The sequence below is a fragment of the Pseudomonas sp. NPDC089734 genome, from assembly GCF_044748865.1.
Classification (GTDB): domain Bacteria; phylum Pseudomonadota; class Gammaproteobacteria; order Pseudomonadales; family Pseudomonadaceae; genus Aquipseudomonas.
The window spans coordinates 1-90,396 of record NZ_JBIVGV010000020.1; the positions used below are offsets into that span (position 1 = coordinate 1).

Consider the following 90,396-nt stretch of genomic DNA (forward strand, 5'->3'; position numbering starts at 1 on the left):
GAACCCCGCCGTCAGGCGGGGCCGAACCCGGAGCAATGGCTTTGCCTACTTTGTCCGAAAACAAAGTAGGGCGCCGTAAAGGCGCAAGGCGGCATCAAGCCGAACGACTCACTCAGTAACAAACAAGCTCCTCGTCAGGGAGCATATCCGGATTGGCCGGAGAATCTTCGCGAATGAATTCGCTCCTACCGATGTCCATCGCGCAAGACGGTCTCAATCATCGAGAAACAGGCACGCTCCTCCATACGCCTCCTTTAAACCTTTTGCTGATTCTTCACACTGAGCTTCTTAGCCTTTTTCTCCAGCACGACATACACCAGCAAGGCGACCAACAGCGGCAACAAAAAGTAGATGGCCCGATAACCAATCAGCCCGGCCAGCAGACTCCCCTTGGAAAACTGATGAGCCAGCAAGGTAATGAATACGGTTTCCAGTACCCCCAACCCCGCCGGAATATGGGTAATGACACCCGCGATACTGCTGATCAACAACACACCCAGAATCGCCGGATAGAACGCACTGTCCGGCAGCAAGGTGTAAATGACCATCGCCATCAGCGACCAGTTCAAGGCCCCGAGGCAGGCTTGCATCAGTGCCTGCCTGAGTGAAGGCAGGACGATCTCCTGACCGCGCAGGTTCCAGGAGCGGCGCTTTGAAAAACGGCACGCCAGCAGATAGGCAAAGCACAATACCAGCAACCCCACACCGATCAGTTGCAGGGACGTCGTGCCCACTTCCCAGGCCTTGGGCAGTCGTGGATACCCCATCGAGAACACGAAACCCGCCAGCAGCATATAACCCAGCCAGTTGGTAATCAGGCTGAAGCTCAGAATCCGCGTTATGGTCGGCACATCCAGCCCCAGGCGGGAGTACAACCGGTAGCGCAAGGCAATTCCGCCCACCCAGGAGCTCAGGTTGAGATTGAAGGCGTAGCAGACGAACGTCACCGGAATGACCTGCTTGATCGATAATTGATGGCCGGTGTAATAGCGCGCCAGGATGTCAAAGCCGCAATAGGTCAGGTAACTGGCCAGGGCGACCAGCACGGCCATCCCCAGGGTAGCGGCCTTGTAGGACTGCAAGGCATGGCTGACTTCCTGCCAGTCGAGGTTCTTGATCAGCATGAACAGCAACACCGGCACCGCGATGAAGAAGAACAGATTCAGGCCACGCTTGACCCACTTCCAGCGGGTCCCGTGGTCGTTGCTCGATGAAGCCTGGGCCACTTGCGTCATGACGATTGCTCCTGATCCCGTAACGTCTGGCTGGCCTGTTGCTCGATGACCCGCGCCTCAGGCATGACGTCCCCTGCCCTCACGGGTTTGAGGCGCATGCCATGGACCGGAAACAACCCGGCGATGGCCGGAAAATGCCGCAGGAAGTGAAAGCACAGGAATATCATCGGCGCACGCCACCACTGGCCACGGGCCGCACCTTTCAGGCTGATCCGCGTACTGTGGGCGGCCGCCAGATCGCGCAGATGTTCATGCAGATGCTGGTTGAGGGCCGGATCGCGAATGAACAGGTTGGCTTCCAGATTCAGCGCCAGGCTCAACGGGTCCAGGTTGCTGGAGCCGACGGTGGACCATTCGTGATCGATCAGCGCGACCTTGCCGTGCAGCGCCCGCTGTTTGTATTCATGAATCACCACACCATCACGCAGCAGGTAGGTATAGGTCAGCCGTGAACAGACCCGAACGAACGGCATGTCCGGCTGCCCCTGCAAGATCAGCGTAACTTTTACCCCGCGACGGGAGGCATTGCGCAGCTCACGCAGAAAGCGGTAGCTGGGAAAAAAATAGGCGTTGGCGAGGGTGATGCGCTGTGCCGCGGTCCGGATGGCCTTGAGGTAGTGCTCCTCGATATCCGTGGTGTGGTTGCTGTTGTCGCGCTCGGCCAGCAGCATGCGTGCAGGCCCGGCGTGGTCCAGCTTGAGCGGAATCGGCTTCAGGCCGGCACGGACTGCCGGGCTGAGCATGTGCAGGGCACTGCGATGGATATCGGCCAGAATCGGGCCTTGCACCCTGACGGCGTAATCCTGTTTGGCGGACAGCCCGGCATCGGTCATGTGATCGATGCTGTAGTTGATGCCGCCGATGAACCCCACTTCGCCATCGATGACCACGACCTTGCGATGCAGGCGCCGGAACAGGTTGGTGCGCATGCCCATGAAACGTGGACGCGGGTCGAACAGCTGGATCTGGATACCGGCATCGATCAGGGTTTTGACAAATGCCGAACTCAGGTCCGAGGTGCCATAGTCATCCACCGTGACCACCACTCGCGCGCCGTTGCCAGCCGCCTCGATCAGCGCCTGACGCAAGCCTTCTCCGATACGGTCTTCAAAGATGATGAAGGTTTCGAGCAGCACTTCCTTGCGTGCCGCCCGTATGCTCTCGAAGACCCGCGAGAAAAAGTCTTCGCCATTGATCAGCAACTCCACCGAGTTGCCGTCCCGCCACTGCCCACGGAAGTGTCTGGCCTCGTCGTTCATAAAATCACCTCCACCGCCAGCGGTGCATGATCGGAAAGATGGGACCATGGCCGGTTGGACAGCACTTGCGGCCTGTGGCTTCCTGCGTTGCGCACGTAAATCCGGTCCAGCCTCAACAGGGGCCAGCGCGCCGGAAAACTTCTGGCAGGCGCGCCGAAACGCTCGACGAAAACCTCATGCAGCCCCGTACCTTCCAGCAGGGCATCGGCCCTCAGGCGCCAGTCGTTGAAATCACCGGCGACAATCACCGGTGCTCCGGTCGGCAAACGCTCCATCAGGGCCGCCAGTAACCTGAGCTGTTGTCGCCTGTGACTCTCGAGCAGCCCCAGATGCACACAGACCGCATGAACCTGGCCGAAATGCGGGACTTCAAGAATGCAATGCAGTAACCCGCGTTCCTCTGTGCCATGAATCGAAATATCGAGGTTTTCATGCTGAACAATGGGGTACTTGGACAGCAGCGCGTTGCCGTGATCCCCTTCCGGGTACACCGCATTGCGACCATAGGCAAAATCGCTCCACATGCTGTCGGCCAGAAATTCGTACTGCGAAATCGTCGGCCAGCCCTTGACCCGGCTGGCATGGCGCTGATGCTCGCCATGGACTTCCTGCAGAAACACCACATCGGCGGACACACTGCGAACCGCTTCGCGCAACTCCGGCAGGATGAAGCGACGATTGAAAATACCGAAGCCCATATGCATGTTCATGGTCAGTACATTCAACGACAGGCTGGCCGAAACTGGCGTTACATCGCCGACAGGCATGTGGGCACGGGTCAAGACTCACTCCTCGATGCGGTTCAAATCATATGAAGCCTCTTGCTCACACAGGTTCCGTCGCCTGCCGAACGGAATGTCACCCGGCCATTCGTCATCGGCGGTGAACTTCAGGGAGGCGCCTCATTCACAGTCTTGAACCCTCAGGAGAGGTCACGGTAATGGCTCCCAGATTCTGTATCGCCCTGACGGGCTGCCTGTTCTGCGAAATCGCCTGGGGTCAGGCCTGCGATGTGATCACCCGCCCCGCCAGCGAGCAGGTCCCGGTCATTCAGACCCACACCTGCCATGAATACAAAGGCATGCCCGAGGGGGCCATCGACTGGTCCTGTAGCAACGAAGATAAAGGCTCATTGCCCAGCGAAAAACGCAAGGTCACCGCCTGCCCGAGCGGCGCGGTAGCGTCCTGCACGGCAACGCCAACCCAGGAATCCCTGGCCAATGAGCGCTCGACCAGCCGGGAGCCCGGCCAGGACACCTTGAGCATTCCCGAGAATGCCCAGGTGATTACCTGGTACTACGAAGTCAAGGAGCAGGCACAGGCCAGGAACGATTGCGAACGCAGCGGCGGCAGGTTTCGCTACCCCCTCGAACCGCAATGAGTCCTGACAAGGCATGAGGCTTGCTTCAAGGCTTGCGGATTCAAAAATGTGACGAAAAGCAGGCAGCAGAAAATATATACGCAGGATTCCTTCCAGGCTCCTAAGCTATGAATCACCAGACATGTATGAGCATGAAGGGAATCGACAGTGGGTGCACCGTCTTCTGAACGCTATACCTCCAGGGCGCGATGGCTGCATTGGCTCATGGCTGTCCTGATTATTGCGGCCTATGCCCTGATTCTCAGCCGCACTCAATTCAGCAAGGCATCGGAATACCGTGTTCTGGTCGTGCAAAGCCATTTCTGGGTCGGCCTTTTGATACTGGCACTGGCCTTCTTTCGCGTGGCAGAGCGCCGTCGCCACTCTCCGCCTGGCATTACGCCGCCCCTTGAAGGCGTGTTGCGCCTCGCCGCGACCACGACGCACTATGCCCTGTACGCGTTCCTGTTCGTTCAGCCGGTGCTCGGGTTCCTCACCGTGATGATTGAAAAAGGCGCATTGCCCATCCCCCTCACGGAACTGCAGATCCCCTGGCCGTTCGCCACGGACGATCGTTTCGCCGAACGCTTCGAGGACCTGCACAAACTGCTGGCCTCGATCTTCTATTACGTCATCGGGCTGCATGCCGTCGCTGCCATCTGGCACCACTTCGTACGCAAGGACAATACGCTCCGGCGGATGCTGTAAACGACTTCGCCCTGTTTCGCTCCACACGACAGGAGAACGAAACAGGGCGAAGAGCCCGTGCATTCATTTGATACCGGCTGTGTGCAACACCGCGTTCACGACCTGAGCCGCGCCTGCAGAAAAGCACGAATTAACCGATCAGAAATCCAGCTTGACCTTGGCAATCAACTGGCGAGGTTCACCGATGACAATGGCCGGCGACCCCAGACCGCTGCTGGACACGTAATAGTGTTCGTCGAACATGTTCTTCAGGTTCAGTTGCAGGGTCAGGTCGCGGTCCTCGAACTTCATCTTGTAGCTGACGAAGGCGTCGGCCACGATCGAAGACGGCAGGTAATACTCGATACCGGAACCATTGTTCACCCCCCAGCGACTGGCATACCGAGCACCGGTCCCGGCACGCAGATCACCGATGCCCACATGGCCGAAGTCACGGGTCAGGTACAGCGCCGCGGTGTGCTTGGAAACGCCATCGAGCGGCTGGCCCTTGAGGATAGGGTCTTCAAGCACCTTGGTGTCGGTGTAGGCATAGCTGCCGGTCACACTCCAGTTGGCATCGAGCTGGCCGGTGATATCCGCTTCAAGCCCGCGTGAACGCACTTCGCCGGACACTCGGGTGCAGGTCTCGGTGCCGCAGGTTTCGCTGGTCTGCACGTTCTTCTTGTTGATGTTGAACAGCGCAACGGTGGCCGTGATCGCATCGTTCTGGAACTTGGTGCCAATTTCATACGCCTTGCCCTCTTCCGGAGGAAGCTCCTCAAGAATCACCGTGGCGATGGAGGTATTAGGACGGAATGACTCGGTGTAACTGGTGTACAGCGACCAGTCCGGCTGGATCATGTACACCAGCCCGAGCCTTGGCACGACCTTGCTGTCCTTGACGTCAGCCCCCACGACGAAAGGACGGCCCTTGCCGGTCATTTCCTTGAAGGCGTCGTAACGCAGGCCACCTTGCAGAATCCACTTCTCGCCCAAGTGAATCGAATCCTGCACAAAGAGTGCGTGAGTCTGCAAATGATCAGTCTGGTCGCTGTTTGGAGCACTGACCCTGCTGGGCAGCGGCGCATTGCCATATACCGGTGAGTTGTAGTTGAAGACACTCAGCGGGACATCGCGGATCAGATCGCCCAGATCACGCTCGTTCTTCATGTAGTCGGCACCGATCAGCACCTCATGCAGGGTATCGCCCCAATACAGCTTGCCCAGGGTGTTGACGGTAGCCGTGTGGGCGAACTGGACCGCATCGCGGGTTGCATCGCCACGACGGGTCACCACACCGGTGGTGTAGTTGGCCGACATGAAGCGCGACTGGTAATCGTTGTAATAGTTACGGCTGTAGCCATAGCCGGTCCGCAGCGTCCAGGTGTCGTTGAGGCGGTGTTCCATGCGCAGGTCCAGCGCGTCGGAACGGCCGGTGGTGACGTTGAACGGTTCGTCGAGACGACGAGAACGCGGAATATCCAGCACCTTGCCGGTCTGCGGGTTGATCTGGGTGCCCCGGTCGAACGGCACCGAGTATTCCATGTGCTCGTAGGCAATCGAAACCGTGGTGTCATCGCCATACCAGGCCAGGGACGGAGCCACGACGGTCTGGTCGATGCTGCCGAAATTGCGCCAGTAGTCGTAGTTCTGATCATCGACGATCAGGCGATAGGCCAGACCGTTGTCACCCAGGGGGCCGGTCAGGTCGATCTGCTCGCCGCCACCGCCGAAGCTGGTGCCAAAGGCCGAGATGGAGTGGGCCGCGGTCAGTTGTGGCTTCTTGGTGACCACGTTGATGACGCCGCCAGGGTCCTGCACGCCGTACAGCATCGACGCCGGGCCTTTGAGCACTTCGATGCGCTCGGTGGTCGGGGTGAAGTTACGCGCCTGCACCGATTGCATGCCGTCGCGCATGATCGAGTTATCGCGGTTGGTGCCGAAACCACGCTTCTGAATTGCATCCTGGGTGCCGCCCAGCGTGTTGCCCTGCTTGACACCGCTCACCGCATTGATCGCCTCATCCAGGCTGGTCGGTGCCCGGTCCTCGATGACCCGGTTGGTGACCACGTTCACCGATTGCGGTGTTTCCAGAATGGTCGCATCACTGCGAGTTGCCACCGAAGCCCGGCGCGCCTGATAGCTGGTGGCGCTGTGCTCGACGTTCTCGGCTTCTGTGGGCTCGGAGTTGGCATCGATATTCACGGCATTGAGCTGCACCTCTTCAGCCGCGTAGGCAGACGGCAGGCCGCTCAAGGCACAGAGCATTGCCGCCGCCGAGCATAGGCCGAGCATTGAAACAGGGCGCTGAAAGAATGAATAAGACGCCCGTTCCATAGGCAAGACAGCATTTGAGGTGGGTATGCAAAAACCGGCTTGATGCTTTGTCATGGGTAAAACGGGCTCCCGAGTCGTGATGGCGTTCGTCTTGAAACGAATCTGATTCTCACTAACACGTGTGCCGGATGGATTTACCTCACATGACCCTCAGATTTTTTTATCTTGCACTTCAGCGCCTGCAAGAAAGCCGCGGGTATGATCGTCAGCGTTTGCAACCATGAATCAAGGATTTCTCATGCGCACCCGGCTGTTGACTGCTCTGGCCCTGGCCGCTGGCTCCGTTTTCTGCACCCAGGCTCAGGCCAGCGGCGACGATTCCTGCTACCCGAACTGGTCGATACTCAAGGAAAACCTGGACGCCTGCAGCAGCCTGGCCTTCCTCAGCCCAGGCAACGACAGCCGGGTCAATCTGCGCCTGTTACTGGCCGATCAGGGTGCCTTGGCCCTGATGCCCCATCCCCTGAACGACTACGATCGGTCACAGGGCTACGGCCAGGTGCCCTTTGCCCTTTACCGTCTTGGCGCACCGGCCCCTCAAGAAGAGCCATCAGAACAACCGGCCATCGCGGGCAACAGCGCCTTGCAGCCGTTACTGGAAAAACTGGGCATCAAACAATCGGGCACCGAAGCCGCTGGCGAGGCGTTTCTGCAAGGCGAAGGCAGCCGCTGCCGCAGCAACACCCCTGCCAGTGCCAGCGCCTTCATCGGTCAGTTGATCGCCAGCCCGGAGCTGAACGACAACGAACGCCGTTCACTGGCCAATGCCCGTCTGCAACTGCTGACCCTCTGCGGCTGGGATGCCAGCCAACAGGCCAGCATGATCCCCGGCAACATGACGTCCACGACCGGCAAGGCATTCGCCACTTACCTGCGGGCCGCCAGCGACTTCTACAGCGGGCGTTTTGTCGACGCCGCCCAAGGCTTCGCGGCCCTGAGCGAAAACCCGCAGCCCTGGCTCAGGCAGACCGCACTGTACATGAGCGCCCGCACAGCCTTGAACGATGCCCAGCAGAACGCCTTCAACGAATACAGCGAACGCACGCCGGAACAACTGGATAAAACACTGCTGCAAAAGGCTGAAAGCGGTTTCGAGCAGTATCTGAGCCTTTACCCTCAAGGCGATTACGCCGCGTCGGCCCGTGGCCTGCTGCGGCGCGTTCACTGGCTGGCCAATGACGCCGACAAGCTCGCCAGGGACTTCGCCTTTCAACTGACACAGGCCTCAGACGCACAACGCAACGTGTCTCTGGATGAACTGGTCAGCGAAGTGGACAGCAAATTGCTGGCGACCAACCGGCAAACCGTACAAGCGCCCCTGCTGATGGCCATCAATGACCTGATGTGGATGCGTGAAGACTCGACGTCCAGACTGACCGAAGCCCATCTTCAGGCCCAGCAGGCCATCTTCGCCGGGCAACCGGCGCTGTATGAATATTTGCAGGCCGCCTTTGCCCTCTACGTCGAAGACAATCCGGACAAAGCCCTGAAACAGCTGCCAGACGAAGTGCCTGCTGCACTCGATTACCTGGCTTTCAGTCAACAGATGCTGCGTGGTCTGGCACTGCAAGCCCGCCAGGACTGGAAAGCGGCTCAGGCGCTGTGGTTGCAGATGCTGCCGCTGGCCAAGCAGCCGCTACAACGCGAACAACTGGAAATGGCCCTGGCCATGAGTTACGAGCGTGACGAACAGCTGTCCAGAGTCTTTGCGCCCGACTCACCGATCCTGTCCGAACAGGTGCGCTACACCCTGCTCAGGCATGTGGCCGATGCAGACCTGTTGCGCCAGCAGGTCACTCAAGGCTTGAACGTCACTGAACGCAATACGGCGTTGTTCGTACTGCTCTACAAGGATCTGCTGCGCAGCCGCTACGCCGATTTTGCCGAGGACTTCAAACAATTGCCGGCCACACCTGCCGACGAAAAACTGGGTTACAGCCTGGGTTACGTCTACGACAAGGGCCCTGAGCTGGCCCTCTTCCACTGGCAGGGCGACAAGGCCGAATCCGGTTACACCTGCCCGAGCATTGCCCGGACAGCGGCCACTTTGCAGGCTGACAGCAGGAATCCTCAGGGCCTGAACTGCCTGGGCGAGTTCATCCTGCGCAACCATCTGGACGACATGCCACTGGACCGGCGACGTCATGCCGACAGCCTGGGGGGGACTGCACCGGGGTTTGCCGGGGAAGTCTTTTCCAGACTCGAGGGCTATAAACTGATCATCGCCAACCCCAAGGCCGCACGCGACGACAAGGCCTATGCGCTGTTTCGGGCCATCAACTGCTACGCGCCTTCGGGCTATAACAGTTGCGGCGGCAAGGATGTCGAGCCCGCCGTACGCAAGGTCTGGTTCAGACAACTGAAAAATGACCTCTCCGACACCCGTTGGAGCAAGTCGCTGCAGTATTACTGGTAAGGGATGATGGGTGTCTGGCGTTGCCTGCTCCTGCTCTGGCTGCTGGTCCCGGTTCATGCCTGGGCAACGGTGGACGCCGCCAATTACGATGCCTTCTGGCTCTGGGGCGGCGTGACCTCACAGCCGGTGCTGGCTCAGGCCAGCACGCTCTATGTGTTGCAAGGCCAGATCAGCAGCTCACGCCGTGACCCGCAACAGCGCGTCGATTTCATCGCTCAGGGCATGGCCGTGACCCGACTGCCCCATGAACAGCTCTGGGTGGTCTATCGCGCCCATACCCTGCGCTGGCCGGAGCCGGTCTATCGGCAGTTGCTGGGGCAGGTCGAGCGCTGGCGACAGGCAGGCAATACGCTGGTCGGTATCCAGATCGATTTCGATGCCCGCACCCGCTATCTGAATGAATACGTCGACTTCCTGCGCGACCTGCGTCGCCGTCTGCCCGCTCAGTACCGCCTGAGCATCACCGGGCTGATGGACTGGAGCAGCAACGCCGACGCCAGTGCCATCGGCGACCTGAAAGGCGTGGTGGACGAAATCGTGATACAGACCTATCAAGGTCGTCACAGCATCCCCGATTACGCCGCCTATCTGCCGCGCATGAGTCGCCTGGGCCTGCCCTTCAAGGTCGGTCTGATTCAGGGCGGCGAATGGCAAGCACCGGGCTATCTGCAGGACAGCCCTTGGTTTCGAGGGTATGTGGTGTTTCTGCAAAATCGATAGTGCGGCGGGCCGTCGGCCATCCGCAAAAAATGATATCGATCCCGGTCAAAGCCCGCTTCAGGGACTACGCTGAAACATCCATGTCGCCCACCCAAGGCGTCAATCCGTGTCACCTGTCTCCCACGCGGCAGCCCCACAGGAGAACATCATGACCCAGCACCCCAATCTCACCGGCAAAGTGGCACTCGTTCAAGGCGGTTCACGCGGTATCGGTGCCGCCATCGTCAGGCGTCTGGCCAAGGAAGGCGCGGCGGTTGCCTTCACGTACGTCAGCTCCGAAGTCAACGCACTCGACTTGCAGGACAGCCTACGAGCCAATGGCGGCAAGGCACTGGCCATTCGTGCCGACAGCGCCGATGCCGACGCCATCCGGCACGCGGTACAGACCACCGCAGAAACCTTCGGCGGCCTGGACATCCTGGTCAACAATGCCGGCGTACTGGCCGTGGCCCCGCTGAACGAGTTCAAGCTGGAAGACTTCGACCGGATCCTGGCCATCAACGTACGGGGCGTCTTCATCGCCAGCCAGGAAGCCGCACGCCATATGGAGGAAGGCGGCCGTATCATCAACATCGGCAGCACCAATGCCGACCGCATGCCCTTCTCCGGCGGCGCACCTTATGCCATGAGCAAATCGGCACTGGTCGGCCTGACCAAAGGCCTGGCCCGGGACCTCGGCCCGCAGGGCATCACCGTCAACAACGTCCAGCCCGGCCCGGTGGATACCGACATGAACCCGGCCCATGGCGATTTCGCCCAAAGCCTCATCGGCCTCATGGCCATTCCCCGCTACGGCAAGAGCGAAGAAATCGCCAGCTTCGTGGCTTACCTGGCAGGCCCGGAAGCGGGCTATATCACCGGTGCCAGCCTGACCATCGACGGCGGCTTCGGTGCCTGACGCCCTGCCCTTCATCGCTCCCCGGCTTCCCGACAGGGCCGGGACGAGCCCGAAAGCGGCACTTTTTGCTTAAGCACATGAAAATTCTGAAAAAAAGTTTGCGTTCGGAAAACGTTTCGACTACATTAGCGCGCCTCGACAGACACAACAGTCTGAAGAGATACGGTGAGGTGTCCGAGTGGCTTAAGGAGCACGCCTGGAAAGTGTGTATACAAGAAATTGTATCGAGGGTTCGAATCCCTCCTTCACCGCCAAATTGAAATAACACGAAGCCCCTGAGACTCGATGAATCTCAGGGGCTTCGTGGTTTTCGGCATTTGGAAATACCCATGGGACGCGCATGAAAAGAACCGTGCTATTGATACTGGCCCTGCTGACCCATACAGCCGCCCAGGGCGCTGGCGATGCCGAAGCGGGCAAAGCCGTCTTCACCAAACTCTGCTCCGGCTGCCACAAGATCGGCCCCTCGGCCCGCAGTGCGTTCGGCCCGCCCCTCAACGGCATCATCGGCCGCCAGGCCGCACAGCATGAAGACTACAAGTACACACCGGAAATGCAGGCATCCGGCATCGTCTGGACCCGGGAAAAACTCAGCGCCTTTATCCAGGACCCCAGCGAAGTCGTGCCCGGTACCCGCATGAAACTCTGGTGGATGGGCAGCGACCAGCGCATGGAAGACCTGCTGGAGTACCTTGAGGCGAACAAGTAAGCGTTACTTTTCTGTGTCGTAGGGCGGGTAATCGTCACTTGCCCCCTTCTCTCTCGCTGGCGTCTTCGCCGGCTTTACAGGGTCCACTTGCGGGTCTTCGAGATCCGGAGATTCGGGATTGAAATCCAGGTCGTCATCATTCCCTGCCTTTGATTGATCGCCGGTCATGGGCACCTCCTGCCAATTCAGTGGTCGTGACAGTCAGAAACCCGAACGCCCAGAGAGTGCAGTACGACCGACCAGCGGCATCTGCCAGCTAGCCGCTCCTCGCAGCAAATGCTAGCCTTGCGCCACCAACGGAGAAACATCATGAAATGGCCTTCACTGGCGCTGGTGCTGGCAATCGCCGCCCTGAACCTCACAGGTACAGCCTACGGCGAAATATTCAAGTGCACCTCACCCGAAGGCCACGTGAGCTTTGCATCCATCCCTTGCACCGACAGTGCCGCCGACACCTCCGTGCAAAGACAGGGACCGCCCAAGATGCTGCGCCAGGGCGAACCCGTGGACCACGCCCACAAGATCAACCTGAAAGCCACCGAATACCTGAAGGTCAGCGGCCGCGCAAAAGTGACCGTCTACGAGACCGAAAGCTACAAGCAATACCAGAAGGACCGACCACCGCCCCCGACTGCCGTGTCGCAATGCAAGAGCCCGCATTATGACAGCCAGTGTTTTGACCCGTCGGGCGGGATGTCGTCGAAGAAGAGCGGGAAGTAAGGCAAGACAGGCCCGATAAAAAGGGACGCAGGGGTGCGCCCCTTTCCTGAACCGGATCGTTACCGTTTGACCTGCGGAATAATGATCGGAACGTACATAGGCCCTGCTGGCGCAGGCGGTTTTACAACACCGTCACTCTCGACCACTCTAATGCCCTTGCCCTTGAGCGTCTCGAACAGACGCACCGTGGCATCGCCATCGACATCCCCTTCATCAATCATGGCGCTCAAGGCCAACTGACGCAGCTACTCGGTCAACTGAACCTGCTTGTTTTTGACGAACGAATAGAGCGAGCCCGGCTGCCGTCAGGGCGTAAGTAAAGAAGTAATACGGGCCAGTGGTCGATCCAAATGTGGAGGCGATGACCGAACAACGTCCATGCTGGGTGACGGGTGCGCTCAGATCAGGAAAGTCCTTGGCCACCTGAGACGGAAACTGGCTGCGGTCGTAGTAGAGCGTGGCCTTGTCGTAGGAAGTGATGTTGCAGGGTCGCCAGGGCCAGGGGGAACAGGGGTTTCAGTAAGTGCATAGCATGCATTATTCCGGGATAAGAAAATAGTGTGTTTTGATAATAAAGAATCAGGCCAGACCCAAGATCTATAATAAATATTTCTCGCCCCATGGCTCCGATAAAACAGGGGAACTGCCAGAGGCCAAACTGAATTTGACCAAGCAGCCATGACCGCAAACCTGGCCATCAGATGAACCCGCTGCATTCATTGCGCCCCTACCTCAAAAATAGATTAGGCACTGCTACTCCGCTTTCTAAGTCGATATCATAGATCCCACCATCCCATCTATACCCTTGAAGCCGGCCATCAGAATAAAAAATATTAGTATACGGCCCTCCATCCGAGTCAAAATCAGAACTTACCTGCCAAATAACGCTTCCATTTCCATCGATGAGAAATATATTTTTTGCGTCCTCAGTGCGTCCGCGAATACTTTCCTGAGCCAATCGTTCAATCAGCACAACACTTAAAACCTTTGATATTTCAAGAACCTTGGAAGCTTTACTTTTATCAAAATGGTGAATCATTATAAGGGCCTCGGCATGCCAAAACTATTCCCTGGAATTTGATCAAGCAATTGATACTGTACGCCACCTTTACTATTTGCGCCAAACGCTGGTTGAGCAGCCACACGTCCAACCTGCATATTAGTACCTTTAGGCACAACAACGTCTGCAATTTGAGTAGGTACTTTTGGCAGCGCCAAATGTTGTTGAATTTGAAGAGGAGTCATCCCTGCGACCTCCTCAGCTCTAACCAAAAATGCTCCCTGAGGATTCTCTATAGTCGAAACTCGTACAAATTTAGTATCAATACTTACAGTAAAAGTTCTGACTTGGGAGCCTGTATCATAAGGTGGATTCCAGCCTCGCGCGACAAATGGCGCATTCGCCTCATCAGCACTGATCGCTCGCACATTAGTAATCGTATTACTGGGTAAATCGCCCTTGCCCCCTATTGAAGGAAGCGGTGACCTGAACCCATAAAGCCCAGCCAAAGCCGCCGTCACAGCCTGGAGTGACATCACGAGATCATAACGGCTCTCGACCTTATCCCTTGACAACCCACTCTCTTTAACAATTGCTGTTATAGCCGTATCTCTACTGATACTGTCCGTGTCCAATCCTTGTAAAATATCCTTTACACCAGCAAAATCTTCAGGATATATATCCTTATAAAGCAACGAATAACTTACATGATTTCCGTACTGCTCAAGCACCTCTCTAGCCATTGCAACCAAGCGCCCACACTCTGCCCCCCCTTTATTTCCAGCGGTGCATGCTGCTTGAATAGCTGTATCCCTATCTTTATCCAGTTTTTTTGTATCTGCTAGTATTTGTGCCTCTTCAGGTGTAATCGTGCCCTCGCGCTCCTTAATTTCTAAAACTTTCTGAAGCTGGGCCTCCTCAACACTAAGATAATTATTCTCTACCGCATTCTTCGCCGCCAAAGCCCCTGCAATCGCATTGACATCACCACCACCGGTCAGCGCTCCCGCTAGCCCTCCAGCCAATGAAGCCAGAGCCGATACTGTCTGCCGTTCAGCTTCCGTCATCTGTTCTGTGGATGTGCCGGGGTAAAGTTGACGCGCAATCAGCTCCCCCAAACCAACCCCGGCTGCGCCTGACAAGGCAGAGTTACCCTGTGCCTGAGCCACCACGGCAGCCAACAGCACATGCGCCATCAAGTTGGCATTATCATCACCCGCCGTCATTTCCTTGATGTTGTGAGCTAGATAAGGCGCTGCTCCACCAGCCAGCGCACCAACGAAGTTGCCGCTTAACACACCTTGTACCACCGCTACAGCGGCCTGAGTTGCGCGCTGGAAACTACTGCCGGTCCCATAGGTGCGGGAAACCTGCTCATTAATTTCGACTTGCGTTGGCTGATTGTTACCCTTTTCAGCAAGCTCCTGGCGTGCCTGCTTATACTCTTCGCTATTAGGGTCTTTCGCCGCTCGGGCACGCGCATCAGCAATGGTTCTGGAGGCATCCTGAATCAACGTCACGGAACTGCGTACCAAGTCAATACGCTCTGCCATGGACTTGCTGTCAGGCTTGTCGAGTGCTTCGTTAGCATTTGCAGTGTCGCGGTTCAATCCGATCAGGTCACCACTACCTTCAGGATTTCTAACGACAATGACACCCTCACTAACTGCACTGCGAGTAAAACTTTTGTCGGAGTCATTGAGCGCTAATCCGAACAGCATGCCAGGCGCTGCCGCGAACGCACCGCTATAACTGGACGACACACTGCCGCTCACTGCATAGCTATCGATGTCACTGATGTTCTTTATGTCGCGGGTGATAAGCCTGTCAGTACTCAATAAGTTCTTGTCGGCAGATGCCTCACTGGCAATAACAGCACCTTGCAGAATGGTATTTTTACCGACATCAATGGTGTAACCACCCATGCCTGCATAGAGCCCTGCTTGCTGGGAAACAGCCTTGTAATCACTGTTCATTCCACCCAGAGCAATACTTGCAGATGCCGCCGCCGGGACGCCATAGCAAAACGGAGGAATACAGATGCTGGCCCCAACACCACCACTGCTTTGCTTGCTTCTTTGCTCCTCCATGTCCTGAAGCGAGGCGATATCCAGGTTGCCACCGATAGAGGCACGAATACTATCGGCATGGACTTGCGCGCCGGCAAGACGTGTATCCTGACCACTCTGTAATAACAGGGCACCTGTATCCAGTGTGCTATTGACTTGAGTGATTGAACTGCCTGTTCCACGAGCTTTTGCTATTTGTGCCCCCAGGTCGAGGGTAAAACCATTTTGCGCACCGATATTGAAACTGGCGCCGATACTGGTTTTGTTATTTTTGCTGGAGTTCGACCAGTCAGCAGCATTCTGAGCAGCCAGCAAAAGAATATTATTACGCGCGTTCAAATCAGTATTGGCAGCTTTGATAGTGCTACCTATAACCTTAATTGCCCCTTCTGACTCAGGCACTGCACCCGTCGCCGTTACGGCAAGACTTTCCCCCACATTAATCGTGCTTTGCCTGACCGCCTGACTTTCATATGTGCTGGTACTTTTGCTTCGTGTATTAGCCAGTTCTGTACCGATTTTGATCAATGAACCATTACTTGCTGTCTTTTCAGATTTTTCAGGCATTCCCGGCTCAGAACCGGAGGCAGCATCATTGGCAGCAGTATTTAACTGATAAAGAGCCAAGGTAGCCTGCGCCAACTTGACAGCCTTGAGGCGTGGATCGTCGGCCTCTTTTACAGTTTTAGCTGTCTCACGTATGGTATTAATGGTATCAACCACCATACCTCCAATTACACGCCCGACAGCAAGACTACGTGATTTATCAGTACTACTTTGGCTGGCCGTCTCGACTCCTGCTGTGACCGTGACATCAGATGCCTTTAGCAGCATGTTTTTAGTACTGACTAGATCACTGGCAGTAACGGTAAGCACACGTCCAGCAGTCAAATCAACGCTGCCCTCGCTCGACCCGATCATACTTCCTGTTAATGTCCTCTGAGCTGCATTACCGGTATGGCTTTGGCTACTGATGTATAACCGCTGATTGCCAGTAATATCGTTGATACCCAGATTATTGGCCGTTAGTATGCCCGTCAGGTCTCGACCTTTTTGCTTATATAGCTCAGTACGGGTGTAAACATTTTCAGCAGCATTGACCGTCAAATCTCGACCAGCATTAACATCGAGGTCTTTCGTACTCACCAGGGAGGAGCCCGTGACAGTGACATCACGAGTTGAGGCAACCTCAACAGTATTACCGGAAACCACACTTCCTGAAGTGTTGGTCATGGTTTCTGCCAGTTTACTCGTCACACTGCTTGACTTAAGCCCTCCCCAACCCGACTTGCTCTTGCTCCGCTCATGCCTTGAGCTTTCAGAGTCCTCTGCAGCAATGATTTGCACATCATCGACGGCTGTCAGGCTGGCAACACCTTGCTTCGCCGAAATACTACTCCCATGTACAAGCAGGTCCTTACCGGCACCCAATACTGCATCGGTTCCTGCCGTAATTGAGCTAGCTACATGAATGACACTGTTGGTTTCGTCAAGACTGCTTTTCTTGCCTGATGAAGACTTTTTAACCTTGCTGTAGAAGCTGTAGTCTTCGTTGGCGGCAGCTGTTACCTCAAGGTTTTCACCTGCGACCAGATAAGCCTTATCCTCTGCATGGACCTTACTGGAAATAAGCGAAAGATCCTTGGTAGCGCTCAATGCAATACTACCGCCTGCATTCAGCTCAGTCGAAACTTGGCTGATATGGTCTTCCTGCGCCGTAACCTTCTTACTTTTGCTATACGAATGCTGTTCGTTCGTTGCCGACGACAAGGTCAGGTTTTCAGTTGCTGCCATTGCGATGTCACGCTTGGCGTCGACGTTGCTCGCAATAACGCTGATGTCACGCCCCGATTGCGCCGTTAAATCTCGTCCAGCGCTGACGCTGGCTGCTAATTGAGCGATGTTGGACTGGGTATAGCTTGTTCCACGATTTTGTTCCTTTTTCGTTTCTATTGAAGAAATGCCAACATCACGACCGGCAACCAAACTGATGTCACGACCAGCCTGAAGAATACCACCAAGATTATTCACATCACGCCCAGCCTTCACGGCAAGATCGTTTGCAGACTCGATACGAGCAGCGCTATCAGCAAAGTCTTCACGCCAAGTAGCATCACTGAATACGCTTTGGTAACGAGTAACCGTTCGTTCGTTGATCACATCTCCACGTGTTGCTGACAGAGTTACATCACGCCCATACAAGATCCCTCCGGCCTTATTGACCAGATCCTGCCCCGCCAGCAGGTCAAGACGATTTCCGGCCTCGACCAGACCCGCGTTGACCAGATTGTTGCCGGCGGTAGCGGACAGGTTGTTGGTCGCACGCAATGTCCCGACGTTATCGAGGTCTTCACCCGCAATCAGCGTGACATCGTTACCCGCAATCAAAGCACCGGTCGGAGCGAGACGGTTGTTCGCCTGGGCCAGGTACACCACCGGCACCAATACTTTTTCACCATTCACTTCGTGCTCTTCGAGCCACACGATGTCATGGGTCAGCGCTGCAACTTGTTGGGAACTCAGTGAAACGCCGACAGCCAGATTCAATTGTTCCTTGCTGGCGATGGCGTTGTTCATCAGGTATTTGAACTGGTCTTCGTTGGAAGTCTGCCCCGCGAGTAAGGCCTGGCCCGTGCGCGCCACGATGGCTTGCTGAACAAGACGTTGTTCATAGAAGCCATCCCCCAGACGCCTCATGCTCTCGTCCGGGTCATATCCCAGATTAGCCAGCAGGTAGTCCGAACTCATGAACTGGCGCAGGTCGGTCAGAACCGGGTTGGTTTCGATCAGGTATTTATGAGCGCCTGGAGGCGGTGTGCGGCCGGACAGCGTCTGAGGATCAGAGCCGGGAGCGGTCAGTTGCAGATTGCCTGCAAAACCGACAGGCGCAGTGGAATCAAAAGCTGAAGCGTTAGCGCTCAACCCCGAGTTCTGACGGACCACATCAGTCAGTTGGTGAGTTGATATAGAAGCCTGACCTCCCCCCTCAGACGGAGTTTCATCTTGGGTGATAGCAACATTGCTACCGGTCTGAGCACTCAAACGAAACAGGCCATTCTGGCCAGTGGGCAAGCTGAATCCGGGTAGAGTTAGTGGGTTGACCTGTTGCTGAACCAAGTCTGGGGACAGTTGAGGGTGAAGGTTAATGACAGTTGCAATGGACGCATCAGGTATTGTTGTTTCAAATGACACACCATTTGGTTCAGAAACAAGCTGCCCACCACGAACAACACTATTTGTCAGATTTTGTGCAGCATTTATATTGACGCTACCACCTGCCTGAACAATAGAGCTTCCACTTGCTGCAACTCCTGGCTCCGTGACCACTCTAGTTTCAAAAAACGAAGCACCTGCCACTTCCCCTGGCAACGCCGAAAGTGCAGAAGGACTGTAGGATGGAGGAGGCGAGATTGATGCAACCGTACTAGGACTAAAAAAAGTCGAATACCGCTTCCACCCAACAATAAACTTTGTATCTCTTTGCGCGGTGCCACCTGCGACCGTCCTTAAAAATATACGGGATTCATTCCATGCCCCATCCCAATAGCGAATACTACCAAAAGCCCCCCCGCGAGTTACAGAATATGCATACTCCGGATCGTTTGTAGCATTATACTTCATTACCGAGCGCCAAAAACTCGATATATACTTATCTTCATTAAGATGTGGAAGCTCAAAAGACTTGAGTACAGAGTAATTACCTAAGTCCGCACCGGAATTAGTAAAGCTTACCAAATCAGCATTCAAGTTTCCTCTTACAGACACAATAGACGCAGAGTTTAAAAAGCCAGCACCAACAATATCCAGATTACCACCTGACGATATACTAGATGAAGGAGAGTCCGTCTCCAGCGTAGACTTATAGTTCTCAAACAAAACCATATGCCCAGATTCACTACCTGTCTCCCTCATCCCTATAGAGCTTGACACAAGCTCGGAGGAAACTTTAAAAAACTCTTTTCTATTTTCTGTAGAAGCGACATTCAGCCGCATATCCCCAACACTTTCCAAGGTTCCCGATATATTCCCCAAAGAGTCCATCCACCCTCCGGACTCATCCTTGGCTACATATAGATCTCCAACGCTATAAACATCTCCATTTTTATTAACAAGCTCCCCCCCAAGAAGAGCCATATCCGCACCGCTAAATATCACTCCTCGCTCATTGAGCATTATGCCAAACTTTAAAACCAATCCACCATTACTAGCCAAGGTCCCGTAATTATTCAGCTTATCAGCTATAACTGTCAGTTTCTCAGACGATCTTACTTGCCCTAGATTAGCCAACACGCCGCTAATATTGACCGTACTGACACCTCCTCCAATTAGTTCTCCCTCACTGGTCAAATTCAGTTGCATAGCGCCAAGATCAAAGGAACTTCGGCTGCTCGCCCGCCCACTCCCCGAATAAGCGCCCCCCAAGGTCAGACTCAGCGCACCATCACTGCCAATCACCCCATCATTCGCCCACGTTCCTCCCGTCCCCACAAACCCCGTCGAGGCCAGCAGCTGCCCGCTGGCGGTCTGGTTGAAGGTCCCGACATTCACGGTCAACCGCCCGGCCTGAATCACGCCGGTGTTGGTCCAGTTATCCGCTGTCAGGGTCAGGTCGCCGCCAGTCGCGACTGTGCCACTGGCTTGCATCAGGTTGGCGGTCGAGATGTCGAAGGTGCCTTTGCCGGCGTGCAGCAGGCTGCCTTTGGCGTTGAGGAAGCTGGCTGCGTTGAGGATCAGGTTGCTGTTGGCGACTTCCACCGTGCCGTTGCGGTTGTCGAAGAGCGTGCCGATCTGGAAGTCCGCTGCATCGCTGGTACCGAGCGAGCGGATCTGGCCGGTCTGGTTGTCGAGGCTGGCGGCCTTGATGGACAGGGTGCTGTCACTTTCGATGATGCCCAGGCGGTTGTTCAGCGCACCGCTGAGCTGGAGATCCACCTGATTGCCAGCAATCTGGCCGTCGTTGTCGCCGCTGTTGTCGAAGTCGTCACCGATGACCCGCACCAGGCCCTTGGCATACAGACCGCCATTGCGGTTGTCGAAGTTGGCGGTGGTGACCAGTGCATTGCCGGTGCTGGCCGAGACGCGGCCGCCGTAGTTGTCGAAACCGCCCAGGGCGGTCAGGTTGAGACGCTGCGCCTGAATGACGCCACCCTGGCGATTGTTGTCGAGGTCGTAGCCGTTTTTCAGGACGCCGGTGATCTTCGCGGTAAACAGGCCCTTGAGGCTGGACAGTACCCCGCCGCGGCTGTCGAGGCTGTTGCCCTCCACATACAGGTCACCGTTCTGGGTAATCAGGCTGCCACTCTGGTTGTCGATGTCGCCGGTGACATCAACGCTCAGAGCCGTCTGGCCTTGCAGAGTGCCACGGGCGTTGGAGAGGCTTGCGGCTTCAAGTTGCACATCGGCGTTCTGGCTGTAGATCAGGCCATCGGCATCATTCAGGGCCTTGTCTGTGGCGGTGATCAGCAGTGTGCCGTTGGAGGCGACGGTGCCACGATTGCTGTTGTCCAGGGTGCCGGTGTTCAGGGTCATCAGGCTCTGGCTGATGAGTTGCCCGCCCTGGTTATGAAGGGCGCTGCTGCGCTTGAGCAGCAAGGCATCGCCACTGGCGAGCTTGCCGCCGGTGTTGGTCAGGGTGCCGAGCAGGTCGAGGGTCGTCTTGCCCTTGCTGGTGATCGTGCCTGCGCTGTTGTCGAGGCTGTCGGTGTCGATCACCAGGTCTGCGCCACTGTCGATCAGGCCGTTCTGGCCGTTGTTCAGCAGCCCGGTGACAGTCAGGTTCAGGGACTGATCGAGCGCACTGGAGAGGATGCCGCCGCTGTTATCGAGGTTGTCGGCCGTCACGGTCAGGGCCTTCTGGCTGACCAGCGCACCAGCATCGCTGTTGAGCAGGTCACCGCTCAATGTCACCTCGACGGAGCCGTAACGACTGGACAAGGTGCCGCTGTTGCGGTTGTCCAGAGACACGCCCGTCACCCCCAGCCCCTGCCAGCCGGACACCAGGCCGTTCTGGTTGATCAGGCTGTCGACCGCCAGGGTCAGCTGGTTGCTGCTGATCAGCTTGCCGCCGCTGTTGTCGAGGGTGCGGGCGGCCAGCGTGAAGCTTTGCTCACTCGAGATTTCACCGCCCTGATTGTTCACGTCCCGCACGCGGGCAAAGGTCAGATTCTTGGCGGTGAGCAGGCCGGCACGGCTGTTCAGGTCGCCGCCGTTCAGGTCGACACTCAATCCGGCCTCACCGATCAGGCGTCCGGCATTGAGCGACAGGGCATCGAGCACCAGGGTCATGTTGCCCAGTGCGGACACTTCGCCGCCGGTGCTGGCGTCCAGGCTATCGGCGGTGATGGTCAGGGTGCCGTTGCTGTTGATCAGGCCTTTGGTCGTGTTGTCGAGGGCCGCCGCATTGAGGGTCAAGGCGGTGCTGCCCAGCAACTGTCCAGCGCGGTTATTCAGGTCCGCCGAGGTGACCTTCAGCGCCTGGGCGGCGTTGATCAGGCCTTTGTCACGGTTGGTGAGCAGCCCGGTGGTGGTCAGTTCCAGGTCGTTGCGGCTGGTCAGCGTACCGCCGGTGTTGTCCAGCGTAGCGGCCGTGGCGTCGATACCCGCCGCCGCGATCATGCCCTTGACGTTGTTCAGGGCCTGAGCGATGCGCAAGGTCAGGGACTGGTTGCCGAGCAGCTTGCCTTCGCTGTTGTCGAGGCTCGTCGCGGCCAGGGTAAAGGCCTGGGCGCTGGAGATTTCACCGCCCTGGTTGAGCACGGCACCGAGGTTTTTCAGCAGCAGTGCGCCCGGGCTATTGATCAGCCCGTTCTGGTTGTTCAGTTCCCCGTGATTCAGGTCCAGAGTCAGGCTGGTGTTGCTGAACAGCTCGCCGCCCTGCTGATCCAGACCTGTGACGCTGGCATTGAGCGCCAGCGCACTGGCAATACGACCTGCGCTCTGGTTGATCACCTTGCCGGCCACCAATTCCAGCGTGCTGCCGGAGGTCAACTGTCCGCCCTGGCTGTTATTGAAATCACCGGTCGTGACTTGCGTAGCGCCCTTGCCGGACAACTTGCCTGCCTGCCGGTTGTCCAGACTGGCGCTGATGACGGTCAGGCCCTCGTCGGTGGCAATGGAGCCTGCCTGATTGACCAGTGCCCCGTCGGTCGTGACTTTCAAGGCCTTGGCGCTGGAAAGGCTGCCAGCGGCGTTGCCCAGTGTGTCCGCCTTGACCGTCAGTTTTCCTTCACTGCTGATCTGGCCTGCGCTGTTGTTCAGGGCACCGGTCAGGGTGAGCGTCTGGTCTTGCTGGCTCGACAGGGTGCCGCCGGTGTTATCCAGTTGCTGGCCGGTCAGGCTCAGGGTCTGACCGAACAACAGCCCCTTGTTTTCGTTGATCACCCGCTCGACGACCAACTGCAAGGCCGTCCCGGCCAGCACCTTGCCGCCGTCACGGTTGTCGAGGGCCTCACCGATGATTTCCACACCCGCCTGGCTGGAGATTTCACCGGCGCGGTTGTCGATGTCGGCCACTTCGAGTTTCAGCGCTTTTGTGGCCCCCACCAGACCACCGGCCTGATTGTCCAGCGTCTTGCCGATGAGGGTCAGAGCGCCCTCGACCACCAGCTCGCCGCCTTGCTGGCTCAGGTTGTCGAGGGTCGCGCTCAGTTCGGTCTGGCTGGCAATACGGCCCTTGGCGTTGAGCACCTTATCGGCCTGCAGTTGCATCAGGCCCGCCGCATTGAACTCACCGCTCCGGTTGTCCAGTTGCTGGCCAGTGAATTTCACCCCGGCCTTGCCGATGATGGCGCCTTTCTGAGCCTCCGTCAGACCGATCTGGCTGTTATCGAGCGAGCCGATGAACAGGTTCATCTGCTTGTCGGCACGCAAGACGCCGCCCCGGTTATCCGCACTGTCGCTGTTCACGGTCAACGTGCCTTGCGTAACCACCCGACCGCCACGGTTATCCAGCGTGGCTGCCGTCAGCTGTGTACTGGACTGCCCGCTCAGGGTCGCCCCCCGGTTGTCCAGCGTCTCGGTGACGGTGGCCTGCAACGCACGACTGGCGACGATGGTGCTGGTATTGGTCAGGTTGGCGGCCGAGAGCACGACATCGCCGTCCGCATTGCGGCTGTTATCGGCATTGATCCCCGCTTCGATGACCGCCTTGTTGGTGAGCTGCCCACCGCTGGACAGGTTGACGCTATCCCGTGCAGCCACGCTCTGCTGAACCGTGAGGTCACCTTGCGTTGCGATCGTCAGGGATGACCCGGCATACAGCGGGCCGCTCATCTCGACACTGGCCGCCTTGACGTCAACGGCACCGCTGGCCACGGCCTGCACCATGCTCAGATGGCCATTGGCATCGATCTGGATATCACCGGCACTGGCGGCCACATTGCTCGCCAGCCTCACCCCGACCCCGGCCTCGGTACCCACCAGTTTCACTGCACCGGCGTACATCCCGCCCAGGGCCGAGCTGTCGATGGCCAGGGTTGGTTTGACACTGCCATCATCAGCCAGCGCCGTGGCGTCCAGGGTCTGGGCATCGACGTTATTGCGGCCCGCGATGATGTTGAGCTTTTTCGCGTGCAGTTCGGCGTTGACTTTGGCGCTGCGGGTGATGATGTCGAACTGGTCGAGGTTGGTGGCATTGAGGCCCGCACCTTCGAGGCTGACGTCCCCGCCCTGGACCTCGTAGCGCGTGATCTGCCCCTGATCCAGAACCGGCTTGCCGGTGGTCAGGGTCGCCTGTGGCGTGTTAATGAAACCGCAACCGTCGCAGGTGATGCCGTACGGGTTGGCAATGATGACCTTGGCCGAGGAACCCGCCACTTCGGTGTAGCCCTTGAGCTGGGTGCGGTTGTTGCTGACCACCTCGTTGAGAATGGTGCTTGCCGCCTGACCTTGCAGGTTGCTGTTGCCGATGATGATCCCGCCCAGCTGGGTGCTCTGGGTCTGGGCCGTAGCGTTGTTGAGGATCACCCCCTGGCTGCCGACGTTGTACTGCTGGTACTGGTTGTGCGACAGCCCGTTGGCATTGGGCGCGGCAATGTTGACGATCGGCACCCCGTTGCCCGCCGCCCCGAGGCTGGTGCTGCCCCCGCTCACCACGATCCCGTCGGCCTGCGCCCACATCGGCTGCCAGAACATCGCATTGGCCAGGATCAGCGCAATACCGCGCTTGGGCATCCCCCAGAAACGCTCACGCGGTTGCAGGCTGGCCGAGGGTTGACGGGCCAGAAAAGCGAAGTGCTTGACGTCCATGCGGGGGGTTCCTGCGGGGGATCAGAAAAAGGGCAAAAGGTCTGGGTAACTCAGAAGAACCGTTTGAGGCAGCAATACATCAGCGCCTCGCACCCGCTCAGGGCAGCGGGCAGTTCCAGCGACGGAACGAAGAAAAGAGGAAGGATCGCGAACAGGCCGGGTACAGCTTTTTCGAGGGAGAGCAATACACGACGCATCCTTGCAATATCACATAGCCATCATGAAGGCCGCGATTTTAGACCGCCATTTTCACGTCGTCAATTTTCTGTATCTACCGCGTATCGGATTTGTTACAGCAAGGGATTCCACCTGCTGACCCCCATTCATTGACGTGACAGACCACTCTCAATCACCGACATACCCAGCAGCCGTCATCACAAAAACTTGTACCCCCGGCACTGGCAGCAACCCGCCCGATCCCTCACAATCCCGCCGCTCTGCCCCATGAATTCAAGGAAACCGGCATGAATACACTTGAGTGGAACAAAGCCGCCCTGGCGAAATACCTGTCGACCCATCCGACCTTGCAGGATGAAATCAAGGACCTCAGCCCCGAAGAGCAGAAGCAGCAGGCTCAGTGGGCCTTTGAGGATGAAGCCGAGCATCTGGGCATTGAGCCTTGGGAACTGGCGCTGGAATTGATTGCCGAATCCCCGGAACAACTCAAGAGCATGCGGCTCGAAGCCCACGCACAGGTGGCCGAAGCCCTGGGCATGGACTGGGACGAGTATTGCGAGCTGAACGAGATCGAACAGTAATCCCGGGCCTGAAGAAGGAATAACCCTGTCATGAACCACTCCTCAGAAGCGGGCGCAGCCGTTTACTCTCCCCTGACGCTGAAACTGTATGACTGGTGGGTATTGGGCGTTTCCAATCGTTTCGCCTGGCAATGCTCGACCACGGATGTGTTGCAGCCGTTCTTCAATCGCCATGTGGGCAAGCGTCATCTGGATGTCGGTGTCGGAACGGGCTATTACCTGGCCAATGCCCATCTGCCGACGGACACTGAAGTGACCCTGCTGGACCTGAACAGCAGCAGCCTTGAGGCAGCCCGTCAACGCTTCGGGCGCCCGGGCACCCAGGTGATCCAGCACGATGTCTTCAAACCCTTCGGGCCTGAACAGGCCACCGGATTTGACTCCATCTCGCTGTTCTATCTGCTGCATTGCCTGCCCGGCACCATGAGCGACAAGGCCCAGGCTTTCGCGAACCTCAAGACCCGTCTCAACGCCGACGGCGTGCTGTTCGGCGCAACCATTCTGGGTGACGAAGCCGGGCATAACGGATTTGGCAGCAAGCTGATGGCCGTCTACAACAAGAAAGGCATCTTCGGTAATCGCAGCGACAGTGTCGCCGGTCTGCGCGATGCCCTAAGCCTGCACTTCAAAGACGTCACGGTCGAGGTTTCGGGAAAAGTGGCACTGTTTACGGCCAGATCGCCTCTTGCCTGAAAGAACAGTCGAACTGCCCGATCATGACCGATCAGTCAGCGCTTTACCTGATGGTTGCAGCTGAGTAACGTCTGCCCATCCCAACAAGAAGGAATTGCGCCATGAGTGATCTGATCTCGTACCATCTGGAAGACGGTATTGCCACGCTGACCCTCAACAACGGTAAGGTCAATGCCATTTCTCCGGATGTGATCGTCGCGTTCAATGCCGCACTGGATCAGGCCGAGGCAGATCGCGCAGTGGTGATCGTGACCGGTCAACCGGGAATTCTTTCGGGGGGCTACGACCTCAAGGTCATGACGTCCAGTGCCGAAGCGGCTATCGGCCTTGTGGCCCAGGGCTCGACACTGGCCCGTCGCATGCTGGCTCACCCCTTCCCCATCATTATCGCCTGCCCCGGCCATGCCGTGGCCAAGGGTGCCTTTCTGTTGCTGTCCGCCGACTACCGGATTGGTGTCGAAGGGCCTTTCAACATCGGCCTGAACGAAGTACAGATCGGCATGACCATGCACCACGTCGGCATCGAGCTGGCCCGTGACCGCCTGCGCAAGTCGGCCTTTCACCGTTCAGTGATCAATGCCGAGATGTTCGATCCCGCCGGTGCCATGGATGCAGGTTTTCTGGACAAGGTGGTTAGTGTCGAGGCCTTGCAGGAAACGGCACTCGACGCCGCCCGGCAGTTGAAGAAGATCAATATGAATGCGCATCGCAAGACCAAGCTGAAAGTGAGAAAGGCGTTGCTCGATACACTGGATGCCGCGATAGAACTCGATAAACAGCATTCGCTCTAAGCCTTGCATTCGATTGATTTGCATCACTGCCACTCCAGAATGAAGAAGCGATACAGACATGGGCCGAGTCGTTGCAGCAGCGGTTTATAGCAAAGGCAAGAAAATCACCAACATCACCCTCGATGAAGGCGCGGAATGGGCAGCCAGGCCAGGGCATTTTGTCTGGATAGGTCTGGAACAACCCACCCCTCAGGAGCTGGCAAGCCTCAAGCAACAGTTCAACCTGCATGAACTGGCCATCGAAGATGCACTGGAAGTCCATAGCCGCCCCAAGCTGGAAACCTTCGGCGATGCGCTGTTTATCGTCACTTATGCCCCGGTGCGGGAAAACGGCAAGCTGCAGTTCATCGAAACCCATATCTTCGCCGGCAAGGGCTACATCATCACGTCGCGCAACGGCCACTCCAAATCCTACGGAGTGGTCCGTCAGCGCTGCGAGGCCCGCCCCTTGCTGCTGGAGCATGGCGAGGACTTCGTGCTCTATGCCCTGCTGGACTTCGTGACCGAGAACTATCAGCCGGTAACAGAAGCCATTCATGCCGAACTTGAAGTACTGGAACACAGCGTGCTCGGCGGAGCGCTGAACGAGGCCGATATCCAGCGCATCCACAGCCTGCGACGCGACCTGCTGCGCCTGCGCCGCTATGTCTCGCCCATGGTAGAGGTGGGGGAAGAATTGCAACGGCTGAGCTTTCCCTTTATCGACAAGAACATGCGCCCGTACTTTCGCGACGTGGAGATCCACGTCAAGCGGCAGATGGAAGACCTGGGCAATCTTCGCGACATCGCCAGCCAGACGATTGAAATCGGCCTGTTGCTGGAGTCGTCGCGGCAAAGCATCGTGCAACGCAAGTTTGCGGCCTGGGCGGCCATTCTTGCACTGCCGACCGCCATCGCCGGGGTCTACGGCATGAACTTCGAGAACATGCCGGAGCTGAGCTGGCACTACGGTTATTTCGTGGTGCTGGGGGTAATCGTCAGCGGTTGCAGCGGCTTGTTCGTCAGCTTCAAGCGCTCGGGCTGGCTGTAAACAGACATCAAGGAGTAGAAACTGTCGTTGCCTCGACCGTCATCTCGGCCCTCTGTTCAATGGAAAAAAGGGGCCTTCAGAGCGTTGAACATGGGCCAGGATGCAAACAACGCACTCGCTCAACGCTTGTTACCCAGCAACGGCAACTGCGCCAGCATGTTTTTCATTGAAAGGGCATCCCACGGAAGGTGCTCAGCGATGCCCAGACCAACCACATCAACAGCATCAGCTACATCCGTAAGCAGCCGGAGCACTTCGGCTATCCGCATCTTGCCTTGTGCTATGCCATCGAATGTCCCGGCAGGAGCATTGGGATTGGCGAACAGCAATGCGCGAAACTCATTCGGGTCCAGCACGTCCAGATCGAAATGAATCGCCAGATGTCTGGCATTAATACTGGCCAGCCAGTCCAAAACCGGTTTGCTGCTCTGGGCCAGCTCTTGTGCCCCGAAGCCTTTCAGCCCGTGACGTTTAATGAATTCGCTCTCAACCGGCAGGGTTTCCTGAAGACCCGCATATAAAAGACGTTCGGGTTTGATCGGGGTACTGACAAACCGCGTGAAGTCCTCGTCGCCATGTCCTAATAGATTCCCCAGAACCATCGCATGGGCATGTTTGAAATCCTGAGGCGTCATAACGTCTGGGTGAGCATCAACCCAGAGAACCGCCAGATCTCCGTGATAGCGCTGATTGAGATAAGCAAACGGTACAAGGTCCACCAGGCAGTCCCCACCCAGAACAACGATTCGATCAGGGCTGTGTCTGTCGATCAGTGCCTGGGCGTTCAATTGCTGATTGAGTAGCGCCTGACGCCCGACGATGCCGTTTTCTACCACCAGAGACTGGCCGTCGGGCTCCGCCACATCAACGCTTTCAACAGGCCCGTCCGCCTCTGGAGCAAGCCAGGCCAACAGCTGGGCACCCAGAAAGTAAGGTGGATTGTTACCTCCCTGCCATTGTGGAAACAGCAGGCGCAGCGTCTTGTTCGAGGTCGTACTCATCAAGACTCCTTCAGTCAAAATTTCTTGATTCATGGTGAACAGCCACGCTTTCAGCTGTACCAGATTTTAGGAAGATGGCTTTAAAAGCAGAAGATCGGAATAATCAAGCTTACTGTTAGTAAAAATCATAACAATGACTTACCCCTGAACCATGTCTCTTGGCACTCGGTATGGTGACCAAAGATCAGGAGTTATTATGGATTTCGCGGAAAAACTACAGGTCTTCACGACAGTAGCTGAGCTTCAGAGCTTCGCTCGTGCCGCGCAGGCACTCGGCCTGGCGCGTCCGAGCGTCACCGTGGCAATCAATGAGCTTGAAAAGGAAGTAGGTGCCCGGCTTTTACATCGCACAACCCGGCGAACCACTCTTACGTCTGAAGGCAAGGCCTACTATGAGCAGGCGGCTCTTACCTTGAATGCAGTGGGAGAAGCCCGGAATTTTTTTGGCGGGGGATTATCCGAACCGAAAGGAAGGTTGCGGGTGGACATGAGTAACTCACTCGCCAAGTCGATGATCATCCCCAATATCAGCGCCTTCAAGGAGGCATACCCACAGGTTGAAGTGATACTGGGCGTGAGTGATCAGCAAGTCGACCTGATTGCCGAAGGTGTCGACTGCGTGCTGCGAATCGGAGAGCCATCCCCTACAAGCCTGGTGAGTCGCACCATTTACCGCGATCCCTTTATCATTTGTGCCTCTCCTGACTACATCAAGACTCATGGAGCCCCCATGTGCCTGGACGACCTGAAAAATCATTTGGGCATCGTCTACTTCTACGGCCGCGAGCGGAAGACCAAAGAGTGGGTATTCAATGTCAATGGAAAGCCACAATCCATCCGCATGAGGCCTGCGCTGCAGGTCAACAACCATGATGCTTATGTTGCGTGTGCCGTGAATGGATTGGGCCTCGCCCACGTGCCTTTGATAGGCGTACAAAAAGAGTTGGCCGCTGGCAGCCTGGTGCAGGTATTGGCAGCCGAGGACGCAGGGCATACGCCAATCTCGGTTATGTATCCAGCCCGGAAATATTTGCCCATTAAAGTCAGGGTCTTCATTGACTGGGTTATCGCAGTATTCCAGCAACTGCCGGACTCACCTGTTGGCATGAGCTCTAATCACCACATAACGTAGAGCAACAGAAAGACTGGCGCAAAGCAGTACAGAGGAATGAACCGACTCAAGCGGGACGATCCACCAGAACCGTCACGCAGCAATGCCGCCAGGCAAGCACTTGGCGACCGTCTTTAATACTCAACCTGCAGACAGATAGACATTCCTGGCACAAGCTGCGCCAGGAACATCGTCTTTCAGACCACGCCAGTATCCGGCTTGTGCGCGACAAAACGCATCATCCACTCGGCCACCGTTGCACCATGGTGCTCATGGTCCAGGCTCGCCAACCCGTTGCGATACACCTGCTCGCCCAGTGATTGCTGCCGTATATCCAGCAAGGTGCGTGAATACTCATGGATGAACTCGGGATGCCCCTGGAAACACAGCACCTGATGATTGATGTGATACGCCGCGTACTGGCAGAAATCGCTGGAAGCGATCACGGTGGCATTCTCCGGCAAGGCCGTGACCTGATCCTGATGGCTGATCAAGAGCGTCAGGTTGTCCATGGCCGGTGTCATCCAGGACGCTGCATTGGCCAGACGGTAATGATGGATACCCACTCCCCAGCCCTGGGTGGCGCGCTCGGTCCTGCCTCCCAGCAGCAACGCCAGCAACTGGTGCCCGAAGCAGATCCCCAACAGTTTGTCGCCACGCTCGTACAACTTCAGCAGATAGACCTTGAGGGTCTGAATCCAGGGATCGCTGCCAAAGGAGTCCGCCTTGCTGCCCGTCACCAGGTAGGCATCGAAACGTTCGTCTTCTGGCGGATAGACGCCCTGCATCACGTTGTAGACAGAAAACTCTGCGGCAATCGGCTGGCGTGAGAACAATAACTCGAACATCCGCCCATACCCCTGATACTGCTCGACTAGTTCCGGGCGCAGGATGTCGGTTTCCAGAATGCAGATGCGTAACGGCATAAAAAAGACCTGAAACAGTGAAAAGGCAATGGGCACGGGCAAAGCCTGCCTTGAACATGGCCCCCAAGGCAAGGAGCCCTTTGCCAGTATTGGCAAGAAAACCTGAATCATCCCGGCAAAAGAACAAAAAAGAAGATTCCATCGCCCCGGCAGTATCTGCACCCCTTAAAAACCGTGCCCTCCAGTCGTAAGAGATTTCTTACCCTGACGAACGGTTGCCGATGAGCGCCCACGCTCAACGTGTCTAGAAGAGGCTTGTCCAGTCGGCAGATAAATCGTTCATAACCATTCAAAAAGAAAAATAAAAAAATAAATTCCAAACAGTTCTAAGCCTGATACATCGTGGCCTCTAAGGTTAAATCTGTAACGGGAGACGCGATAAAAACACCGTACAGCGTCATGTCTCCGGCCTAGTGGTCGGGACCACCTGTTCGTCAGCACCACCTTTGCCAGCTGCCCGATTTCCAAAGGAATGAATTCGGTGAGCTTTTGTCGCTCAGGAATAACAACAAAAGGCCGTCAGCCATGTTCAAGCATTCGAAAATACGTCAGGCGGGACTTATTGTATTCGCCACCACTCTTCTGTTGATCCTGCCGAACCTGAACCGCTTGTTCGGCTGATTCGACATGCCCTACCCGGCCGCCGATAACTGTGCCAATCTTCCCACTCGAACGATGGGAGACGGTTTTATGCGTCAATGGATAGCAGTGATTGCCCTAGGCTTGAGTTTCACGGCCCAGGCGGGCGAAGTTGAACAGGCCGCAGCAGTGACAGCCTTGAAGGAAGGGAAACTGGCCGTCGATGTGCGCAGTCAGACCGAATACGATGCCGGCACCGTCCTCAATGCCGTACGTGTCGAAGATGCACGTCTGGTCAATCAGTTGAAACAAGTGCTCAACGACCGAAACGCCACCTTCGTCATCTTCAGCAGCTCGAACGAGAAAGCCAGCAAGGCGCAGGACAAGCTCAGGCAGGCGGGTTATTTCAGCGTCATCAACGGCGGCAATTACGAAGAACTGCATAATGCGCTCTACGACATTACCGATGACCCGGCGGAGTAACGTGCTTGCGTTACTCACTCCTGCTGGCCGCCCTGTCGCTGGCCCTGCCTCTGCAGGCCGCTCAACTGAGCATTGAGCTGGCCGACGGCACACAGACGCTGGAAACCGCACAACTGCTGAATCATCCTGACGTGCAGGAGGTGCGAATAGCCAATGATGTGTCCTACAAACACCCCATGACCTATCGCGCTGTCCCGATCGCCCGGTTGCTCACAGGTGTTCAGCCCGACGCGCACCTTCAGATCATCGCAACCGACGGCTTTGCCGCGGAAATGCCTGCCGCACCGCTCCTGCAGAAAGACGGCGCACAGGCCTGGCTGGCCATCGAGGATCCTACTCACCCCTGGCCGGGACTGGGTAATGGTTCCCACACTGCCGGTCCGTTCTATCTGGTCTGGACTCACCCCGAGGCCAGCAGGATCAGCCCGGAACAATGGCCTTATGCGATAGGCAGGATTCGTTTGCAGACGTCTGTGGCCGAGCGCTTTCCAAAACTGATGCCAGACCCGCAGTTGGCCGCGAACGACCCGGTCAATCTGGGGTTTGCGCTGTTCCAGAAGAATTGCCTGGCCTGCCACCGGCTCAACGACGCTGGCGACTCGCAGCTAGGCCCGGACCTGAACCTGCCTCACAGTCCGACGGAATACTTTGCTCCCGGCTATCTGAAGCGTTACCTGCGCGACCCGCAGAGCCTGCGTCACTGGCCCCAGGCAAAGATGCCCGCCATCTCGCCAGAGGTTCTGTCGGATGAAGAGCTGGAGCAGATCATCAGTTATTTGCAGCATATGGCGCAGCGTAGAGGTCGTTGAGATAGAGGCCATTGAGACTTTCGCGGTTGAAACCGCTCCCACGGAGCGATTTCATTGGCGAAAGGCTTACTGGTGCTGTACCTGAACCTGAGGCTGGACGGACACCTTGGCATGCATCTGCTCGTAACCGCCGCCACGGCGCATGCCGCGCACCGGGCAGGCATCCAGATAATCCAGCCCCACGGCCAGTTTCAGGTGGCGCGCAGGAATGGAAAGCTGGTTGGTGACATCGAAGCTGTACCAGCCATCGTCGATCCAGGCTTCGGCCCAGGCATGACTGGACAGATGATCACTGCCATCGCTGTAGAGGTAGCCAGAAACATACCGCGCCGGCACACCCAGGCTGCGGGCGCAGGCCAGGAAGGCATGGGTGTGGTCCTGGCAGACACCTGAACGACCGGCGAACGCCTCGGTCGCACGGGTATCGACTTCCGTTGCGCCCGGCGTGTAAACGATGTGCTGATTCAGCGCCTGCATCAAGTCGATCAAGCCGGTGCGATCCGTGCGCTTGTGGCTCTCTTTGACAGCAAACGCACGCATGGCATCGTCGGCTTCGGTCAGCCGGGTGAAACGCAGGAACGGCAACGCCGACTGGCTTTCGTGCTCGGCCTCACGGGTTTCGTCGATTTCGACCTGACCCCGGGCACCGATGATGATCGCCTCATGGGGTTCGTCCAGCGTCAGGACGTGCAGGATATTGCCGAACGGATCGATCTGCGCGCGCACCGGGCGCGGCAGGTTCAATTGCCAGCTCAGCACCTGCTGACGCTCGCTGTCATGGGGCGTCAGACGCAAATACTGGATACTGGCGCGCACCTGATCTTCGTAGTGATAGGTGGTTTCGTGACTGATCGAGAGTCTCATGCAGCCTCCAGGTATGAAGTGTGGATAGCGTCACCCAGTTGGGCCAGCAAAGGAATGAATTCGTTCAACCATTCGTGCAGCCCCTCCTCCAGGATCTCGTCGATACCGGTGTAGCGCAGACGTGCATCCATTTCTGCGGCCATGCGCTGCGCCGGGCGTCCGTTGGCACCGGGCAGGATGGAAAGGATCTGGTCCAGCTCTTCCAGGCAGGCCCGCAGCGAACGCGGAATGTCGGCACGCAGCAACAGGAGTTCGGCCACATGGCGCGCACCCGGCGCATCGCGGTACAGCTCGGTATACGCCTCGAAGGACGACAAGGCACGCAGCAACGCACTCCACTGGTAGTAACCGGCCGCTGAATTGTCCGCCGCCGCGTTGGCCTGCGGCCCGCGCAGTTCAAGCATTTCATAGCGCGCATCGAGCATGCGCAGGGTGTTGTCGGCCCGTTCGATGAAGGTGCCCAGGCGAATGAAGCGGAACGCATCGTTACGCATGATGGTGCCGTAGGTCGCCCCCCGGAACAGGTGGGAACGCTCCTTGACCCACTCACAGAAATGGCTCATGCCATAGCGCGCCAGACCCTGTTCGGCGATCCCGCGAATTTCCAGCCAGGTGGAGTTGATGTTCTCCCACATGTCAGCAGTGATCCGGCCCCGTACCGCATGGGCACTGGCCCGTGCGGCGCCCAGACAACTGTAGATACTGGCCGGGTTGCCCGCATCCAGAGCAAAGAAATGCAGCATGCGTTCGGCATGCAAGGCACCGTGACGCTCCACATAGGCGTCCAGGGTTCCGGTAATCAGCAGCGGCATGGCAATTTCATCCAGCCCGCCGCGCCCGTCCTGGGGCATCAATGACAGCGAATAACTCACGTCCATCATCCGGGCGAGGTTCTCCGCTCGCTCCAGGTAACGTGACATCCAGAAAAGATCCGAGGCAGTTCGACTTAACATTGGCAGGTATCCTTAATCCTCGACCACCCAGGTGTCCTTGGTTCCACCGCCTTGAGACGAGTTCACCACCAGCGAGCCTTCGCGCAACGCGACTCGGGTGAGCCCGCCAGGCACGACGCGGGTTTCGCGGCCGGAAAGGACAAAGGGGCGCAAGTCGATATGTCGCGGTGCGATGCCGTTCTCGACGAAGGTCGGACAGGTCGACAGGGACAAGGTCGGTTGGGCGATATAAGCGTGTGGCTTGGCTTTGAGGCGAGCACGGAAAGCTTCGATTTCGGCAGCGGTTGCAGCCGGCCCGACGAGCATTCCGTAGCCGCCGGAACCCTGGGTTTCCTTGACGACCAGATCCCCCAGATTCGCCAGCACATGGGACAGCTCTTCGGGTTTACGGCACTGCCAGGTTGGCACGTTCCTCAGGATCGGCTCTTCGTCCAGGTAGAAACGGATCATGTCCGTGACGTAGGGATAAATCGACTTGTCGTCCGCCACCCCTGTACCAATGGCGTTGGCCAGCACCACATTACCGGAGCGATAGGCCGACAGCAGCCCTGGAACACCAAGCATCGATTCGGGATTGAACGCCAGCGGATCGAGGAAGGCATCGTCCAGACGACGGTAGATCACATCGACCGCTTTCGGGCCGTCAGTGGTGCGCATGAAGACGCGGTCATCGCGAACGAACAGGTCAGCCCCTTCCACCAGTTCGACACCCATCTCGCGCGCCAGAAAGGCATGCTCGAAGAAGGCACTGTTGAAGCGCCCCGGCGTCAGGACCACAACGCTTGGGTTGTCCAGAGGGCTTGAGCTCTTGAGCGTGTCGAGCAGCAGGTTCGGATAATGATCGATCGGAGCAATGCGTTGCGCAGCGAACAGTTCCGGGAACAGGCGCATCATCATCTTGCGGTCTTCGAGCATGTAGCTCACGCCGCTGGGAGTACGCAGGTTGTCTTCAAGCACGTAATACGTGCCATCGCCATCGCGCACCAGATCGACCCCGGAGATATGCGAATACAGGTCGCGATGCAGGTTCAGGCCCTGCATTGCCAGCTGGTATTGCTCGTTGGCCAGCACTTGCTCGGCAGGAATGATGCCCGCCTTGATGATCCGTTGATCGTGGTACAGATCGGCCAGGAACATGTTCAGCGCCTTGACCCGCTGAATGCAGCCCCGCTCCACGATTCGCCATTCACTGGCCGGAATGCTGCGCGGGATCGTATCGAAAGGGATCAGCCTTTCGGTCCCCTGTTCGTCACCATAGAGCGTGAACGTGATCCCGGCGCGATGAAACAATAAATCGGCTTCACGCCTGCGCTGAGCCAGCAGCTCAGGGGGCGTATCACCCAACCATCGGGCAAACTCCCGATAATGCGGGCGGACCTGGCCGCCAGCGTCGTACATCTCGTCATAAAAGGTGCGGATCATGCCGTACTCCTTGTCACCATGGACCCCAAGGCCTTCGCAAGGCCCGTGCCATCGGCATAAACGCTTTGATATCAACAAGTTATGTAAATCAAAGACATCCAGCGCACCATTCCTGTGCAATAAACGACTTAGCAAATTCTCCTACGCTTCATTCAGAAGCGTCGCTCAATCGCAAAACCTATCACCAGCATAGTCAGAGTTGATTTCATGGTTGGATATTAGTTCGCCATAATCGGCCCCAAGCGAAGCAACACTGGCCTGAACCTCTGGTTCGACTTTTTCAGGATGTACCGCGACCTCACGCTTTTCCTCACAGAAATTCCCTTTGAGCCACTCCAACGAGTGGCTTTTTTTTGGGTCACGGAATTTCGGAACGACAAAAATTGACCATATTGTTGCCGGACAAGGAGTTGAAAACGTTACGAACCGGAAGGAAAAGAATGCGCAGAAACACGACCGGCCAATCCGGAAAATATCCGCAATTGGCCGGCAATGGTTTTATCGAAGTGGTTCAAGCGTGTAGTCGTCTGATCTCTGCCGTGACGCCCCAGCCTTCGACCTCCCCATCCAGCGGTGAGATCATGCTCTGGAAATCCTGCTCGAAATCTCCGATACCGTCATAGGTGGCATACATCACCTTGCTCAACTGCAGGTGCCACGCACCGTCGTCACGCACGTTGATCTGTGTATTGATGGATTCACCACGAAATTGCCCTGCTGCCTGCCGTGCCCGTTCCTCATCCGGGAATACGGCATAAAACTCGATGGGATAGCTCCGTGCAAAATCAAAACCGCCTTCTTTCATGCGGCGCAGTACATGACTGCTGATGTCCTCTTGATAGGCTGTGCTCATGAAACGTCCTCCTATGCAACGATAGATAGAGTTTCAACTCTTCCAGAACAACCACCGGGCGGCGGCCGTCACACAACAGTTAATCCGAAGTGGGGAATCAAGCATGAAGCTGACCAAACCGGGTCTATAAACCCCGGTGTTAGACATGTGGAGGCCGACGTGTCGGCCTCGCTTGCAGAGTAGACCCATCCCTGGCCATATGCCAAGTCTCTGGACCACAAGTCTTTTCAGACTCGTGAATCACGTGACTTCTGTGATGGAGATGATCTGCACACTGTTATGGTCCTTGAGTGTCTTGACGGTGGGCTCCTCCGTTCGCCCTTCCAGATCGTTGAGATTCAGTTCACCCGTGACCGGGAACAGAATCGGACGCAGGAGACGTGCCGCAACCTCCTCGCTCGGGCGCTCAAGAGAATCAACATCATGACGCTGTTGAACACCATCCTTGTCGAGATACGAAATGGCCCACTGTTTCATCGATGCCTCCAGAAACAGGCCAGAACGCTGGCCTACAGTGATCTGGACCTGTTGATACCGGCATTCGTTCCAGAAAAGAAAAAGGCCCTCGCAATCGATGCCGAGGGCCTTTGCCAACCGTACGAAACGATCAGTTAGGGTTCTTGCTGGCCTCTACCCCGGCCGTGTTATCCAGAAGGCTCTTGGTGGCGGTCTGCAGGAAGCTTTCCAGCTTCTGCTTGAGCTCGGCCGTGTCTGGTGCATCGGGAACCAGTTCCGCATGCGGGTTGGCACCCAGGGTATAGGTCATCACCTTGGCAGGCATTTCCGTCGGTTCGATCAGGATGCGGTTGCCGTGAATGATGGCCACCACCTGCTCGCTGCCCGATGGCTTGATCACGCCGAAGCCCTTGTCGCCCTTGGGCAGGTTGAGCAGGTCACGGCCCCAGCACTGGTTACGGGTTTCACCGCCCAGACGCCCCATGATGGTCGGCACCACATCGACCTGTGTGCCCACGATACTGCTGCGCTGGCCGAACTTTTCCTGCACACCCGGCCCGATCAACAGCAGAGGCACGTTGAAACGACCCAGGTCCATTTCCGTCAATTGCTGCTTGTTGCCGAAACCATGGTCACCCAGCACGACGAACAGGGTGTTCTTGTAGTAAGGCTCTTTCTTGGCCTTCTCGAAGAATTGACCCAGCGCCCAGTCGGAATAACGCATGGCGGTCAAATGCTCGTCCAGCGTACCGTGCCCCGTGACGCGCTCGACCGGCAGGTTTTCCGGCAAGGCATAAGGCGTGTGGTTGGACAGGGTTTGCAGCAAGGCATAGAACGGCTTGCCATTCTGGCGGGCCTTCAGCTCTTCTGCGCCACGGTCGAACATGTCCTGGTCGGACACGCCCCAGGTCGGATCGGAGAACACCGGATTGACGAAGTCCTCACGGCCAACGAAGTTGGTCATGCCCTGGTTGCTGAAGAAACCCGACTGGTTGTCCCAGGCAAAGTTGCCGTTGTAGACATAGACATCATCGTAGTTACGACCGGCACTCAGCAGTTGCGGCAAGCCCGACAACTTGTGGCTGCCTTCGGGGGTCTGCATCAGGTACTCGAAGCCCGGCAGGTTCGGGAAACAGGCCATGGTGGCGAACATGCCCTGATGGGTATGGGTGCCGTTGGAGAAGAAGCGATCGAACAGCAGGCCTTCCTTGGACAGTTTGTCGAAGTATGGCGTGATGTTGGATTCGTCACCCAGAGCGCCCACCGAGTGACCGGCGAAGCTTTCCATCAGAATCACGACCACATTGCGAATCGGCAGCGTGTTCTCCACCGGAGGCGTGAAGTCCCGGCGCACGGCGGCAGTATTCGGATCGATCAACCGGTCATTACGGGTCAGCAGCATGTCGCGCACGACCTGCTGCGCCTGATCCTGAGGCAGGGTCGCTTTCCAGATATTGTCACGGTCTTCGGACATGCGGCTTTTCGCAGCGGTCACCAGCGTCAATGTGCCGTTCAGGCCCAGCTGGTTGGCGAAATTCGAGTCGGTGGTGTAAGCATCGCCCCAACGCAGCGGCGGGCCCTGACGCAAGGTGCCGCGAGCGGAAATGACCGCGATGACCAGCACGATGAAGAAGATGCCAACGCGCATGTACCAGGGGGCGATCGAACGATTGCTGCTGCCACCGGCACTGGATTGACGCGGACGGGTGACACGGTCAATGCCCTTGAACACCAGACTCAGCAGCCAGGTGACCAATGCCCACGCCAACAGGTAGCGCACCACCGGGAAACCGTACCAGAGCATGCTCAGGACCGTCTTGGGATCTTCCTTGATGTACTGGAACACCAGGCCATTGAGGCGCTGGTGGAATTCCCGGTAGAAGTCCATCTCGATCAGGCCAAGGAACAGCGTGATGCTGCCGACCAGCGTCAGCCAGAACCGGAAGAAGCCTCGTGCCGACATGGCCCTGGCGCTGAACAGCGACAGCATCAGGGGAATGAGCAGATAGATCGTCAGGCGCAGGTCGAAGCGCATGCCGTTGAACAGCGCTTCGATAAAGGTCGATGCCGGCGTACTGCCAATCATTTCACGGTTGTAGACCAGCAAACCGATACGCAACAGGGTGTACATCACCATCAGGGCCAGGCCGCTGAGCAGTATGTAAGCCAGATGTGATTTGACGTTGGGGGGTTGCAGGCGGGACAAGGCTTGCCGATGAATCTGGGCGTCCGTATTGGCCATGTTTATCAGGATCCGGTGGATTCAAGGATTGAGTTCAAAGATGCGAAACCTGCCGACCTGAGACCGGAGGCAGCGCGCGAAGCGGCTGATAGTACGTGATTACCATCTTTTTAGCGCTGGCAGGGGTTGACCCTGAGCGAGCGCGCGACATTCTGGGCAAGGGGGTGTGAAAAATTTGTCGTACGACGGGGAGGCAACGCCTGCAATCATTGCGATGCAGGCGTAACCCGGGCTGGCACAGACAACGCCTGCGCCCTGCTCAAACCTCAGTCATTGCTGGGTTTGTTCACCGCTTGCAGCACGTACTGCGGCAAGGCAAAGGCACCGATGTGGATTTCCGGGTTGTAATAACGAGTAACAATGCCGCTGCCGGCAAAGCGCTGACGCAGGGTTTCCAGCGGCAACTTGCGATAGGCCGTGTTGGTGGAACCCCAGGCAAAGGTCATTGCACCGCCGATGTAGGTCGGAACGGCCGCCTGATAGAAGTGCCAGTCCGCGAACAGGCCGTTCATGCGCCCGGCAGTGGTCTGTACGCCGCTCAACTGCATGAAAGGCGTGCCATTCTGAGTGACCAGAATGCCGTCGTCGTTCAGGCAACGGTGGCAGGCCTGGTAGAAGTTCTCCGAGAACAGGACTTCACCCGGACCGATCGGGTCGGTGGAGTCGGAAATGATCACGTCGAACTTCTCCTCGGTGGTCGCGACGAAACGCATGCCGTCATCGATCACCAGGTTCAGGCGCGGGTCCTCGAAAGCACCGCTGGAGTGATTCGGCAGGAATTCCTTGCACATCTCGACCACGGTGGCATCGATCTCGACCATGGTGATGTGCTCGACACTTCTGTGCTTGGCGACTTCACGCAGCATGCCGCCGTCACCGCCGCCGATGATCAGTACGCGCCGGGCAGCGCCGTGCGCCAGAATCGGTACGTGAGTCAGCATTTCGTGGTAGATGAACTCATCGGCCTCGGTGGTCTGGATCACACCATCCAGCGCCATCACGCGGCCCATGCGCGGGTTCTGGAAAATCACCAGATGCTGATGCTCGGTACGGACTTCATGCAGCATCTTTTCCATACGAAAGCGCTGGCCATAGCCTTCGTATAACGTTTCCTGATAATCGCTCATGGGTAAGCTCCCGATAAATACTGATGACAGGACGGCCGACCGCCCACAAGAAAGGCGCGCATTCTACGTTGCGAACGATGACAGGTCGAACCTCTACCGCGGATAAATCGATTCCCGTGGGCTTTTTCAGATCCGCACATTGCCTCGCGGCCCGACAATCGCCCAGATAATCAGCCCCAGTACGGGGAGCAGCAGGATCAGCAGTATCCACAGGACTTTCGCCCCGACCCCGGCACCGCTTTTCAGTACGTTGAGGATGGCCCAGATATCCAGAGCCAGAATGACCAAGCCGACAAGGCTATTGAACGTGGAACCCATGACATTTTTCCCGATGGATTAATGACGTTATAGAGAATAGTCGGCCCCATTGAACCAACGGCAGGTTTTCAGGCTCGGAAATTGAGTTCACTATTCCTCGAACCCTTGTTTTCAGGCAGGTCATCCTTCATGCAGACACCTTTGCAACCCCGGACGCTATGGGCAACATGGTCGGCTCAGGTCCAGACCAGCCCACTGGTGAGTCTGGGATTCTTTCTGGCACTGATCATCATTCTTGGCCTGGGGGCCGCCAGTCTTTATAACGCCTTCTTCGGAACCAACCAGAGCAATCTGAACCATGCCTTGATCGGCGGCACCGCCGGTTTCGGGGCGACTGCGCTGGGGGCCGTCATGGCCGTCGCGTTTCGCAATATCAGCCAGCGCACCCAGGACATCATGCTCGGTTTCGCGGCCGGGATGATGCTGGCCGCCAGTTCCTTTTCCCTGATCCTGCCGGGGCTGGCGGCGGCCCGTGACATCACCGGCAGCGGCCCGTTCGCGGCAGCCACGGTCGTGACCGGGCTGGGTCTTGGCGTTCTGTTGATGCTTGGCCTGGACCGATTCACGCCACATGAACACGAAAGCGTCGGCCGCCAGGGACCGCATGCCGACCGCATCAACCGGGTCTGGCTGTTCGTGCTTGCCATCACCCTGCACAACCTGCCCGAAGGCATGGCCATTGGCGTCAGTTTTGCCGGTGGCGACCTGAACGTCGGCCTGCCGCTGACCACCGCCATTGCGATTCAGGACATTCCGGAAGGCCTGGCCATTGCCCTCGCCTTGCGGGCCACCGGCCTGTCGCCGTTCAAGGCCATGCTCGTGGCGATTGGCTCGGGTCTGATGGAACCCCTGGGTTCGATGGTGGGCCTGGGGATTTCCAGCGGCTTCGCGATTGCCTACCCACTCAGTCTGGGGCTGGCTGCCGGAGCCATGATTTTCGTGGTGTCCCACGAAGTCATCCCCGAAACCCATCGCAACGGTCACCAGACGCCCGCAACGCTGGGCCTGATGCTGGGCTTCGGGGTGATGATGTTTCTGGATACGGCGCTGGGTTAGCCCTTCAACGCCTTCAATGCCGGTGCGGCATGGATGCCCACCTTTTCGGCCAGTTCCAGCACTCGCGCTTCATCACAGCCGTAGACCAGCACGGCCTGCAATTCGTCATCCAGCGGCTGGCTCAGGTTCATGAGCACATAACCGCCCATTTCCTTGTTCATGCTGCTCAACTGAATCTGGATACGGTTGAGCGCTGTCAGCGCCTCGACCTTGGCCAACTGTTTAGGCTTGATATTGAAAGCCACGTCCTTGCCGAACGACTGGACGATCTGCTCGAAGAGGTCCATGTAGGTGTCCGCCTGGAACAGCACGGTTTCCGGCAGGCTGCCGATCACGACCCACTCCCCCAGAGGGATTGGAAAGGTGTCGTCGTAATTGATATCGGGATTGGCCGCCAGAAACGCTTCGGGGTCGGCATAGGCCTGGGCGGCTTCGTCGGCGATGCGTGCAATCTCGTCATCCCCCATGCAACCCGAACTGATTTTGCCGATGAACTCAATGAGGGTGTCTTTCATGGGGGGATTCCTGAATGGAGAGCAAAAAACGAGGCGCGAAGGATAGCGGGAAACGCTGCGCACCTCTATCGATTCAGGATTTGATCGCTCAAACGCCAAGCCTGCTCAGTTGTGCGGCGGTCTCGGCAGCGCCCATGGCCTGCGCCGCCCCCAGCGCACTGACGCCCTTGGCATCGCGAGCATGCGGGTTGGCCCCCTGTTCGATCAGGTAATCCACGATTTCCGTGCGGTTGAACATGGCCGCCATCATCAAGGCCGTGCGCCCGTCCACGGAAGCCCCTTCCACATCCGCTCCCGACTCCACAAGCAGCCTGACCACTGCCAGATCGCCCTTGAATGCCGCCCCGGCAATCGGGCTCTGACCATTGTCGTTGCGGATTTCCGGATCGGCCTTGTGGTCAAGCAGCACCTGGACGGCGTCCTGATGGCCGTAATAGCTGGCCAGCATCAATAAGGTATCGCCCTTGTGATTGCGCAGATTGGCAGGCAGACCTTTTTCCAGCAGCCGGTTCAACATGACGGCATCTCCCTGACGCGCCACCTCGAACACCTGTTCGGCGAACTCGGCGGCTTCGTCGGCAGTCATGGATTTCGGCTCATTGATCGTTGAATCGGTCATACGTCACTCCTTGGCGCAAAGGCATGATTTTCACTTGTGGCAGTAAGCACTCTGAACGCAAGTCTTGCCATAGGTGCCTTCAGGGTCAAGCTATGCGCCCGATAGGAAAATATTCCACCTCCTTTTCACGCCTTGCCGCCCCCCCATAACCAGCAAAATGCAGGATGCACGATGACCTGTCATGCAAAATGCACGAAAGATGAAAATCATCATATTCACAACATATTGATTTATAAGGATTTTATTTGAAAACCATGATGGCATGGACACTGCAATAGTCCTTCCAAGCTTGTTATCCCATGAGCCATGGAGCCGCTAGACATGTCTTTCATCCAAGAAAAATTTGCGTCCGTCTTTTCCAACTACTCCGTTACCACCCAGCCTCGTCCGGATGGTGGCGTCCTGCTCTCATTGCGAGATTCCGAAGGCAAACAGATTCGTCGTTCCATTTCCTATGCACAGCTGCACACACCCGTGCAGCTTGAATGGGTGATCAGTGCCATTCGTCGCGACCTGGCCGCCCAGGCCAGTGAGCTGCCTGCCATTTCCATGCTGCAAAGCCAGCATCGCTTTGACTTGCCGACCTATCACACCCGTTGATCGATCGTGCCGCCGATCACGGTCGGCGGCAAACGACCCTGTTTTACCTGATCAGACCACGACACAACGCTTCCCCTACCGCTTGCGCCCGATTGGCAACGCCGAGTTTCCCGTAGATCATCTTGAAGTGGTATTTGACCGTGGCTTCGGAGACCTCGCGAATCGAGGCAATTTCCCAGGCAGTCTTGCCATCTCGTGCCCACTGCAATATTTCCAGCTCCTTGCCCGTCAGACCATGGGACCGGAACGTCGTGCCCCTGCCGACCATGTGCAGCACGGGTACCAGGCTGCTCAACAGGTAACGGTCATCGGTGGTGGCATTGCGCTGCATTGCGCTCAAGGTACAGACCGAAGTCACGCCACGAATGCCCCGGCACTGACTGGAATATCCGTAAGACAAGGCAGGCATGAGTCGGCATGCCTCAACGGCCGAGTCATAGCCATCGGGCGCCTGGTATTGCTTGAACGCTTCTCGCCAGTCCAGAAAACCCAGGGTATTGCGATAGCTGCGAATGACCGGGTCCTCCGTTATCAGTCGGCGACTCCGATAGATATCCCCCCAGACGTCCTCCACATTGGAGGTAATGAACGTCAACAGTGACGGCCCCTTGAACTGATAGAACATCGCACGTTCACACCGGCACTCGCGCCTGAGCCACTGGAGTGCATTTTCGATAGCGACCTGCCCATCGACCTCGGTAACACTGTTCACCATCTGCTGTATCAATAAACCCATCGTTGTATTTACTGTCCTTGCACTGCACATCTTCGGCCGCTCCTGTTTCATTCCCCCTGTAGGCACAGCTGATTCTTTTTGATTATCAGAGGGTGCTGACGGCCTGAACTTACACGAATAAAAACGTTTAAAAACGCGCGTTCAAACAAACAGGATTTATGTACAAGCAGACAGGCACGGGCCTACTTGAAAGCCGGATAGCGCTGACAGAAATACAAAAAGACAGGAGCGAATTCATTCATGAAGAGAGCATCCGCAAGGTATTCAGCGGCAGGAGTGCAGTCTTCGCGAATGAATTCGCTCCTACGGGGAAGGTTAAAATTTTTCGGGGGCTATGACGGCAAAGCTGGCCACGCACTCATGCCCTGGCAATTCACCACCGGCACGTACCAGACCGCATGTGGCCATGCCTGCCGCCTGGGCGGCATCGAGCTCTTCAACGATATCCGACAGGAACAGAATCTCTTCGGCCGGACGGCCAATCGCAGCGGTAATCGTGCGATAGGATTGCGCTTCGCGCTTGGGCCCGGAGGTGGTGTCGAAATAACCACGGAACAGCCCGGACAGATCGCCCGCCTCCGAGCAACCGAAAATCAGTTGCTGAGCCTGGATCGAACCGGAGGAATAAACGTAAAGTTCATAGCCTTCCTGATGCCAGCGTTTGAGCGCCTCGACCGCATCGGGGTAGACATGCCCCTTGAGTTGTCCCGCGTTGTAGCCCTGCTCCCAGACCATGCCTTGCAAGGCCTTGAGTGGTGTCGCCTTGCGGTCCTGGGCAATCCACTCCAGCAGAATGGCAATGACCCGCTCGACATCGGCGTCAGGTTCGTGGCTCTCAAGACGCACGGCCTGCAATTGAGCGGCGACGGCTGGCTGTTCGGCATGCTGACGAACAAAGTCAGGCAAGTGCTTTGCCGCGAACGGAAACAGCACATCGAATACAAAGCTCACTGCACTCGTGGTGCCTTCGATATCCGTAAGGATGGCTTTGATGGACATCAGGGGTGGGCTCCTGGATAAAAATGACAGACGAACTCCTACACCGTAGGAGCGAATTCATTCGCGAAAAGAATCAATCATCCAGCCGTGGAAAACGACCGGCGATATCTTCTCCCGTGAAATTCGCCACCCAGCCTTCCGGGTTGTTGAACAGGCGAATGGCAACGAAATGCGGATTTTCGCCCATGTCGAACCAGTGCCGTGTGCCGGCCGGCACCGAGATCAGGTCGTTCTTTTCACACAGCACGGCATAGACGTAATCGTCGATATGCAGGGTGAACAGGCCACGACCGGCGACGAAGAAACGCACTTCGTCTTCACCATGGCGATGCTCTTCGAGGAACTTGGCCCGCAGCTCGGCCTTTTGCGGATGATCGCTGCTGAGGCTGACCACATCGACGGTGATATAGCCATGCTCGGTCATCAGCTTGTCGATCTGAGTGCGGTAGGCACTGATCACTTCTTCCTGACTGGCGCCCGGTGTAATCGGCGCAGACGCCTGCCAGCGATCAAAGGCGACACCGTGCTCGGCCAGGGTCGAAGCGATATCTTCCGGGTGAGTCAGTACCTTGTTGGGCACATCGGGGCTGGAAACGTGATAGACGGACAGGCAGCTCATGGCAAATTCCTCGGCTGGAAACACACCCCCCGGCTTTTACAGGCCGTTCAGGCAGGGTTCCCTGATTAACGGTTAAAGGTCAACGATTCAAGACCGTGCGCATTTTCAGCTCACACTCGAACAGAAACTCGAACGCCTCGATCTGACGCAGCGCATCTTTCATCTTCGCGCCCCAGGTATACAGGCCATGCCCGCGAATCAGATAGCCGGCGCAGTCAGGATGAGCATCCAGCCAAGGCTGCACTTTCGACGCCAGACGGGCAATATCCTGATCGTTATCGAAAATCGGCACCACGACCCGGGACTCATGGGTGACCACGCCATTGAAAGCCTTTTGCAACTCGTAATCTTCAAACACCAGATGATCGGCGTCGGTCAGACGAGACAGCACGGTCGCATTGACCGAGTGCGTGTGCAGTACAGCCCCCACTTCCGGCTTGCAGCTGTAAAGCTGGGTATGCAGAAGGGTTTCGGCGGAAGGTTTCTTGCCCGGTTCCAGGCTGTTGCCGGCAAGGTCGGTGGCCAGCACATCGTCGATGCCCAGTTGCCCCTTGTGCTTGCCTGAAACCGTCAGCAGCGCTTCGGTCGCGGACAGGCGTACGGAATAGTTGCTGCTGGTGGCAGGCGACCAGCCCCGCCCATACAGGAATCGCCCGGCTTCGATGATTTCCAGGCTGAGTTGTTCGCGGGTCATATCCCCTCCTCTTTCTTGGGTGTAGCAATCATGACGGCTGCGACGAATGCCGCAAGGCTGGCGATGGCGAAGGTCCAGAACGGCCCGAGCACATTCCAGCTGTAGCCGGAGTACAACGCCCCCAGGGCACCGCCCACACCGGACAAGGCGGAATATAACGCCTGCCCCTGCCCTTGCTGGCGCGAACCGAAGCTACGTTGCACGAAATGGATGGCAGCCGCGTGAAAGCTGCCGAAGGTCGCCGCGTGCATGAGCTGGATCGCCAGCAGCGCCAGAAGGTGTTCGGCAAAACTGCCCAGCAGCAACCAGCGCAGCGATGCCAGCAGGAAACTGGCCATCAATACCTGGCGCACGGAGAAGCGTTGCAGGATCCGGCTCATGCCCATGAACATCAGGATTTCAGCCACGACGCCGAGTGCCCACAGCACGCCGATCACTCCGCGGCTGTAGCCCAACTGCTCCAGATGCAGGGTCAGAAAGGTGTAATACGGCCCGTGGCTGAGTTGCATCAGGGCCACACAGGCATAGAAGACCAACACAGCGGGACGGGTCAGTTGCCTGAGAAAACCGCCGGAATCGTGTGCCAGGGTCGAAACCACCGGCTGTGCATTGGGCACCCACCAGCTGCTGATCAGGATGCCGACCAGAATGACCAGCAACACCTGAGGAAACCAGTCCATGCTGAACCACTCGAACACCGCCCCCAGCATCACCACCGCCAGAATGAAACCGATGGAGCCCCACAGCCGGACCTGACTGTAGCGCGCGGGCTGTTCGCGCAGGTGCGCCAGGGTGATGACCTCGAACTGCGGCAGGATGGCGTGCCAGAAGAACGAATACAGCGCCATGACCATCGCCAGCCAGACATAGCTCTTGTCCAGCAGGATCAGGGAGAAGGTCAACAGGGCGCAGACGGCACCAAAACGCACGATCGACAAACGCCGGCCCGTGTGGTCCCCCAGCCAGCCCCACAGATTGGGCGCGATGCAGCGCATCAGCATCGGGATGGCCACCAGCTCGCCAATCCGCGCACTGGAGAACCCCAGGTGATGGAAATACAGGGCCAGAAAGGGCGCGATCGAACCCAGCATGGCGAAGTAGAAGATGTAGAAGCTGGACAGTCGCCAGTAAGGCAACTGCCCGGCAGGCAGTGGCGCCACGTCAGTCATCCATAACCGGAGCGCCGCCGCTCATTACAGCTGACCCAATACAGGCGTATTGACGCTTACGTCGGCGTTCTGCCCACGGTGACGCAACAGATGATCCAGCAGCACGATCGCCATCATGGCCTCGGCAATCGGTGTGGCGCGAATGCCGACACACGGGTCATGACGGCCCTTGGTGATGACCTCAACCGGATTGCCATCGACATCGATCGAGCGGCCCGGTGTGGTGATGCTGGACGTCGGCTTGAGTGCCAGATGCGCCACGATCGGCTGCCCGGACGAAATGCCGCCCAGAATGCCGCCCGACTGATTGGACAGGAAACCTTCCGGCGTCAGTTCATCGCGATGTTCGGTACCGCGCTGGGCAACGCACTCGAAACCGGCGCCGATCTCGACGCCCTTGACCGCGTTGATGCTCATCAGCGCATGGGCCAGGTCGGCATCCAGACGGTCGAAGATCGGCTCGCCCAGACCCGGCTTCACGCCCTCGGCCACGACGGTGATCCTTGCGCCCACCGAGTCCTGGTCGCGGCGAAGCTGGTCCATGTAGGCTTCCAGCTCTGGCACCTTGTCCGGGTCCGGGCAGAAGAAGGCGTTTTCTTCGACCGAATCCCAGGTCTTGAACGGAATCTGGATCGGGCCCAGCTGACTCATGTAGCCACGAATGACAATGCCCTGGGTCGCCAGGTACTTCTTGGCGATAGCGCCTGCCGCCACCCGCATGGCCGTTTCGCGTGCCGAACTGCGGCCACCACCGCGGTAGTCGCGGATACCGTACTTGTGGTGGTAGGTGTAATCGGCGTGAGCCGGGCGGAACAGGTCCTTGATCGCAGAGTAGTCCTTGGACTTCTGGTCGGTATTGCGGATCAGCAGGCCGATGGACGCGCCCGTGGTCTTGCCCTCGAACACACCCGACAGGATCTCGACCTCGTCGGCCTCCTGACGCTGGGTGGTGTGGCGGCTGGTGCCGGGCTTGCGGCGATCCAGGTCACGTTGCAGGTCTTCCAGAGACAGCTCGAACCCCGGTGGACAGCCATCGACGATAGCGACCAGCGCCGGGCCGTGGCTTTCGCCGGCGGTGGTGACAGTGAACAGCTTGCCGAAAGTGTTGCCGGACATGCGGGCGCTCCGAAAAATCAGATCAAATGAATCAAGCGCGCCAGTATACGCAGGCTGGCCGCACAGTTCATCCTCGAACCTTATGCAACCGCACGCGTCAAAGCGAAACCTGAACCAATGATGGCATTACGATGCGACCTGGCATTTCCCCGATTCGAGCCGTGAACGCCCTGCGTTTAATGCTTCTGGCCCTGTGCATGCTGACGGGTATGGCCCATGCCGCGCCTTCTGGCATTGTGCAGCGGCCGATCAGCGTAGACACCGGCAGTGGCACGTTGTCTGGCACCCTTCTGCTTCCCAGATCCGAGAAACCTGTGCCCGTGGTGCTGATCATTGCAGGCTCGGGCCCGACCGACCGTGATGGCAACAACCCCGAAGGTGGCCGAAACGACAGCATGAAACGCCTGGCCATCCTCCTGGCCAAACACAATATCGCCAGTGTCCGCTACGACAAGCGCGGCGTCGCTGCCAGCAAGGCCGCGACGCCGGATGAGCGCAACCTGAGCATTGAGGCCTATGTGGCCGATGTCCAGGCCTGGGCCTTGAAACTCAAGGCCAATCCTCGCCTTGGACCGCTGATTCTGCTGGGGCATAGCGAAGGCGCACTGGTTGCCTCGCTGGCCGCCGAGAAAGCCGGTGCCCGCGCCGTGATTTCCGTGGCGGGAACCGGTCGCCCGGTGGACCAGGTCTTGCGGGAGCAGTTTCGGGAACGCCTGCCAGCGGAACTGCTGCAACGCAGCAATCAGTTGCTCGATGAGCTGAAGGCCGGCAAGACCGACGACAAGGTACCGGCAGAACTTGAGGTCGTGTTCCGGCCCAGCGTCCAGCCCTACCTGATTTCGTTGTTTCGCCAGGACCCGGCCGCCGCGTTCGGTCGATTGAAGATGCCCGCCCTGATCATTCAGGGCCGCAACGACATTCAGGTCGGCGTGGATGATGCGCTGAGCCTGCAAAAAGCCAGGCCCGATGCCGAACTGGCGCTGATCGATGGCATGAATCACGTCCTTCGTATCGTGCCCGGTGATCTGGAAGCCCAGTTGAACTCGTACAAGAATCCGACATTACCGCTGGCAAGCGAACTTTCGGAGCGCATCCTGCACTTCATCGGTGCGTTACCGCCTGCATGAACGAAAGATTTGACGCCAGTAAAACCGACAGCCCTTTAGAGTTGGGAATTCCGGCCGATAGGGGGTTTGCTGGCATTGTGTTTGCTGCACAAGGCCATGGACAGGATCACCGTTAATGACTGACACACATACCATGACCGAAAAAGTCGAAGCCCCCGCCAAGACCGAAGTCGAGGCTGCGCCACCCCAGCCCTGGGAAGACGTGGTGCCCGAAAGCTTCCAGATGCTTCGCCTTTCTCCATTGCCAACCGACCGCGCCACTGGCGGTCGGCCGCTGCGTTTCGTGCAGTTTGGCCGGGCCGAGCGCCACAGCAAGGAATTGAGCCTGCTGCGTATCAATATCCAGCTGCCGGGTCAGCGGGTGCGCAAGGAGCAGAACAATCTGGATGTCTGGGTCGATCATCAGAAGCACATGGTGCGATTCGGCCCGGAGTCAGGCTTGCAGATCGAACCCTGGAACCGTGGCCTGGGCCGCTTCCTGATCGCCCACGCGGTGCATTGGGCTCAGAAGAAATGGTCGTCCTACAAGATTGAAGGCGTGCCACTGGCCAGCAAGGACGGTCTGAACGAAGACACTCGCCTGCGTCGCGATCACTTCCTGCGAACCCTGGGCTTTGAAGTCGTCTACGCCGATGCACAGCACATGAAAGGCAGCATCAAGGACGTTCACGTCGGCAATCTGCACAGCACCTGGAACAACGACAAGGTGCAGATCATCGAGATTCTCGAAGCTTCGCACATGCTGGAGAAGGCCGAGCAGAATCTGGCCGAGCAGGAAGTCGTGATTCGCGCCCATGAAGACCGGGTCAACAAGTACAAGCGCGAAGACAGCGGCTTGCGCTTCACCATCGCCTGTCTGGTGACCTTTGCCGTGTTCCAGGCCGGACTGCTGATCTGGATTGCCACCCACCGCTGAGCCTTACAAGAACATCTGTAGGAGCGAATTCATTCGCGAGAGGCCGTGAAGCTGAAAAAAATTTATCAACTTCAATGACGTCTCGCGAATGAATTCGCTCCTACCGTTTGCTAGATCCTGGAATCGAACAGCGCCTGATGCTCACGGCACTGCTCGGCAGTGAGCATGAACACGCCATGGCCGCCACGCTGGAAGTCCAGCCAGGCGAAGTCGACTTCCGGATACAGCGCCTGAACATGCACCTGGCTGTTGCCCACTTCGACGATCAACAAGCCTTTTTCGGTCAGGTGATCGGCCGCCTGGCTCAGCATGCGGCGCACCAGATTCAGGCCATCGCTGCCGCAGGCCAGCGCCAGTTCAGGCTCGTGCTGGAACTCGACGGGCATATCGGCGAAATCTTCGGCATCGACATAAGGCGGATTGGAAACGATCAGATCGAAACGCTGGCCCGGCAAGGCATCGAAGCCGTCGCCCTGCACGGTGTAGACACGCTCTTCCAGACCATGACGCTCGATATTCTGATTGGCAACCTCAAGGGCATCGAACGACAGATCGGCCAATACCACTTCGGCCTCGGGGAATTCGTCGGCACAGGCAATGCCGATGCAGCCCGAACCGGTGCACAGGTCCAGAATCCGCGCAGGCTCGGTGGCCAGCCAGGGTGCAAAACGGTCTTCGATCAGCTCGGCAATGGGTGAGCGCGGGATCAGGACACGGTCGTCGACAATGAACGACATGCCACAAAACCAGGCCTCCCCCAGCAGATAAGGGGTAGGCACGCGCTCATCGATACGGCGCTTGATCAGACGCTGCAATTCAGCGATTTCATCGACTTCCAGGCGGCAGTCCAGATAGCTGTCCGCGATTTCCCAGGGCAAGTGCAAGGCACCGAGTACCAGTTGTCGTGCCTCGTCCCAGGCATTGTCAGTGCCGTGCCCGAAAAAGACATCTTCCTCGTGAAACCGACTGACAGCCCAGCGGATATGGTCTCGCACGGAGAGCAAACGGGAAGTGATCATGAACAGGCTCCTGGGAAAACAATCTGGCAGGCCCGAAGTGTCCACCATTAACCGCCCTTCATCAAGGCAAACAGCCACCAGCCACTGCGACAAACTGCCCTGCAGCCCAGCAAAACCGGGGCCTGCAATTGTTCCGATTCACAGAAGCGCTCAGCCAGAGGAGAATGTCACAAAAGCCCCACCCGAAGGAGCCCTCTGAATGCCCTCTTTAAAGACCATGTTTCAACTCAGTGGCCGTGTCCATGCACAGGCCAGTCTGAGCAATGCCACGCTGATCATCATCGACGCTCAGAAGGAGTACCTCAGCGGTCCTCTGGCCCTGACAGGCATTCATGAAGCACTGGACAACATCGGTCAACTGGTGGCGAAGGCCCGTGCGGTCAAATGCCCTATCGTGCACGTGCGTCACCTCGGCACCGTGGGCGGTCTGTTCGATCCGCAAGGCGAACGGGGTCAACTGGTTCCCGAGCTGGTGCCTCAGGGAGACGAACACCTGGTCGAAAAACGCCTGCCCAATGCCTTCAACGGCACCGGCCTGCATGAGCTGCTGCAAAGCCTCGGGCATCTGGACCTGATCATCTGCGGTTTCATGAGCCATTCGAGCATCAGCACCACAGTCCGCGCGACCAAGGACTACGGCTATCGCTGCACCCTGGTCGACGATGCCTGCGCCACCCGCAACCTGCCCGGACCCAACGGTGTCGTCAGCGCACATGATGTGCACCGCACGGAAATGGCAATCATGGCGGATAACTTCGCGACACTGGCACTGACCAAGGACCTGATCTAGGTTCTGTACGAAAAGTTTTGAGACGAAGGTCAGGCAAGGCGAAAACGGTCGAGGAAGCGGAGTTTACGGGTTGTAAATGAGCATTCCGAGACCGTTTTCAACGCAGCATCACCGAGTATCAAGACATTTCGTACAAAACCTAGAGAGGCACCTGCGTAGTTGTGTACCCTCTCGCGCAACCGCCCATCCCTTTAATTTCTCTTTCCCCATCGAAACCGGGAACAACGCCCGGCTGTTCAGGTCAGAGCGCCGATAGCCCTCGAGGAAATCGGAATGAAAATATCTGACGGTTTCGATGCCCGCCGCCTGCGCCCCAAGGGGCCTGGCCATTGGGGCACACGTTTCGCGACAGCGATAGCCACTGTGCTGGTGACGACCGGTGTCTTGTTGATCATGGCCGGTGCCTCCGGCCTGATCGGGCATCCTGATGCCCTGGGCGATCTGGATGCCACGCCGACAGGTGCTGCCGTGATCGCCGCCCTAGGAATGTCCGTGCTGTACATCGGTATCAGGCTATGGCGGCGCTGCCGTCGGCACCGACGTCAGGCGAACGGATTGAGCCTGTCTGCACACCTGATGAAAAAACACGACTGACCATCCCGTCCGGCAGGGTTAAACTGGCCCTCTTCGCGGAGGCCCCATGCAAGACGACGATTTTTCCCTGTTCAGAAACGAGACGCGCGGCGTCAAACCCCTCAAGCACGAACACGCTGATGTCGGTAAACCGAAGACCGACCGCAAACTGCTGGCCAGATTGCGTCAGTCGGCAACGGTGCGCACCGACACGGTCACGGTGGACGGTCTATCGGATCAATTCGTGATCGACGTCGGCCCTGAAGACGTATTGAACTGGGCACGCGACGGTGTCCAGGAAGGCCAGATGCGCAAGCTCAAACTGGGCCAGATCAGCTTCGAGGGCAGCCTGGACCTGCACGGCATGAGTGTCGAAGTCGCCCGGGAAACCCTCTGGGAGTTCCTCGCCGAAGCCACGAAGCTGGAAATTCGCTGTGTGCGGGTCACGCACGGCAAGGCAGTGCGCCTGGACGGCAAGCGTCCGATGATCAAGAGCCACGTCAACACCTGGCTTCGCCAGCATGCTCAGGTATTGGGGTTCTGCTCGTGTCAGGCAAAACACGGGGGGGCGGGAGCGGTTTACGTGATGCTCAAGCGCACCATGATGGAAGGTCGCGACGAATGACGGAATCGGGCAGCCGCAAGGCTGCCCGACCAATGTCCTCAGCGCGGGCCGCCACCGGGGCCGAAGCCTTCAGGGCCGCCTGGACCACCGGGACCGCCACCGCCTTGATGATGCCCGCCACCGCCACCACCATGCCCGCCGCCAGGCCCCGGCCAGAACGGCCAGCAGCCGGAAACCGAAGACAGAACGACGACGAACATCGCTATTTTTGCTACTCGACTCAACATCCGGATTTACTCTCTCATGACGCCGTGATTGACGACTGATACCTGAGACAGCAGATAACGGCATAAGTGGGTAGCATTCGGGTAGCCAACAGGTAACAAACAGGATACAAGCAGATTTCCATATGCCGATTTGTGCAGCTGCCATACACCTGCATGCGCACGTAAGTTACTATGTGCGACTTGGCGACGGCCCTGCCCTCGCGTTTATCTAAACCCACACGGAAACACAGCCCTGTGACACTGGAACAGAATTACACCGCCATATTGGGTCAACTGGGCGAAGACGTTTCGCGCGAAGGTCTGCTGGACACGCCAAAGCGTGCAGCCAAAGCCATGAAGTACCTGTGCCGCGGTTATGAGCAGACCCTTGAAGAAGTGACCAACGGCGCGCTGTTCAGCTCCGATGCGAGTGAAATGGTGATGGTCAAGGACATCGAGTTGTACTCGCTGTGCGAACACCACCTGCTGCCGTTCATCGGCAAGGCTCACGTGGCCTACATCCCCAATGGCAAGGTGCTGGGCCTGTCGAAAGTCGCACGTATCGTCGACATGTTCGCCCGTCGCCTGCAGATCCAGGAAAACCTGAGCCGCCAGATCGCCGAAGCGATCCAGCAGGTTACCGGCGCCCTGGGCGTTGCGGTGGTCATCGAAGCCCAGCACATGTGCATGATGATGCGCGGTGTGGAAAAGCAGAACTCCTCGATGATCACTTCGGTGATGCTGGGCGAGTTCCGCGAGAACTCAGCGACCCGCAGCGAGTTTCTCAGCCTTATCAAATAAGGCACCTGGCCTGCGTCACAGGGTTTGCCCGTGACGCCGGTCCTGTACGACAAGAGGTATGACCGTGTTCATGAAAGCCCTGCGGGTTGGCCTCGGCCAGCTTGTGATACTCGTTGATTTCATCACCCGCCCGAGCAGGAAAAAGCGTGATCCACAGGCTCAGGCTGCCGTCGATCAATCGGCTCGCGACCTGACGCTGTATCAGTTCCACGCCTGCCCGTTCTGCGTGAAGACTCGCCGCACCCTGCGCCGCCTCAATGTTCCAGTCGCCCTGCGCGACGCGAAGAACAACGAGAACGACCGTCAGACGCTGCTCAATGAAGGCGGCAAGATCAAGGTTCCCTGCCTGCGTATCCAGGAAGGCGACAAGGTCACCTGGATGTATGAATCCGGGACCATCATCGATTACCTGAACCAGCGTTTCAGCGCTGTCTGATCCCAAGGGTCGCCCGCCTCAACGCGGGCAACCCTCCTCGCGACATTCCGCATACGCTTTCAACTGTTCGACCCGCACGCGGGTATGAGCAGCCAGGCACTGCGCCTGCGACAAGGGCCAGATGGAGCCTGAATCCTCGGCCTTGCCCACCTGATACAGACAATCGGCATCACGAAAGGCAATCCATGCGCGCTGCGCATCCTTGAGCGCCTGCTTTCGGGCAGGGGTTTTCAGCCAGTTCATCTGCGCCTTGTACTGCCGGTTCAGCTCGGCATCGAGAGCGGCCAGATCCTTGCCCGCACATTGATTCATACTGGCCTGATTGGCGTTGCAATCCTCTGCCTGCGCCGAACACCCCACGCCCAGGGCCATGACAGCCGCCAGGATCGCTATCGCCTCTCTCATGGGTTTTCTCCTCTTTGCAACTCAGCCGTGCCTGTCAGCCGGTCAGTCCAGCATGCCCACATAGCCAGGCTGCTCCTTGACCCGATCCAGCCACGCCAGAATGGCCGGGTATGGGGTCAGATCAAAACCGCCCTGATGCGCGACATGGGTATAGGCGTACAGGGCAATATCCGCGATGGAGAAGCTGTCGCCCACCAGAAACGGCGTGCGCTTGAGCTGCTGCTCCATGACCGCCAGCGCCCGATACCCTGATTTCTGCAAACCACGGTATTCCTGCAAACGCTCTTCGGGCAAGCCCAGGTAGAACTGGATAAAACGCGCTACCGCCAGTGCTGGCTCATGGCTGTATTGCTCGAAGAATTGCCACTGCAACACTTGTGTACGCAGACGTGGCTCGGTCGGCAGGTAGGTACTGCCGTCGGCCAGGAAATTGAGAATCGCATTGGATTCCCACAGGCAGGTACCGTCGCTGAGTTCAAGCACCGGAACCTTGCCATTGGGGTTCTTTTCCAGGAACGCCGGGGTCTGGGTTTCACCCTTGAGAATATCCACGGGAATCCACTGGTACTCGCACCCCAGGAGGTTGAGCATCAGCTTGACCTTGTAACAGTTGCCCGAGTTGTAATCGCCATAAACCTTGTACATTGCCCTGCTCCCCCGTGAAATCCCTTGTACTGAATCGAATCAGGCTGCCTTGGCCATCTGTGCCTTGCGTATCACGGCAGCCAGACGTTTTACGCCCTCATTGAGCCGTGCCGGATCGATATGACTGAAATTCAGCCGTAAATATCCGTGATTGGCGTCGGGGTCCGCAAAGAAAGGCTCACCCGGCATGAAAGTAACGTCCTGCGCCAGAGCGGCATCGAGCAAGGTCCTGGTGTCCATTTTCTGCTTGAGCGTCAGCCAGAAGAACAATCCACCCTGCGGGCTGTTCCATTCCGCCAGATCACTGAAATGCGCCTGCAAGGCCAGCTCGAAGGCATCGCGTCGCTCCCGGTAGAAATCACGCAGTGCCCCGAGATGCTCACGATAGTGTTCGCTGCCGATCCACTGCAAGGCCTGCCACTGGCCGATCCGGTTGGTGTGCAGGTCTGCGGACTGTTTCAGGCGCAACAAGTGCGGAAACAGGTCCGGGCTGGCAATCAGATAACCGACACGCAGCCCCGGCAGCAAGGTCTTGGAAACAGTTCCGGTATAGATCCAGCTGGCCTTTTCGAGACGGGCCACGATCGGCTTCGCACGTCCGCCGTCAAAGGTCAGCTCGCGGTAAGGTTCATCTTCGATCAGCGTCACGCCGAACTCATCGAGCAAGGCCGCCACCGCATCGCGACTGGCTTCGCTGTAACGCACCGCGGACGGGTTCTGAAAGGTTGGAATCAGGTAGGCGAACGCAGGCTTATGCTGCTCCAGACGCTGACGCAAGGCCATCAGGTCCGGGCCTTCGGCCTGCAAGGGCACGGTCAGGCAATCGGCACCGAACAGCTGGAAGATTTGCAGGGCCGCCAGATAGGTCGGCGCTTCCAGCAGGACCTCAGTACCTTTATCGATATACAGCTTGGCCGCCAGATCCAGGGTCTGCTGCGAACCGCTGACCACCAGAACCTGGCTGGCCTGGCATGGGATCCCCAGCGCACGGGCTTCGGCAGCCAGCGCTTCACGCAATGCCGGCTCACCTTCGCTCATGCCGTACTGGCCGAGCGTCAACGGCATCTCGGCCCATTCCACCTTCGGCAACATGGACTCGGCCGGCAGGCCACCGGCAAAGGACATCACTTCCGGCCGTTGAGCCGCTGCCAGGATTTCGCGAATCAGTGAACTTTTCAGGCGGGAAACACGTTCAGAAAAAGCCATGGCAACTACCTGTAGCCGAGTCAGAGGGAAATACGTCAAACTTGTTGACTCAAATTACGACGCAAACCCCGGATACGTCAACATGCTTGACCTTAAAAATCCTGCCAATCAGCAAATTGCCATGGAAGCCTTCTTTTTCGGCTATCAGGCCTTTACCGCCAAGGCCGACGAAATGCTGGCCCGGCGCGGGTTCAGTCGCGTGCATCAGCGCATTGTGTTCTTTATCGCCCGCTACCCCGGCCTGAGCGTGAAGGAGCTGCTGACTGTCCTGGGTGTCAGCAAGCAGGCGCTGAACGTGCCGCTACGGCAATTGATCGCCATGGAACTGGTACACAGCACAGCTCCAGACACCGACAAGCGCAAACGGCTGTTGGGATTGAGCGAGGAAGGCATCAAGTTCGAGCAGGCGCTGCGCCGGGAACAGGTCAAGCTCTTGCAACGCGTCTTCTCCGACGCAGGTCAGGCAGCAGTGGACGGTTGGCTGACGGTCAACCAGGCCTTGGGCCTGACCTTGCAGTCCGGTGCCAGACCCGGCGGCCCGGACGCCGACACTCACGATAAAAAAGACTGACACTGCCAAGGAAAGCCAGCATGAACGAGACTCTCAAAGCGCCATTACGCCCCCTGGCAGACTCCTCGCCTTCAGCCGTGGTCGCTGGCTTCATCGCCATGATGACAGGCTGCACCAGCTCGCTGGTACTGATGCTTCAGGCCGGACAGGCAGCCGGCCTCAGCAATGGCCAGATATCGTCCTGGCTCCTGTCCGTGTTCATCGGAATGGCCATATGCAGCATCGGCCTGTCATTACGTTATCGCGCACCGGTCAGCGTGGCCTGGTCGACACCCGGCGCGGCCTTGCTGATCACCACGCTGGGGGACGTGAAATACCCGGAGGCCATCGGTGCCTTTATCACCTGCTCGATCCTGGTCATCGTCTGTGGCATGACCGGCAGTTTCGAGCGTCTGGTCAAACGCTTGCCAGCCTCACTGGCGGCCGCCTTGCTGGCCGGCATTCTGTTCAAGATCGGCAGCGATATTTTCATTGCCGTCCAGCATCGAACCGGCCTGGTACTGGGCATGTTCTTTACCTACCTGCTGGTCAAGCGCGTCTCGCCGCGCTACTCGGTATTGGCGGCCCTGCTGGTCGGCATAGCCATTGCCGGTGTTCTGGGGCTGTTGAACTTCAAGGGCCTGGCGCTGGAAGTGGCGATGCCCGTCTGGACGACGCCCACGTTTTCGCTGGCCTCGACCATCAGTATCGGCATTCCGTTGTTCGTGGTCGCCATGACCTCGCAGAACATGCCGGGCATCGCCGTGCTGCGTGCCGATGGCTATTACCACACACCGTCCTCTCCCTTGATTACAGCCACGGGCATTACCTCGTTGCTGGCCGCGCCCTTTGGTTGCCACGGACTCAACCTGGCGGCAATCAGCGCCGCCATCTGCACCAGCCCCAATGCCCATGAAGACAAGAACAAGCGCTACACGGCCGCCGTCTGGTGCGGGATCTTCTATGGAATTGCCGGGGTTTTCGGTGCAACGCTGGCCGCCCTGTTCGCCGCGTTCCCCAAGGAACTGGTGCTGTCGATTGCCGCGCTGGCCCTGTTCGGCTCACTCATCAACGGCCTGACAGTGGCCATGAGCGAACCCAAGGAGCGCGAAGCAGCGTTGATCACCTTCATGGTCACGGCGTCGGGACTGACCCTGTTTTCCATTGGCTCGGCATTGTGGGGCATTGTCGCCGGAGTGCTGACCCTGTTGATTCTCAATGTGCGCAAGGGTGGGTGAGGCAACCTGTCAAAGCCTGAAATGCCCCACCATCCCTTTTAGCTCCACTCCCAGAGAAGCCAGCTCGAGACTTGAGGTGGCGTTGCCTTGCATGGCCAGTGCCGACTGATCGGCACTGGCACGAATGCTGGTCACACTGCGATTGATCTCCTCAGCCACAGAACTCTGCTGCTCGGCAGCGGCAGCGATCTGCTGATTCATTTGCTGGATCGTCGATACCGCTGCTGCGATACCGACCAGCGCACTCTCGGCCTGCCGGGCATCGCTGACCGCCAGCCTGACCAGCTCGCCACTGCTCTGAATCTGTGCCACCGATGCCTGCGCCCCGTTTTGCAGACTGAGCACCAGATTTTCGATTTCCTGAGTGGACTGCTGTGTACGTCGGGCCAGAGCGCGAACCTCATCGGCCACCACCGCAAAGCCCCTGCCCTGCTCACCAGCCCTAGCGGCCTCGATAGCCGCATTGAGCGCCAGCAGGTTGGTCTGTTCGGCAACGCTCTTGATCACGCTCAACACCTGGCCGATATTCTGGATTTCTTCGCTCAGGTGCTGGATACCATCGCTCGCCGACTCAGATGAGCTGGCCAGTTGCTCAATGCGTCGCATACTCTGGCGCACAACATGCTGACCGCTGCCGACGGTGTCATCAGCCGTTTGCGCAGCCAGTGCGGCTTCTTCTGCATTACGGGCAACGTCATGGACAGTGGCCGTCATCTGATTCATGGCAGTAGCGACCTGCTCGGTTTCCTCCTTCTGAGTGCTGACTTCCAGATTGGTCTGCTCCGTAACCGCCGACAAGGAGTGCGCCGAACTCGCCAGTTGCTCAATGCCGGCCTGCAAGCCGCTGACGATGTTGCTCAGCCCTTCGCTCATCTGTTGCATGGCCAGCATCAGTTGACCGATTTCATCACGCCTTCTGACTTGTACACCACCACTCAGATCGCCGGCCGCAATGCGTTGCGCCAGACCGATCACACTGCGCAAAGGCCCGACAATCAAGCGAGTGATCAGCCATGAAGCAATGAACCCGACCAGCAAGGCCACGACCGAGGCCCCGACAATCTGTAGCGTATTGTTCGCAAGCTGGGTCTGCATGGACTGGTCTTGCGCGGCATAGGTCTGCCTGACCTGCTCCATCACTTCTCGGGCGTTGTTCGCCAACTGGCTGGAAACCTGGGCTTCCCGAGCCAGAAGGTCTGTGTATTCCTGAAGTTTTTCGGTGAAGCCGACAATGTGCGTGCTGACCTCCCCCAGAACCGTCATGTAACCCTCATCCGTTATCCGGGACTTGAGCTCTTCCGCCAGCGCCCGTGCCTGATCGGCCTGTTCAATGGTGCCAGTCTTCAGCGCATCGCCCGAGCCGGTCCGACGGCTCTTGTCCAAGCGTACACGAGCTTCTTCCATCGCCTGCTGCATCAGCTTTGATACCTGGCTAATGCCATTGGCCTGTTCGATGAATTCGCTCCCCTGCTGTCCTTGAGAATCCTTCAGCGTCCAGGCCCCGTCATCGGCCAGCCCCGACTGCAGGACATCGAGATTGTTGGACACGCTGGAGACTGACCAGCTGGCCATTTCCAGCGCCAGGTCCTTGCTTTGACTGATATCGACAAACTCATCGAAAGAGCGGCGATAGGCATCCAGCGCCTGCTGGACTCGGGACAACACCGCCTCGTTGCCAGGCGAGTACGTTCGCAGCGACTGCGCCAATGCATTCAGGTCATCGATGCGGGCATGCACCTGCTCGACAACCTTTGGATCGCTGTGCAGGGCATATTCCTGCTCCAGCAAGCGCACTCGCAACAGCCCGCTGTTAAGGGAAGACATTTGCTTCAGGCCATCGAAGTGCTGACTGATAGAGTTCAATGACCAGACACCGATGACGGCTACCACGGCCGTCAGCAGCAACACCAGCGCAAACCCCAAGCCCAGTTTTTTCGCCATACCGAGATTGGCGAATCGTCCTTGTATGGCCAAGATCATGTGTTCAATCCCCGTTCGGTTCATTCGCCTGAATGACTCACATGACGAGGCCATCCAATATTCATGCAAATTCGCAACGGGATGAATCAAACGCAAGCCTGCCCCGGCCAGATAATGGCAAAGAGCTATGCAGACGTCGCTTTCAGAATGGTCAGTCTTCCCTGTGCCTGACGGACATGGCACTCATCACGGCCGATATCGCGCCATGACAGGAAGCCGTGCATCACAAATGGGCAGCGGCAGACACCCACAACGTTCCAGCGTCGGCATCCAGTATCGCTTCAGTTCCCAGAGGGACAGCCTGATTGACGTCACCATGCCCGACCGGCAAGCCACCCAGTAGCGGGATGCCCAACCCGCCGAGACGCTCCAGCAACACGTGGGCTGGGCTGATCGAACCACCGGTATTGGCGGGCACACTGAACTCGCCCACCGCCACACCGGCCAGACGCTGGAGAATCCCGCAGTTGCCCAGATGCGTCAGCATCCGGTCGACCCGATAAGCCGCCTCTCCCACGTCCTCGATCAACAGGATCGCCCCCGTCAGATCCGGCATGAAGGGCGTACCAATGCAAGTACTGAGCAGGCTCAGGTTGCCACCGAGCAGGACACCCTGAGCACGGCCCTGCGTCTTTACACTGGCCGTCGGAGCCGTCGGGTCGGCCTTGAGCAATACCGGTTCGGTGCCCATCAGCACCTGATGCATACCGCTGACAAACAGCCCTCCACGCTCCAGTTGCGTCGCCACCGGACCATGAATGCTCGCCAGCCGCGCATGGGTCCATAGCGCACCATGCAGTGCCGTGATATCGGAAAACCCTGTCACCAGTTTCGGGTCGCGTCGAACCGCCTCGAAATCCAGCTGCGAGAGGATACGCTGCATGCCGTACCCTCCCCGGTTGCAGATCACGGCACGGATTTCCGGATCGGCAAGCGCACGGTTGAGATCCCCAAGACGATGCTCGTCAGTGCCGGCATAGAAAGAGTGCTTGTCCAGTGCATGGGGATAGACCCGCGGCCGCAGCCCCCACCCCTTGAGCACGTCCACGGCAGCCTCGATCTTCGACGCCACCACCGGGCCGGCCGGTGAAACCAGGGCCACGGCGTCACCGGCTTTCAGTACTCGCGGATAAAGGGTCGGCAAACTCGTAGGGGACATTCAGGCCATCCAGATTTTCAATGAATCGGCAATGTAGAGCACGAAGGCAGGCGACTCAAGTCACAGACACCTTGGGTAACGAGTGGCCAAAGGCATCATCCTGCTGGATGGAGACGCATTCGCCGGGCACCCGTTGCTTGCCTGAGGCAACATCAACGGCTTCAATCAGGGTTTCGCCTTCACATTAGAGGACCTGTCATGACCACCCTTTCCAATCGCCAGTTTCTGCTCGCCAAACGACCTGTAGGTCAGCCTGGCCGAAAGGACTTCACGTATCAGGAAGTACCGGTTGCAGACGTGGCAGAAGGGCAGATTCTGGTGCGTAACCAATACCTGTCCCTGGACCCGGCCATGCGTGGCTGGATGAATGAAGGCAAATCCTACATTCCACCTGTCGAGCTGGGGCATGTCATGCGCGCCCTGGGAGTGGGCGAGGTGATCGCCTCGAAGAACCCGCAGTTCGCTGTTGGCGATCATGTGCAAGGTTCGGTGGGCGTTCAGGATTACTTTCTCGGCGAGCCAAAAGGCTTCTATAAGGTTGATCCAGAGCTGGCTCCCCTGCCCCGTTATCTGTCGGCGCTGGGCATGACCGGCATGACAGCCTACTTCGCCCTGCTGGATGTCGGCGCGCCGAAAAGTGGCGACACCGTGGTGATTTCCGGGGCAGCCGGTGCCGTGGGCAGCGTGGCCGGGCAGATTGCAAAACTCAAGGGCTGCCGGGTCATCGGCATTGCTGGCGGGCAGGAAAAATGCCGCTCCCTGACCGAAGAGCTGGGCTTCGACGGGGTGATCGACTACAAGAACGAAGATGTGCTGGCCGGCCTGAAGCGCGAATGCCCCAAAGGCGTGGACGTGTATTTCGATAACGTCGGTGGCGACATTCTCGATGCCGTGCTCAGCCGTCTGGCACCAAGAGCCCGGGTGGTGGTCTGCGGCGCCATCAGCCAGTACAACAACACCGCACCGATCAAGGGGCCGAGCAACTACCTGTCGCTGCTGGTCAACCGTGCCCGCATGGAAGGTTTCGTGGTGCTGGACTACGCCGCGCGCTTTGCCGAAGCAGGCCAGGAAATGGCAGGCTGGATTGCCGAAGGCAAACTCAAGAGCCGCGAAGATGTGATCGACGGGCTGGAAACCTTTCCTGAAACCCTGCTCAAGCTGTTCAATGGCGAGAACTTCGGCAAGCTGGTGCTGAAGGTCTGAGCCCCTTCGCGAATGAATTCGCTCCTACGGTAGGAGCGAATTCATTCGCGAACAAGGGGATTACGCCAGCTCTGCAACAACGGCCGCCAGGGCCTTGGCCGGATCGGCAGCCTGACTGATCGGGCGGCCGATGACGAGGTAATCGGAACCGGCGTCCAGTGCCTGACGCGGGGTCAGGATGCGGCGCTGGTCGTCCTGGGCACTGCCGGCCGGGCGAATGCCGGGCGTGACCAGTTGCAGGGACGGGTGAGCTGCCTTGAGTGCCTGAGCTTCCAGGGCCGAGCAGACCAGACCGTCCATGCCGGCCTTTTCCGCCAGCGCAGCCAGACGCAATACCTGCACTTGAGGGTCGATGTCCAGACCGATTCCAGCCAGGTCTTCACGCTCCATACTGGTCAGCACGGTGACACCGATCAGCAACGGCTGCGGACCGCTGCGCTTGTCCAGCACCTCACGGCAGGCCGACATCATGCGCAGACCACCGGAGCAATGGACGTTGACCATCCAGACACCCATCTCCGCAGCAGCCTTGACGGCCATGGCGGTGGTATTGGGGATGTCATGGAATTTGAGATCCAGAAACACCTCGAAGCCCTTCTTGCACAGGGTTTCGACAATGTCCGATGCGCAACTGGTGAACAGCTCCTTGCCGACCTTGACCCGGCAAAGCTTCGGATCGAGTTGGTCGGCCAACCGTAAGGCGGCGTCACGGGTCGGAAAATCCAGGGCGACGATGACAGGAGTCTGGCAGGCGGACATGAGCGTGTTCTCAGGTAAGTCGAAATCGGCGCGCATTGTATCTGAACCTTTCAGCGGGCGGGACCCGGTGATCGGCATTTGCCCGACGACTTTGTCGCATGAAGCTCTGGATCAAGGCTCTCGGCGCACTTGCAGAGATCAGCGGCATATTTTTACGCACCAAACCCGGACAAAAGCAGGCATCAGTTGCAAGGGGCGATCTATAAACGACCTCATTTGAAGCAATACGACGGCGATTCATGCACTGGCACGGAGCCTGCAACAAAATGTTTCGATGATTTTCGGACCCTCAGGGAGAAACACATGAGTAATCAACTCAAGCCAACGTTAGGCACACTGCACTTATGGGGGATCGCGGTCGGGCTTGTGATCTCCGGCGAATACTTCGGCTGGAGCTACGGCTGGGGCGTGGCAGGGACACTCGGATTTCTGGTCACGGCCCTGATGGTCGCGGCGATGTACACCTGCTTCATCTTCAGCTTCACCGAACTGACCACTGCAATCCCGCACGCAGGTGGACCGTTTGCCTACAGCCGTCGCGCATTCGGGGAAAAAGGCGGCCTGATCGCCGGCATGGCGACACTGATCGAGTTCGTCTTTGCCCCTCCGGCCATTGCCCTGGCCATCGGCGCCTATCTGAACGTGCAGTTTCCGAACCTGGACCCCAAGCATGCGGCGGTCGGCGCCTATATCGTCTTCATGACCCTCAATATCCTGGGCGTGAAACTGGCCGCGACCTTTGAACTGGTCGTCTGCATTCTGGCCGTGGCCGAACTGCTGGTCTTCATGGGCGTTGTGGCCCCGGCATTCAGCTTCAGCAACTTTGCACTGCATGGCTGGGCAGGTGCCGAAACCTTCGGTCCGGGCGCGATTGCCGGTATCTTCGCCGCCATTCCGTTCGCGATCTGGTTCTTCCTGGCCATCGAAGGGGCCGCCATGGCGGCCGAAGAAGCCAAGGACCCCAAGCGCACCATTCCAAAAGCCTACGTCAGCGGCATCCTGACGCTGGTCGTGCTGGCCATAGGCGTCATGCTGTTTGCCGGTGGCGTGGGCGACTGGCGCACCCTGTCCAACATCAACGACCCGTTGCCACAGGCCATGAAAGCCGTGGTCGGTGAAAGCTCCGGCTGGCTGCACATGCTGGTGTGGATCGGCCTGTTCGGTCTGGTTGCCAGTTTCCACGGCATCATCCTGGGCTACTCGCGGCAATTCTTCGCACTGGCCCGTGCCGGCTACCTGCCGGCTTCGCTGGCCAAGCTCTCGCGCTTCCAGACACCTCATCGGGCCATCATTGCTGGCGGCCTGATCGGTATCGCCGCCATCTACAGCGACGGCCTGATCAACCTGAGCGGCATGACCCTGACCGCCGCCATGATCACCATGGCCGTGTTCGGCGCCATCGTGATGTACATCATGAGCATGCTCAGCCTGTTCAAGCTGCGCAAGACCGAACCCCTGCTGGAGCGCAGTTTCCGCGCCCCCGGCTACCCGATCGTTCCGGGAATCGCCCTGGCCCTGGCCATCGTGTGTCTGGTGGCAATGACCTGGTTCAACCTGCTGATCGGTTTCATCTTCCTCTGCTTCATGGCTGTCGGCTTCATCTACTTCAGCCTGACCGCACAATCGCGCGCGGACGCCCCTGCCGACGCGATGCTGACCGGCCTGTAACACTCGAAGGCCGCGTAAAACCGTCAAGGTTTCGCGCGGCCTCACCAGGGCGCATACACTTGAACCATTGAGCAGCCCTCTTGCTCAAACCGGTATGACAACAAGGAGAGCGCTATGCCCTGGTACGCCTGGTTAATTCTGATCGTTGCAATTGGTTCCATCGTCGGTGGCCTGCTGCTGTTGCGTGACACCGCACAGAAACTGCCATTGACCGAAGAACAGCTCAAACGCATCCATGAACGCAATGCCGAGATGGATGCCAAGGAAGCGAAAGACCGCTGATCCTGCATGGGGCGGTACGCTCATGGCACCGCCCGCGGTTCACTTAACGCCTTTCTTGTTACCTGCCTTCTCGGCAGGCGCGCTGGCGTATGGCGGGACGGGTAATACGGCTATGTGCAGAGGCTCGAAGATCTTTGCGAATTGCCCGTTATCCCGCAATTGCTGCAACAGCCGGTCGAACTGTCGTGCACCGATGCTGCCGCCCGGGCGCAGCAATGCGTATTGGCGGTAAAGCTGATCCACTTTCTCGGAAACCAGAAACTGCTCGGCCTCACTCGGGTTATGCGCCATGAAATCGACCAGATAGGAGCGCGTGACCGGTGCGATATCCACACGCCCCCGTATCACCATCAACAGATTGCTGTCATGGGAATAGGTCAGCGTGGCGTTGAAGTGTTCGTTCAGGTATTTCGGGTCCGCATTGAAATTGGCGAACCCATAGTGATAGCCGCTGAACAAGGCCAGGCGTTTGTCCGACAGATCGTTGAAGTAACCCTGCCCACGCCCCTCGAGCCGTCGTGCCACGAAGACTTCGGCATCTTCCAGCCCCATGTCCACCTTGTCATAAGCCACATTGCCCCACCCCCAGTCGGGGTTCTCGAAGATGGCGACGTCGAAACGGCCTTGTGCGAAATCACGAAAGCGGCGCTGCACGGAAGTGGGCACCACCACGAACTCATAGTCGCGCTGACTGGCATTCAGGGCTTCGATAAGCCTGGGCAACAGGCCGGTGTCATTGCCCTTTTCGGGGCGAATCATATAGGGCGGGAAATGCACGGCCGCAACCCGTACGGTTTGAGCCGCCTGCACCTGCCAGCTCAGTAACAGCGACGCGATCAGCATCGCTCCCCTGCGCACCAACACATCCGTTATCACTGTGTGCGTCTTCATGAAAAGGCATCGGTAAAAACACTACAAGCTATGCGGTTTCAAAGGTTTAAACAACACCCAAATCCACGATTCGACGCTTGCATGAACATCCGCAGAGACAACAGGGGAAAGACGCGGTCACATAAGCCATAACCACGGTTCGCTTCGAGTCCTGACGGGCCAGAAGCAAACCTTATCGAGCATTGCCAGGTGAATATGGCTACTCTGAACTCACTAAAACTGTTGGATGGGAGCTTCATGATGCCGCATTGGCTGGTGATCGACCTGGAGGCTACCACCGAAGAAGGCGGATGGCCGGTCGCAGAAATGGAAATCATCGAGATCGGTGCAACCCTTGTGAATCAGGATGGACGGGAACTGGATCATTTCGAGCGTTTCGTACGCCCCGCACGTCGTCCCTTGCTGACGCACTTTTGCCGGGAACTGACGCATATCAGCCAGAGCAATATCGACAGCGCCGCCCCGCTGACCAGTGTATGGCCGCAATTCGAGCGCTGGCTGGGCCATCATCGGGCACGTATTGTCGGCTGGGCCAGCTGGGGCGATTACGACCGCAGGCAACTGGAAGAGGAATGGCGCCAGCATGACCTGGACAGTTCTCTGAGCAGCATGCCCTACGTCAACCTGAAACAGCGCTTCGCCGAGGCCCGTCAGTTGCAACGCCCGCCCGGTCTCAACAGCGCACTGCAACTGGCCGGCATGCAATTCAGCGGTCAGCAGCACCGCGCCCTGGTCGATGCACGCAACACCGCCCGGCTCCTGCCGTTGATTCTTCCCAATTGAATATCCGGATTGCCAAGTGACGAGGTTTCAGACCTTGGGCATACTGTCCGACCCTTTTTAGCCCTTTCATCAAGGAATCGCGCATGTTCAAGGTTAACGAATACTTCGACGGCACCGTCAAATCCATCGCTTTCAGCCAGACGGAAGGTCAGGCCACCATCGGCGTGATGGCAGCTGGCGAATATGAGTTCGGGACCGCGCAACGCGAAATCATGCACGTGGTTTCCGGCGAACTGGTCGTCAAACTGCCGGACAGCACGGAATGGGAAACCTTCAGCACCGGCAGCCAGTTCAATGTTCCGGCCAACAGCAAGTTCCAGCTCAAGGTCAGTGTGGATACGGCGTATCTGTGCGAATACCGTTAAGGGCGCATGGCTTCAAGGCTGCGTGCCAGGCACGCAGCCTGTCCGGATTCAGACGACTTCTTCCATCGACTGATTGAACTGCAGCGCGGCCAGACGCGCATACAGCGGGTTACTGGCAATCAGTTGCTGGTGTGTTCCCACTGCAACCAGACGTCCTTGGTCGATCACCGCAATACGGTCAGCATTCTGCACCGTGGCCAGTCGGTGAGCGATGACCAGCGTCGTACGGCCGACCATCAGGTCAGGCAACGCCTGCTGAATCAAATGCTCGCTTTGCGCATCCAGCGCACTGGTCGCTTCGTCCAGCAACAGGATGGGCGCATCCACCAGCAAGGCCCTGGCAATGGCCAGACGCTGACGCTGCCCGCCGGAAAGCCCCAGACCGCCATCCCCAAGATGAGTCTTGTAGCCGTCAGCCATCTGCATGATGAACTCATGAGCGTGCGCAATACGCGCAGCAGCCTCCACCTGTTCAAAGGTGGCCTCTGAATTACCGTAACGGATGTTGTCCTCGACACTGCCGAAAAACAGCGCCGGGGTCTGCGAGACAAGGGCGAAATTGCGGCGCAAATCCATAGGGTCGAGCTGAAGGATCGGGGCACCCTCGATCAGGATGCGCCCCTGCTGCGGGTCGTAGAAACGCAGCAACAGATCGAACAACGTTGACTTGCCAGCCCCGGACGGCCCTACCAGCGCAATGGTTTCTCCGGCAGCGATGTTCAGGGTCAGGTCATCGACTGCATTGTGCCCAGGCCGCGACGGGTAGGAAAAACTCACATTTTCCAGCGTCAGTCGCCCGCTGACTCTCGGTGGCAGGCGCAGCAGGTTACTGGCTGGAGCCGTGATTTCACTGCGGATCTGCAACAGTTCACTGATACGCTCGGCAGCACCGACACCACGTTGCAACTCGCTGATCACCTCGCTCAACGATCCCAGGGCCGTCCCCACCAGAAGGGCGTAGAACACGAAGGCTGCCAGTTCACCGCTGGTGATGGTGCCGCTGATCACGTCCATGCCACCGACCCACAGGATCACGCCCACATCACCCAGCACCAGCGAAATGACCACGGTCACCAGCCACGAGCGTTGCAGAATATATTTGCGCGCAGTGCGGAAGGCCTTCTCGACCGTCCGGGAGAAATGCTCTCTGTCCTGCTCCTGGTGGTTATAAGCCTGCACCGTCTTGATTTGCCTCAGAGCCTCGGCGACATAGCTGCCGACATCGGCAACACGATCCTGACTCTCACGGGACAGGCGACGTACGCGACGGCCAAAGATCAGAATCGGTGCAATCACCAACGGCAGAGAGAGCACAACGATGCTCGTCAGCTTCGGGTTGGTGATGAACAACAGAATGACGCCGCCAATCACCATCAGGGAGTTGCGCAGGAACACCGAAAGGCAAGAACCCACCACCGACTGCAACAACGCGGTGTCGGCGGTCAGCCGGGACTGAATCTCCGAGCTGCGGTTATTTTCATAGAAGGCCGGGTGCAGATTGACCAGGTGCTCGAACACGCGATTGCGCAAGTCCGCCACGACTCGCTCACCGATCCACGACACCAGATAGAAACGGGCAAAGGTGCCGACCGACAGGCCTATCGTCACCAGCATGAAAAGACCGATTGATCGTTCAAGCAATTCGGCAGACCGGGTCATGAACCCCTGATCAACGATCATCTTGATCCCCTGCCCCATGAAGAGCATCAGGCTTGCCGTGACAATCAGCGCCAACAAGGCTCCCAACGCATGCCAACGATAAGGCGCAATGAAACTGCAGGCCAGGCGGATGGAAGGCCTCTGAAAGATAGAAAACACCGACGACATGACAATAAACCTACCTGGCGGGCATAAACATTGGGGCGCAAATCCTACACATTTATGGCTCACGACGCTGCGAATAAATTTCACGACATACTGTCGCGCTCCTGCCAGAACCCGCAAAACTCAAGCGTTATGACCTGTTCAGACCCCGTCTAGAAAAGATCGGTCTAAGGACGTACTGGCAGTTTTATATCATTTCTGTTGGACTGGAGAGGCACGTCAAGACCGGCCGATGTCACTACACGGTCATTGAACGCCGTTAGTTTAGGTGCAACACCTGATCAAGGAGATAGGCTATGAACGCGCAAGAAAGCAGCAATCAAGTCCAGGTTGTTCGAGCGACCCCCAACCTGCCTGTAGGGGGCGCCATACTCGACAAGGATGGACACGAAGTCCTGATCACCGAAGAAATGGTGCAAGCCGCCTGCCAGGAATGCGAAAAATTCTGGGTGACTCCAGCCAGGAAAGATTGAGTGGCAACCCTCTTTTCAAAACCCGACCTTGCGTCGGGTTTTTTCTGTTCTATCTCTTCAGGCCCGCTCAGACCAGCGTTGCCCCCAGCGCCTGAACCATCTGCGCCAATACCGAAGATTCGCCCTCCAGACGGACGCTCAACCCCTCGATTTCCCGACGAGGCGGGTAATGCTTGCGCAGGGCATCGAAGGCAAGGCGCTGAGCCGCGGTACCACCTGGCAGGCTGCGACGAAAATCGGCATCGTCACGGCGCGGGTCGTATACCCCCCGGCACAGCATGTTCAGTGCCCAGGCCGGATCGGTCTGACCGTCGAGAGAGACTTGCGCCAGCCAGGGCCTGGGCAGCAGATCCTCGAGGCGGATGGTTGCCGGCTGCCCCAGAAAGGCACAGAGCGCCTGATAGATCTGGGACGTTCCGCGCTGCCGGCCATCGAGGCTGTAGCCTGCGATGTGCGGAGTGCCGATGACACACAGATCCGCCAGCGGCACATTGACCTGAGGCTCACCCTCCCAGACGTCGAGTACGGCCTTCAGGTCTTTACGTTCAAGCAGCACGTCATGCAAGGCAGCGTTATCGATCACCGCGCCACGGCTGGCATTGATCAGCCAGGCGCCCTGCCGGAGCTGACGCAGACGCGACTCGTCGAACAGATGCCAGGTGGGCTGTTCGCCGTCTCTGGTCAAGGGCGTGTGCAGGCTGATGGCATCGCAACGCTCCACGATCTCGTCGAGGCTGACGAACCCGGCCTCTTCGCCTGCGCGGGGCGGGTCACAGACCAGTACGTTCCAGCCCAGTGCCTTCAGCACCTTGATCAGACGTCCACCGACCTGGCCTGCGCCTACGACACCATAGGTGCGCTGCTTGAGGTCCACGCCTTCGATCTCGGCCAGTGTCAGCAGGCTGCCCAGTACATAATCCACCACACCCCGGGCATTGCAGCCCGGCGCACTGGACCATTGAATGCCTGCCTGCTGGAAATACTCCAGGTCCAGATGGTCCGTACCGATGGTGCAGGTCCCGACAAAACGCACCGGGCTGCCTTCGAGCACCGCACGGTCGACGTTGGTCACGGAGCGCACCAGCAGGATATCGGCGTCGGCCACGGCCGCACGGTCGATGGAACGCCCCGGCAAGCGGCGTATTTCACCGAACCCGGCAAAAAAGGCATCGAGCAACGGGATATTTTCGTCAGCGACAATGCGCATGAAAGGCTCTCTGATAGCTGAAGGGAAGCGATCCGCGATCAGGGCTGTCAGGCCGAACCGGCCTCAGCCCTGCTTCTTGCGGATCCAGTAAAGAAAAGTCCCGCCCTCGGCCTGTTGCTCGACAAGCTCATGACCGAGAAACACACAGAACTTGGGAATGTCACGACGGGTGGAAGGGTCGGTCGCAATGACCTTGAGCAGGCCACCGGCGTGCAGATCACGAACCTTCTGATGCAGCATCATCACAGGCTCCGGGCACGTGAGACCACTGGCATCCAACGTGGCGTCGACAGACTGGCTTTCGATGGGTTCAGACATGGGGCACTCCAAAAACTGACGGCAATTGTCGCTCAATTCATCCAATCAGGCCAATCAGGCCTTACGCTGCCCCGCCTTGGCAACATCGAGCCGGCGAAGATGGCAGGTCACTTCCTCACGGTCGTGATAAAGCTGCTTGCACCCGATCGAAACCCTGACACCGCGTGCCTGAAAGCCCTCTTCGATACGATCGAGCAGACGGCGCACTTCAGCGTAGCGCTGCTTCATGGGCAACTTGAGGTTGACCACGGCCTCACGACACAGGCCTTCGCCCAGCCAGGTCTCCAGCAATGCGGCATTGCGCGCAGGCTTCTCGACGATGTCACATACCATCCAGTCCACCGTCTGCCTAGGCTTGTAGGTAAAGCCGTCGGCCATCAGGTGCTGCACCAGTCCGGTTTCCATCAGGCTTTCCGCCATCGGGCCATTGTCGATGGCCGTCACCAGCATGCCACGACGCACCAGTTGATAGGTCCAGCCACCCGGAGCCGCCCCAAGGTCCACCCCTGTCATGTCGCTGGACAGCCGCGTCTCCCACTGATCCTTCGGGATGAAGTGGTGCCAGGCTTCTTCGAGCTTCAGGGTCGAGCGGCTTGGCGCTTCACGGGGAAACTTCAGACGTGGAATGCCCATGGGCCACATGGCCGAGTTATCCGACTCGGCGAGGCCGAGAAACACCTCACGCCCACTCTTGAACGTCAGCAGCAGACGCGGCTTGCGCGGGTCATCCACCAGCTTGCCGGCCTGGGTCAGCGCCTTGCGCAGAGGGACCTCGAATTTTTTGCAGAAATTCGAAAGTTCCTTGCCGTCATTGGTGTCCACCACCTCCAGCCAGACGCTGCCACACGGTGGAAAATCCTGCATATGGGCCAGGATCACGCTGATGCGGTCGGTTTCGGGCAAGTCGAGAAAGACCCCGCGCGCCCATTGCCGAGGGAAGATCAACTGATCGAAACGCTGGCCGCTCATCAGCCGCTCGGCACCGTCCGGTTCCGTACAGACGAACTCGGCACAGGCCGTATCGGGTTTGGCCCTGGCGTAACCGGCCACGCTCAGACGTGCAGCATGATCGGATATCTCCGAGCAGACCTCGCTCTCGAAACCGGGCCGACAATGCATAAACAGCGTATTCATGGTTACTCCTGGGCAATGAACACTCGGGCGTAACCCCGCAGACTTGAAAGCCGCGCATGATAGCCGAATCAGGAACCACTGGCGCAGCCCGACAGTCCACAGAATGTCGAGCATCAAAACCGGGCTCCCGACCTGACCGACCCGGAGCCCGCCCACTGACGCTTGCAGATCATTCTTCAAGGAGTCGTTCATGCCCTCCCTAGATAGCCTGAAAAGCCTGAAAACGCTGGATATCGATAACAAGACCTACCACTACTTCAGCCTCCCGAAAGCCGCGGAATCATTGGGCGACCTGGACACACTGCCCATGTCGCTGAAGGTGTTGCTGGAAAACCTGCTACGCCATGAAGACGGCACGACCGTCACCGGGGCCGACCTGCAGGCACTGGCCGCCTGGCTGACCGAACGCCGCTCGGACCGGGAAATCCAGTACCGCCCGGCCCGAGTGCTGATGCAGGACTTTACCGGCGTGCCCGCCGTGGTGGATCTGGCCGCCATGCGTGCCGCCGTCGCCAGGGCCGGCGGTGACCCGCAACGGATCAATCCCCTGTCGCCCGTCGATCTGGTGATCGACCATTCGGTCATGGTGGACCGGTTCGGCGACGCCGACGCCTTCAGCGAGAACGTCGAGATCGAAATGCAGCGCAACGGGGAGCGCTATGCCTTTCTGCGCTGGGGCCAGAGCGCTTTCGACAACTTCAGCGTCGTGCCGCCCGGCACCGGCATCTGCCATCAGGTGAACCTGGAATACCTGGGCCGCACCGTCTGGACCCGGGAAGAAGACGGTCGCACCTATGCCTTCCCCGACACTCTGGTCGGGACCGACTCCCATACGACCATGATCAACGGCCTGGGTGTACTGGGCTGGGGTGTGGGCGGGATCGAGGCCGAGGCGGCCATGCTGGGCCAGCCTGTTTCAATGCTGATCCCGGAGGTGATCGGTTTCAGACTGACCGGCAAGCTCAAGGAAGGCATCACCGCTACGGATCTGGTCCTGACCGTCACCCAGATGCTGCGCAAGAAAGGCGTGGTCGGCAAGTTCGTGGAATTCTACGGCGACGGGCTGGCCGATCTACCGCTGGCCGACCGCGCGACCCTGGCCAACATGGCCCCCGAATACGGCGCTACCTGTGGCTTCTTTCCGGTGGATGAGGTGACGCTGGATTATCTGCGTCTTTCCGGCCGGCCGGACGACACCGTGAAACTGGTCGAGGCCTACTGCAAGGCCCAAGGCCTGTGGCGACTGCCTGGCAAGGACCCGGTCTTCACCGACAGCCTGGAACTGGACATGGGAACGGTGCAGGCCAGCCTCGCCGGCCCCAAACGCCCTCAGGACCGGGTCGTGCTGCCCGCCGTCGCCCAGGCATTCAGCGATTTTCTCGGGCTGCAGGTCAAGCCGGCACAGGTCGAAGAGGGACGTCTGGAAAGCGAAGGCGGTGGCGGCGTTGCCGTGGGCAATGCGGAACAATTGAGCGGCGAGGCCGAGTATGAATACAACGGCCACACCTATCGGCTGAAAAACGGCGCGGTGGTCATCGCGGCCATCACCTCGTGCACCAATACCTCCAACCCCAGTGTGATGATGGCGGCCGGTCTGGTCGCCAAAAAAGCCGTCGAAAAAGGCCTCAAGCGCAAGCCCTGGGTAAAAAGCTCCCTGGCCCCAGGCTCCAAAGTGGTGACCGATTACTACAAGGCCGCCGGGCTGACGCCCTATCTTGATGAATTGGGCTTCGATCTGGTGGGCTATGGGTGCACCACCTGCATCGGTAACTCAGGACCACTGCTGACCCCCATCGAGAACGCCATCCAGAATTCGGACCTGACCGTGGCGTCGGTGCTGTCCGGCAACCGAAACTTCGAGGGACGGGTACACCCGCTGGTCAAGACCAACTGGCTGGCCTCGCCGCCGCTGGTCGTGGCCTATGCCCTGGCGGGAACCGTACGCATCGATATCAGCAGCGAGCCTCTGGGCGAAGGCTCGGACGGCAAACCGGTCTACCTGCGCGACATCTGGCCAAGCCAGCAGGAAATCGCCGAGGCCGTGGCGCGCGTCAACACCGGCATGTTCCACAAGGAGTATGCCGAGGTCTTTGCCGGCGATGAACAATGGCAAGCCATCGAAGTCCCTCAGGCGGCCACTTATACCTGGCAGTCAGACTCCACCTACATTCAACACCCTCCCTTCTTTGAAGACATCGCAGGCCCCTTGCCGGTCATCGAAGATATTCAAGGCGCACGAATCCTTGCCCTGCTGGGGGACTCGGTCACCACTGACCATATTTCCCCGGCCGGCAATATCAAACCTGACAGCCCTGCCGGGCGTTACCTGCGCAACAAAGGTGTAGAACCCAAGGACTTCAACTCCTATGGATCACGCCGTGGCAACCATGAAGTGATGATGCGGGGCACCTTCGCCAACATTCGTATCCGCAACGAAATGCTGGGCGGTGAAGAAGGCGGTTATACCCTGCACGCCCCCACCGACGAGAAACTGCCGATCTACGATGCTGCCATGCGCTATCAGGCAGAAGGCACACCGCTGATCATTATTGCGGGCCAGGAATATGGCACAGGCTCCAGTCGTGACTGGGCTGCCAAGGGGACGAACCTGCTGGGGGTCAAGGCCGTCATTGCCGAAAGCTTCGAGCGGATTCATCGCTCCAATCTGGTCGGCATGGGCGTATTGCCCTTGCAATTCAAGAACGGGCAGAGCCGCACGTCCCTGAAACTCACCGGCAAGGAAACGCTGGCGATCAAGGGGCTGACCGATGCCGAACTGCAACCGGGCATGCGCCTGACTCTGCAAATCACCCGTGAAGACGGCCATCAGGAGCAGCAAGAAGTGCTGTGCCGGATCGACACCCTCAATGAAGTGGAATACTTCAAATCCGGAGGGATCCTGCATTACGTTTTAAGGCAGTTGATTGCCTCATGACAATGCGTCGCGAATGAACTCGCTTCCATAAGCGAATTCATTCGCGAAACACCCTAGAATCTCCCTTTTTGTTTCTGGAGGTTCTTCATGGCACCAAGGCATCGGGTATTTTTCGGCCTGCTCTGCCTCGGGTACTGCCTTGCACTGCTCCATGGCCAACTGGAGTGGCCTGCCGGGCTGGCAGCAGGTTTGCTGCTGACCGCCGGGTGGTGTGTCAGGCCCTCGGAACGACCGATGATCCGCAGGTGCGGGCATGCGCTCTTCGTGGTGACGGGCATTGCTCTGGCCAGTCACTGGCTACCCGGTTTCAACAATGCAAAAGTGATCGACGCAGTTCGCTTCAGCCCTGAAGCCGCCCCCTTCTCAATGGCCTTGAACCTGGACAAACCCCTGATCGGCTTCTGGCTGCTCATGTTCTGCCCCTGGCTGCTGCCATCCGTCAGTACGGCCCGCTCATTGAAAGTTGCAACCGGAGCACTGATCGCAACCTGCGGGCTGTGCATGGCAACGGCCTCGGTGATGGGTGTCACCGGCTGGGCTCCGAAATGGCCGGAATACGGCACACTCTGGTTATTGAACAATCTGCTGCTGGTGACCCTGACCGAAGAACTGTTTTTCCGCGTTTACCTGCAAGGTACCCTGCAACAATTCTTTAACAAGCTATGGTTTGGGAGCATTCTTGCAATCGGCATCGCTGCCATACTGTTCGGGCTGGCCCATATCGGCTCAGGATGGCCATGGGTATTGCTGGCAAGCCTCGCCGGGATCGGCTATGGCATTGCTTATCGATTCGGGGGCCTGCCAGCCTCGGTCATCACACATGCAGGCTTGAACCTGGTGCATTTCAGCCTGTTCACCTACCCGATGTTTGATCGATAAGTATTGATGCATGACAATGATTTTCCAGTCATTGTGCTTAATGAGCTCAATTTATCGGCATTGCTGCCGATAACTCTCCGAAGCCTATTGGATCGAAGGACCGAAAGCCATGCGTAACAACCAGCCAATCACTCAACGTGAGCGGACATTTCCAGCTGAACAGCGGTTGATCTCTACCACCGATACCAAAGGCCTCATCACTTACTGCAACGAAATCTTTCAGGAAGTCTCCGGCTTCAGTCACGACGAACTGATCAGGGCTCCACACAATCTGGTCCGGCACCCCGACGTTCCCGCCGCCGTTTTCGACCATATGTGGACGACCCTCAAAAGTGGTCAGCCGTGGATGGGTATCGTCAAGAACCGTTGCAAGAATGGCGACCACTATTGGGTCAATGCCTACGTGACGCCGATGTTCGAGAACAAGAAAGTCGTCGGTTTCGAGTCCGTGCGCATCAAGCCGACCGCTGAACAGATCCAGCGTGCCGAGGCTTTGTACGCCCGCATCAACAAAGGCAAGTCCGCCATCCCCAACCGTGACAAGTGGCTGCCGGTTCTTCAGGACTGGCTACCATTCATCATGGTCAGCCAGTTGAGCTTCATGATCGGCGCCTGGCTCAACTCGCACTGGGGCTTCATTCTGGCTGCCGCCCTGTCCGTCCCTCTGGGGCTGTTGGGCCTGACCTGGCAACAGCGTGGCATCAAACGCCTGCTGCGTCTTGCCGAGCAGACCACCTCCGACCCGCTGATCGCCCAGATGTATACCGACAGTCGCGGCCCGCAGGCTCGCCTGGAAATGTCCATCCTCAGCCAGGAAGCGCGGATGAAAACCTGCCTCACTCGCCTGCAGGACACCGCCGAGCACCTGAACACTCAGGCACGACAGTCCAACTCTCTGGCCAATGCCAGCTCCTCCGGGCTGGAGCGTCAGCGGGTCGAAACCGAGCAGGTCGCGACCGCCATCAACCAGATGGCGTCGACCACACAACAGGTGGCCAACCACGTACAGCGTGCAGCCGATGCGAGCCAGCAGGCCAATCAACTGACCCGTCGTGGCCGGGACATCGCCGGGGAAACCCGCGAGGCGATTCAACGCCTGTCCACCGCCGTAGGGGAAACCGGGCAGACCGTCACGCAACTGGCCAAGGACAGCGATGAAATCGGCGGTGTGGTCGACGTGATCAAGGGCATCGCCGATCAGACCAACCTCCTGGCCCTCAACGCCGCCATCGAAGCGGCACGTGCCGGGGAAATGGGTCGTGGTTTTGCTGTGGTCGCTGACGAAGTCCGTCAATTGGCACAACGCACGGCCGAATCCACCGGGCAGATCCACAGCCTGATCGCCAAGCTGCAACAGACCGCCAACAACGCCGTACAGACCATGAACTCCGGCCATCGCCAGGCCGAGGAAGGCGTTGCACGGGTCCTTGAGGCCGATGAAGCACTGATCGGCATCAGCGAAGCTGTCGCCAACATTACCGATATGGCCACCCAGATCGCCACGGCCACAGAAGAGCAGAATTCCGTCGCGGAAGAAATCAGCCGTAATATTTCCACCATCGCCGATCTGGCCGACAAGACTTCCGATGAAGCCCGCCACTCAGCCGTCCTCAGCGCCGAACTGACCGACACCGCCAACTCGCAGTATTCGTTGGTGGAACGCTTCAATCGGTAAGCCCTTGCAACACGAAAAGCCCCGGTCATCTTTACCGGGGCTTTTTCATATGCCTCAATGGCACGGTATTTCGATTGAGTAGACAGCATGAAGAAAAACATAACCCCTATGCCCTTCAAACCCAGCACTCTGGAGCGAGCCAGTCACCATGGGCACCAGAGCGGCGTCATCTGGCTGACAGGGTTATCCGGTTCAGGAAAATCCACACTGGCCATGAGCCTGGATCAAGAACTTATTCGCCAGGGGTATTCCAGCTTTGTGCTCGATGGCGATAACCTGCGCAACGGCCTCAATTCAAATCTCGGATTCAGCCATGAAGACCGTTCGGAAAACATTCGTCGTGCGGCTGAAGTGTCGGCACTGTTTTCCAGTGCCGGGTTGATCTGCATTGCCGCCTTCATTTCCCCCTATCGGGCAGACCGGGCACTCGCCCGAAAGATCTGCGGTCATAACTTCTTTGAAGTGCATGTATCCACGCAGCTTTCTGCCTGCGAGTCACGGGACCCGAAAGGCCTGTATAAAAAAGCCCGTGCCGGTGAAATACCGGACTTCACAGGTATCGGATCACCTTACGAAGAACCCGAACATCCAGATCTGGCCATTGATACCAGCCACGAACCACTGACTGTCAGCGTTCAGCGCCTTCTGGCGTTTACCCGGCAGAAACTCTCACTCGAGAACCCCCAGTAAAAACATACCCGTCCATGAATACCGTCACTTCACCTTTCGACTGAGGTCATCGACATCACGCCTCACACTCTTCAACTCACGCTCCTGGTCGCTGATATCACGCTTGAGGCTGGATATCTCACTGGAGCTGGAGTTGCCGTTTGAGCGCTTCAAGTCACTGACCTGCCCTTCCAGTTGTTTGATGCCGCGACCCTGTTCATCGAGCTGACTCTTGAGGCTGGCAATATCAGTGTCGCGGGTGCGACTGCCCGAACCGGAAGAGGCGTTATTGCGCTTGAGTTCATCGATCACCCTGGCCTGCTCATCGATGATTCTCTTCAGACTCGCCAACTCATTGGCATGGGTCTTTATCGCATCCTGCATATTTCGCACGTCATTCACGGAAATACCGGTATTGCGTATCTCATACCCCTTGATTCCCTCGTTATGGGTAGCGGCAATATTGTCAGACCCCGAAGCACTGAAAGAACTGACCTCCACGGCGGCGTGAGCCTGCGAAAACGCCAGCGCAACAAGAAGCGAAACCACCGTTTTCCCTTTGAACCTGATACGAGACAAACTGCCGGGGTTGGCCATGACTGAATTCCCTGTAAGCGCCGAAATGGCACAATGCTATGATTTGATTTTCGATGAATAGTTCATTGTGCCTATTCTTGTTGCCTGTCCCCTGCCTGCCACCCGCTTTATCGAGACAGGGCAGCCACTCACGAAACAGTTGAATTACAAATCTTCAACTCATTTGAATTGACACCTCTTCTTATTGAAGGAAGGACCTTTCCGATAATATTGAAAGATACATCCTCGACGATAAAAAACGTCTCAAGACACCCCACTTCACTCCAGATCAACTCATTATTCTTATCTGGAAATGTCTAACCCGACCCTTATTTGAAATAACTTCCCGGCCTCACCCCACCGTTTTTAAAGCACCATCTATTGACCGAGTCTTTTTCTGTAACAACCCTTCACAGAAACATCCTAAACAAACAGGTCCCCCCTCTCCTTCTTGACCCCACGCTTACATCCCCTTGTAATGTTAAAAACACGCCAACAAGCATCCGCTGTATATAAAACCTTCAGCTAAAGACCAGAGTCCACCTTGAGTAGAAAAAACAAACCATGGTCTCGAACAGGTGAGATCAACACCGACCTATCGAACGCACTCGAACGCCCCCTGTTACCGGGTATCAATTCCGACGCGATCAGTCATGAGCAGGTGCATGCCGGTATATCCGTCCATATTCCTTATTCCCCCGTGATGCAGCCCGACGACCTCATCATTTTTTATTGGGGCCGACATCAAACGTCGACACCCATCCGTCAACAGGACACTGAAAACACCATCGCCGGAATACTGTGCATTACCTACAATCTCATCACTCACGTTCAGTACGGCCTTGTCGAGCTTTACTATGAAATACATCGGGCAGATCAGCTCATCGGCACTTCCCCCCTTCTGCGCGTTACCGTCAGCCACCATGCACCCGTCACCTCAAAACAGCGTCAGCGCAAACGCTCCATGAAGCGACGCTTTCCGGCCAAATGAACAAGGCCCCCGGTGATCGCTCGCCGGGGGCCTTGTTCATTGCCTGATTGCCTCAGAATGCGAGTCGAAGACCCACATTGGCTCCCCAGGGTTGTTCGACCCGCTTGCCTTTCATGTAATCGAAATCTGCATGCACTTGCAGGCGTTCGGACAATGACACCGACACCCCCGCCCCCAGCTCCACGCGGGAACCGAAGAGGCTATTGTCGAATCGAGAGTCATTGACCCTGACATCATTGCTGCGCGAAAACTCCTGGGCTGCTGCCACACGCACATACGGCTGCAAGACACCGCCATCCTTGAGCGCAAGAGTACGCCCCGCGACACTGCCGACCTTGCCCAGCACCGATTGGGCATGATCATTCCGGGCCTGCAAGCCATTGTTCATACGGTAATCCTCCCCCCGAACCACTACGCCAGCCAATTGGGCGAAAGGCTCCAGAAAGTAGTTGTCGGGCAGCTTGATATGTCGCCCGAACTCCACCGACGCGCCCAACCCCGTGTTGTTGTAGTCGCCCCTTGCCTTGCCAGAATCGCTCATGGCGACATCGGACTTGTTGCGGAAGCGGTTGAACTTGAGCACGCCGTCCAGGTAGTAACCTTCGTCCGACAGCCAGGTGCCATAGGCTCCGACATAGTAGCTATCGACCTTGCCTGTAGTGCCACGGCTCAGGTCCAGATCGGATTGGCTGTAGCCCCCCATGACACCCAATAACAGTTGCCCATTGCTGACCGGAAGTGGCGCATCCGCCCCCAGCGACACACCCTGGCTCTGATGCCGGTAGTCGACGTCATCGCTGGTGGTGGCATTGAAACGACTGCCATAGGTCCGCATCCACCCGCCGCCCTGGCCACTGGCGCGCACCTCCCCCATACGACTGCGCAAGGTCGAAAGCTCGCTCATCCAGATGATCGGCGCGGCATTGAACAAGGCCAGTGCAGCGCTGGTTGAGGGGCTGATGGTCTTGCCGCTGCCGACGACGAACCAGTCATTACCCTGCTGCTCCAGCAGATAGGAATAGGTCCCCAGGTCAACCCTCCCGCCAATCAGACTGAACTGTGCATCGCCTCCCTCGGTATGCACGACTCTCAAGGGGGTCATATCCGGCGATACCACCTCGACGCCCGTGTTGCGGATATTCAGTCCGAACTCGCCACTGGCCTGCCCTTTCACCTCGATCAGATCGCCCACGCCGTTATCCAGATCGACACGCATGCCGAAGGTACCGGTACCGGACAGCGCGTTCAGCGACAAGGTATGAAACCCGCTCTCGCCAAAACTCACACGCCCGCCGTCCATGCTCAGCGACTGGATCGAATTATCGCCGACCATCTGCCAATGAGCCCCTGACTGAACGGCCAGGGTGTTGCCATTGATGATGTCACCGGTGAGTTGTGCATGGTTGCGCAAGGTGACGTTCAAGGTGCTGGCGTCATCGGAGACGAGGTTGCCGGTGAGGGCACTGTTATCAACCGCGAAATTCACGGTATGACCGTCCTCGAGCTCCAGCAGGTTACCGTTGCCGGAAAGCAGGCTTGAGTGATTCTGAAGGGTGATATCCACGACCGCACCAAAGGTATCCCATTGATCGACCTTGATTGCAGCCCCCGTGATGCCTTCGATGATAGAGTTATCGATCACTGCGCTGCTGGTGGTACCGGCATTGTCATTGTATGGCAGGTGCTCGCCTTCAATAATCCGCAGGCCATTCAGGTCACCCCGGATATGACTACCGCCTGAAATGACTGCATCCCCTCCCGATATCAGAAGCCCCCACCCTCCACCCGTCTCGGAGAAAGCGCCATAGACCTGGGTATTGCTCATTTCAAGACGGCTTAACTGGCTCAAGCCGATGCCATAAAAGATACCGGATATGTCACTGTCAGTGATCGTGGCCCATGATCCTGGTTTGGAGACACCAGGACGAGTTCCCAGCAATATGCCGAAATTCTGGCTATTCCTGACAATGGCCTGCTCAAGGATAACGCGGCTGTCAACTACATCAACGCCAGCATTGACCGTCCCGGACTTTACGACCACCCTTGAATCGTCAACCACCACATGATTGGCGACCCCTCCCTCCAGAATGTTCAGTATTCCGCCTCTGGTCACGGAATAAGAATGAACAGGCGTTGAAGACGTGACTGTTTCCTCCCGGCCACTCACTGGAATGGTCGCCAGGATGCCCTGCCCCGGAACATTGACCCAGACATGATCGACCTCTGCCCCCGCCTCCAACGCAAAAAGCGCACTCAGCGACATGAAGACAGAAGAAACACCAACCGCTTTTTTTCTATAAGACACCTTTCATACTCCCGATAATGGAAGTCGTCATGGTGATTTACAGATCAACGTCTAAAGATTTGAACCCCCGGTTCAAAAAGTAGGAACACTCCTAAATAAACGAACTCATAGTCCTACGGACTTTTCTGCAGCCACTTCATATCAGAGAAGCCATTTAAAAATAAAAACATTTACCGCCCTATTGACGCCCACTAAAAAAAACGATTACGTCAGCCACGCAGTTCAAGAATCCATTGGCCAATATCATCTTTTCTGCCATCCACCCTTACCCGGTCATATGAATATTTCCATGTAAGGTCGTACGTTATTATTTATTTTCAAGGAATAGAATCATGTCACATCAACCCCAAGTGCCCACCATCATTTCCGGTAACTTCCCCCGCGTACAGGACCCTGACTTGAAAGCGCCCGATGTCGCCGCGGCCTTTCATGATGAAGACACTCCGGGACTGTTACCGATTTCCGAGTTGAACAATCCGGTCATTGTCGATCTGGAAGTATGGGAAGGTGCTCGCCCAGGCTATACCTACAAACTGTTCTGGAATGGTGAAGAAATCGAGCCTTCAAAACCGATTCTTGATACTCACCGTCCTGGCGACCCTCTCACACTCGAGATTCCCGTCAACCTTCTGACCGAAGGCACACATACTCTGCAATATCAGACTTTAAACCCTGAAAGTCAGATCAGAAACGAGTCCAACATATTCAACCTGGTCATTGACAGGACCGCCCCGGGCGAACCGGAACTCAGTGCAATCCTGTTTCCTCCCGAAGTACAGAATGGATTGACCGCTGCCGAACTGGCACAACTGGGCGGCAAACTGGACGTGCAGATTGCGGGTTACACCGGCATGGCCAAGCACGACCGTGTCCAGACCTACTGGGGAGCGAACCCGGGGCCGGAAGCCACCGTCACCGAAGACGACATGGGCCTGGACAGGGTCGCCATTACCTTCACCCGTGCCTTTCTGGACAGCCAGGGAGATACGGAGCAACTGGTCAAATACAAGGTCTTCGACCGGGCTGGCAACCCCTCCATCGACTCCAATCCCATGCCCATTCTCCTCAAGCTGCAGGACATCCCGGTCAACTTCCCGGCTCCGATCATCGATCCGGCCTTGGGCACTCTGATCGATCATGCCGAAGCGCAGGCCGGTGTACAGGTGGACATCCCCAAGTACCCGGGGGCCAGCCCTTTCGATATGATCCGGCTGTTCTGGGGGCAGGATAACCCGATGGTGCCGGTCGCCTTGCCGCCCGGTAACGAGAACGAAGACATTGTGCTGTCGCTTCGCATTCCCTATGAAACGCTCAACAAGAACCCTGTTGGCACGGTGCAGGTCTTTTATGAAGTCACACGCCAGCTGGACCTGGCCGGTACATCGCTCAACAGTGTGATCGATGTATACCTGACGCTGCCCATTCCATCACCGCTCGATACCCTTATCGTTCAAGGGACCAGTGTGGAAAGTCCCGACACCACCGACAACTTCATTGATGAAGAAGACTATGAACTCAATGCGCTCGGGGTCGTCAAGTGGAATACCGATTTTGCCATCAGCGATAACCTGAACCTCTTCTGGGGAGAACAGCAAAAACCGCAGTGGTATCAAATCAAGGCATCGGATATTGCAGCCGCCAGGGATCTGTTGATTCCCATCGACAATGCAATCATGAAGGCCCAGGGCACGGGAGCGGAAATTCCGGTTCACTATACGGTGACCCGTGCGGGCAATCCCAACCCGGTCAAATGCCCGGTTCAATTAGTGACCGTCCGCTCCAAGGAAGAACTTCCGGGGGGCGCTGACGGGCTGGACGGCCCGCCCTTCAAACTCAACGATGTCGGTTTTATCGCCCCTATTCTCAACCCTAACGGGGCTGACCTGATCATTGCGCCTTATATCAATATTGCCGAAGGTCAGAAAATGACACTGACCTTCAAGGGCTTTGACAAGAGCAATAACCCGATCCCGGCATCCGACTATACGGCCAATAGAACACTGGACAGTAACGATGTTGCGAAGGGTTATACCTTTACCGTGCCCGACCTCAATCTTCGTACGATCTGTACCGGTTTTGCAGAAGCCAGTTTCCGTGTCGACCCGCCCGCCGGCAGCAACCAGAGTTCCGTTACTTCAAAAGTGACACGCGCGCCAGTGAACATGCTCGATTCGGTTCAACCGACCTGCATCATTCGTTAGGTTCTGTACGAAAAGTCGGCGAGCGAAGGTCAGGCAAGGCAAAAAACGGCGAGGAACGGTCGGAGTCGCGCTCGACTTGACGGGTTGTCAATGAGCATTCCGATCGGACTCGCGCACGAGCCGGTTTTTAACGCAGCATGACCGAGCGCAGCCACTTTACGTACAAAACCTAAGTAACAGTACGGGCCGTACACGGCCCGCACTGCACAATTTATCAGAGACATGAAAAATGGATACTTCACTCCTCTCTCAACAACAAGAACTTGAAAAACCGGAAATTCCGGCCGCACTTGAAAATGGAATACTGCCCATTGAGTTTCTCGACAAACCTGTCCCGGTCAAACTCAAGGTGTGGGCAGGCGCACGTCCCGGTTATACCTACCAACTGCTCTGGAATGGCATGACAGCCGGGCCGAAGAAACCGATTCTGGCTGGCCAGCAGCCAGGCGATGAACTGACCCTGGAAATCCCTGTGGCCTTGCTCACCGAAGGGCTGCACAAGGTGGCCTACGAAACGGCAAACCCTGAAAGCCAAGTCATGGACAGGTCTCCAGAAACGTCAATCGAAGTGGACCGCACCGCCCCCGGCAACCCGCAACTTGGCCCGATCATCTTCCCCGCCTTCGTTGACGACGGGCTGACGTCCGATGAACTGGACACGGTGAACAACGTGCTCAAGGGCAGCATTGCCAGTTACAACGGCATGAAAGAAGGCGATGTCATTCGCACCTACTGGAACCGGATTCCCGGTCCCATCGTCATGGTCAACAAGGACGATATGGGACTGCAAAGGGTGAATGTGGACTTTGTCAGGGCCTTTCTCGAAACCATTGGTGATATCGAGGCCCCCGTTCACTACACGGTGACTGACCAGGCCGGCAATCAGTCCATGGAGTCGGAGGCGAAGCTCGTCAGGTTGCAGTTGTCGGTCTTGCTACCTCTTCCTCTCCCCGGCGTCAAGGAAGCCACGGGCGACACCCTCGACCCGATCAATGCCCCCCAGGGTGCCACCGTGCAGATAGACACCAGCGCCCGCCTTGCCGCCGGCGAACGGGTCACCGTGCTGTGGCAGGGCCCCAAGGGCAGCGATGCCCGGGAAAGGATCGTCACCACCGCCGATGTGGGCAAAGTACTGGAACTCACCTTCACGGCAGAGCTGGTCAATGCCAACGCCGGTCAGACGGTCCAGGTGTCGTATACCGTCAACCGCCTCAACGGCAGCGTGGAGCAGTCCGGGACTCTCGCCCTGAACATCCTCGGCGGCACGATCAGGCTACCGGCCCCGACCATGGATACCGTCGGAGCCGATGGCGTCGTGATCCCGTCGAAAATCCCGGCATCCGGGGCCATCGTACGCGTGACCTACAGTGGCATGAGCCCTGGCGACAGCGTGGTGGTCAACTGGCGGGGTGCCCAGGCCTACGACACACCTGCACAGGTGGTGGGTGGCAATACCGAGCTGCAATTCAATATCGACAAGGCCCTGATCGAAGCCAGTGCGGGAGCGACCGCCACCGTCACCTACACCGTCACCCGTTCAGGCACGGCGACCCTGTCTGCGACGCTGTGGCTGACGATCCGGCAGGAACTGGTTTTCGACACGTCTCCCGTCACCCTGAAAGGCAAGGTCTATCTGCTCCCCCACTATCCCGACCTGTTGCCACTCATGCCGGCAGACACGACCGTGAAACGCACCGCCAGCGGTGGTCAGGCACCTTATGTCTACCGTTCGAGCGACCCGTTGGTGGCCAAGGTAGACGGCAATGGCCTGACCTCTGTACGCGGCAAGGGCACAGCCACCATTTCGGTCACCGACAGCCTGGGTGAAACGAAGAGCTATCGGGTCATCGTGAGCGGCGTCCTTCATTGCCTGGGGACAGGCGCGGGGTCCTACTCGAAGATGGCGGCAGCGGCAGAAGCTCAGGGTGCGCGCATGCCCTCCATCCAGGAACTTCATGAAATTCATCATGCCTACAACAACCAGTGGCCGATGGGGCATGGCAACTACTGGTCCAGCACGGTCGCCATGACCAATCTGGTCGGCTGGAAGTGGTACTACGTGAAAAATCTCGTCACAGGCGCAGACTTCAAATTGCTGCATCACAATGCCAGTCTTGGCGTCGCTATCCGCTAGGACCTCCCTGCGACATAGCTCGAATGCCCGGGGCGTTACCGGAAAGACGTAACGCCCTCTCCCCTGTTCACGCACCCGGCATACAGCCATTCCGTTCCAAGAGCCAGACCATGCGCCACCCCGCCATCCCGCCCAAACGCTTCGTGCGCCCGCCCACCTGTGAAGGGCACTTCAAGGTCAACGTCAACAGGACGCCCTTGCAGGTGTCGTCTCTGCTGGGCAGGTTGACCCTGCGCCCGGAGCTGTCACAGACACCCAGCCACTGGATCTGGAAAGTCATCGCTGACGGCAAGGTAGGCCATAAACGGACCAGCATCGGCCTGTTTTTCGACAAGGACCTAGAACCCGGCACCTATGACCTGATCGGCAATGAACGCATCAAGGTGGTCTACAACGAAACACCGCACTGGCAGAGCGTCATTTACCATTCGGCGCATTTTCAGGCCGGTCTGTTTACCCTGATCGAATCCGACCCTCAAAAGCAGCGCCTGCAAGGGCTGTTCAACTTCAGCATTCCGGCCATTGATTTCGAGGTCACAGACGGCGCTTTCGAGGTGTATTGCCAATGAGTCAGGCGCGCAGGAAATCCGCGATCTGCTGCGCAGACGCCGACAGACACTGCGCATGGCTCAACCCCGACACTTTCAGGGGCTTGAGATCATGATTGGCGGTCGGCAGCCAATGCAGTCTGATTGCAGCCGATAACTCATATCCCTGCACCGTTTCACGGTTGCCCAAGGCATCGCGCTCGCCCTGAACGATCAGGGTCGGCGTCTTCAGACCGGCCAGATGCGCCACACGAGGTTTCTCGGGCTTTCCCGTGGCATAGAACGGATAGCCCAGGCAGACCAGCGCCTCGGCCCCTACCTCATCAGCGATCAGGCTGGCCATCCTCCCCCCCATGGACTTGCCGCCGATGGCCAGACGACCAGCGACATGAGGTCGCACGCTGGCATACACCTCACGCCAGCAATCAAGCAGACGAGCCTGGGGATCAGGGGGACGCCTGCTGCCCTTCAGGCGACGCTGCGTCATGTAGGGAAACTCGAAGCGCAGGACGTTAACCCCACATAAAGCAAGGTCTTCAGCCATATCGTTCATGAAGTCGCTGTCCATCGGTGCACCAGCACCATGCGCCAGGATCAGAGTCACATCGCCATTAACCGCCTCCGACGACGCCGCCGTCCAGAGCCAGCCGTTGTCCCGAGCCAGTTGTACGCATTGATCCCTGTCAATGCAGGCCTCTTGCCCATTGCCCATGCTTGCCTCGCTTCTGATGAGTCTGCCAATAACCCGGAGCTATAACCGTGCGTAATGGCCCCGACCAAGCTGGATGGGATACACACCTAAATGAACACAACTAACAGTACCGCCTATAACTATCAGGTGGTTCGCCAGTTCGCCATTATGACGGTGATCTGGGGAATTGTCGGGATGGGCCTCGGCGTTTTTCTGGCCGCCCAACTGGTCTGGCCTGAACTTAACTTCAACTTGCCGTGGACAAGCTTTGGTCGCTTGCGTCCACTTCATACCAATGCGGTCATCTTCGCCTTTGGTGGCTGCGCGCTGTTCGCCAGCTCCTACTACGCCGTGCAACGCACCTGCCAGACCCAACTGTTTCTGCCAAAACTGGCAGCCTTCACGTTCTGGGGCTGGCAACTGGTGATCCTCCTGGCCGCCATCAGCCTGCCACTGGGTTACACCACCTCGAAGGAATACGCCGAGCTGGAATGGCCGATCGACATCCTGATCGCCGTGGTCTGGGTCGCCTATGCAATCGTGTTCTTCGGCACCGTGGCCAAGCGCACCACCAAGCATATCTATGTCGGCAACTGGTTCTTCGGTGCATTCATCCTGACCGTGGCCCTGCTGCACATCGTCAACAACCTGGAACTGCCGGTCAGCCTGACCAAATCCTACTCCCTGTACGCCGGTGCAACCGACGCGATGGTGCAGTGGTGGTACGGCCACAACGCCGTAGGCTTTTTCCTGACCGCCGGCTTCCTGGGGATGATGTACTACTTCGTACCCAAGCAGGCTGAACGTCCGGTCTACTCCTATCGCCTGTCCATCGTGCACTTCTGGGCACTGATCACCCTGTACATCTGGGCCGGTCCGCACCACCTGCACTACACCGCGCTGCCGGACTGGGCGCAGTCGCTGGGCATGGTGATGTCGCTGATCCTCCTGGCGCCAAGCTGGGGCGGCATGATCAACGGCATGATGACCCTCTCGGGCGCCTGGCATAAGTTG

Annotated in this window: 82 protein-coding genes, 1 tRNA gene and 1 pseudogene; 41 read left to right on the plus strand and 43 right to left on the minus strand. The window is 57.8% G+C overall.

Annotation, left to right across the window (positions count from 1 at the left end; all coding sequences use genetic code 11):
- Positions 1 to 254: 254 nt before the first annotated feature.
- The 3 genes from ACIPY9_RS21095 to ACIPY9_RS21105 are packed head-to-tail and all read right to left on the minus strand — an operon-like array spanning position 255 to position 3,276.
- Positions 255 to 1,235 (minus strand): lysylphosphatidylglycerol synthase domain-containing protein, encoded by a 981-nt coding sequence (locus ACIPY9_RS21095; RefSeq protein WP_400705966.1) that lies wholly within the window; start codon positions 1,233 to 1,235, stop codon positions 255 to 257.
- Positions 1,232 to 2,494, minus strand: a complete 1,263-nt coding sequence (gene clsB / locus ACIPY9_RS21100; protein WP_400705969.1) for a cardiolipin synthase ClsB — start codon at positions 2,492 to 2,494, stop codon at positions 1,232 to 1,234. The genes ACIPY9_RS21095 and clsB overlap by 4 nt, the downstream gene beginning before the upstream one ends.
- Entirely contained in the window at positions 2,491 to 3,276 is a 786-nt protein-coding gene (locus ACIPY9_RS21105; RefSeq protein WP_400705972.1) for an endonuclease/exonuclease/phosphatase family protein, read from the minus strand. Before ACIPY9_RS21105 ends, clsB begins: the two co-directional genes overlap by 4 nt.
- A gap of 158 nt (positions 3,277 to 3,434) precedes the next feature.
- Between ACIPY9_RS21105 and ACIPY9_RS21110 the strand changes: the two genes are divergently transcribed.
- Both ACIPY9_RS21110 and ACIPY9_RS21115 read left to right on the plus strand, forming a co-directional pair.
- A complete protein-coding gene (locus ACIPY9_RS21110; RefSeq protein ID WP_400705975.1) occupies positions 3,435 to 3,875 on the plus strand; it encodes a hypothetical protein in 441 nt (146 codons plus the stop codon).
- A gap of 147 nt (positions 3,876 to 4,022) precedes the next feature.
- Complete coding sequence (locus ACIPY9_RS21115; RefSeq protein ID WP_400705978.1) at positions 4,023 to 4,562, plus strand: cytochrome b; 540 nt, start codon at positions 4,023 to 4,025, stop codon at positions 4,560 to 4,562.
- A 138-nt stretch (positions 4,563 to 4,700) separates the two neighbouring features.
- Here ACIPY9_RS21115 and ACIPY9_RS21120 read toward each other — a convergent pair whose 3' ends face one another.
- Positions 4,701 to 6,836: a TonB-dependent siderophore receptor gene (locus ACIPY9_RS21120; protein ID WP_400705981.1), complete on the minus strand. Its 2,136-nt coding sequence runs from the start codon at positions 6,834 to 6,836 to the stop codon at positions 4,701 to 4,703.
- Between the two features lie 280 nt (positions 6,837 to 7,116).
- On the opposite strand from ACIPY9_RS21120, the gene ACIPY9_RS21125 reads away from it, so the two are divergent.
- The 5 genes from ACIPY9_RS21125 to ACIPY9_RS21145 all read left to right on the plus strand — a co-directional run bounded on the left by ACIPY9_RS21125 (position 7,117) and on the right by ACIPY9_RS21145 (position 11,621).
- Entirely contained in the window at positions 7,117 to 9,294 is a 2,178-nt protein-coding gene (locus ACIPY9_RS21125; protein WP_400705984.1) for an outer membrane assembly lipoprotein YfiO, read from the plus strand.
- Between the two features lie 3 nt (positions 9,295 to 9,297).
- A complete protein-coding gene (locus tag ACIPY9_RS21130; protein ID WP_400705987.1) occupies positions 9,298 to 10,014 on the plus strand; it encodes a DUF3142 domain-containing protein in 717 nt (238 codons plus the stop codon).
- Positions 10,015 to 10,162: 148 nt separating this feature from the next.
- A complete protein-coding gene (locus ACIPY9_RS21135; protein ID WP_400705990.1) occupies positions 10,163 to 10,912 on the plus strand; it encodes a 3-oxoacyl-ACP reductase family protein in 750 nt (249 codons plus the stop codon).
- Positions 10,913 to 11,076: 164 nt separating this feature from the next.
- Positions 11,077 to 11,166 (plus strand) — tRNA-Ser (locus ACIPY9_RS21140).
- Positions 11,167 to 11,252: 86 nt separating this feature from the next.
- Complete coding sequence (locus ACIPY9_RS21145) at positions 11,253 to 11,621, plus strand: c-type cytochrome (RefSeq protein ID WP_400705993.1); 369 nt, start codon at positions 11,253 to 11,255, stop codon at positions 11,619 to 11,621.
- Positions 11,622 to 11,624: 3 nt separating this feature from the next.
- Here the strand turns inward: ACIPY9_RS21145 and ACIPY9_RS21150 are convergent, their stop codons facing one another.
- Positions 11,625 to 11,789 (minus strand): DUF6021 family protein, encoded by a 165-nt coding sequence (locus ACIPY9_RS21150; protein ID WP_400705996.1) that lies wholly within the window; start codon positions 11,787 to 11,789, stop codon positions 11,625 to 11,627.
- 141 nt (positions 11,790 to 11,930) lie between these two features.
- Here ACIPY9_RS21150 and ACIPY9_RS21155 point away from each other — a divergent pair, with 141 nt between their 5' ends.
- Positions 11,931 to 12,341, plus strand: a complete 411-nt coding sequence (locus ACIPY9_RS21155; RefSeq protein WP_400705999.1) for a DUF4124 domain-containing protein — start codon at positions 11,931 to 11,933, stop codon at positions 12,339 to 12,341.
- Positions 12,342 to 12,400: 59 nt separating this feature from the next.
- Here ACIPY9_RS21155 and ACIPY9_RS21160 read toward each other — a convergent pair whose 3' ends face one another.
- From ACIPY9_RS21160 to ACIPY9_RS21170, 3 genes are all read right to left on the minus strand, one after another.
- The gene (locus tag ACIPY9_RS21160; RefSeq protein ID WP_400706002.1) at positions 12,401 to 12,562 is read right to left on the minus strand and encodes a hypothetical protein; all 162 of its coding nucleotides are present in this window, start codon (positions 12,560 to 12,562) and stop codon (positions 12,401 to 12,403) included.
- A 506-nt stretch (positions 12,563 to 13,068) separates the two neighbouring features.
- The gene (locus tag ACIPY9_RS21165) at positions 13,069 to 13,380 is read right to left on the minus strand and encodes a hypothetical protein (RefSeq protein WP_400706005.1); all 312 of its coding nucleotides are present in this window, start codon (positions 13,378 to 13,380) and stop codon (positions 13,069 to 13,071) included.
- Positions 13,380 to 24,656 carry a hemagglutinin repeat-containing protein gene (locus tag ACIPY9_RS21170; RefSeq protein WP_400706008.1) on the minus strand — a complete coding sequence of 3,759 codons (11,277 nt, stop codon included), beginning with the start codon at positions 24,654 to 24,656 and terminating at the stop codon, positions 13,380 to 13,382. Before ACIPY9_RS21170 ends, ACIPY9_RS21165 begins: the two co-directional genes overlap by 1 nt.
- Positions 24,657 to 25,120: 464 nt before the next feature.
- Here ACIPY9_RS21170 and ACIPY9_RS21175 point away from each other — a divergent pair, with 464 nt between their 5' ends.
- The 4 genes from ACIPY9_RS21175 to ACIPY9_RS21190 all read left to right on the plus strand — a co-directional run bounded on the left by ACIPY9_RS21175 (position 25,121) and on the right by ACIPY9_RS21190 (position 27,928).
- Positions 25,121 to 25,414 carry a DUF6388 family protein gene (locus tag ACIPY9_RS21175; RefSeq protein ID WP_400706011.1) on the plus strand — a complete coding sequence of 98 codons (294 nt, stop codon included), beginning with the start codon at positions 25,121 to 25,123 and terminating at the stop codon, positions 25,412 to 25,414.
- 30 nt (positions 25,415 to 25,444) lie between these two features.
- Positions 25,445 to 26,107: a class I SAM-dependent methyltransferase gene (locus ACIPY9_RS21180; protein WP_400706014.1), complete on the plus strand. Its 663-nt coding sequence runs from the start codon at positions 25,445 to 25,447 to the stop codon at positions 26,105 to 26,107.
- Positions 26,108 to 26,208: 101 nt separating this feature from the next.
- Entirely contained in the window at positions 26,209 to 26,898 is a 690-nt protein-coding gene (locus ACIPY9_RS21185; protein ID WP_400706017.1) for a crotonase/enoyl-CoA hydratase family protein, read from the plus strand.
- 58 nt (positions 26,899 to 26,956) lie between these two features.
- Positions 26,957 to 27,928, plus strand: a complete 972-nt coding sequence (locus ACIPY9_RS21190; protein ID WP_400706020.1) for a magnesium and cobalt transport protein CorA — start codon at positions 26,957 to 26,959, stop codon at positions 27,926 to 27,928.
- A 119-nt stretch (positions 27,929 to 28,047) separates the two neighbouring features.
- Here the strand turns inward: ACIPY9_RS21190 and ACIPY9_RS21195 are convergent, their stop codons facing one another.
- Positions 28,048 to 28,929: an arginase family protein gene (locus ACIPY9_RS21195; protein WP_400706197.1), complete on the minus strand. Its 882-nt coding sequence runs from the start codon at positions 28,927 to 28,929 to the stop codon at positions 28,048 to 28,050.
- A 196-nt stretch (positions 28,930 to 29,125) separates the two neighbouring features.
- On the opposite strand from ACIPY9_RS21195, the gene ACIPY9_RS21200 reads away from it, so the two are divergent.
- Positions 29,126 to 30,061, plus strand: coding sequence for a LysR family transcriptional regulator (locus ACIPY9_RS21200; protein WP_400706023.1), 936 nt, complete (start codon positions 29,126 to 29,128; stop codon positions 30,059 to 30,061).
- A 176-nt stretch (positions 30,062 to 30,237) separates the two neighbouring features.
- Here ACIPY9_RS21200 and ACIPY9_RS21205 read toward each other — a convergent pair whose 3' ends face one another.
- A complete protein-coding gene (locus ACIPY9_RS21205; RefSeq protein ID WP_400706026.1) occupies positions 30,238 to 30,966 on the minus strand; it encodes an amidotransferase in 729 nt (242 codons plus the stop codon).
- Between the two features lie 690 nt (positions 30,967 to 31,656).
- On the opposite strand from ACIPY9_RS21205, the gene ACIPY9_RS21210 reads away from it, so the two are divergent.
- Both ACIPY9_RS21210 and ACIPY9_RS21215 read left to right on the plus strand, forming a co-directional pair.
- Positions 31,657 to 32,028 (plus strand): rhodanese-like domain-containing protein, encoded by a 372-nt coding sequence (locus ACIPY9_RS21210; protein ID WP_400706029.1) that lies wholly within the window; start codon positions 31,657 to 31,659, stop codon positions 32,026 to 32,028.
- A 5-nt stretch (positions 32,029 to 32,033) separates the two neighbouring features.
- Complete coding sequence (locus ACIPY9_RS21215; protein WP_400706032.1) at positions 32,034 to 32,837, plus strand: c-type cytochrome; 804 nt, start codon at positions 32,034 to 32,036, stop codon at positions 32,835 to 32,837.
- A 66-nt stretch (positions 32,838 to 32,903) separates the two neighbouring features.
- On the opposite strand, the gene ACIPY9_RS21220 is transcribed toward ACIPY9_RS21215, so the two are convergent.
- The 8 genes from ACIPY9_RS21220 to ACIPY9_RS21255 form a co-directional block, all read right to left on the minus strand.
- A complete protein-coding gene (locus ACIPY9_RS21220; RefSeq protein ID WP_400706035.1) occupies positions 32,904 to 33,701 on the minus strand; it encodes a transglutaminase domain-containing protein in 798 nt (265 codons plus the stop codon).
- Entirely contained in the window at positions 33,698 to 34,654 is a 957-nt protein-coding gene (locus tag ACIPY9_RS21225; RefSeq protein WP_400706038.1) for an alpha-E domain-containing protein, read from the minus strand. Before ACIPY9_RS21225 ends, ACIPY9_RS21220 begins: the two co-directional genes overlap by 4 nt.
- Before the next feature lie 12 nt (positions 34,655 to 34,666).
- Positions 34,667 to 36,076 carry a circularly permuted type 2 ATP-grasp protein gene (locus ACIPY9_RS21230; protein ID WP_400706041.1) on the minus strand — a complete coding sequence of 470 codons (1,410 nt, stop codon included), beginning with the start codon at positions 36,074 to 36,076 and terminating at the stop codon, positions 34,667 to 34,669.
- 511 nt (positions 36,077 to 36,587) lie between these two features.
- Positions 36,588 to 36,929 (minus strand): ribonuclease E inhibitor RraB, encoded by a 342-nt coding sequence (locus tag ACIPY9_RS21235; protein ID WP_400706044.1) that lies wholly within the window; start codon positions 36,927 to 36,929, stop codon positions 36,588 to 36,590.
- Positions 36,930 to 37,169: 240 nt separating this feature from the next.
- Positions 37,170 to 37,406, minus strand: coding sequence for a hypothetical protein (locus ACIPY9_RS21240; RefSeq protein WP_400706047.1), 237 nt, complete (start codon positions 37,404 to 37,406; stop codon positions 37,170 to 37,172).
- A 130-nt stretch (positions 37,407 to 37,536) separates the two neighbouring features.
- Entirely contained in the window at positions 37,537 to 39,627 is a 2,091-nt protein-coding gene (locus ACIPY9_RS21245) for an LTA synthase family protein (protein WP_400706050.1), read from the minus strand.
- A gap of 266 nt (positions 39,628 to 39,893) precedes the next feature.
- Positions 39,894 to 40,754, minus strand: coding sequence for a polyamine aminopropyltransferase (gene speE / locus ACIPY9_RS21250; protein WP_400706053.1), 861 nt, complete (start codon positions 40,752 to 40,754; stop codon positions 39,894 to 39,896).
- A gap of 126 nt (positions 40,755 to 40,880) precedes the next feature.
- On the minus strand, positions 40,881 to 41,072 hold the full coding sequence (locus tag ACIPY9_RS21255) for a PLDc N-terminal domain-containing protein (protein ID WP_400706056.1): 192 nt from the start codon (positions 41,070 to 41,072) through the stop codon (positions 40,881 to 40,883).
- Between the two features lie 129 nt (positions 41,073 to 41,201).
- Between ACIPY9_RS21255 and ACIPY9_RS21260 the strand changes: the two genes are divergently transcribed.
- Complete coding sequence (locus ACIPY9_RS21260; protein ID WP_400706059.1) at positions 41,202 to 42,128, plus strand: ZIP family metal transporter; 927 nt, start codon at positions 41,202 to 41,204, stop codon at positions 42,126 to 42,128.
- Here ACIPY9_RS21260 and ACIPY9_RS21265 read toward each other — a convergent pair.
- A complete protein-coding gene (locus tag ACIPY9_RS21265; protein ID WP_400706062.1) occupies positions 42,125 to 42,643 on the minus strand; it encodes a hypothetical protein in 519 nt (172 codons plus the stop codon). The genes ACIPY9_RS21260 and ACIPY9_RS21265 overlap by 4 nt on opposite strands.
- An 88-nt stretch (positions 42,644 to 42,731) precedes the next feature.
- Positions 42,732 to 43,262: an ankyrin repeat domain-containing protein gene (locus tag ACIPY9_RS21270; protein ID WP_400706065.1), complete on the minus strand. Its 531-nt coding sequence runs from the start codon at positions 43,260 to 43,262 to the stop codon at positions 42,732 to 42,734.
- Between the two features lie 321 nt (positions 43,263 to 43,583).
- On the opposite strand from ACIPY9_RS21270, the gene ACIPY9_RS21275 reads away from it, so the two are divergent.
- Complete coding sequence (locus tag ACIPY9_RS21275; protein WP_400706068.1) at positions 43,584 to 43,862, plus strand: DUF3509 domain-containing protein; 279 nt, start codon at positions 43,584 to 43,586, stop codon at positions 43,860 to 43,862.
- Positions 43,863 to 43,905: 43 nt separating this feature from the next.
- On the opposite strand, the gene ACIPY9_RS21280 is transcribed toward ACIPY9_RS21275, so the two are convergent.
- From ACIPY9_RS21280 to aroC, 6 genes are all read right to left on the minus strand, one after another.
- Positions 43,906 to 44,628 (minus strand): LuxR C-terminal-related transcriptional regulator, encoded by a 723-nt coding sequence (locus ACIPY9_RS21280; RefSeq protein WP_400706071.1) that lies wholly within the window; start codon positions 44,626 to 44,628, stop codon positions 43,906 to 43,908.
- A 285-nt stretch (positions 44,629 to 44,913) separates the two neighbouring features.
- A complete protein-coding gene (mtnC, locus tag ACIPY9_RS21285; RefSeq protein ID WP_400706074.1) occupies positions 44,914 to 45,597 on the minus strand; it encodes an acireductone synthase in 684 nt (227 codons plus the stop codon).
- Between the two features lie 73 nt (positions 45,598 to 45,670).
- Positions 45,671 to 46,216 (minus strand): 1,2-dihydroxy-3-keto-5-methylthiopentene dioxygenase, encoded by a 546-nt coding sequence (locus ACIPY9_RS21290; RefSeq protein WP_400706077.1) that lies wholly within the window; start codon positions 46,214 to 46,216, stop codon positions 45,671 to 45,673.
- A gap of 79 nt (positions 46,217 to 46,295) precedes the next feature.
- The gene (locus ACIPY9_RS21295; protein WP_400706080.1) at positions 46,296 to 46,910 is read right to left on the minus strand and encodes a methylthioribulose 1-phosphate dehydratase; all 615 of its coding nucleotides are present in this window, start codon (positions 46,908 to 46,910) and stop codon (positions 46,296 to 46,298) included.
- On the minus strand, positions 46,907 to 48,070 hold the full coding sequence (locus tag ACIPY9_RS21300) for an MFS transporter (protein ID WP_400706083.1): 1,164 nt from the start codon (positions 48,068 to 48,070) through the stop codon (positions 46,907 to 46,909). Before ACIPY9_RS21300 ends, ACIPY9_RS21295 begins: the two co-directional genes overlap by 4 nt.
- A gap of 33 nt (positions 48,071 to 48,103) precedes the next feature.
- Positions 48,104 to 49,195, minus strand: a complete 1,092-nt coding sequence (gene aroC / locus ACIPY9_RS21305; protein WP_400706086.1) for a chorismate synthase — start codon at positions 49,193 to 49,195, stop codon at positions 48,104 to 48,106.
- A gap of 131 nt (positions 49,196 to 49,326) precedes the next feature.
- Here aroC and ACIPY9_RS21310 point away from each other — a divergent pair, with 131 nt between their 5' ends.
- Together ACIPY9_RS21310 and ACIPY9_RS21315 are read left to right on the plus strand one after the other, a co-directional pair.
- Positions 49,327 to 50,322, plus strand: coding sequence for an alpha/beta hydrolase (locus ACIPY9_RS21310; RefSeq protein WP_400706089.1), 996 nt, complete (start codon positions 49,327 to 49,329; stop codon positions 50,320 to 50,322).
- Between the two features lie 115 nt (positions 50,323 to 50,437).
- Positions 50,438 to 51,238, plus strand: a complete 801-nt coding sequence (locus ACIPY9_RS21315; protein WP_400706092.1) for a hypothetical protein — start codon at positions 50,438 to 50,440, stop codon at positions 51,236 to 51,238.
- 110 nt (positions 51,239 to 51,348) lie between these two features.
- On the opposite strand, the gene prmB is transcribed toward ACIPY9_RS21315, so the two are convergent.
- Complete coding sequence (gene prmB, locus ACIPY9_RS21320) at positions 51,349 to 52,257, minus strand: 50S ribosomal protein L3 N(5)-glutamine methyltransferase (protein ID WP_400706095.1); 909 nt, start codon at positions 52,255 to 52,257, stop codon at positions 51,349 to 51,351.
- A 199-nt stretch (positions 52,258 to 52,456) separates the two neighbouring features.
- Between prmB and ACIPY9_RS21325 the strand changes: the two genes are divergently transcribed.
- From ACIPY9_RS21325 to ACIPY9_RS21335, 3 genes are all read left to right on the plus strand, one after another.
- Entirely contained in the window at positions 52,457 to 53,047 is a 591-nt protein-coding gene (locus ACIPY9_RS21325) for a cysteine hydrolase family protein (protein ID WP_400706098.1), read from the plus strand.
- 273 nt (positions 53,048 to 53,320) lie between these two features.
- Entirely contained in the window at positions 53,321 to 53,641 is a 321-nt protein-coding gene (locus ACIPY9_RS21330) for a hypothetical protein (protein WP_400706101.1), read from the plus strand.
- A 46-nt stretch (positions 53,642 to 53,687) separates the two neighbouring features.
- Positions 53,688 to 54,245: a Smr/MutS family protein gene (locus ACIPY9_RS21335; protein ID WP_400706104.1), complete on the plus strand. Its 558-nt coding sequence runs from the start codon at positions 53,688 to 53,690 to the stop codon at positions 54,243 to 54,245.
- A gap of 38 nt (positions 54,246 to 54,283) precedes the next feature.
- Here the strand turns inward: ACIPY9_RS21335 and ACIPY9_RS21340 are convergent, their stop codons facing one another.
- Entirely contained in the window at positions 54,284 to 54,445 is a 162-nt protein-coding gene (locus ACIPY9_RS21340; RefSeq protein ID WP_400706107.1) for a hypothetical protein, read from the minus strand.
- 261 nt (positions 54,446 to 54,706) lie between these two features.
- Here ACIPY9_RS21340 and folE point away from each other — a divergent pair, with 261 nt between their 5' ends.
- On the plus strand, positions 54,707 to 55,252 hold the full coding sequence (folE, locus tag ACIPY9_RS21345; RefSeq protein ID WP_400706110.1) for a GTP cyclohydrolase I FolE: 546 nt from the start codon (positions 54,707 to 54,709) through the stop codon (positions 55,250 to 55,252).
- A gap of 58 nt (positions 55,253 to 55,310) precedes the next feature.
- Entirely contained in the window at positions 55,311 to 55,688 is a 378-nt protein-coding gene (locus ACIPY9_RS21350; protein ID WP_400706113.1) for a glutaredoxin family protein, read from the plus strand.
- Positions 55,689 to 55,706: 18 nt separating this feature from the next.
- Here ACIPY9_RS21350 and ACIPY9_RS21355 read toward each other — a convergent pair whose 3' ends face one another.
- From ACIPY9_RS21355 to ACIPY9_RS21365, 3 genes are read right to left on the minus strand one after another with little or no spacing between them, the layout of a single operon-like run.
- Positions 55,707 to 56,093, minus strand: coding sequence for a lysozyme inhibitor LprI family protein (locus ACIPY9_RS21355; RefSeq protein ID WP_400706116.1), 387 nt, complete (start codon positions 56,091 to 56,093; stop codon positions 55,707 to 55,709).
- Positions 56,094 to 56,135: 42 nt separating this feature from the next.
- Positions 56,136 to 56,738 (minus strand): glutathione S-transferase family protein, encoded by a 603-nt coding sequence (locus tag ACIPY9_RS21360; protein WP_400706119.1) that lies wholly within the window; start codon positions 56,736 to 56,738, stop codon positions 56,136 to 56,138.
- Positions 56,739 to 56,777: 39 nt separating this feature from the next.
- The gene (locus ACIPY9_RS21365) at positions 56,778 to 57,944 is read right to left on the minus strand and encodes a PLP-dependent aminotransferase family protein (protein WP_400706122.1); all 1,167 of its coding nucleotides are present in this window, start codon (positions 57,942 to 57,944) and stop codon (positions 56,778 to 56,780) included.
- A gap of 82 nt (positions 57,945 to 58,026) precedes the next feature.
- On the opposite strand from ACIPY9_RS21365, the gene ACIPY9_RS21370 reads away from it, so the two are divergent.
- Complete coding sequence (locus ACIPY9_RS21370) at positions 58,027 to 58,515, plus strand: MarR family winged helix-turn-helix transcriptional regulator (protein ID WP_400706125.1); 489 nt, start codon at positions 58,027 to 58,029, stop codon at positions 58,513 to 58,515.
- Between the two features lie 20 nt (positions 58,516 to 58,535).
- Complete coding sequence (locus tag ACIPY9_RS21375) at positions 58,536 to 59,732, plus strand: benzoate/H(+) symporter BenE family transporter (RefSeq protein WP_400706128.1); 1,197 nt, start codon at positions 58,536 to 58,538, stop codon at positions 59,730 to 59,732.
- Between the two features lie 9 nt (positions 59,733 to 59,741).
- Here ACIPY9_RS21375 and ACIPY9_RS21380 read toward each other — a convergent pair whose 3' ends face one another.
- The 3 genes and pseudogenes from ACIPY9_RS21380 to ACIPY9_RS21390 all read right to left on the minus strand — a co-directional run bounded on the left by ACIPY9_RS21380 (position 59,742) and on the right by ACIPY9_RS21390 (position 62,871).
- Complete coding sequence (locus ACIPY9_RS21380) at positions 59,742 to 60,623, minus strand: methyl-accepting chemotaxis protein (RefSeq protein ID WP_400706200.1); 882 nt, start codon at positions 60,621 to 60,623, stop codon at positions 59,742 to 59,744.
- A pseudogene (locus ACIPY9_RS21385) lies at positions 60,600 to 61,766 on the minus strand (HAMP domain-containing protein); the annotation flags it as partial. The pseudogene ACIPY9_RS21385 and the gene ACIPY9_RS21380, both read right to left, overlap by 24 nt.
- Positions 61,767 to 61,935: 169 nt before the next feature.
- On the minus strand, positions 61,936 to 62,871 hold the full coding sequence (locus ACIPY9_RS21390) for an LD-carboxypeptidase (RefSeq protein ID WP_400706131.1): 936 nt from the start codon (positions 62,869 to 62,871) through the stop codon (positions 61,936 to 61,938).
- Positions 62,872 to 63,069: 198 nt separating this feature from the next.
- Between ACIPY9_RS21390 and ACIPY9_RS21395 the strand changes: the two genes are divergently transcribed.
- Positions 63,070 to 64,074 (plus strand): NADP-dependent oxidoreductase, encoded by a 1,005-nt coding sequence (locus ACIPY9_RS21395; RefSeq protein ID WP_400706134.1) that lies wholly within the window; start codon positions 63,070 to 63,072, stop codon positions 64,072 to 64,074.
- A gap of 60 nt (positions 64,075 to 64,134) precedes the next feature.
- Here ACIPY9_RS21395 and pyrF read toward each other — a convergent pair whose 3' ends face one another.
- Positions 64,135 to 64,833 (minus strand): orotidine-5'-phosphate decarboxylase, encoded by a 699-nt coding sequence (gene pyrF, locus ACIPY9_RS21400; protein WP_400706137.1) that lies wholly within the window; start codon positions 64,831 to 64,833, stop codon positions 64,135 to 64,137.
- 303 nt (positions 64,834 to 65,136) lie between these two features.
- Here pyrF and eat point away from each other — a divergent pair, with 303 nt between their 5' ends.
- Together eat and ACIPY9_RS21410 are read left to right on the plus strand one after the other, a co-directional pair.
- Positions 65,137 to 66,501 (plus strand): ethanolamine permease, encoded by a 1,365-nt coding sequence (gene eat / locus ACIPY9_RS21405; RefSeq protein WP_400706140.1) that lies wholly within the window; start codon positions 65,137 to 65,139, stop codon positions 66,499 to 66,501.
- Positions 66,502 to 66,615: 114 nt separating this feature from the next.
- The gene (locus ACIPY9_RS21410; protein ID WP_400706143.1) at positions 66,616 to 66,783 is read left to right on the plus strand and encodes a DUF2897 family protein; all 168 of its coding nucleotides are present in this window, start codon (positions 66,616 to 66,618) and stop codon (positions 66,781 to 66,783) included.
- A gap of 39 nt (positions 66,784 to 66,822) precedes the next feature.
- Here ACIPY9_RS21410 and ACIPY9_RS21415 read toward each other — a convergent pair whose 3' ends face one another.
- Positions 66,823 to 67,626 (minus strand): substrate-binding periplasmic protein, encoded by an 804-nt coding sequence (locus tag ACIPY9_RS21415; protein ID WP_400706203.1) that lies wholly within the window; start codon positions 67,624 to 67,626, stop codon positions 66,823 to 66,825.
- A 288-nt stretch (positions 67,627 to 67,914) separates the two neighbouring features.
- Here ACIPY9_RS21415 and ACIPY9_RS21420 point away from each other — a divergent pair, with 288 nt between their 5' ends.
- Positions 67,915 to 68,457 carry an exonuclease domain-containing protein gene (locus ACIPY9_RS21420; protein ID WP_400706206.1) on the plus strand — a complete coding sequence of 181 codons (543 nt, stop codon included), beginning with the start codon at positions 67,915 to 67,917 and terminating at the stop codon, positions 68,455 to 68,457.
- A gap of 83 nt (positions 68,458 to 68,540) precedes the next feature.
- Positions 68,541 to 68,822 (plus strand): pyrimidine/purine nucleoside phosphorylase, encoded by a 282-nt coding sequence (locus tag ACIPY9_RS21425; protein WP_400706146.1) that lies wholly within the window; start codon positions 68,541 to 68,543, stop codon positions 68,820 to 68,822.
- A gap of 48 nt (positions 68,823 to 68,870) precedes the next feature.
- Here the strand turns inward: ACIPY9_RS21425 and ACIPY9_RS21430 are convergent, their stop codons facing one another.
- Positions 68,871 to 70,649: an ABC transporter transmembrane domain-containing protein gene (locus ACIPY9_RS21430; RefSeq protein WP_400706149.1), complete on the minus strand. Its 1,779-nt coding sequence runs from the start codon at positions 70,647 to 70,649 to the stop codon at positions 68,871 to 68,873.
- A 293-nt stretch (positions 70,650 to 70,942) separates the two neighbouring features.
- On the opposite strand from ACIPY9_RS21430, the gene ACIPY9_RS21435 reads away from it, so the two are divergent.
- Entirely contained in the window at positions 70,943 to 71,119 is a 177-nt protein-coding gene (locus tag ACIPY9_RS21435) for a PA1571 family protein (protein ID WP_400706152.1), read from the plus strand.
- A gap of 67 nt (positions 71,120 to 71,186) precedes the next feature.
- On the opposite strand, the gene pdxB is transcribed toward ACIPY9_RS21435, so the two are convergent.
- The 3 genes from pdxB to rlmM form a co-directional block, all read right to left on the minus strand.
- Complete coding sequence (gene pdxB, locus ACIPY9_RS21440; protein ID WP_400706155.1) at positions 71,187 to 72,326, minus strand: 4-phosphoerythronate dehydrogenase PdxB; 1,140 nt, start codon at positions 72,324 to 72,326, stop codon at positions 71,187 to 71,189.
- Positions 72,327 to 72,389: 63 nt separating this feature from the next.
- The gene (tusA, locus tag ACIPY9_RS21445; RefSeq protein ID WP_400706158.1) at positions 72,390 to 72,644 is read right to left on the minus strand and encodes a sulfurtransferase TusA; all 255 of its coding nucleotides are present in this window, start codon (positions 72,642 to 72,644) and stop codon (positions 72,390 to 72,392) included.
- Positions 72,645 to 72,698: 54 nt separating this feature from the next.
- Complete coding sequence (gene rlmM / locus ACIPY9_RS21450; RefSeq protein WP_400706161.1) at positions 72,699 to 73,778, minus strand: 23S rRNA (cytidine(2498)-2'-O)-methyltransferase RlmM; 1,080 nt, start codon at positions 73,776 to 73,778, stop codon at positions 72,699 to 72,701.
- A gap of 190 nt (positions 73,779 to 73,968) precedes the next feature.
- On the opposite strand from rlmM, the gene acnA reads away from it, so the two are divergent.
- From acnA to cysC, 4 genes are all read left to right on the plus strand, one after another.
- Positions 73,969 to 76,713 carry an aconitate hydratase AcnA gene (gene acnA, locus ACIPY9_RS21455; protein WP_400706164.1) on the plus strand — a complete coding sequence of 915 codons (2,745 nt, stop codon included), beginning with the start codon at positions 73,969 to 73,971 and terminating at the stop codon, positions 76,711 to 76,713.
- An 87-nt stretch (positions 76,714 to 76,800) separates the two neighbouring features.
- The gene (locus tag ACIPY9_RS21460) at positions 76,801 to 77,592 is read left to right on the plus strand and encodes a lysostaphin resistance A-like protein (protein WP_400706167.1); all 792 of its coding nucleotides are present in this window, start codon (positions 76,801 to 76,803) and stop codon (positions 77,590 to 77,592) included.
- 109 nt (positions 77,593 to 77,701) lie between these two features.
- Positions 77,702 to 79,267: a methyl-accepting chemotaxis protein gene (locus ACIPY9_RS21465; protein ID WP_400706170.1), complete on the plus strand. Its 1,566-nt coding sequence runs from the start codon at positions 77,702 to 77,704 to the stop codon at positions 79,265 to 79,267.
- 87 nt (positions 79,268 to 79,354) lie between these two features.
- Positions 79,355 to 79,957, plus strand: a complete 603-nt coding sequence (cysC, locus tag ACIPY9_RS21470; protein ID WP_400706173.1) for an adenylyl-sulfate kinase — start codon at positions 79,355 to 79,357, stop codon at positions 79,955 to 79,957.
- Positions 79,958 to 79,981: 24 nt separating this feature from the next.
- Here the strand turns inward: cysC and ACIPY9_RS21475 are convergent, their stop codons facing one another.
- On the minus strand, positions 79,982 to 80,485 hold the full coding sequence (locus ACIPY9_RS21475) for a hypothetical protein (protein ID WP_400706176.1): 504 nt from the start codon (positions 80,483 to 80,485) through the stop codon (positions 79,982 to 79,984).
- A 571-nt stretch (positions 80,486 to 81,056) separates the two neighbouring features.
- On the opposite strand from ACIPY9_RS21475, the gene ACIPY9_RS21480 reads away from it, so the two are divergent.
- A complete protein-coding gene (locus tag ACIPY9_RS21480) occupies positions 81,057 to 81,503 on the plus strand; it encodes a hypothetical protein (RefSeq protein WP_400706179.1) in 447 nt (148 codons plus the stop codon).
- Between the two features lie 52 nt (positions 81,504 to 81,555).
- Here the strand turns inward: ACIPY9_RS21480 and ACIPY9_RS21485 are convergent, their stop codons facing one another.
- A complete protein-coding gene (locus tag ACIPY9_RS21485; protein WP_400706209.1) occupies positions 81,556 to 83,766 on the minus strand; it encodes an autotransporter outer membrane beta-barrel domain-containing protein in 2,211 nt (736 codons plus the stop codon).
- 374 nt (positions 83,767 to 84,140) lie between these two features.
- Between ACIPY9_RS21485 and ACIPY9_RS21490 the strand changes: the two genes are divergently transcribed.
- The 3 genes from ACIPY9_RS21490 to ACIPY9_RS21500 all read left to right on the plus strand — a co-directional run bounded on the left by ACIPY9_RS21490 (position 84,141) and on the right by ACIPY9_RS21500 (position 88,712).
- The gene (locus ACIPY9_RS21490) at positions 84,141 to 86,009 is read left to right on the plus strand and encodes a hypothetical protein (RefSeq protein ID WP_400706182.1); all 1,869 of its coding nucleotides are present in this window, start codon (positions 84,141 to 84,143) and stop codon (positions 86,007 to 86,009) included.
- A 229-nt stretch (positions 86,010 to 86,238) separates the two neighbouring features.
- Positions 86,239 to 88,143: a hypothetical protein gene (locus ACIPY9_RS21495; protein ID WP_400706185.1), complete on the plus strand. Its 1,905-nt coding sequence runs from the start codon at positions 86,239 to 86,241 to the stop codon at positions 88,141 to 88,143.
- A gap of 110 nt (positions 88,144 to 88,253) precedes the next feature.
- Positions 88,254 to 88,712, plus strand: coding sequence for a hypothetical protein (locus ACIPY9_RS21500; RefSeq protein WP_400706188.1), 459 nt, complete (start codon positions 88,254 to 88,256; stop codon positions 88,710 to 88,712).
- A 1-nt stretch (position 88,713) separates the two neighbouring features.
- On the opposite strand, the gene ACIPY9_RS21505 is transcribed toward ACIPY9_RS21500, so the two are convergent.
- On the minus strand, positions 88,714 to 89,403 hold the full coding sequence (locus ACIPY9_RS21505; RefSeq protein WP_400706191.1) for an alpha/beta family hydrolase: 690 nt from the start codon (positions 89,401 to 89,403) through the stop codon (positions 88,714 to 88,716).
- A gap of 90 nt (positions 89,404 to 89,493) precedes the next feature.
- Here ACIPY9_RS21505 and ACIPY9_RS21510 point away from each other — a divergent pair.
- A partial coding sequence (locus ACIPY9_RS21510; RefSeq protein ID WP_400706194.1) for a cbb3-type cytochrome c oxidase subunit I occupies positions 89,494 to 90,396 on the plus strand: 903 nt, incomplete at its 3' end.

Coding starts and splice junctions, on each gene's coding strand:
- tusA (WP_400706158.1), bottom strand. CDS start 72,644: ATGTCTGAACCCATCGAAAGCCAGTCTGTCGACGCCACGTTGGATGCC.
- ACIPY9_RS21255 (WP_400706056.1), bottom strand. CDS start 41,072: ATGGGTTCCACGTTCAATAGCCTTGTCGGCTTGGTCATTCTGGCTCTG.
- ACIPY9_RS21505 (WP_400706191.1), bottom strand. CDS start 89,403: ATGGGCAATGGGCAAGAGGCCTGCATTGACAGGGATCAATGCGTACAA.
- ACIPY9_RS21290 (WP_400706077.1), bottom strand. CDS start 46,216: ATGAGCTGCCTGTCCGTCTATCACGTTTCCAGCCCCGATGTGCCCAAC.
- ACIPY9_RS21270 (WP_400706065.1), bottom strand. CDS start 43,262: ATGACCGATTCAACGATCAATGAGCCGAAATCCATGACTGCCGACGAA.
- ACIPY9_RS21190 (WP_400706020.1), top strand. CDS start 26,957: ATGGGCCGAGTCGTTGCAGCAGCGGTTTATAGCAAAGGCAAGAAAATC.
- ACIPY9_RS21280 (WP_400706071.1), bottom strand. CDS start 44,628: ATGTGCAGTGCAAGGACAGTAAATACAACGATGGGTTTATTGATACAG.
- ACIPY9_RS21155 (WP_400705999.1), top strand. CDS start 11,931: ATGAAATGGCCTTCACTGGCGCTGGTGCTGGCAATCGCCGCCCTGAAC.
- ACIPY9_RS21275 (WP_400706068.1), top strand. CDS start 43,584: ATGTCTTTCATCCAAGAAAAATTTGCGTCCGTCTTTTCCAACTACTCC.
- pdxB (WP_400706155.1), bottom strand. CDS start 72,326: ATGCGCATTGTCGCTGACGAAAATATCCCGTTGCTCGATGCCTTTTTT.
- aroC (WP_400706086.1), bottom strand. CDS start 49,195: ATGTCCGGCAACACTTTCGGCAAGCTGTTCACTGTCACCACCGCCGGC.
- ACIPY9_RS21165 (WP_400706005.1), bottom strand. CDS start 13,380: ATGATTCACCATTTTGATAAAAGTAAAGCTTCCAAGGTTCTTGAAATA.
- ACIPY9_RS21395 (WP_400706134.1), top strand. CDS start 63,070: ATGACCACCCTTTCCAATCGCCAGTTTCTGCTCGCCAAACGACCTGTA.
- ACIPY9_RS21420 (WP_400706206.1), top strand. CDS start 67,915: ATGCCGCATTGGCTGGTGATCGACCTGGAGGCTACCACCGAAGAAGGC.
- ACIPY9_RS21120 (WP_400705981.1), bottom strand. CDS start 6,836: ATGCTCGGCCTATGCTCGGCGGCGGCAATGCTCTGTGCCTTGAGCGGC.
- ACIPY9_RS21330 (WP_400706101.1), top strand. CDS start 53,321: ATGAAAATATCTGACGGTTTCGATGCCCGCCGCCTGCGCCCCAAGGGG.
- ACIPY9_RS21430 (WP_400706149.1), bottom strand. CDS start 70,649: ATGTCGTCGGTGTTTTCTATCTTTCAGAGGCCTTCCATCCGCCTGGCC.
- ACIPY9_RS21350 (WP_400706113.1), top strand. CDS start 55,311: ATGACCGTGTTCATGAAAGCCCTGCGGGTTGGCCTCGGCCAGCTTGTG.
- ACIPY9_RS21260 (WP_400706059.1), top strand. CDS start 41,202: ATGCAGACACCTTTGCAACCCCGGACGCTATGGGCAACATGGTCGGCT.
- ACIPY9_RS21435 (WP_400706152.1), top strand. CDS start 70,943: ATGAACGCGCAAGAAAGCAGCAATCAAGTCCAGGTTGTTCGAGCGACC.
- ACIPY9_RS21410 (WP_400706143.1), top strand. CDS start 66,616: ATGCCCTGGTACGCCTGGTTAATTCTGATCGTTGCAATTGGTTCCATC.
- ACIPY9_RS21205 (WP_400706026.1), bottom strand. CDS start 30,966: ATGCCGTTACGCATCTGCATTCTGGAAACCGACATCCTGCGCCCGGAA.
- ACIPY9_RS21380 (WP_400706200.1), bottom strand. CDS start 60,623: ATGCTGGCCATGCAACAGATGAGCGAAGGGCTGAGCAACATCGTCAGC.
- ACIPY9_RS21335 (WP_400706104.1), top strand. CDS start 53,688: ATGCAAGACGACGATTTTTCCCTGTTCAGAAACGAGACGCGCGGCGTC.
- ACIPY9_RS21170 (WP_400706008.1), bottom strand. CDS start 24,656: ATGGACGTCAAGCACTTCGCTTTTCTGGCCCGTCAACCCTCGGCCAGC.
- ACIPY9_RS21375 (WP_400706128.1), top strand. CDS start 58,536: ATGAACGAGACTCTCAAAGCGCCATTACGCCCCCTGGCAGACTCCTCG.
- speE (WP_400706053.1), bottom strand. CDS start 40,754: ATGAGCGATTATCAGGAAACGTTATACGAAGGCTATGGCCAGCGCTTT.
- ACIPY9_RS21325 (WP_400706098.1), top strand. CDS start 52,457: ATGCCCTCTTTAAAGACCATGTTTCAACTCAGTGGCCGTGTCCATGCA.
- clsB (WP_400705969.1), bottom strand. CDS start 2,494: ATGAACGACGAGGCCAGACACTTCCGTGGGCAGTGGCGGGACGGCAAC.
- ACIPY9_RS21210 (WP_400706029.1), top strand. CDS start 31,657: ATGCGTCAATGGATAGCAGTGATTGCCCTAGGCTTGAGTTTCACGGCC.
- ACIPY9_RS21360 (WP_400706119.1), bottom strand. CDS start 56,738: ATGTACAAGGTTTATGGCGATTACAACTCGGGCAACTGTTACAAGGTC.
- cysC (WP_400706173.1), top strand. CDS start 79,355: ATGAAGAAAAACATAACCCCTATGCCCTTCAAACCCAGCACTCTGGAG.
- ACIPY9_RS21415 (WP_400706203.1), bottom strand. CDS start 67,626: ATGCTGATCGCGTCGCTGTTACTGAGCTGGCAGGTGCAGGCGGCTCAA.
- ACIPY9_RS21135 (WP_400705990.1), top strand. CDS start 10,163: ATGACCCAGCACCCCAATCTCACCGGCAAAGTGGCACTCGTTCAAGGC.
- acnA (WP_400706164.1), top strand. CDS start 73,969: ATGCCCTCCCTAGATAGCCTGAAAAGCCTGAAAACGCTGGATATCGAT.
- ACIPY9_RS21185 (WP_400706017.1), top strand. CDS start 26,209: ATGAGTGATCTGATCTCGTACCATCTGGAAGACGGTATTGCCACGCTG.
- rlmM (WP_400706161.1), bottom strand. CDS start 73,778: ATGAATACGCTGTTTATGCATTGTCGGCCCGGTTTCGAGAGCGAGGTC.
- ACIPY9_RS21235 (WP_400706044.1), bottom strand. CDS start 36,929: ATGAGCACAGCCTATCAAGAGGACATCAGCAGTCATGTACTGCGCCGC.
- ACIPY9_RS21490 (WP_400706182.1), top strand. CDS start 84,141: ATGTCACATCAACCCCAAGTGCCCACCATCATTTCCGGTAACTTCCCC.
- ACIPY9_RS21500 (WP_400706188.1), top strand. CDS start 88,254: ATGCGCCACCCCGCCATCCCGCCCAAACGCTTCGTGCGCCCGCCCACC.
- ACIPY9_RS21110 (WP_400705975.1), top strand. CDS start 3,435: ATGGCTCCCAGATTCTGTATCGCCCTGACGGGCTGCCTGTTCTGCGAA.
- ACIPY9_RS21495 (WP_400706185.1), top strand. CDS start 86,239: ATGGATACTTCACTCCTCTCTCAACAACAAGAACTTGAAAAACCGGAA.
- ACIPY9_RS21310 (WP_400706089.1), top strand. CDS start 49,327: ATGCGACCTGGCATTTCCCCGATTCGAGCCGTGAACGCCCTGCGTTTA.
- ACIPY9_RS21295 (WP_400706080.1), bottom strand. CDS start 46,910: ATGACCCGCGAACAACTCAGCCTGGAAATCATCGAAGCCGGGCGATTC.
- ACIPY9_RS21130 (WP_400705987.1), top strand. CDS start 9,298: ATGATGGGTGTCTGGCGTTGCCTGCTCCTGCTCTGGCTGCTGGTCCCG.
- ACIPY9_RS21460 (WP_400706167.1), top strand. CDS start 76,801: ATGGCACCAAGGCATCGGGTATTTTTCGGCCTGCTCTGCCTCGGGTAC.
- ACIPY9_RS21265 (WP_400706062.1), bottom strand. CDS start 42,643: ATGAAAGACACCCTCATTGAGTTCATCGGCAAAATCAGTTCGGGTTGC.
- ACIPY9_RS21175 (WP_400706011.1), top strand. CDS start 25,121: ATGAATACACTTGAGTGGAACAAAGCCGCCCTGGCGAAATACCTGTCG.
- ACIPY9_RS21150 (WP_400705996.1), bottom strand. CDS start 11,789: ATGACCGGCGATCAATCAAAGGCAGGGAATGATGACGACCTGGATTTC.
- ACIPY9_RS21465 (WP_400706170.1), top strand. CDS start 77,702: ATGCGTAACAACCAGCCAATCACTCAACGTGAGCGGACATTTCCAGCT.
- ACIPY9_RS21200 (WP_400706023.1), top strand. CDS start 29,126: ATGGATTTCGCGGAAAAACTACAGGTCTTCACGACAGTAGCTGAGCTT.
- ACIPY9_RS21390 (WP_400706131.1), bottom strand. CDS start 62,871: ATGTCCCCTACGAGTTTGCCGACCCTTTATCCGCGAGTACTGAAAGCC.
- ACIPY9_RS21365 (WP_400706122.1), bottom strand. CDS start 57,944: ATGGCTTTTTCTGAACGTGTTTCCCGCCTGAAAAGTTCACTGATTCGC.
- ACIPY9_RS21425 (WP_400706146.1), top strand. CDS start 68,541: ATGTTCAAGGTTAACGAATACTTCGACGGCACCGTCAAATCCATCGCT.
- ACIPY9_RS21340 (WP_400706107.1), bottom strand. CDS start 54,445: ATGTTCGTCGTCGTTCTGTCTTCGGTTTCCGGCTGCTGGCCGTTCTGG.
- ACIPY9_RS21145 (WP_400705993.1), top strand. CDS start 11,253: ATGAAAAGAACCGTGCTATTGATACTGGCCCTGCTGACCCATACAGCC.
- ACIPY9_RS21195 (WP_400706197.1), bottom strand. CDS start 28,929: ATGAGTACGACCTCGAACAAGACGCTGCGCCTGCTGTTTCCACAATGG.
- ACIPY9_RS21125 (WP_400705984.1), top strand. CDS start 7,117: ATGCGCACCCGGCTGTTGACTGCTCTGGCCCTGGCCGCTGGCTCCGTT.
- ACIPY9_RS21095 (WP_400705966.1), bottom strand. CDS start 1,235: ATGACGCAAGTGGCCCAGGCTTCATCGAGCAACGACCACGGGACCCGC.
- ACIPY9_RS21485 (WP_400706209.1), bottom strand. CDS start 83,766: ATGTCGCTGAGTGCGCTTTTTGCGTTGGAGGCGGGGGCAGAGGTCGAT.
- ACIPY9_RS21230 (WP_400706041.1), bottom strand. CDS start 36,076: ATGATCCGCACCTTTTATGACGAGATGTACGACGCTGGCGGCCAGGTC.
- pyrF (WP_400706137.1), bottom strand. CDS start 64,833: ATGTCCGCCTGCCAGACTCCTGTCATCGTCGCCCTGGATTTTCCGACC.
- ACIPY9_RS21225 (WP_400706038.1), bottom strand. CDS start 34,654: ATGTTAAGTCGAACTGCCTCGGATCTTTTCTGGATGTCACGTTACCTG.
- prmB (WP_400706095.1), bottom strand. CDS start 52,257: ATGATCACTTCCCGTTTGCTCTCCGTGCGAGACCATATCCGCTGGGCT.
- ACIPY9_RS21355 (WP_400706116.1), bottom strand. CDS start 56,093: ATGAGAGAGGCGATAGCGATCCTGGCGGCTGTCATGGCCCTGGGCGTG.
- ACIPY9_RS21245 (WP_400706050.1), bottom strand. CDS start 39,627: ATGGCCAATACGGACGCCCAGATTCATCGGCAAGCCTTGTCCCGCCTG.
- eat (WP_400706140.1), top strand. CDS start 65,137: ATGAGTAATCAACTCAAGCCAACGTTAGGCACACTGCACTTATGGGGG.
- ACIPY9_RS21220 (WP_400706035.1), bottom strand. CDS start 33,701: ATGAGACTCTCGATCAGTCACGAAACCACCTATCACTACGAAGATCAG.
- ACIPY9_RS21180 (WP_400706014.1), top strand. CDS start 25,445: ATGAACCACTCCTCAGAAGCGGGCGCAGCCGTTTACTCTCCCCTGACG.
- ACIPY9_RS21370 (WP_400706125.1), top strand. CDS start 58,027: ATGCTTGACCTTAAAAATCCTGCCAATCAGCAAATTGCCATGGAAGCC.
- ACIPY9_RS21160 (WP_400706002.1), bottom strand. CDS start 12,562: ATGATTGATGAAGGGGATGTCGATGGCGATGCCACGGTGCGTCTGTTC.
- ACIPY9_RS21315 (WP_400706092.1), top strand. CDS start 50,438: ATGACTGACACACATACCATGACCGAAAAAGTCGAAGCCCCCGCCAAG.
- ACIPY9_RS21240 (WP_400706047.1), bottom strand. CDS start 37,406: ATGAAACAGTGGGCCATTTCGTATCTCGACAAGGATGGTGTTCAACAG.
- mtnC (WP_400706074.1), bottom strand. CDS start 45,597: ATGTCCATCAAAGCCATCCTTACGGATATCGAAGGCACCACGAGTGCA.